The sequence below is a fragment of the Bacillus thuringiensis genome (assembly GCF_001182785.1).
GTDB classification, from domain to species: domain Bacteria; phylum Bacillota; class Bacilli; order Bacillales; family Bacillaceae_G; genus Bacillus_A; species Bacillus_A thuringiensis_S.
Window position 1 is genome coordinate 4,431,280 of record NZ_CP012099.1, and the last position, 115,343, is coordinate 4,546,622.

Below are 115,343 nucleotides of genomic sequence, written 5' to 3' on the forward strand. Positions count from 1 at the left end.
ACAAAGAGAAATTATAGAAAAACAAGAAGCAAAGCTCCACGTCCTTCTCGAAGATCAAGAAAAATTGAACACTGAAAATAAACGGCTCTTAACCATTCAAGAAATTAAAATAAAACTTATCAATCGAGAAAAATACGATTTAGACAATCTTACACTCGAAAATATGACTACATCTATCCATAATGACCTCCAGCATCTTTTAACGAAAAACATTCAAAGTATCGCAAAAAATAAAGACCTACTCAAAAAGGTAATCGAAAACAAAACGTACAAACATTACGATCGACTATACCGTTTTAAAGTCGATACAATATCTTTTGATACAGTGCTTGAAATTAGCATTACTATAGAGAAAGAAAAATAAAGAAGGAGGGCTTTAGCGCCGCTCCTTCTTTTCGTTCTAACATATAATCTCTTATTTACAAATCTCACGTAAATCAGCAAAAAGACGATCCGCTTCTTCCCAAGAAGATGCCTTGGCACCAGAAGCCATCGGATGTCCTCCGCCGTTATATTGCATTGCCAATTTGTTTATAACTGGTCCTTTTGAACGAAGACGAACACGAATTACGTCGTCTTCCTCTAAAAATAGAACCCACGCCTTTAATCCGTCAATATTGCCAAGCGCTCCAACAACACCAGATGCTTCAGAAGGAAGTACATCAAATTCTTCTAATACTTCTTTCGTTAATTTAATGTAAGCTGCTCCTTCTTCTACCATCGTAAAGTTCTGTAAAATATAACCGTTTAAACGAGCAATTTTTTCTTTTGTCTTATACATTTCATTGTATAAATCTGTGAATTTCACATCCATGTCAACAAGCTCACTTACGTAACGAAGTGTTTTTGCTGTCGTATTTGGGAATAAGAAACGACCTGTATCTCCAACAATTCCCGCTAAAATAAGGCGAGCTGCTTCTTTTGTTATTTTTAATCCTTTATCTTTTCCATACGTGTAAAACTCGTAAATCATTTCACTTGTAGAACTCGCTGTCGTATCTACCCATGTAATATCTCCATATGGATCTTCATTTGGATGATGATCAATTTTAATTAACATCTTCCCTTTTGTATAGCGTTGATCGTCAACACGTTCTTGATTCGCAGTATCACAAACAATAACAAGCGCATTTTCGTATACACTATCTTCAATATCATCCATTACTCGTAAGTATGCTAGTGACGGTTCATTGTACCCAACCGTATAAATATTTTTCTCTGGAAACGATTCTTGTAGAATTGTACCAAGACCACCCTGTGAACCTAATGCATCTGGATCCGGACGCACGTGGCGATGAATAATAATTGTATCAAACTCTTTAATTGCTCCTAAAATTTGCTCATGCATATGTATAATCTCCTTTTTAATCAACTTCTTCACTTTATCCTCCATTATAACGGAAAGTATTTCATACATGCGAACAATTGCTTTATAATAAAAGTTAGAAAGTTTAGATATTTCTTTTTTCTTTTCTATTATTTTTCACAAAGCGATGGGAGTGTTCATTATGCCAGTATTAGTCTTCTGTATTATCGTCTCATTTATGTTGTACCTCTTTTACAAAACAAAATACTTTCGTACAAACCGCCCAATGGAAAAAGGTTGGCTCTCAGGAAAATCCGCAATGGCACTCGGTTCATTCGTTTTATTTTTCGGGGTAAACCAATTCTTTTTAGAACTTTCAACCGCCCGTATTATTGTTGGTGTTTTATTCGTTCTATTTGGTAGTGCAAGTGTATTTAATGGATTTCGCCAATACAAACACTTCTTACCATTAGCAGTTAAAGAAGCCGAAGTCTATGAAGCAACATAAAAAAAGCATCAATATTGTGATGCTTTTTTACGTCCCTTAACTTTCAAAATCATATATGCAACAAACGCAGATGGTATATTAAATGGGTTACCTTGTACGTGAAAATGTAATTGTTCTTCTCCAAAAGACATTTTTTCATATAGCTCTCGCTGAGATAATCCTGTCTTTTCCTTTTTTTCACGTAAACCTTGTAAATATAAATATTGGATCGGTATCATTACAAGGAAGTAAAATAGTGCGATACTACCAAAAAAGAGTACTGTTGATGACATAATGTATACCACCTTCCAAAAATCCATTTTCTTACAATATAATCATAACACAATATACAACAAAATTGAATTACTATTCTGTCTTTTGTCACATTACTTTCCCACTAGCTTTTCCACTCCATCTAAAATCATGCCTTTCAAATTTAAAACAACAAAAAAGATGGAACAAATCAAAACGATTTGTTCCATCTTTTTATTTATCGATTAACTGCACCATAAGTAATGCTTTTCCAACGACATTACCATCATGATGCACCTCTACATCGACCTTACCAAATTTACGTCCAATTTCTAATACTTTCGGATGAACGGATACAACATTATCAATTTGAACTGGTTTTACGAAATAAATCGTTAAGTTTTCAACAATTAAATCGCTTTTCTTTTGCGCACGAATGACGCGATTTGTCGCTTCTGTCACAATTGTTGCAAATACACCGTACGATAACGTTCCGATTGAGTTCGTCATTTGCGGCGTCACTGAAAATTGATATAGATGCTCATTTTTCGCTTCTTTTGGCGTCATAAATTGATTCGTTACAATATCATCAATTGTTTCTCCAACTTGTGGCTGACGTTGAATCATTTGCAGTGCCTGAAGTACATCTTGACGGCTAATAATACCTTGCAGTTTATTTCCTTCCTCAACGACAGGAAGTAATTCAATTCCTTCCCACACCATCATACGTGCCGCAGCTGCGACAGACATTTTACCATTCACTGTAATTGGGTGTTTTGTCATTACTTTATCAATTGGTGTTTCTTTCGCTACACCGATCATGTCTTTTGAAGTTACGATTCCTAGCACTTTTTTATTTTCATCGACAATTGGATATCTTCCGTGCATTGTCTCTTCATTATATGCATGCCATTGCTGTACTGTATCATGCGGCTTTAAATATAACGTTTCTTCAATTGGTGTTAAAATATCCTCAACAAGTACAATTTCTTTCTTAATCAGTTGATCATAAATTGCACGGTTAATTAACGTTGCGACCGTAAATGTATCGTAGCTACTTGAAATAATCGGCAGCTTTAATTCATCTGCTAATTTCTTCACATGATCTTCCGTATCAAATCCGCCCGTAATTAATACAGCGGCTCCAGTTTCTAGCGCCAATTGATGTGCATTCGTACGGTTACCAATAATGAGTAAATTCCCAGCTTCTGTATAGCGCATCATCGCTTCTAATTTCATAGCTCCGATTACGAATTTATTTAATGTTTTATGTAGTCCTTCTCTGCCCCCAAGTACTTGACCGTCAACAATGTTAACGACTTCTGCATATGTCAGTTTTTCGATATTCTCTTTCTTCTTTTGTTCAATTCGAATTGTTCCGACACGTTCAATTGTACTAACATATCCTTTATTTTCTGCATCTTTAATTGCACGGTAAGCTGTCCCTTCACTTACACTCAAATCTTTCGCAATTTGTCTTACAGAAATTTTATGGCCTACTGGCAGGCTATTAATATGTTCTAAAATTTGGTTATGCTTGGTAGCCAAATGGTTTCACCATACTTTCTTTTCCCTAAATTCTTCATGTGTTGTACTTTCAGTATACTATATTTTCAAAACTGTTACACTCTCTCTTTGCATACCTGTACTATTTTTTTTATAACAAAATGACTCTTACATTCCACCAGTCATTCTATGACAACAATGTAATGCTTTTGTCATCTCATTCGATAGTTCGCCCACTTGATTCCCTATACAATGAAGACAAGAAATAAAACAAAGGAGCGAACACATGATGAAAAAACTTTTAGAGGTTGTAGGTGCTGTATTTTTAGCTTTCGTAGATGGGAAAAAAGTTGCAATGGAATTGAATGAAACACCTGAACAACCACGTACCAAAAGAAAAGAATCACCAAAACAAATACAAGCATTAAAAGCTGTCCTACACACGTAAAAAACCCTTCACTTTTCTTTTCAAATGAAGGGTTTCTTTTCTATAGTGTAATACTTTCTCCAGCTTCTAATACTTTCCCTGTACAATTTTGTAGCTTTTCTACAAATTGATATGGATCTTGTTCAATAACTGGGAACGTATTGTAATGCATCGGTACAACAGTTTTCGCATTAATCCATTTTGCTGCTAATACAGCATCTTCTGGTCCCATTGTGAAATTATCACCAATTGGTAAAAATGCTAGATCAACTTTATTCAATTCCCCAATTAACTTCATATCAGAGAATAGCGCAGTATCTCCTGCATGGTACACTGTTTTCTCTTCTGCTGTAAATAAAATACCTGCTGGCATACCTGTATATGTAATCGTCTTATTTGCTTCATCAATATAACTAGAGCCGTGGAATGCTTGTGTAAACTTCACTTTTCCGAAGTCAAATTCATGTGAACCACCAATATGCATCGGATGTGTATTTACACCTTGCCAACTTAAAAATGTTGCTAGTTCAAATGGCGCTACAACAACTGCATTATTTTTCTTCGCAAGTTCTACTGTATCTCCAACATGATCACCGTGTCCATGCGATAAAAGGATTGCATCCACTTTTACATCTTCAGCTTTTAAATCTGTTTTCGGATTACCTGTTAAAAACGGGTCAATTAAAATAACTTTTCCATTCGCCTCAATTTTCACAACTGAATGTCCATGATAAGATACTTTCATTATTACATTCCTCCCCTATTCACATTCTCACTTTTTATTCTACATGATTTTTCAATTCCCTGTCTTTTCTAACATCTATTTACTTGTCATAACGCTTTCTTCCGAGTTAAAGTTATATTTGTAATTAAATATCTCGGGGGTGCCAATCGATGAATGCTAGATTAGAAAATTTAATGCAATGGCTAAAAGAAAAAAACGTAGAAGCTGCGTTCTTAACTTCTACACCGAACGTCTTCTACATGACGAACTTCCACTGTGAACCGCATGAAAGATTACTTGGTATGTTTGTATTCCAAGAAAAAGAACCTATTTTAATTTGTCCTAAAATGGAAGAAGGTCAAGCACGTAACGCTGGCTGGGCACATGAAATTATCGGATTTACTGATACTGACAGACCATGGGATATGATTGCAAAAGCAATTAAAGACCGCGGCATCAATGCAAATGCAGTTGCAATTGAAAAAGAACATTTAAACGTAGAGCGCTACGAAGAATTAACGAAATTATTCCCAAATGCAGCTTTCAAATCAGCTGAGGAGAAAGTTCGCGAACTTCGTTTAATTAAAGATGAAAAAGAACTTTCTATTTTACGCGAAGCAGCTAAAATGGCGGACTACGCTGTTGAAGTTGGTGTAAATGCAATTAAAGAAAACCGCAGCGAGCTAGAAGTATTAGCAATTATTGAACACGAATTAAAAACAAAAGGCATACATAAAATGTCATTTGATACGATGGTATTAGCGGGTGCAAACTCTGCTCTTCCACACGGTATTCCTGGCGCAAACAAAATGAAGCGCGGTGATTTCGTACTATTTGATTTAGGTGTAATCATTGAAGGTTATTGCTCTGATATTACACGTACAGTAGCATTCGGTGAGATTTCTGAAGAGCAAACTCGCATTTACAACACTGTACTTGCTGGACAACTACAAGCAGTTGAAGCATGTAAACCAGGTGTTACACTTGGCGCAATCGACAACGCTGCTCGTTCTGTTATCGCAGATGCAGGTTACGGAGACTTCTTCCCGCACCGACTTGGTCATGGACTTGGAATTAGCGTACACGAATATCCAGATGTAAAAGCTGGTAACGAGTCTCCATTAAAAGAAGGTATGGTCTTCACAATCGAACCTGGTATTTACGTACCAAACGTAGGTGGCGTTCGTATTGAAGATGATATTTACATCACAAAAGACGGATCAGAAATTTTAACGAAATTCCCGAAAGAATTACAATTTGTGAAATAATAAAGTGAAACTTTAATCAGTGGGGATTTTGTTCATCCCCCACTGATTATCAGCCCTCACCAATCGGACTTTAACGGGCAGTAAGACCCCCACCTAACTTCTTTGCTTCCGCTGAATTTTGAGGTGGGGGTCTTACTGCCCGTTAAAGCGGGATAAAAAGGCAGCGTGAATGCTGCCTTTTTTTATTTCTCTACTATTTCAAATTTCTCTACAATCATTCTTGCTGGATAACTTTCAAGTATTTGAGAAAACCATACTTTTATTTTATCCCCTGTTTTTAACTGTTTACATGCGCCTTTGTCCTTAAAGCTCAAGACTATATGTGATGGATGCTCTTTATTCATTTGTTGTTCTATATAATTTTGTAACTCTACTTTTGTTTCAAACGTTTTATCATCGGCAAAAAACACCGTGTCATTTCTTAATATGATATACCCTTCTTTAGGGACTTCTTTTACCGTTACTTGCTCTACTTGTTTTGTAGTACACGCTGATAATATGACTAGAAATACACTTAAAAACATAACAATTTTCATATGCCTATTCATTTTTAACTCCTTACTCTAGGCTATTTCAAATTTAGCACCATCTTCTCCTCATACTTATCATCCCATTTAATTACAACTTCTATCGATTCATCTTTAGATAGAGGTGCACAACTTACACAAGAAGATTTCATTTCAACCCTTGCTCCTTTATGAACTTCTGACGTTTGTGTCATTGTACTAAAGGCTCCATTAATAGCAATCTCTAAGTTTTTAAATTCTGTATTCCCATCTCCGCCCTTGTACTGAAACGTAAACATTCCATCTTCACTGTCATCCTTAATATGCCCTTTATATTGTCCAGTCCAACTTTTGCTCTCGCTAGAAAAATTAACATACGAAATGGAACAGCTTCCTAAAAAGAAAATACTAATGAAAAAGAATAATGCTCTCTTCATAATGCCCCCTCCATTCAAATGCACTTATTTATTGTCTATTTCTTCCTCTTATTACATTATAAAAATACAGAATTTTCTAAAATAGGAGGTTTATATGTTACAACAACAGTTAGAAAAAATTCGTAATAATAATTACATCATAGATAACACACTTCATATTGATTCTTTAAGTTCCAGTATGCTTGAACATATCGGTGTTACTGATAGCTATTTAAGGGACAAACTCATCTACTCTACTTTTTATCATCTCATCAAAAATCGCTACCTTTCACACACACAATTACAGAAACTATTATTAGAAAGCATCGGTGAAAAATATTTATTGTATAAAATTCATTCAGATGATGAAGATGCTGTATTTACTCGCGCATTTACGACCTTATTAATTGCGCTCATTATAGATGCAGATACAACTCATAATTTCTTATCACAGAATGATATTTTAACTGTAAAAGATCAATTAATTCTATATATGAACAACGAACATGATTTCCGCGGATATGTTCCAGACCACGGCTGGGCACATAGTATCGCTCATGCTTCCGATACATTTAAGGCGCTTGTTCATAATCCTAAACTAGAAACTTTACATTACGAAGAGATATTAAAAACTTTGTTAAACAAAGTTTTTGTCCATTCTATTTACTATAAATATGAAGAAGACGAGCGTCTCGTTTATCCGATTGTCGCAATGCTGCAAAATGGCCTGAAAGAAGAAATACTCATATTAGCCCTTCGTGACTTAGTAGCTCAATTACCGGTCCAAAAACAAGCACTACCTATTGAATCGTACGAGTTTCTATATGGAAATACAAAATCTTTCTTACGTAGCTTATTTTTCAGACTACGCACACTTTCTATATGTGAAGAAACCGAATTCGAAATTGAAAAATTGCTACAAGAGCTTCCAAAATATTATTAAAAAAGAAGGTCACTCAAAAAGTGCCTTCTTCTATTTCACTAATATTTAATTGAAATTTCACGATCCAAACTGAGAAAAGGTGGACAAGAAGCGCAAACGCCATACATGCTCCACTTAAAAAAGTTAGTATAGGATGCGAATACACGTGCCCCAACCCATAGGATATCGCCACGAAAAACATTGTTATGTAAATATAAATTGCTCCATGTATTTGCCTCATATAAACCTCCTTTTCCCATATTATAACATAATTTTTCTGATTATTCACATTAATTACTTGTAATCAATATTTCTCAACTGTTACACCTCTTACAGCAGCCTTAATATACGGTGACCCTTGTAAACTTTGTAAATCCTCTGTTTTCCCTGTTACGACTACACCGTATATTGGTAAATCTTTTGGTTTTGTGTTTTTTATTTCTTTATCCCGCATTAACGGGCAGTAAGACCTCACATCAAAATTCAGCGGAAGCAAGAAGTTAGATGGGGGATGAACCCCACACTGATTAAAGTTTCACTTTATAGTTTATCCTAAAATATTCTCAGTATCCCTCTTTATTTTCACTTAAAGACATCCAAATGCAGCTTTTATAAATTGTTTCATAATAAAAAGCACATCCATTTTGATGCGCTTCTCTGAAATACTATTCTATTATTTCATCGCTTCCTTCACAACATCTTGAATCATAACAACTTCTGTTTTCATATCAATAGACGGTGCTTCTTCATCGATACATTCATACCAAAATGCTAAGTGCTTTTTATCAATTTCATGATGCGAATTTTCGACAAAAATACCACCTTCTCCTTGCACAGAATACCAATATAAGTACTCTTCTCCATCTCTTATTTCCCGGAAAATTGTCTCAACGTACATCTTTTCGTCGTTTAATGTCAAAAGCACTTCTTTCAAATTGTCATTAAGAAGCTGCATCCATTCATCTACTCGATGACTCTTACCAGGCTTAACTTTAAATCTTGTTAATTCTACATTCATTTTTATTCCCCCATTTTCTTACGTACAAATAAACTATATTCTATTGGATGATAAAAACTTAATTTACTAGCTAATTTTCGCGAAGGAATATTGTCTACATAACAATCCCAGCTCGGTATAATGTCATTTTGCATGCAATGTTCAATGAACCTTGTTGCAACAGCTTGAGCTAATCCTTTCCCTTGATGCGCTTCATGTGTTGCAATATCTATTTCAGCAAAACCATTCCCGCTAAATATTGAGACGCATTCAGCTACAATTATCCCATCTTGTTCTATACAAAATCCAAAACCACTGTTCAAAAACGTTTCTTTTGATCCCCAATACTCTTTGTAGTACTCCTCTTTAAATTCACTGCTGCGCTCTATATCTCTTCTATCAATACGCTTCACTTCATATGTATTTTTGTTAAAATCTCGTTGGCTCTCTTCAAAGGTTACGCTTTGAAATTTCATTCGCGGGATGTTCCGAAGTACATTACTAAAACGCTCTTCTATCATCATTTCCCACTCTTCACTCGAAGTGAACAGTGTAAATCTCTTCTCTGTTTTTTCAATAGCCGTTTTTAAATATGAAAATAACTCTTCGTTATAATTTTGATCATCCGTATCACCAAATAAATAATAGATACCATTAGCTGTAATAATTAATCCTGCTGTTAATTGCCCGTTTATAAAAACCTCGCCATCTATCATTTGATCACATACCGCATAAGCAAACGTCGTCGTTCTTGTATTACCTTCTAAAACCGGAAGAACTTTTCTATAATCGGCTACAGATAATTTTTTCATAATTGCTCCACTTTAATCGTATCAGCCTCTATATGTTCAAAACAAAGATTTACCGTTCTCTTTAATGCTCTCGTTCTATGAATCGTACATGCTGGAATTAAAATAGAATCATTTGGCTTTAAAACCGCTGTTTCTCCATCTTCAAAATCAATAAGTAATTCTCCCTCTAGCACAATAAATAATTCATCCGAATTAGAATGATAGTGCCAATCATATTCACCAGTAAATACAGCGATTCGTAAACAATGACTGTTTATATTTGAAACGACGAAGTTTTTATGTTGATCTTGAATGTCTTTTGTTAATTCTATTAAGTTCACAGTTTCCATATTTCGTCCCATCCTTTCATTAGTCGTTCTTCTGAAAAATTAACTTAATCTCCACCACCTCCGCAATCTCCTCCACCATCACTTGAGCTACTACAATCACTGCTACTGTAGTCACCGAATCCACTTGATGAGCTTGAAGCGTATGAAGATTTTTTGCTTCTTTTTCTATCTTTTTTACTTTCATGACTAGGCCATACTTTATTAAATAATATAAAGAATAAGACTAATTCTATTGCGAAAAGGATATAGCCTAAAATATTCTCAATAATATTCGGGGTTATATCAAAACTGTAAAACACCCCACCTGAATAAAGACACAAAATGATATACAGAGCCATACAAATATATCGAAATGTTTTTTCTATCATAAGGACTACTTTATTTGAAATAGGTACGTTCTGTTCCTGTTTTTTCTTTATATATCTTTGTCTCTTTGCCTGCTTTTTCTTCCTCTTTTTACTCCCCATCCAATCCCCTCTTTTTATTATATAATTCTAAATTATCGCAATAAAAATCGATTTACACCAATAAAGTGAAACTTTGATCAGTGGGGGGGTTATTCATCCCCCCACTGATTATTAGTTGAACCAATCGGGCTTTTACGGGCAGTTGATCCCCCACCTAACTTCTTTGCTTCCGCTGAATTTTTGGGTGGGGGTCTTACTGCCCGTTAATGCGGGATAAATAACAATTATTCACATGTTATTTCCCCATATAAAAAAGACCCTCCTTATGAAAAGGAAGGTCTCAAATGTATTTCTATTATGATAAAGCAGGAGCTTTTTCAAGTAGCTCTTTCGCATCAGCGTATTGTAAGCCGTGAGCTTCTGCAACTGCTTCGAATGTTACATAACCATCTAATGTGTTAATACCTTTTAGTAATGCAGTGTTGCCTAAACAAGCATCTTTATAGCCTTTGTTAGCAATTTGCACTGCATATGGTACTGTTACGTTAGTTAATGCAAGAGTTGATGTACGTGGAACCGCACCTGGCATATTAGCAACTGCATAATGAACAACGCCATGTTTTTCGTAAGTTGGGTTGTCGTGAGTTGTAATACGGTCAGTTGTTTCGAAAATACCACCTTGGTCAATCGCGATATCTACAACGACAGAACCTGGTTCCATTGATTGAATCATTTCTTCTGTTACAAGTTTTGGCGCTTTTGCACCTGGAATTAATACTGCTCCAATAACAAGGTCAGATTCTTTAACAGCTTCTGCAATGTTGTATGGATTAGACATTAATGTTTTTACTTGGTTACCGAAAATATCATCTAATTGACGAAGACGTTCTGCACTTAAGTCGATGATTGTTACATCTGCACCTAAACCTACTGCAATCTTAGCTGCATTTGTACCAGCTTGACCACCGCCGATGATTGTTACTTTGCCGCGTTTTACCCCTGGAACGCCTGCAAGTAAAATACCTTTACCGCCTTTGTTTTTCTCAAGGAATTGTGCACCGATTTGTGCAGACATACGACCAGCTACTTCACTCATAGGTGCAAGTAATGGTAAAGAACGATTGTCTAATTGTACTGTTTCGTATGCGATTGATGCAACTTTGTTATCGATTAATGCTTTCGTTAATTCTGGCTCTGGAGCTAAGTGTAAGTATGTGAATAAAATTAAACCTTCACGGAAATAGCCGTATTCACTTGCTACTGGCTCTTTTACCTTCATAACCATATCTTGATTCCATGCTTCTTCAGCAGTTTCTACAAGTTTCGCACCAGCTTGTACGTATTCTTCATCCGTAAAGCCAGATCCTAAACCTGCTCCTTTTTGAACAAAAACTTCATGACCATTTTGTACTAAATGTACTGCTCCCGCTGGCGTCATTGCCACACGGTTTTCATTGTTTTTAATTTCTGTTGGAATACCGATACGCATGATTAGTTCCCCCTTGAGTTATGAAATGACCCCTGAATCATTTTTTAAAGCGCTTTCTACGCTTTTATATTTTAACATAATATCTCAATATTTGACAAAAAAATAATACAAGTTTTCCGATAGATTTAATTTTATATTAAAGGACAGTATTATCCGCACCTATCAGCACAATGGATAAACTGTCCAATTATTCGAAACTTCATCATATTTTATTCTATCGATGTCTATGAATAACATCCACTGCACCAGTCACTTCGATAATTGTACCGGTAATCATATCGGAATCGTCCTCACATAAAAACGAAATGGTTCTTGCAATATCTTCACCTGTTCCAGATCTACCAATCGGTGTGTTATGCTCTTTTAGCTGACGTGCTTCTTGAATAGTTGCCTCTTTCATATCGCCAATAATATCACCAGGACATACCATGTTCGCAGTAATACCATACTCCGCTTCTTCATAAGCAACTGTTTTCGTTAATGAAACAAGTCCTACTTTCGCTGCCGCAAAAGCTGAGCGATAAATCCATCCCGGTGCACTATCCGCCCCTTGAAATCCGTAATTAATAATACGGCCAAAGTTCTGTTTTCTCATGACCGGAACGACAAGTTTTAATAAATGAAATACCGCTGTTAAATTTCCCTGAATCATTTCATTCCATTCATCTTCTTCATAATCAACTAACTTTTTTCGTTCAAATACATATGGACCAGCATTATTAATTAAGAAATCAATTTTGCCAAAACGGCTTATCGCTTCTTCTACTATTTTATGTAAATCTTCCTTTTTCGTGACATCCGCTTGCACGAATTGTAGACGCTCTTCCATATTTTTATATGTTTCTTTCAACTTTTCCATAGCCGTGATATCGCTATGATACGTTACTGTTACTGAATATCCTTTAGCCAATAACTTTTCTGTTACTTGCTTTCCTAAACCTTTCGTACCGGCTGTAATGAGCGCGTGTCTCACAAAACTGCCTCCTTTTAAATTGCTATACTTCATATGTAACAAGTTCTCGCTCCAATTACAACTAAAATGAATTGAAACAGAGTTTTCAAAATTCTGTAACGTTTCTGGCAAGCACGTTACCAAAATTTGTTTTATAATTAAGTTGTAAACAGTTATAAAACAGATTGGGAGGAATTGACTATGAATAATACATATACAAATATTTTAATCGCGGTGGATGGTTCTAAAGAAGCAGAAAAAGCCTTTAAAAAAGCAATTCAAGTCGCAAAGCGCAACAATGCAACATTAACAATCGCTCATATCGTTGATGTAAAAGCGTACTCAGCAGTAGAGGCTTATAGCCGTGCAATTGCTGAACGTGCAAATCTATTTGCAGAAGACTTATTAGAAGACTACAAAAAAACTGCGCTTGAAGCTGGTCTTGAAAAAATTGAAACTGTATTAGAATTTGGTAATCCTAAATCTAAAATTTCAAAAGAAATCGCTCCAAACCATAAAGTAGATTTAATTATGTGTGGTGCGACTGGTTTAAATGCGGTTGAACGCTTCCTAATCGGTAGCGTCTCTGAACATATTATTCGCTATGCGAAATGCGATGTCCTTGTTGTTCGTGGTGATGAGGAGCAAGGTGATCTTTAATTTATAGATAAAACACCAAGTCCACATAGGCTTGGTGTTTTTCATTTTATCAACTTCACTATAAACACAAGACATGCTACGACAACAACGGTAATTGCCAATACATAAGGCGGCAGAAACTTCAAAGACCATAATGCCATCATGATTGTCGCAACTGTTAAATACGTTTGCTTTGCATCTTCTGTCATTTTTTTACGAAGTAAGAAGACGTACAAATAGCCAATTGGCGGCGTAATGAAGCAAAGAACATATATGATTTTTGATTTTAAATACCATTTTTGTTCTCCAAGTTTCTTTATATCCCCTTCTATTCTCTTATGCTCTTGTTCTCTCGCTTCTTCTAAAAGTGGATTTTCCTCTTCTCCTCGCTTTTCTTTCATATAAGGAAGAAAGTGCATAAAAAAATAGTATGCGAATACGAACGCGCCAAATCCAATATTTAATCTTTCTAATGGAATATGCTCACTAAAAAAAGCAGCAGTAAGCACTAAAGACAAACAGTACGTCATCATCCAAAATGAACGTTTTCTCTTTTTCCGTTCCATTTCTTTTTTACCTTGTATATCTTTTCTTTTCGAAAGCCATATAGAAATAAAGCAATCTACTACAAATAGAATAAAGATAAATATCCCAACGTCTACTGTTTCTACATCCTTAAATGAAAAGACATTCGGGAATGCAGCGTGTAATACGATTAGCGTGTACAAAATTACCCCTATAAAATAAAGTGAAACTTTAATCAGTGGGGTTTTGTTCCTCCCCCACTGATTATTAGTTGAACCAATCGGGCTTTTACGGGCAGTTGATCCCCACCTAACTTCTTTCCTTTCGCTGAATTTTGAGGTCGGGGTCTTACTGCCCGTTAATGCGGGATAAATACGTCTCATTTTTCATCCCTTTCTTATTTCCTAACATTACGTTAACATACATTTTTTAGAAATAGACGGACAAAATATATATGTGTAAAAAAGGAGGATGCTATATGGATGATTCTGAACGCATTATTTTAGACGTGAACGGAAAAGAAATTGAAATGCTAGATACAATCCGCACTCATTTTAAAGAGAAACATGGCGTTGAACTAAGTAATGGTGCATTGCTTCGTGATTTGATGGATATTGAGTATATTCGAATTACAGAAGATCGACATAAGTATGATTAAAAGAAAAACGACTGCAGGCGAATGCCATCAGTCGTTTTCTTTCTTCATTTAAGCTCTTGATGTTTCCCGCCCATACCACCAGGCTCATTGCTATCTTGGTGTACAGTTAGTTTATTTGTTTTCGTATCTTTTAAAACTCTATATGTATATGATTCATTTGGTTCATCTTTAAACTGTACATTCATACCATATGAATCCATTTTGCTATAAAAGGCCGGTTTTATATATAAAATATCACTTTCTTTATATCCTTTATCTTGCAAATGCCACATCGTTGCGATAATCGCTTCCTCTCGCTTTTCTTTTTCACCAACATACATATATTTGTCCAAAAGAAACACTTTAGCATTTGCAATTAAGCTAATTAACAGTACAATGATAAACACTATTTTTTTCATAGACTTCCCCTAAATTGTTATTTTTTACTACATTGTAACTTAAATGCTAGTAAAAAATAAAGTACGCCAGACTTTACTAGACTGGCGTACTTCCCAACTCAATTCTTAATAACTTCTTTCGTTAACCCCTTCGCCTTCTCCAAAGCGTTTTTGATTTGTTCAAATCCTGTCCCACCAGCACTATTACGACGCTTTACAGCCGCATATGGTGAAAGAACTTCATACAAATCTTCTTCAAATAAAGAGCTCATTTCTTGATATGTTTCAAGCGGGACATCTAATAAATAAATTCCTTTTTGTGTGCAATGTAGCACTAACTTCCCAACAATTTCATGAGCTTGACGGAATGGTAGTCCTTTGTTTGCTAAGTAGTCGGCAATTTCTGTTGCGTTGGAGAAATCTTGCGTCACAGCTTGCCCCATTTTTTCTTTGTTTACAGTCATCGTTTCAAGCATGCCCGCCATAATATGAAGGCATCCTTCTACTGTTTTCACTGTATCAAACATTCCTTCTTTATCTTCTTGTAAGTCTTTATTGTAAGCGAGTGGTAATCCTTTCATTACTGTAAGTAAACTGAATAAATTACCGTATACTCTGCCAGTTTTCCCACGGATTAGTTCCGCCATATCCGGATTTTTCTTTTGCGGCATAATGCTGCTTCCTGTCGCGTATTGATCGCTCATTTCAATAAATTGAAACTCTTGGCTACTCCATAAAATAAGTTCTTCACAAAAACGTGATAAGTGCATCATAAGCATAGATGAATTACTTAAAAACTCTAGTATGAAATCACGATCACTTACTGCATCTAAACTATTTTCATAAATTCCATTAAATCCAAGAAGTTCCGCACTATATTCTCGGTCGATCGGGAATGTCGTCCCAGCTAGCGCTCCTGCTCCTAATGGGGAGATATTAATACGCTTTAATGAATCTTCATAACGATTCACATCACGCTCTAACATCCAAAAGTAAGCAAGAATATGATGAGCAAATGAAATCGGCTGAGCACGTTGCAAATGCGTATAGCCAGGCATAATGGTTTCAATATTATTTTCTGCTTGATGAACAAGAACAGTTTGCAATTGTTTTGTAGCTTTTATAATATGTTCTACCTTTTCTTTTAAATACAAATGCATATCTGTCGCCACTTGATCGTTACGACTTCGGCCTGTATGAAGTTTCCCTCCTACTTCACCGATTTTTTCAATTAACATCTTTTCAATATTTAAATGAATATCTTCAGCTTCAACCGAAAAATGCAATTTATTTTGTTTCGCTTCTTCTAATAAATATTGAAGACCTATCTTTATTTTCTCCGCCTCTTCTTTCGTAACGATGCCTTGCTTTGCTAGCATCGTTACGTGTGCAATACTCCCGTTTATATCTTGATTTACTAATTGTTGATCGAAGGAGATGGATGCTCCGAACTCTTCAACCCATGCTTCCGCTTCTTCTGTAAAACGTCCGCCCCAAAGTTTGCTCACGCTTCCACCTTCTTTTGATTCACTTGGCTGTATACTTTCGTCGGTAAACCGAATAATGAAATGAATCCAACTGCTGCATCATGATTAAATTCATCTTGAGCAGTATATGTTGCTAATTTTTCATCGTATAAAGAGTATTCAGATTTACGTCCTTCTACAATCGCATGACCTTTAAATAATTTTACACGCACTGTACCTGTTACATTCTTTTGTGTTTCTTGTAAAAATGCATGAAGCGCTTGTTTTAAAGGTGAGAACCATAAACCGTTATAAATAAGTTCTGTTATTTTCTGTTCAATCACTGGTTTAAAATGCGCTACTTCTTTTACGTGTGTTAAATCTTCCAACTCTTTATGCGCAGTGATTAACGTCATTGCTGCTGGACATTCGTATACTTCACGAGATTTAATACCGACAAGACGATTTTCTACGTGATCAATACGTCCAACGCCGTGTTTTCCAGCAAGCGCATTTAACGTTTTAATTAATTCTGAAAGTGAATATGCAGTGCCATTTAAAGTCGTCGGTACGCCTGCTTCAAATCCGATTTCTACAAACTCTGGTTTATTCGGTGTATCTTCTAACGCTAATGTCATCTCATATGCATCTTCTGGTGGCGCTGCCCATGGATCTTCTAAAATTCCACATTCGTTGCTGCGTCCCCATAAGTTTTGATCAATTGAAAATGGGCTATCTAAATGAATCGGAATCGGCACATCATTTTCTTTTGCATATGCAATTTCTTCTTCACGTGACCACTTCCATTCGCGTACAGGCGCAATCACTTCTAAGTAAGGATTTAATGCTTGAATAGAAACTTCAAAACGAACTTGATCATTTCCCTTTCCTGTACATCCGTGTGCAACTGCAGTTGCGCCTTCTTGTTCTGCGATTTCTACTAATTTCTTCGCAATAAGCGGACGAGATAATGCAGAGACAAGAGGGTATTTCCCTTCGTATAATGTGTGTGCTTGCATCGCCATCAATGCATATTCATTCGCGAATTCTTCTTGAACATCAATCATATATGATTTAATTGCACCTACTGAAAGTGCCTTTTCTTTCACAAACCCTAAGTCTTTTCCTTCCCCTAAATCTAAACAAAGTGCGATAATATCATAATTCTTCTCTTGTAACCATTTAATTGCAACGGAAGTATCAAGACCTCCGGAATATGCTAATACAACTTTTTTCTTCTCCATTTTGCATCCCCCTAAAGAATAAATATTCATTTTCTTTTATAATAATTCACACTTTACCACCTTTCACAAAATGTATCAAGAGTCATTTTCAAATTTTTTCAAACAATTTCGTCGAACTTCTTTCTGTTTTTCTGTACAATATAAGCAGGACAACGGGGGTGAACTTATGGAAAATTATTTCTTATACGATGAACATCTAGGAATTGAAATTCCGCATTTACAAGAAGACTGGGAAGAAATCCCCGAAAAAATGCAACATGCTATTTTACTAAAATGGGAACAAGTTCGCGGGAAAATTCCTGATCGTATAAAAGAACTTGAGCACTATATTAATACAAAACAACATTATTTAAATAATGAAGAAGACTTCGAAGTTTCTTGTAAACTAAATTCAGAAATTGCCGATCTTGCTTCTATCATTAATGACCTTTGGCTTTGGTATCGACTCACTCAAAATGTATCTGAGGGGAAAGCACACCAATGAAAAAAGCATGCCCCTCAATTACTTTGGGTCATGCTTTTTTGTCGTAACAAGATTTACAATATATCTCTTGTGCTGTTTTCGCCAAACATACATCAAATGGACCAACTAATATACTTCTTTCTTTCGGCAACTTTACAAAAGCAACAAGCTCTTCTTCATATTGAATTTTTTTCTGACATGAAATGCATATTAATTCTTTTCTTTTGAACATGTCTTTTAGCATCTCTTCACTCTCCCCTTCATCTATCTATATTAATATACTCTCATAATAGTTAAGGATTGTAAAAAAATGACACATTCCGAATCGAATGCTTCATATACTATGTACAAAAGGAGGTCTCAAACCTATGCGCGCTTTCGTTATTATCGCTTTAACTTTTTTAAGTGTGATTAGTTGGGATGCGTTTTTTAAAGATAAAAATGATGAAAAGAATACAACTGAATAAAACCCTTTTTTCTTACTTATTGGACAAACCTTTACAAACTGTCCAATCCTCCAAAATAACTTAGGCTTTTCTACAAAAATATTTAAACATAACATTTTTTGTAGATTCCCTCCGTTTATTGTCGGTTTCCATCCGCATACATTTTTTAAAAGTATGATATAATAGTATAAATCTTGAAGGAAGGGATTTTGATATCATGATCGCTCGAAGGAGCATGTGGCATCGTATTGACGAATCATACACGTAGCGTATTTTTCAGCTCAGATACTTTAGTCTAGCGAAAAAAATACGAGAGTGGGGAAATTATGATTGCCCGAAGGATAATTTGGCAAAAAAAAGACTCTTCTTACACATAGCGTTTTGTTTAGGACTTAATTGTTACTAACTAAACAAAACAAAGAAGAGCAGGATTGCTAAATGACGAATCCTACTCCACGTTTTGTTTAGTCGTTTTAAGACTTAAACTAAAACGAAGGTAGGGAGAATTGATGGACGAGAGGATTATTCGTTATTTCTTCAGCGACATATAGCGTAGTTAGTTTTTTCGTAAACTAACTGAAAGCTACATGTGAGCTCGTAGTTAGTTTACAACACAAAAAGGACTACTAACTACGGAAAGAAGGAATAACGATGAGGAACATCCAAAGTCGGCAAATTATTAAAGAAATTTTTATGGTTTTAATCGGTTCATTTATTTTAGCAGCAGCGCTATATCATATTCACTTTCAAAACCACTTAACAGAAGGTGGATTTGTCGGAATTGCACTATTCATTCAAAACTTTTATGATATTTCACCATCTATTTCAACTGTAATCATGGATATCCCAATTATTTTACTGTGTGCTTCATTTTTAGGTAAAAAAATGGTTGGCTATTCATTCTTAGGTTCAATTTCATTCGGAGTATTTTATTCCTTTATGGAAAATTATTCTCCATTTACGGTAGATTTATCAAATAACTTATTTATAGCTGCAGTAGTTGGCGGTGCGTTAGCTGGTATTGGACTCGGTTTTATATTGCGATTTGGCGGTGCAACCGGTGGAGACGATATTTTAACAATTGTATTAAGTAAACGAACTCGTTTTACAATTGGGCAAATTTTCTTCGTCTTTGACGCGATTGTTCTTGCGCTTTCATTATATTATTTAAATTGGACTGAAATTGCTTTTACTATTCTTTCGATTGCCGTACAGGCCAAAACATTGGATTTAATTTATTATCCAAAAACAGAAAAAACAGCAGAAAAGCAGCCAGTATCTGTTCCAATGTCCAAAAAACATGCAACAAATTAAAAAAGCGAAAGGCTTCGGCCTCTCGCTTTTTTTACGCTCTTTTTTCTTTCTCGACTATATGGCGCACTTGATAAAATCTATTTGCAAATTCAGTAACATTTCTTGTTAAACGATAATTCACTGTAGATCCAATTGCCATTCCAATTACCGGAATACCTTGGAATAATTTACGACGAAGAGCATAAATCGAAAATGTCTTCAAAATTTGTTTTAACACAACTTCAGTAGAAGCTGTTTGTAACACTGCTTCGTCTCCTTCATAAAAGAACGAATCTTCTTGTTCCAGCTCTTGCAATAAATTGTACCATGCGTATTGCTGAAGTCTTCCTGGTAGTAATGACGCGTGAAACACCTTTAACGCAAGCATCATTTCATATGGCTTGTTCACATCATGCCCAAATGATGTTGCAATAAGTTGGACCGCCTTCACATTTAACGCGATCATAACCGGAAAATCCGCCGTTAATAATAATAAACCTCCAGCACCTGTCGCCCCGCCTTGCACAAATGAATATAGACGATGACGTGCTGTTTGCTGCTCTGCTATGTATGTTAACTGATCAATAGACAATGCTTTCAAATCTTCAAGCTGTTCAATCGATTCATCAAATAATCTCGATGTTCCTAAAATCCGATTACGTGCATCTAACTGTGCTTGTGAACTTTGAATAAATGCATGCAAATGAAAGAGCCATCCATCTGCTTTCGTGAAGAATTCTTTTCGCTTTTTCTCAGGTAATTTCGCAACTGTAGTATGTAACCATTTATCAAACACTTTTTGAAAATCGGTCGCTTCTTGCTCAACTAATTGCGCTTCCCATTCTTTTATATTGTCTAAAATGGCTTGTTCTCGCTTCGATCGCATCGTAACAACCACCTCGTTCGATTTTTTTCTATTGTAACATATTTCTGCTTATTCTTTACAAATATGCTTGTATATCTCTTTTCACATAACCTTTATGAGTGACATAAAATAATGGCAAAAAGGATGAGATGCTTCACATGAATCTATCCAATCTAAAACAAAATTATAACGCAGTATTCAGCTTAGGACAAAACTGTTGGCCTGCTTGGGCATTATATCAATTAGAATTATCACCATTTTTTGGCGTTATTGATTTTATGCTAAGTCCTTCATTAACGAAAGTAAATTTATTATTACAAAATCGATTTGACCGTTTTTTAAATTTCGAAAATCTATCCTTCATCTCATTTTGGGATGATGATGCCAAATTAAGATTAAGGGACAACCTTTATGAAATTGACTCCTGTCATGACTTTAAAACAGATGTAAACACACCAACTTCTTGGCCTTCTTATACAGAAATTAAGTTAAACTATGAACATCGAATTAATCGTTTTCTAACTACAATTGAAACGGCAGAATCCATATTGTTTATTCGAACTGGAGGAACATATGAAGAAGCATGTTCCCTAGAACAAATTTTATCTCAAATCGTTACACATACATTCTCTGTCCTATTACTAATTCCTGCCGATATACCAACTATCACCCAAGAAGATTGGGGATTACAACATACTTGCGTTATGAAATGTCCTATTATGGATGTATACCAATACAATGAAGCATTTTGGAAAGAGTTATTTGATGGAATTACAGTTAGACCGCACACTTAAATACACGATACTTTTATCACACCATACATTATAATCGTCCTTATACGAAACAAATAAGGAGTGATTCTATATGTATCCACGTGCAAAGGCTTTCGGTCTTGCTGTACATCAGGATCGCCTTCTCGTACAAGAATATCATACAGAAGGCGAAACATATTATCGTCCTCTTGGCGGTTCCATTGAACTTGGTGAAAAATCAGCACATACTGTTATTCTGGAGTTTAAAGAAGAGCTTCATACGGAGATAGAAATCATCAATTATTTAGGTTGTTTAGAAAATGTCTTTCATCTAGATGGGGGCATTGGTCATGAAATCATTCAACTATATTCTTTGCGTTTATTGGACACATCACTATATGAAATGAAAATATTAAATATACAAGATGAGCAAACAGTAGCGTATGCGAAATGGATTCCTATTACGGCATTCATTCAGAAAGAAAAAATACTATATCCAGATGGAGTTTTAAAATACATCCAAAAGAAAAAAGACGAAATCCTGTAGGATCTCGTCTTTCTTTTCATATATTAACCAATATCTCCAAGACGTAATACGTCACGAGCAATCATAACTTCTTCGTCAGTTGGAATTACGATAATTTTTACTGGAGAGTGTGGGAAGCTGATGAATGCTTCTTCACCGAATACGTTATTACGTTTTACATCGAAGTATACGCCCATGTACTCAAGGCCTTCTAATACACGCTCACGAATAATCGCACTGTTCTCACCTACACCAGCTGTAAAGATGATTGCGTCTACACCCTTCATACGAGCTGTGTAAGAACCGATGTATTTGTGGATACGGCTTACGAATACATCAAGTGCTACTTTCGCACGGTGGTCGCCTTCTTCTTCTTTCGCAATGATGTCACGTAGGTCACTAGAGTAACCAGTAAGACCTAACATACCACTCTTCTTGTTTAATACGTTAACTACTTCTTCTACTGTTTGGCCTGTTTTTTCCATGATGTATGGAATTAACGCAGGGTCAAGGTTACCAGAACGTGTACCCATTGTTACACCAGCAAGTGGAGTGAAGCCCATAGAAGTATCGATAGATTTACCGCCTTCTACTGCTGCGATACTTGCACCGTTACCTAAGTGACAAGAAAGTAAGCTTAAGCTTTCAATTGGACGACCTAATAATTCAGCCGCACGTTCAGTTACATATTTATGAGAAGTTCCGTGGAAACCGTATTTACGGATGCCGAATTTTTCATAGTACTCATATGGTAAGCTGTATAGGAATGCAGATTCCGGCATTGTTTGGTGGAATGCTGTATCGAATACTGCTACTGCTGGTACGTTTGGTAATACTTCTTTGAATGCTTTAATACCAACAACGTTTGCTGGGTTATGAAGTGGTGCTAAATCGCTTAATTCTTCGATATCAGCTAATACTTCATCAGTAATTAAAACAGAGTCAGCAAATTTTTCGCCGCCGTGAACAACACGGTGACCGATACCGCCAATCTCATCTAGAGATTTAACGATTCCGTTTTCAGTTAATTTTTTAAGAAGCATATTAACTGCTACTGCGTGATCTGGAATGTTTGTAATTTCTTTTTGTTTTTCGCCATCTACAGTAATAGTGAAGATACTATCTTCTAAACCGATACGTTCTACTAAACCTTTTGTTAATACTGTTTCACTTGGCATTTCAAATAATTGGAATTTTAAGGAAGAGCTTCCTGCGTTAATCGCGATGATTTTTGACATCTAGTCTTTCGCCCCTTTTTCTCTTGGTAGTTGTGTGGATGTTTCCACAAACCGCTCGATTTTATCTAATCAAATTTACTAAATATGAAAACGTTTCATCATTAGCAAATTTTATACTCACGATTTTAATTTAAACATCGTCCGACATATATTTCAAGTGAAAAAATTGTAACACCAAGAAAAAATATATATTACAGATTTCAAAAAAATTCAGTTAAATCTAGTATATATTTAAAAATATGACATATTATATAAAACTGTACTACATAAATCACTAACTCTGTTACATATACCCAGCTTTATTTATGTGTTGCAAACCAAGTATTTAATTGATCCATAATATTCTCCATCGCCTTCATGTTAGAGAATTTAGGCAACTCCACTAATAACGCCTGTTTTGGCATTGTTACATTAGAGCCTTTCTTTTGGAGAACAAATATACTTTTTGCATTTTTCTCGTTTTTAAACATGGAAACAGGAAGCTGTAATAACCCTTGAATAAAGCATGTTTCTTTAATAAATGCATGTAATTTTGGTGCCTGGTCACTTTCAAAAATAAAGTTTGGTACTAAGAAGAATAAGTACCCGCCCTCTTTCGTATGTTTCACACTTTGTTCAATAAATAAGTGATGGGCATACGACATTCCTTCATCTGCTTTTAATTTATATTCACTTGCACCGATTTCGTTTGGATAGTAACCAATCGGTAAGTCTGAAACGACTGCATCAACTGGATCGATATAAAGTGGTGCTAGTCCATCTTGATGGAAGAATTCGATTGCATGCTTTTGTAAATTTGCATTTACTAAAGCAAGTTTAATTAGCACTTCATCCACTTCTACACCAAATCCACTCATTGTTAGTCCTTCTTTGGCGCTATTAAACACTGTAGTCATTAAATTTCCTGTTCCAATTGCAGGATCTAAAACTGTAATTTCGTTTTGACCTTGCATAAATTTATGGAATAAGTAACTCATGAACATCCCAACTGCATCAGGCGTCATTTCATGATTGGCTTGTACGCCTTCTTTCATTCCTTTTAAGATGGCTAACTGAAATGCTTTACGAATTTCTTCACCTTTATATGTTTCTTCATTAAACCTACTATATTCACGATTCAGCCTTTCAATTGCTGATTCGGATAATTCCTCTTGTAAAATCGCTCCCTCAAACAAGTTATCACCTGTTTCTACAAGCGCCTCTAAATATGTCACATCTAATTCTTTACGTAAAACTACCGCAGAAGAATCAAAAATAGAAAATAATGTTTCCACTGTCTGACTCACGTACATTCCTCCTTCTCTCTTTTACACATAACTTATATCATACCACAAAGTGATTTTTTCCAAAAAGAAAAAGCGACCTCCTGTAAAGAGCTCCCTCTCAAGTTATATATGATATAACGTTTTTTCTCATATATCGGCACCGTTACGCAGCGATATATGAGAAAAAACGACCTCTTTATAAGAGGTCATTTCCTTCACATTACTTTGCAGATTTAGCTGCTTCTAATGCTGCTTCATAGTTTGGATGGCTTGTACCTTCGCCTACGTATTCTACGTAAACTACTTTGTCATTACTATCTACTACGAATACTGCACGAGCAAGTAAACGAAGTTCTTTCATTACTAAGCCGTAAGCTTCACCGAATGAAAGGTCACGGTGGTCAGAAAGTGTTACAACATTTTCTAAACCGTTTGCTGCACACCAGCGTTTTTGAGCGAATGGTAAATCAGCGCTAATTGTTAATACTTTCGCGTTTTCAATACCTGCTGCATCTTGGTTAAAACGACGTGTTTGTGCATCACACACACCTGTGTCGATTGAAGGTACAACACTAATTAATTTTACTTCGCCTTTGTATGTTTCTAAACTTACTGGAGATAAGTCGTTTGCTAATACTTGGAAGTTTGGCGCTTGATCGCCAACTTTAACTTCTGTTCCAACTAAAGTCATTGGATTACCTTTAAAAGTTACGTTTGCCACTTGAAAATCCTCCCTTATTTAAACAAAATATGTACAATGTAAATGATAGTTTGTCCCTATCGATAATGCAAATAAAATCGCTTTATTTACAAAAAAATAAAAGAAGCTAACCTATTGATTAGCTTCTTTATTCGTTAAATTTGAAATTCAGGATCATCTTCTTTTCGTTTATCCATCATTTCTTTCACTTTATCAACAGCTTGTGGCGCTAATTCAATTATTTTATCGATGACATGCGTTTGCTTATCTAAGTGCAATACTTTCACACCATCTCCATTTATAACAAGAAAGGCAACAGGATTAATAGAAACTCCTCCTCCACTTCCTCCGCCAAATGGATGACGGCCTGAATGTTCTACTCTACCAAATTCACTTCCACCAGCAGCAAATCCGAAACTTACTTTCGAAACTGTAAGAATTACACTTCCATCTGCCGCTTTAATTGGGTCACCCACAATTGTATTTACATCAGTCATTTGTTTTAAATGCTGCATTGCGGTTGTCATTAAACCTTGAATTGGATGGTCCATTCTATATCCCCCCTATGCTTGAACAGAGTTTTTTTCCATGCCAGATCTTTGCTGCCTCATAAATATGAGTAATTTCACCGCTGTTTTTACAGTACGGAATATACGAAAAGATGCTGTTAACTCACATCTCGATGCAAATCCCTTCCCTTGAAAAACAGGTGTAATTTCAAATTCTGGTACGTCAACAATATGCATATATTGTCCGACAACTCCAGCAGCCATTCCTTTTGTCCCCCATGCATATCCAGTGACAATTCCAGTACTAGCTGCGTCGCCTGCTCCAATTTGTGTATGCCATCTCCAACCATTGATTTTCACTCGTTTGAGAAAATCTTTAACGATAGTATGAACGTCTTGAAGCTTTTTTATCAGTTCACCTATGCTGTCAAGTTGCGCCATAATTTTATTATCTAGTCCGCCGTCCTTTTCAGCTTTTTCGATTTTTTGTCCTGTCTTTTTCTGCTGTTTTTCAATTCTTTCCAACACGTCAAATGTATATCGAATCATCCATATTTTCACTTGAAATAAACATTGCTTTTCCATTTCTGAATATAAAAATGTCACCTTAAGCGATATTTTCGACAATAGTATAAGCAAAATAAAAAGGAGAAGAATTATTATTCCAATTACGAGCCACTTCATACGTATCATCCTTTCACTCCGTACCCATTATCGACAAGTTTATTCATCATTAAACAGAGTTCCATAAGATTGAATATAAAAATTTTTCTAAAAATAAAAAGGTATTTTGACAATTTGTATCGAAATATATTATTTGAACATATCATCAGGGAACGGACTCTAATGATATGTAGCACGAAAAACAGAAAATTTAACTGCAGTGGAGGGATACATAATGGCAGATCGTCGCAATTTATTTTTCTTTTATGGTGATGACAAAGCAACGCTCGTTGAAAAAATGAAACCAATCTATCGTATTTTAGAAGAGAATGGATTTACCATATTAGATCATCCAAAAAATGCAAACGCTATCGTCAGTGTTGGAGATGATGCAACCTTCTTACAAGCCGTTCGTAAAACTGGTTTTAGGGAAGATTGCTTATACGCAGGGATTTCTACGAAAGATGAAACTTCGTTCTACTGCGATTTCCACATTGATCACGTTGATACAGCCCTTCAAGAAATTACAAAAAATGAAATTGAAGTGCGAAAATATCCAACAATTCAGGTAGATGTAGATCATGGTACATCTTTCTATTGTTTAAATGAGTTCTCATTACGTTCTAGCATTATTAAAACATTCGTTGTAGATGTTCACGTTGATGATTTATACTTCGAAACATTTAGAGGGGACGGTTTAGTTGTTTCTACCCCAACAGGAAGTACAGCTTACAATAAATCATTGCATGGTGCAGTTGTTGACCCACTTATTCCATGTTTCCAAGTAAGCGAACTAGCATCTTTAAACAACAACACTTATCGTACGCTCGGTTCACCGTTCATTTTAAATCATAAGCGTACATTAACTTTAAAACTAAGACCAGACGGTAACGATTATCCTGTTATCGGCATGGATAACGAAGCGCTTAGCATTAAACAAGTTGAAAAAGCTGTTGTACGCTTAAGCGATAAACAAATTAAAACAGTTAAATTAAAAAACAATTCTTTCTGGGAAAAAGTACAGAGAACGTTTTTATAGGATTAAAATAACCGCAGAATTATGGGATCCCATAATTCTGCGGTTATTTATTTCTCTAACTATTAGTTGCTATTTTTGTCAGTAAGTCGATATATTTCAATAATTGCTCATATATTTTCACATACCTTTTCTATAGACAACTTGGCCATCTATTACGGTCATTTCTGCTTGTACTTCTTTTATTTCTTCTGCCTCAATTTCAAAAATATTGCGGTCTAATATTGTAAAGTCTGCTTCATATCCTTTTGTAATTTGTCCTCGCTTCGCTTCTTTTCCGATTGCATAGGCACTTCCTGTTGTAAATAGAGAAACAGCCTCATATACCGTTAATCTTTCCTCAGGCATATAGCATACACCGTCAATAAAACTTCTACGTGTAACAGCGCTATATATGCCTAAAAATGGATTTACTTGTTCAATAGGAGCATCTGAGCCACCATTACAATGTAGTCCTGCTTCCAGCAATGTCTTCCAAGCATACGCATAACGAAGACGGTGTTCTCCCAGTTTTTCAATGACTGACGGAAAATCTGATGAAAGAAAGACTGGCTGTATATCAATAATGGCTTGCAAGTTTTTCATTCTTTCAATCAACTCTTCACGAGCAAGCTGACAATGAATAATGCGGTCACGTAACCCTTCTGCTGGTGGATATAATTCGAGTGCATCAATGACATATTCAAGCGATAAGTCACCGATAGTATGAATCGCAACTGGCATATGTAAGTCTCGTGCTTTCTTCACTAATTCTGCAAGTTCTTCACGTGAGAAAATTGCAATCCCATTCGTTTCCTTTGCATCTTCATACGGTTCACTTAATAATGCTGTTCTTCCGCCAAAAGAGCCGTCAGAAAAGATTTTCATTGCCCCAAATTCAATATAATGTTCATTTTCATATTCTTTTCGTTCATGTGCTACTTCATGATGAACGAGCAAATGGGCTTTAAATGGCATTTCTTTTATAACGTGAGAAAACGCATTATGCGTTTTTCTAAAACCACCATAGTAATTTAAATCTTCCGTATGTCCGCCAATGAGGCCGTATTGCCAACAATCTTTAATCGCTGTTTGCAAAGCTCTTTGTAAATACGCTTCATCAATTTCAGGCTGAACATGTTTAATTAATTCTTGTCCTTGTTCATATAAAAGTCCTGTTAACTTATTTGATGAATCCCTGCCGATTTTCCCGCCTTTTGGATTTTGCATCGCTTCTGTTATGTTCGCTTCTTGCAGTATGTATGAATTCACCCATGTAACGTGACGACAAACTCGCTTTAATAAAATGGGATGTTCCTTCGAAATTTCATCTAAATCACGCGCATGAACATTTTTCGTATCTGTAAAGTTATTTTCATTCCATCCTTCTCCAATAATCCAAGATCCCTTTGGAGCTTCTTCCACTCGCTTCTGGACAAGAGTAAGCACTTCTTTGTAAGATGTACAATTTGATAAATCTAGACGGAGTAACCTCTCTCCATGACCAATAAGATGCATATGACTATCAACGAGACCTGGGATCATTGTTTTGCCTTCTAAATCATACAATTTCCCCACCGAATATTGGGCTTCTAGCTCTTCTTTACTCCCAATATCAACGATTATGCCGTTTTCAACGTAAATCGCATCCGCTGTTTCAGTTTCTTCCTTCATCGTGTAAATAGTGCCGCCGTACCAAATTTCTCCCATATATTTCATCTCCTCTACTTTATTGTATAGAAAAAAGCACCATTTCAAAACATGGTGCTTTTCCAAAAATTACTTTTGTTCAGTAGTAGACGTTGTAACTTGCCATTCAATATTAAATTTATCTTTTACTTGTCCGTATGCTGGGCTCCAGAATGTTTCTTGAAGTGGCATGATAACCTCTCCACCTTCTTGTAACTTATCGAATACTTCTTTTGCTTTTTCTGCATTACTAATTTGAATTGCGATTGTTACTTGAGATCCGATTGCATGCCCTTGACCTGGGAATGTATCAGAAATCATAAGATCCGTATTACCAACTTTTAAAGTAGCGTGTAAAACGCGCTCTTTCGCTTCAGCTGGAATCGGGTATTCTGGATTTTCAGGCATGTCACCAAAAGTTTGCATGACTTCTACTTTTGCATCTAAAGCCTCTTTATAAAACTGTACAGCTTCTTGCCCACTACCATCTAAAACTAAGTACGGATTAATACCTAAAATCATACGGACACCTCTTTTTTAAGTTTATAAAATCGAACTTGTGTTCGTTTTTATATTATCATTGTTTTGCATTTCATTCAACTATTTACTTCACTGTTTTCAAAATTATTTTGACGGAATCTCCATCTCTTGTTTTCTAAGTTCAATACGGCGAATTTTTCCAGAAATCGTTTTTGGTAGTTCATCTACAAATTCAATTTTGCGAGGGTATTTATATGGTGCAGTGAGTTCTTTGACGTGTTGTTGGAGTGTTGGAATTAAAGTTTCTTCGTTCTTTTCTATATTCTCTCTTAATACGATAAATGCCTTCACGACACTTCCGCGAATTTCATCAGGACTTGCGACAACCGCACATTCTCTTACATAAGGATGTTTTACAAGCGCATCCTCTACTTCAAACGGCCCGATTGTATAACCAGAGCTAATAATGATATCATCACCACGTCCTTCAAACCAAAAGTAGCCGTCTTCATCTTTCTTCGCTTTATCACCTGTAATATAATAGTCACCGCGGAATTGCATCGCTGTACGCTCATCGTCTTTATAATATTGTTTAAAGAGGGCCGGCGTTTCAATGTGAACTGCAATATCACCAACTTCGCCTACTTTAACTGGAATACCTTCCTCATTTACGATATCGACATGGTTACCTGGCGTTGGTTTCCCCATTGATCCTGGTCTAATATCCATCCCTTTCATTACACCAACAAGTAGTGTATTTTCCGTTTGCCCATAGCCGTCTCTTACTGTAATATCAAAGTGCTTTTGGAATGTTCCAATGACTTCTCTATTTAACGGCTCACCTGCGGATACAGCGCTATGTAACGCCTCTAAATTGTACTCGCTTAAATCTTCTACCTTTGCCATTAATCTATACTCAGTCGGTGTACAACAAAGCACATTCACCTTATTATCGTCTAATAAATTTAAATACGTTTTCGGTTCAAACTTACCGTTGTATACAAATCCTGTTGCCCCTGAACCGAGAGTTGCTAAAAACGGGCTCCAAATCCACTTTTGCCACCCTGGGCTAGCCGTTGCCCATACAACATCATTCTCTTCAATTCCGAGCCAATTTGGGGCGCTTGTACGTAAATGAGCGTATGCCCACGCGTGCGTATGAACGACACCTTTCGGGTTTCCTGTCGTCCCTGACGTGTAAGATAAAAAGACCATATCTTCTTTATCTGTTTTCGCCATTTCTAACATGTCACTTTCTGTTTCTAATGCTGTCTTTAAATTGATCCATCCGTCTACTGACTGCTCGCTCAGGACGAATTTTTGAAGAGATTCCATTGCTTCTATATCATCAAACTGTCCAATGTACGGCTCATAGCTTACTATCGCTTTTACTTCGCCATGTCCAATTCGATATTCGATATCTTTTTTACGCAACATTTCCGAACTTGGAATTACGACAAATCCCGCTTTAATCGCAGCGATATACGTCATGTACGCTTCAATTAAGCGCGGCATCATAATAAGGAGCTTGTCCCCTTTTTGTAAGCCACTTTTTATAAAAGCGTTTCCAATTTTATTTGCACCTTGCATTAATTCAAAATATGTAACTTCTCGTCTATTCCCTTTATCATCTTGCCAAATTAAAGCAAGCTTCTCTTTATCGTCTGTATATTTCTCTATTTCTGAAACTAAATTATAAGATGGTGGTGCCAACAATTCCTCTCTCTTCATAAACATCCTCCTTTTTCTTTATGCCTCCCTTATATAATAAAGAATTTTCAGTAATTTTTGAACCCTCTTCTTTTGACAATTTTTTTATGCTTTTGTCGAAATGAATTTATACTAATATGAACAACAAAAAGAAAGAGCGGGAAAACCCGCTCTTTCTAAGCCATCGTATATGGGATTATTTTTGGAAACCGCCTAATTGTTGCTCAGCTAGTGAAACTAGACGTTTTGTAATTTCGCCACCAACAGAACCGTTAGCGCGAGATGTTGCATCAGCTCCAAGTTGAACACCAAACTCTTGAGCGATTTCGTACTTCATTTGATCTAATGCTGCTTGAGCACCAGACACTGCTAATTTATTTGTGCTTGCCATGTTGTATCACCTCCTTGTGAGTATAGAGTGTGATAAACAACATGACTTCATACATGTTTTAGATATGGTAATTTATGGTTTTAGAAAAGTTCTTCGAATTTTTCTTCTTCCGCCACTACTTCAACCGTTTGTAATACCATTGTTTCTTTGTTCGCTACAGCTTCTTCAATTAATGGTGTGAAATCGTATTTCGCTTCAAATCGATTTGCTTTTTCACGCTTCGGTTTCGTCGCTGGACTAGCTGGTGTGAATACTGTACAGCAATCTTCGTATGGACGAATTGAAATATCATACGTGCCGATTTCTTCAGCAATTTTAATAATTTCTAATTTATCCATCGTAATAAGCGGACGAATAACTGGGTAGTTTGTTACTTCGTTAATCGTATGCATGCTATCTAATGTTTGGCTTGCTACTTGTCCAAGACTTTCACCAGTTGTGATTGCAAGTGCGTTACGCTCCTCAGCAATCTGCTCTGTAATACGCATCATCATACGGCGCATAACCGTCATTGAATAGCTAGATGGGATTTCTTTATTAATCGTTTTTTGCACTTCTGTAAACGGAACAAGGTGAAGCGTTACACGTTTACAGTATTTCGTTAACTCTTGTGCTAAATCGATTACTTTTTGTTTTGCACGCTCACTTGTGAAAGGTGGGCTATGGAAGTGAACTGCTTCCACAGATACGCCGCGTTTCATCGTTAAGTACGCTGCTACTGGGCTATCAATACCACCAGAAAGAAGTACCATTACTTTTCCGCCAACGCCAACTGGTAAACCGCCAGCTCCCATATGCTCACCACACATAATATAGCTGTAACCACTGCGAATTTCTACACGTACATTCACATCTGGATTATGGACGTCTACTGTGATATCCTCTGTATTTTCTAAAATATGCCCACCAATTTCTGGAAGCAACTCCATCGTCTTCATTGGGAAGCGCTTATCAGAACGGTGCACTGTAATTTTAAATGTTTTCACATCATCTTTTACTTGTAAGAAAGCTGCTAATGCACCTTTTTTAATATCTTCTAATTCTGATGGTACTTTCATCGCTAAGTTAAACTTATGAATACCAAATACGTCTTTCAATCTTTCAGAGATTGCTTCATGATCTTCACCATTTAACTGGATGTACATACGGTCATGCGTTGCATCAATTTTAATATTTGGAAACTTTTTCAGTTTGAACTTCACGTTATCTTTTAATGTGCTTACAAATTTAGAACGGTTTTTACCTTTTGTCGTCATTTCTCCGTAACGCACTAAAATATATTCATATGTCATCATATTTCTTTACCTCATCACTTCATATAATTTTGGCATCGTCTCTTTTACAATACCTTCAAATTGTTTTACTTCTTCCATCGTGTTGTCTGGTGCCAAACTAATACGAATAGCGCTTGCAGCTGCTGCATGCGGCACTCCCATTGACACTAACACTCTGCTCACTTCATTTGCTTTTGAAGAACAGGCAGACTTCGTCGATACATATACACCGTGCTCTTCTAAAGCATGAACGACTACTTCTGGTTTTAAACCAACAAATGATACATTTAAAATGTGCGGTGCTGCATATGCAAGCGATGTATTAATCGTCACATCTTCCATCTCTTTAAAGAAGCTGACAAGCTCTGCTTGTAAACTTTGCAAATGAGCTACCTTTTCTTTCACTTGTTCCATTGTCATGCGAAGTGCTTTCACCATCGCTACAATGCCAGGTAAATTCTCTGTACCAGAGCGATACTTAAGCTCTTGTTGACCACCTGATAAAATCGGATCTAATCTTACGCCATCACGTATATAAAGAAGACCCGTTCCTTTTACACTGTGGAATTTATGTCCAGATATTGAGCAAAGATCAATATGAGAAGCATATAAATCAAGCGGTACTTTTCCTATCCCTTGTACATGATCTACATGGAATCTTATTTTCGGATGATTCGATAATAACGTTCCAATTTCAGCAACGGGCTGAATTGCTCCAGTTTCGTTGTTCACATGAATAATTGATACAAGAATCGTATCTTCACGAAGTGCTCGTTTTACATCCTCTACCGATACAACACCATGCTCGTTAACCGGTAAATATGTTACATCAAATCCGAGTTCTTCTAATTGCTTATATGCCTCAAACACAGACGCGTGTTCAATATTTGTTGTAATGATATGTTTGCCGCGCGAACGATTCCTCATTGCTATCCCTTTAATCGCAAGGTTGTTCCCTTCCGTTCCACCTGATGTGAAAATAATTTCAGAAGGTTTAACGTGAAGAAGCTGCGCTGCAATCGTTCTTGATTGTGTTAATAGACGCTCTGCCTCTCCTCCAAGCGAATGAATAGAAGAAGGATTACCAAAATATTTCCCAGCAACCGTCACGTACGATTGAAGAGCTTCTGGATATGGCTTCGTCGTCGCACTATTATCAAAATAGATCATCGTTCTTCCCCTTTCAGCGCTATCACATCATATAATCATATCATAAATACGTGTCATTACGCTAAGACTACGCAAAGGTTCCGTTTTATCCCGATTAGTGAAGAATAATAATTAGTGAGATCCCCCCCACTGATTACAGTTTCACTTTACCCCGCATTAACGGGCAGTAAGACTCTCACCTCAAAGTTCAACTAGAGCAAAGAAGTTAGGTGGGAGATCAACTGCCCGTAAATGCCCGATTGGTTCAACTAGTAATCAGTAGGGATGAATCCCCCCACTGATTACAGTTTCACTTTATTTTGAAACGAATAACCTTACTGTATTCCGCTATTCATTATAGCAACATCGCCTGCAAAATTACACAAAAAAACAAACCCTTTTATGAAAGGGTTTGTTCATTGTCTACATATTCAGCTATTTTTTGAACAACACCAGGTTCAAGTTGCTCTAGTACAGAAGCGGCTTGTTCTAAAGCTGCATCGTATTGATATTCACGGAATAATTTCTCCGCATAATTTAAGCTTTCTGCAAGGCTTTCATCATGACTGCGGTAACGGTTACCGTATTGAATTAATTTTTCAACTAAATACGCTTGTCCAATTAACTCTTCTGTCATTTCAGCTACACCGTTCACAGTTGTGTATGCTTCTTCTAAACTGCTATTTACAGCGTTCATATTTAACGGCTTCACTTCTAATTGTTCATATACAGCTTGCATTGCCATTTGCCCTCTTTTTAAATCTTCCATAATACTCTCTGGAAGACCTGGCAAATTCGACTTTTGCATAAAGCGTTTCGTTTCGAAAATAGTATTTCGCATTTCTTGTAACTTCTCACGCGCTTCAAATTCTTCTTTACGCATCGTTTGCAGCATTTCTTTATATTCTGCATGAAGTACTTTTAACGTTTCACATTGCTCATAAACCTCTTCTAGTTCCTCACGAATAATAGAGAAGGCAATATCTTGTTCAGCAACGCGTAATTGTAGCATTTCAAAACGTTTCGTTAAAATGTGCATTTGCTTTTCAATTACTTTTTGAGATTCAATATCCTTATCTTGCAATTGATAGCTTTGTTTCACAAGTTGTGTTTCTGTTTTCGTTTCAATCGTTTCGATACGTATTTCTTCTAAGTCTTCATAAACAGAAAGTGTTTTTTGCTCCACATAATGTCTCGCATGTACCTCTTGCTCAAGTTGATCATAGAAACCATCTAAACGAGTTTTTAAGTCTTCCACTTTTTCAGCCGCTTCTGTTATATGAAGCTCCTGTATATCCATTAAACATGTGTTTAGTTGTGTCGTCATATCGCGAACTTCTTTAGGGATTTCCAAATACTCTAATACATAACCTTGTCTTACCATATCATTATGTCCGTGTAATAAATCTTCCAGTTGAACTGGTAGCGTCGCTTGACACTCTACTAATAAATCTGGAATTTGGTGAATAATGATTTCTAAACTTGCTAAACCTTCTTCTAAACTAATAACAATTTCTCTCGCTTTTAAGTAGTCACCATTATCTGTTGCTTCTTCAAAGCTTTTAAATTTATTAGATTCAGCATCTAGCATCTCTTCGATTTTCTGCTCTGCTGCTCCATACATATGTCTATGAGCAAGAACACTCTTTTTCATACTACGATATGTATCACGTAACCCTTCAATTTCCGAGCTATTTTTCTCATGGCTTTCTAACAATTGCTGTAATTCATTTAAAACACCTGTAATACGATTATCAGCGTCATCTAAACCACTTATGGATTCGTTCATCGCATGCTTTGCTTTTCGGAAGGAGAATTGCGAGGCGAATTTTCGCGCTTGCGCTAAATCTTTGTCAGCTTTCGGAAGGGTTGTTGATACAATTTCATCCCATTCTTCACGCCATTTACCAAACAGTTCTTCTGTTTGACCCGTCATGTTTAAATCTTTTACCCGTTTTAGTTCATCTGCCACAGGTTTATCTTTTATCTCTTGTTTCCACTGCTCTAGTGCTTCAATATCTTTATATGAACGATTTCTTATCACAAGCTCTATCATGAGCAGCACTAGAATAGAGCTTACTACAATGATAACGATCGTCAGGATAGAATCCATGCAAAAAAGCCTCCTAGTTATATCTCTTTTTTTGTCCGTTCCGTTTATGAAATGGAAGGCATTATGTATAAAAAGGGAATTCCCCTATATTTAACAACTAACAATGTACTAATCATACCATGTAATGGCTTGTTTTTGACCTAGTTTTTTTTAAAATTTCATGTTTCTTTCAATGAGATTGTAATCTTTCTCAATATTCCGCCTACCTCACTACCTATCCTCAAATGATTGTAATAACAAACAATCTTTCGTATGAGATACGAAATAAATTTTCCGCATGAGTGGTGGTTCAACAGAAATTACATATACATTCCCCTGCCTTACAGACTGCTCTACTGCCCTTTCTGGAAGTAACGTGATACCAAGGCCAGCTTTTACCATTGTAAGCATCGGTTCTGCGTAAGATGTTTCCACAGCTATAGTTGGTTTTACACCTATCTCATGAAACATGTTCATAATCATTTTCCTTACATCGCATATTTCTGGATATACAATTAATTTTTCATTTTGCAGCTCTTCTATTTGAATGACTTTCTTCTCTTTATACGGATGATTATTTGAAACGACACAAACAATTTTCTCTTGTTGCACTTCTTTTATATACGTAGCACCTTCTACTACTGAATCGATGAACATCGCTTCAATCTCCCGCGCTTTAAATAAATCTCTTAATACTTCCGTATGTCCGATTTGCCACTCTACTTCGAACTCATCACCTAACACATCTTTACATTCTAATATGTAATGCTCCGCTAAACTCGGTAGTATACCAATTGAAAACTTTCGGTTCTCTTGATACCCCCTCATTTCTGTTTTTGCTTCATTTATTTGTTCCAAAATCGGTACCATTCTTTTTATAAATAACTCTCCTGCCTCCGTTAACTCCACTCCTTGCGCAGAACGCTTAAGTAAAGTAACCTCTAAATCCGCTTCTAACTTTTGAATTTGTTTACTAAGCGCTGGTTGAGATATATGTAAAATCTTACTTGCCTTTGATAAACTTCGCGTATGCTTCACTTCGATAAACGATCGTACTGCCTCCAAATCCATCGTACACACCTCTAACAAAAAGTTATAACCGTTATAAGAAATCGATATTTCCTCCTATAAACAATTACTCTTTATACTTATTTCATCAACTTACTATAACGAAATGTAAAGGGGAAAGATACTCTTGAACAAAAAACAAATGCTAATCGGATCCTTTCTATGCTTACTCGCCGTCACTGCCTGGGGATTTATGTTTCCTGTAATGGCAAATGCCCTGCAATTTATCGATCCGTTCTTCTTCACAACGATTCGCTATGGATCAGCAGCTATTATTTTTCTTATTTTGCTATTAATTACTGAAGGGAAGACTTCACTCCGCTTAGAAAAAAGAACACTTTCTCTGTTCTTTTACGGGACAGTCGGTTTCGCAGGATATGGTTTTCTCGTTTTCTACGGACAACAGCTTGCTGGACCTTCCGGAGCAATTCATGCAGCTATGATTCAGTCCCTTATGCCTCTAATCGCCTTATCACTGCAATGGATAACGAAAAATCGTCGCCCTCAAAACTACACATTTCTTTGTATGTTCGTTGCATTACTCGGTGTTATGCTTGTCATTTCAAAAGGAAATATTCACTTATTATTTGGAGCTGCAAGTCACTTATCGACAAATATATTAATGCTATGCGGTGTTACTTGCTGGGTCATTTATACAAACGGGGGTGCTCGTTTTCAATCTTGGTCACCACTTCGATATACGACATTAACTTGTTTATTTGGCTCCATTTCACTCATCGTTATTGTTACTTTCTTAACGTACACAAATATAGTTACTATGCCGTCACTGCGTACAGTTGTTAGCGTTCGTTTTGAGCTCCTTTATATGTCGATTATCGCAGGAGTTATCGCTGTATTTTGCTGGAATATGGGAAATCGCTATATTTCATCTATTAACGGCATATTATTTATGAATTTAGTCCCTATCCTTGCACTGATTGGTTCTATCTTTCGAGGTTATACAGTCGATAAAATCGAAATTGCTGGAGCTGCATTAACAATTATCGCGCTATTATGTAACAATTTATGGCAAAGAAAAGTAAACATAAAAATCCCCACCTCAGTTCGTTAGGTGGGGATTCTTCACATATGAACAGCTCTTGGCCATTCATGGTACATATTTGCTTTACATAATGCTTGTTCCATCCATTGCTCAATCTCTTTCGTGTATATTTCTATGAAAAATGTCTCAGACGGGAAAGAATGCAGTACTTCTGATATATATTGTGGATATAAAAACGGCATATTTATCATGCCTTTTAATTGCGTCATAAACATTGTAAATGATACTTTCTGAAATTCTTGTTTCATTTGTCCTTGTCTAATAACTTGCTCTATATAATATCTTTCTTTAGAAAAATAAACGGTCATCACTTCACGAATTAATGTCGTATCAAGCGAAAGCTCTCGGTAGAAGAAACGTGTTAGTTCTCTATTTTCAAATTGATATCGTAACATCCCACGCACCATTTGCACCATCACATCTTTAGCCGACAAATACTCTCTCTGTTCAAACGAAATTTCAATCACATGAATATACCCTTCTAAAAAATCGGTAATAAGCTGTTCTAATAAACCTTGCTTCCCAGCAAAATAATATGAAATATTCGCTACATTCACATCCGCTCGCTTTGCAATGTCTCGCACCGACGTTCCATCATAACCTTTCGTATTAAACAACGATATTGCCGCATCAATTACTTTTTGTTTCGTCTGCTTCATGCGCTCACTTCCTCTCAATGAACAGCTATAGTTTAAATTTCTTGACTTTTAAGACAAATTCCTTTAATTTTCTATCGACAAAGTCATGTGAAATACATCGTATTTTGCTAATATTTTACACATCTCGATAAAAAAGGAGCTGTTTCCATGTTTACTAAAGAAAGTTATGCAGGATCTCGCGTGCAGCAATATGAGACAGTAATTAAACAACTGGATGCGTTATTAACTGGCGAATCAAACGTAGTCGCAAACTTATCAAATGCATCCGCATTATTAAACCAATTTTTAGATCGCGTTAATTGGGTTGGCTTTTACGTAACAGAAGGAAATCAGCTTGTCCTTGGACCGTTCCAAGGAATGCCTGCTTGCGTACGCATTCCATTTGGACGAGGCGTTTGCGGCGTAGCAGCTGAAACGAAAACAACGCAGCTTGTAGCGGACGTTCACCAATTCCCAGGTCACATCGCTTGCGATAGTGCTTCTAATTCAGAAATCGTTGTACCGATTGTGAAAGAAGGAGCTGTCATTGGTGTACTTGACATTGATAGTCCTGAAAAGAATCGTTTTGATGAAGTAGATCAGCGCTATTTAGAAAAGTTTGTGGAAACACTCCTAAAACATATGTAAAAAGAAAAGAGTGAGTTATCGATTTAGTACGTCCTGTACAAAACCGATAGCTCACTCTTTTTTTATTGATTAACAGTAGATATTTTCTTTAATGCCTGCTCTAAATCAGAAACGATATCCTCCCACGATTCTAAACCAACTGATAAGCGTATTAAATTATCGAAAATGCCCATTTCTTTTCTTAGTTCAGCCGGAATCGCAGCGTGCGTCATCGTTGCTGGATGCTGAATTAACGTTTCTGTATCTCCTAAACTCACCGCAATTGTAATAAAGTGCAGATCATTAATAAATGCTTGCGTCTCTTCTTTTCCACCTTTTACTGAAAAAGAAATAACGCCGCCCCCGCGTTTCATTTGACGAGATGCTAACTCCCCTTCTGGATACCAAACACCTTCTACCGCATCATGTTTTCTTAAGAACGATACAATTTTTTCTGCATTATCACAATGACGATCCATTCTTACCGCTAACGTCTTTAATCCGCGTAATAATAACCACGCATCAAACGGCGCCATAATGCCGCCGATATCTTTTCGCATCGGGCGAATTTTTTCAGCTAACGCTTTCGTTTTACAAATCGTTACACCCGCCACAACGTCGCCATGACCACCAATATATTTTGTCGCACTATGCACAACAGCGTCACAGCCAAGCTCAAGCGGTCTTTGTAAATAAGGTGAACAAAACGTATTATCAACAATGACAAGTAAACCATTTTGCTTCGCAACCTGAATAACTTGTTTTAAATCGATTAATTTCATTGTTGGATTAATCGGTGTTTCAACGAAAATAAGCTTTGTATTTGGACGAATTTTATTTTCAATATCAACCTCTGTCTCCATCTCACAAAACGAATGCGTAATCATAAATTTTTCTTCTAACACTTCTAAAAAACCGTACGTACACCCATATAATCCATTTGAACAAATAATATGATCTCCAGCCTTTAAAAAACCGATTAAAGTTGCTGAAATAGCTGCCATACCAGATCCGAAGGCAAGTGCTTCTTCTCCTCCTTCTAACACCGCCATACGTTCTTCAAATAATTTCACAGTCGGATTTCCAAGCCTTGAGTAAATATAAGATGGATCCAATCCTGCAAAACTCGCCTCTCCTTGCTGCGCAGTCTCAAATGTAAACGTAGAGGTTTGAAATAAAGGTGGTGTTAAACTTCCTTTATGTTCCTCAGGTGTATAACCGTGATGAATTAACGCTGTCTCCATATGCTTCTTTTTCATAAAAACATCCCCTTTATGTTTTTATTACCGCATATTCACCAGTAAAAAACTGATGAACGTTTTTACTACATTTTATGTAAGCGTTTTATTTGTGTTTCTATCTCTTCTTTTATATTGTTTTAAATTCCTTCTTATATTAATTTCCAAAATTTATATGCATAAAACAAAAACGTACTCACTTGACGAAACTCTGGGTAAAAGATATAATAGCGTTTGTGTAAAATAAAAAGGCAGCCTTGTAATGTGAGTTTATCGTTTGTATTTTGTTCCTCTACGGAGGTGTATCTCGTAACTCCCTGCTGCTGGAGCGAAGGTACATGAAAACAAAATGCCCGTAAATATCGATTACGTCTGTTTTTATTTTACGTAAATAAAAACATTTTTAAAGGAGGAGTCAACTATGGCTCGTTATACAGGTCCAGCTTGGAAACTGTCTCGTCGTCTTGGAATCTCTCTAAGCGGCACAGGAAAAGAATTAGAAAAACGCCCTTACGCACCAGGTCCTCACGGTCCTAACCAACGTAAGAAACTTTCAGAATACGGTTTACAATTACAAGAGAAACAAAAACTTCGTCACATGTACGGCATGACTGAGCGTCAATTCCGTCGCACATTTGACCAAGCAGGTAAAATGCCTGGTAAGCACGGCGAAAACTTCATGATCCTTCTTGAAGCTCGTCTTGACAACTTAGTTTACCGTATGGGCTTAGCTCGCACTCGTCGTGCAGCTCGCCAATTAGTAAACCACGGTCACATCATGGTTGATGGCGCTCGCGTAGATATCCCATCTTACCGTGTAAAACCTAACCAAACTATCAGCGTTCGCGAAAAATCTAACAGCCTTGTTGTTGTTAAAGAAGCGATCGAAGTTAACAACTTCGTACCAGAATACTTAACTTTCGATGCTGACAAATTAGAAGCTACTTACACTCGCCACGCTGAGCGTGCTGAGTTACCAGCTGAAATCAACGAAGCATTAATCGTAGAGTTCTACTCTCGTTAATGACAAAAAGCCAATCCTGTGGATTGGCTTTTTTCAATTCCCCATTATTTTTTATATCCTACATAACATAAAAATCCCAATACCCTATACTCCCATCTAAAACAAAAAGAATAACCTCCCTGTTTCCATAAAGAACTCTGTTATATTATGAATTTTCACGGAATAACAATAATATTAAAGATTTTTAAACTTTATAACGAGGAGACATTGATATGGAATTCAGAAATGACATAAACAAAATAGCTAACCAAATTTTAGAACGAACAGAGTACATAACTAATGAAGAAATGACCAAGCAATCATTAATTATTCCTTTTCTTCAAAAACTAGGTTATGACGTTTTTAATCCTTTAGAAGTTAGACCTGAGTATGTTGCAGACTTCGGAACTAAGAAGGGAGAAAAAGTCGATTATGCGGTTTTTAAAAATGGAGTTCCAATTATTTTAATCGAGGCAAAATCTGTAACAGAAAATCTCCTTAAACACGATGCGCAACTATCTAGATATTTCAATGCCTTACCTGATATCAAAGTAGGGGTACTAACTAATGGTGTAGAATACAAGTTTTATACTGATTTAACAAATGACAATGTGATGGATGAAAAACCTTTCTTCACATTCAGTATGGATAATTTAACGAATTTAGATATTGAAACGATTGAAACTTTTACAAAAGAAAATTTTGAAGCTGAAGAAATCGTAAAATATGCTGAAGAGCTTATTTATATGACCAATTTAAACTCTACAATTAAAGAACTATTTAAAAATCCTTCAGATGACTTCCTTCGTTTTCTAATTAGAGACTTTAGCTCAACTAGAATTACAAATAACGTTTTAGAGCGATTCCGACCAATCGTTAAAAAAGCAATTAATCGAACACTATTAGAAATAATCAGTGATGGTTTAACACCAAAAGAAACAAAAACATCGGAGAAAATAGAAACAAGCCTAGTTGCAGCTGCTTCTACCGAAATAATTGAAGACATTAATAAAGACGACAAAGCAGATAGAGTTTTCACTACAGAAAATGAACTAACCGCATTTAACATTGTTAAAGAGATTTTAACTGAGAATCAAAGAGATATCAGTAACCTCAAATATAAAGATACTATTAGTTATTTTTGTATCATGAATCGTGTAATTACAAAATGGTTTATACGTCTCTTCCTTGATGGCGATGCAAAATCCTTAGTTGTAAGACTCGATTTAGAAGCTACTAAACAGCTATGCCCTAATTTTGTGGTTGAACAAGCCCCAAAATCACAGGGAGTGAGTAGAATTTTTATTGATAACGTTAATGACTTAAAAGATCTGGAAGCACTTATTACTTCGTGCTATGATCAAATTTTAGCTAATGTTTAAAAGAGAAAAATGTACGCTCTTTTTCCAACAACCTGACAAAAAGCCAATCCAATGGATTGGCTTTTGAAGTTTATATATAAAATAAAGTTATTTATTTTCCTCTTTTTGAACATATACATAAGCATCTTTCTGCTCTTTATGTATATCAACCTTCGAATTCTCTGCAAGTTGACCCGCATTTAGCAAAGAAAAAATAATCAACGCTTCTAGTGACATTTCGTTTTACCACTCCTTTCTAATTGTTATACGTTTATCATACCGCTTACATGTGATTTCCGTATGAACTCGAAAAGGAGATTAAAACAAAAAAGCTTTGAGGAAATTCCTCAAAGCTTTTTATTTATTAGTAACGAATTAAGAAATATTTCTTCTTACCGCGGCGAATGATTGTGAATTTACCTTCGATGCGGTCGTTTTCTGTTACAACGTAGTCTAATGCTTGTGTACGCTCACCGTTTACGTAGATTGCGCCGTTCGTTACATCTTCACGTGCTTGACGTTTTGATGGAGAGATTTTGCTTTCTACAAGTAAGTCGATTAATACTGTATCTTCTGCAGTACGTTCTACAGATGGTACGTCTTTGAATCCTTGTTCGATTTCGCTTGCAGTTAGTTCTGCTACAGAACCGCTAAATAATGCAGCTGAAATTTTAATCGCTTGCTCTAATGCTTCTTCGCCGTGAACAAGTTTTGTCATTTCAGAACCTAATGCTTTTTGTGCTGCACGTTTTTCTGGTGCTTCAGCTACTTGCTTTTCAAGCTCAAGAATTTCTTCATGAGATAAGAATGTGAAGTATTTTAAGTATTTAACAACGTCGCGGTCATCTGTGTTAATCCAGAATTGGTAGAACTCGTAAGGAGTTGTTTTCTCTGGGTCTAACCAAATTGCGCCGCCTTCTGTTTTACCAAACTTCGTACCGTCAGATTTCGTAACTAGTGGAATTGTTAAACCGAATGCTTTCGCATCTTCTTCTGATTTACGGATTAATTCCAGACCAGCTGTAATGTTACCCCATTGGTCACTACCACCGATTTGCAAGCGGCAATTATGGTTTTGGTATAAGTTTAAGAAGTCGTATGATTGTAAAATCATGTAACTAAACTCAGTGAATGAAATACCAGTATCTAAACGAGATGCTACTGTATCTTTTGCTAACATATAGTTTAAACCGAAGTTTTTACCGATATCACGTAAGAATGAAATAACATCTAAGTTACCAAGCCAATCATAGTTATTAGCCATCGTTGCTGGGTTGTCCACGTTTTCGAACTCTAAGAAGTTTGAAAGTTGGTTTTTAATGCTTTCTGTGTAGTAAGCAACTGTATCTTTCGTGTTTAATGTACGCTCTGCTTTTTTACCACTTGGGTCACCGATCATACCAGTACCACCGCCAACAAGTGCGATTGGTTGGTGACCAGCTAATTGGAAACGACGTAACATTAATACTGGTAACATATGACCGATGTGTAAGCTATCCGCTGTCGGGTCGAAACCACAGTATAATTTAACGCTTTCTTTTTCTAATAATTGCTCAAGGCCCTCAGCATCTGTTTGCTGATTAATTAGACCGCGAAATTCAAGATCTTGTAAAATACCCATATCCTACATACTCTCCTTTAAGTTCATTACTGGCGTGAAGGTTGAAAACATAAAAAAATCGCCCCTTCAAATAAGGGACGATTTTGATTATCGCGTTACCACCCTAGTTGCAGGCAAAAAAGCCTACCACCTTATTTACATAACGGCTTAGCACCGTCTTTTCCCTTTTGAATACAATTCAATCGAAAAAAGATGCTCTAGGGGCGTAATTCGCGATCATCTATGTGCTGATTTGCACCGGCCATCAGCTCTCTAAAACAGGGAAATGATCACTACTTCTCCCTTTCCACGCTCAATTATTCATATACTTTTCTTTATACCATCATTTATATAGGCGTGTCAAATAAGGGCCGGATTTCTCTTCTTTCCAATCCTTTACAACGCCATAAAGAGTATCGTAATAAGAGAAAGAATTGGAACCCCAACTAATAACGACACATGAAATACAACCGATAAATCATTGCCAATCGTCGCCTCCACAGGATCTTTCGCCGGGGAACCAAGAAATCCGATTAATCGATCGAAGCGACTTACCGTTTTTGGAAAGTCTGGTATTTCTACATGATCACTATCTAAATGTTGCTGTAACTTATATTCACTCTTAAAGGGATTTTCGCTCAATTTCGTCCACCTCCAGCAATTGTTTCAATTTCTTTATTCCGTTATGAAGTCTCGACTTCACTGTTCCAATCGGAATGTTTAATATCTCTGCAATTTCTTTTTGCTGCATATCATGATAATAAGAAAGGATTAGGACCGCTCTTTGCTCTTCTGGAACTTTCAAAATTGCTTCTCTTACTGTGAGCCGATCTTCGTGAGAAAATTCTTTTTCCGGAATCGGCACTAAAAATGGCAAAAGCGTACGCCACTTTTTTCTCCTATTTAATTTATTAATCATAAGGCGATAACCAATTTGAAATAAATACGTTTTTATTTTGCCCTTTTCAGGTTCATACATATGTTTCTTACGCTCTAGCGTCAAAAACGTATCTTGCACGAGGTCGATACTCAATTGTTCATCTCGGTTAAATCGATATAAAAATGTGTATAGCGCTGGTTTGATTAAAATATATAGTCTTTCTCCCGCTTGTTTATCTCCACTTTGATACGCAAGCATGAGCTCCTCCTCAATCCCAATCTGCGCCATGATTTTTGATCTCCTTTATTCCTTTTAACGTTAATGAAATACGGGAAATTAAATAGCAACTAGCAACAATAATCCATACTTGCGATTGATTCGTAAAAAATTGAACATACGGGTTTTGAATTGTCTGTCCGGTTGAAACTAAAATATTTAATACTTGCACACATATACATGCATACACTGCCAGACAAGCTGAAATCGTATCAAATACATTCCAGCGAAAGTACACTTTTGTTTTTGTAAAATCAATTTTATATCCTTTTTTCCGTACTATATGTTTTCTATCAAACGGAATAATGATTGAAAACATAACAATCATCATAACGCCAGCTGTAATCATTGAAACTTTAAATCCGATTGGCATCGGTAATAGCAAACCACAAGAAAATACGACTATAATTCCAAGTAAAGCAAAAGCAAGAAGTAATTTATTAGACATAAAAAAGCCTCCCTTATCTATTGTTTCATAAATGTATACAGACGAGGAAGGCACTTCGTTCAAATATTATTTTAGTTTTTTAATAATCTTTGCAGGATTTCCGCCAACTACTACATTATTAGGCACATCTTTCGTTACAACGGTGCCAGATGCGATAACCGCATTGTCTCCAATTGTGACACCTGGATTAATAATCGCTCTCCCGCCAATCCATACGTTATCGCCAATTGTGACTGGTTTTCCGTATTCTGATCCGCTTATGCGCTCTACTGGATCAAGCGGGTGTGTTGCTGTATAAATGTGAACACCTGGAGCTAACATACAATTCACTCCGATTGTCACCGGGCATACGTCTAAAATGGTACAGTCAAAGTTCGCGTAAAAATTTTCGCCAACGTGAATGTTATAACCGTAATCACATCTAAAAGAAGATTCAAGATGAATGTTATCTCCAGTCGTTCCAAATAATTCTTTTACGATTTCGCTACGCTCTTTTAATTGCTCTTCTGGCGTATCATTTAATTTTCTCGTTAATATACGTGCTTGCTCTCTTTCTTGTACTAAAACTGGATCAGCCGGTATGTACATTTCTCCTAGTATCATCTTTTCTTTTTCTGTTTTCATCATACTACCCCCATTAACTTATATATATAAGTTAATGATAACATAAAAAAGGCCTGAACATTTTTCGTTCAGACCTTCCTCTCTTAATCTTCCATCGTTGATAAGTCACCTGTTGGTAAATTCAGCTCCCACGCTTTTAATACGCGGCGCATAATTTTACCACTTCTCGTTTTCGGTAATTTATCTCTAAATTCAATTTGTCGTGGCGCTGCATGAGCTGCTAGGCCTTTCTTTACAAATTGACGAATTTCTTCTTTTAATTCATCAGATGGTTCGTATCCTGCTCGAAGTGCGATAAATGCTTTAATAATTTCGCCACGCACTGGATCAGGAATACCAATTACACCTGCTTCTGCAACAGCAGCATGCTCGATTAATTTACTTTCTACTTCAAACGGACCAACGCGCTCACCTGACGTCATAATTACATCGTCAATACGTCCTTGGAACCAGAAGTATCCATCTTCATCCATATAGGCAGAGTCACCTGATACGTACCAATCTCCCGGCATGAAATAAGATTCATACTTTTGCTGGTTATTCCAGATTGCACGCATCATAGATGGCCAACCTTTCGCAATTGCTAAGTTACCCATTGTGTATGGAGGAACTTCATTTCCTTCATTATCAACAATCGCTGCTTTTACACCTGGAATTGGTTTACCCATTGAACCTGGACGGATTTCCATACAAGGGTAGTTACAAATAACTTGTCCACCTGTTTCTGTCATCCACCACGTATCATGAATACGAAGTCCAAATGCATTCATACCCCAGCGAATTACTTCTGGATTTAACGGCTCACCAACGCTTAATACGTGACGAACTTGTGATAAGTCATATTTTTTAATTGCGTCTTGTCCAGCTCCCATTAACATACGGAACGCTGTCGGTGCACTATACCAAACTGTTACACCGTAATCTTGCAGTGCTTCATACCAAGCTTCCGGACTAAATCGCCCACCTAAAATAACATTTGACGCTCCAACTAACCACGGTGCGAAAATACCATAAGCTGTTCCAGTTACCCAGCCCGGGTCAGCAGTACACCAATATACATCGTCTTCTTTTAAATCTAATACCCATTTCGCCGTTTGATAGTGCTGAACCATTGCGTTTTGCGCATGAAGCACACCTTTTGGCTTACCAGTAGAACCAGACGTATAGTGAAGAATTAAACCATCTTCACGGCCTAACCATTCAATATGTAATTCTTTTGAAGCTTGTTCAAATAAAGGATTGAACGCTACCGTTTTACCGCCTTCTTCTACATTATCCCCAACAAGGAAAACTGTTTTTAAAGCAGGTAAATCATTTAATGGTACACGCTCTAATAACTCAGGCGTTGTAATTAACACCTTCGCTTCACTATCTTCTAAACGATCGCGAACCGCACCTTCCATAAATGCTTCAAATAACGGTCCAACAATTGCTCCTAATTTCACTGCACCTAAAAGTGCGAAATATAATTCTGGAGAACGTGGCATAAAAATAAAAACGCGATCGCCTTTTTCTACATCGCCATAATTTTTCAGGACATTTCCTGCTTTATTAGAAAAATCCTTCATTTCCTTAAATGTATATTTCTCTTTTCGCGATCCATCTTGATAATAAAGAGCTACTTTATTCTTTCGATCGGATTTCGCATGCTTATCAATTGCCTCATACGCCATATTTACTCGGCCTGTTTCATTCCAAGTAAAGTTTTTATTAACCTCTTCCCAGTTAAAATTCGCGTATGCCTCATCATAATTCGGCAAATTATTTTCTCCTTTAATGACAGGAAGCGTTTCTACTTTCATACTTTACATCCCCCTCCTATGTATTCTATTATCTATTATAATGATATTATTTAAAATTTTCAGTATATTTGTTGATTTTTAGACAAATTTTTAATGACAAAATTCGATTCACATCGCATATATTATAAAGTACGATATTAATAGATTCACAAACCCTCAAGGTGGTGAGCAATACATTGATTCATAAAAAAATATACAATGCTAGAAACTTAAAAACAGCGAAAGGCACTTTAATTATTGAAGGTCCTGTCTCTACACATAATCTTGAAATGTATGAATTCCATCCAGACTTAATTGCGTTTCGTCCTGCCGAGCAACAATATAAAGCAATTGTCGAAATTTCTAAATTACCAGAAGCTCGTCTCATTATTGCTAGACATGACCAAACAATTGTTGGATATGTTACATACTTGTATCCTGATCCACTTGAACGATGGTCAGAAGGAAAAATGGAAAACTTAATTGAGCTTGGGGCAATTGAAGTAGTCCCAGCCTTCCGCGGGAGTTCTGTCGGAAAGAACTTACTAGAGGTTTCTATGATGGACGATTATATGGAAGATTACATTATATTGACGACTGAATATTATTGGCACTGGGATTTGAAACAAACAGGATTGAATGTGTGGGAATACCGAAAAGTAATGGAAAAGATGATGAATGCCGGCGGGTTACAATGGATGGCTACAGACGATCCTGAAATTTGTTCACATCCCGCCAACTGTTTAATGGTCCGCATCGGTAAACGCGTTGATACGGATTCTATTCAAGCTTTTGATCGTCTACGTTTTCACAATCGTTTTATGTATTAATAAAGGGGGCAACTGGAATGATTGTAGAAGAAATTATGAATCAAAATGTAGTTACACTACATCCAAACGATACAATCGAAACAGCAATCCGAACGATTCGCACGAAAGGCATTCGGCACATTCCAATTGTCGATCAAAATAATCACGTCGTAGGCATTATTTCTGATCGGGATGTAAGAGATGCAAGTCCGTCTATTCTAGATGAACAAGTTTCACTCGATATGCTACAGCAACCGCTTGAACTTATTATGAAACATCCTGTTATGACTTGCCATCCTCTCGATTTCGTTGAGGAAATTGCTACTTTATTTTTTGAAAATAAAATTGGCTGTCTTCCTGTTACAAAGGCTGGAAAGTTAGTTGGAATCATTTCTGAATCTACAGTACTGCACACGTTAGTGAAATTAACAGGGGCACATCAACCAAGTTCACAAATTGAAATTCAAGTAAAAAACGAACCTGGTATTCTTGGAAAAGTCGTTGCTATTTTTAGTGACTTACAAATAAATATCGTGAGCGTTCTCGTCTACCCAGCAAAAGATGAGAATGATAAAGTACTCGTTTTCCGCATTCAAACGATGAATCCTCTAAAAGTGATTGATGCACTTGAAGCAGAAGGCTACCGCGTATTATGGCCGAACATCATGGGGATGCAATCATGAGTAGCGCGTTTATTTATTCGGATGACTTTCGGGGCTATTCATTTAGCCCTGATCATCCTTTTAACCAACTGCGCATCACACTTACGTATGATTTATTACAAAAGGGCGGTTTCATCTCTCCTTCCCAAATCATCTCACCACGGATGGCTACAGATGAAGAAATTGCCTACGTTCATACAGAGGAGTACATAAATGCGGTAAAACGTGCTGGAGAAGGAAAGTTAGAAAAATCAATTGCGATGACATATGGACTTGGAACAGAAGATACACCGATGTTCCCAAATATGCACGAAGCAAGCGCATTGCTCGTTGGTGGTACATTAACAGCTGTCGATGCTGTTCTTTCCGGAAAAGTAAAACACGCGCTTAACTTAGGAGGCGGCTTACATCATGGCTTCCGTGGTAAAGCATCTGGCTTTTGTATTTATAACGACAGTTCTATCGCAATGAAATATATTCAAAAGAAATACGGTTTACGCGTCTTATATATTGATACAGACGCTCATCACGGTGATGGTGTTCAGTGGTCTTTTTACGACGATCCTAACGTATGCACTATTTCATTACATGAAACTGGGCGTTATTTATTCCCTGGAACTGGCGCTGTAAATGAACGCGGACAAGGCAATGGCTATAGTTATTCTTTCAACGTTCCACTCGATGCTTTTACAGAAGATGAATCGTTCTTAGAGTCATATCGAACTGTTGTAAAAGAAGTTGCAGCATACTTTAAACCGGATATTATTTTAACGCAAAATGGTGCTGACGCACATTACTACGACCCACTTACACACCTTTGTGCGACCATGAATATTTACCGCGAAATACCGAAGCTCGCTCGTGAAATTGCTAATGAATATTGCGACGGTCGCTGGATCGCTGTCGGCGGTGGCGGCTATGACCATTGGCGTGTCGTACCAAGAGCTTGGGCGCTCATTTGGCTCGAAATGAACAACATCCAAAACATCTCAGGTTATCTCCCTCCAGAATGGATTGAAGCTTGGAAAGGACAAGCAGAAACAGAACTTCCCCTCACATGGGAAGATCCAGACAACATGTATAAACCTATCCCCCGTAAACCAGAAATTGAAGAAAAAAATGCATTAACTGTAGCGAAATCCCTTGAAATTATTCGGAATAATATGACAAAATCTTTGTACTAAACGAAAAGGAGGCTCGTTTTTGAATAGCCTCCTTTTATTTGTTGTCGGTTTCTGTCGGTAAGTCGATATATTCTAATAATCGCTGATATATTTTCATTTCATAACAGCCTGGCCCAACTTTTATGAGAAAAGGTAGTGATATTATGTGGAAACGACAAATGATCCACACGAAACGTGGTACATTTGAACTCTTTACAAAAGGAGATGGCGAATCGCTTTGTATTACACATCACTATTCACAATTTAATGAAACTGGTGATTACTTTGCAGATGTTTTTACTGCTACGCATCGTGTATTTCTCATTAATTTACGAGATACTGGTCGCTCTGTAACCGCCCAGTCAGAAAACGAATTAAGCATGATTGAAACAATCCACGACTTAGAAGCAATACGAGAAGCATTACAACTTCCAACATGGCATTTCGCTGGTCATTCAACAGGTGGTATGCTTGGACTTTTATATGCGATTACATATCCAAATCCCTTACAATCATTAGTCGTAGCAGGAGCTGCAGCAAGTAACTATACCGAAACACCATTTTGCATTTATCATCCCGAACATTCACAATTTCATTATATGCAAGAGCTCATCGAAAACTTAAAAAGCCTTCACCTTACAAGTGAAGAACGGAAAGAACTATCTACTAAGAGAACAAAATTATCATTGTATAAACCAGAAAACTACAACTCTTATTTTTTTAAATCAATTGTAAAAACAATGTCCGCTAGCCGGATGAACGCTTTCGCCAATGAATATCCTTCATTTGATTTAAGAGAGTATTTACCTTCCATCCAAACAAAGACACTTATTATATGCGGAAGATATGATGTACAGTGCCCAATTCAGTATTCTATCGAGATGCATGATGGGATACGTAATTCTATCTTCATTCCATTTGAAAACAGCAACCATTATCCTTTTTTAGAAGAGGCTGCTCAGTTTACTTCTACTACTCAAACATTTTATAAATCATTGCAACAAGGAACTCTAAAATAGTATGTTAAGGTCGCAAGCTAATTTTCCAACAAAAAGCTCACAGCCTCTATAAGACTATGAGCTTTTTCAAAAGAAATATTTCACACTAGTAACAACCAAAAAAAGAACAGAAAAAATCACTAAACCTAAATCAATAAATACTGACTTTTTATCTCCTTCTTTTAAACTTATCATAAAACTAGAAATTATTTTAATTGCAAAAAAGACCATCATAAATAACCAGCCGAAATGATCATTCGTAGAATCTTCATCATAAAACATTTGTATTGCACCAATAATTAATAAGATAAGTACGATATTAGTTACAATCTTTAAAACCTTGTTTGATTTATTATCTTTTAATGTATCCCCCAAAATGTAGCACGCCCTCTCACACTCTCCTATGTTTTATCTCTCTTTATATTTTAACATAAATTACCTATTATCCCCTTTTGATCACATACAAAAAAACCTACCAATAACTCGGCAGGTTTCCTACACATTAAAACGATAACCAGCTCCCCACACTGTTTCAATATATTGCGGGTGGGCAGGGTCTCTTTCAATTTTTTCACGTAGCTTTCTAATGTGGACGACAACAGTGGCTAAATCACCAGCGGAATCTAATCCCCAAATGCGTTCAAATAACTGTTCTTTATTTAATACTTGGTTTGGATGTGTGACAAAGAATGTTAATAAATCAAATTCCTTCGTTGTAAATGCCACTTCTTCATTGTTTATAAAAACTTTCCTCGCTCGTTGATCGATAGAAATTCCGTGAATATATAACGTATCACGTTGCTTACTTACATTTCCTGATAATCTTTCATAACGAGCAATATGCGCTTTTACTCTTGCGACTAATTCGCTTGGGCTAAACGGTTTCGTTATATAATCATCCGCTCCTAATCCGAGTCCGCGAATTTTATCTATATCTTCTTTTTTTGCTGAAACAAGTAAAATCGGAATATCTTTTACAGCACGTATTTGTTTACAAATTTCGAATCCGTTCATTTTCGGGAGCATAATATCTAAAATAATTAAATCATAGTCTTCTTGCAGGGCTATTTGTAAACCTGTTTCTCCTGAATGCTCTACATCAACTTGGAAATCATTAATTTCTAAATAATCTCGCTGTAATTCTGCAATACTTACTTCATCTTCTATTAGTAAAATTCTTTTCAATTTACTCACCACATTCCTCTACTTTTTCCAATGAGAAGAAAATGCTTGTGCCTTTACCAAGCTCGCTTTCCGCCCAAATTTCCCCGCCATGTTCTTCAACAATTTGCTTCGCTATTGCTAAACCAAGTCCACTTCCACCTGTGCTAGAATTCCGCGATTGTTCTGCACGATAAAAACGTTCAAAGATATACGGTAGCGTATTAGATTCTATACCTGATCCATTGTCCATCACTTTCACAATAACTTTATTGTTATCACTCGATACTGTTACAGTAATTTTCTTCTCTTCTTTATCCATGTACTTCACACTATTATGAATTAAATTTGATATAACTCTATTTATCTTTTCGCAATCGGCCGTTACATATAATGGCGATGAATGTAATTGTAAGTTAACTTCTATACCTTCTTCACTTAAATCCATCTGCATCTCTTCTATTAATTCTTGCATAAACGTATTTAATTTAACTGTCTCAAATTGGAATGGAACTCGATTCAAATCGAGCTTCGAAAACAAAAAGAGCTCATCAATGAGTGTGTCCATATGTTTTGCCTTCGTATGAATTGTCGTTAAATACTTATCCATTTTTTCTGGCGTATTTGCTACCCCGTCCTTTATTCCCTCTACATATCCGATAATAGATGTAATCGGTGTTTTTAAATCATGCGATATGTTTGAAATAAGTTCTTTTCGATTTTCTTCATACTGCGTTTGTACTTCAATCGATTCTTTTAACTTCTTCCTCATTTCCTCAAACCCTTGATTTAATTGACCTATTTCATCGTGCGATGTAACTGGCATTTGAAAATCTAAATTTCCTTCTTTAATTTTCTCTGTTGCGCCTTTCAATACAAAAATTGGTTTTATTATACTTCTTGAAACGAGATAACTTAATAACCCAATGAGTAAAATGGCTAGTAGTAAAAGCGATACGAATAAGATTGGAAATAATTTTTGTGTAAGATCTACAAATGAACTTTGCTTTTTTAGTACAAATATACTCCCTTCTTCTTTCTCTGGAAAATAAAAATCAAATTTTACATATCGATAAAATGTATCGCCTAGTTCCGTTGTACCACGACTATTAATATTTGCCGCTTCAAATTTCGGAAGGGCTTCTGTTAAAGTCGAACTTTCAAAACCCTTTGTAGCATAAGAAATGTTTTCTCCCTTTCTTACAATTATTTTCACGCCTTCTTTTTCAATCGATGAAACGAACGATTCATCTAATAATTGAGATTGATGTTGCTTTGCCGCTAATTTTAATTCAAGATAGGCATTCTCTTCTTCTGGTGTAAGCGGCTTTTGAATGTAAGAACTTTTATAGAAATTTTTCACTGCTTCCAAGTCACCTGTTATCGAAAAAACAATTAAAAATCCCGCGACTAATATGAGCGTAATAGAAACGAGAATTACAGCAATATAAGAAAATAAAAACCTTGTTTTAATAGACATCATTTACATCCTCACTTTACCCATCCTTCATATTCATAAGCATAAAAATATATGTTCAAATACTCAAGCGATTTTATAGTAATTTTAGCGTCAGTTTATAAAAATTTAATGTTCCTATTTTACAGTTGAAATTAGGAGGTTGAAATTCCATGTTCAAAAAAACATTCAGTATGATATGTTGCGTAATTTTTTTACAAGGATGCTCGCAAGAACAAGAAGTAAAAAAGGAGATGACAAACATGGAGACTGCACTACTAGCAGCTACTGAAAAAAATGAAACGAATACTGTTATATCTTTACTAAAACAAGGTGCAAATATAAATGCGACGGATAATCAAGGACGCACTCCGCTTATGATTGCAACATACAAAAATAATGTAAAAACCGCAAAAGCGCTTATCGAAGCTGGTGCTGACGTAAACATCCAAGATGACATGAAAAACAATCCCTTTCTATACGCCGGTGCGGAAGGTTACTTAGACATTTTAAAGCTAACAATTGATGCTGGTGCAGATCCTACGATTACAAATCGTTACGGTGGAACAGCTCTTATCCCAGCCTCAGAACATGGCTATATTGACGTTATAAAAGAACTCCTCGCTCGAACAAATATTGATGTAAATCATGTAAATAACCTCGGATGGACAGCTTTAATGGAAGCCATCGTACTAAGTAACGGAAACGAAACACAGCAACAAGTCATTCGCCTTCTTATTGAGCACGGTGCAGATGTAAATATTCCAGACAATGATGGTGTTACCCCGTTAGAGCATGCTCGCGCTCATCACTTTGAAGAGATAGAGAAGATTTTGTTAGAAGGACGTAAGTAAAAAGTTATTTTTTGCCTTCCTCCCCCACCCTATGCTACATTTAAGCCGTTACATTACTATTAATAGGGTGGGAATAAAAATGAACAAACCTAAAATTGGGATGATTGGACTTGGAAGTATTGCGCAAAAGGCCTATCTTCCAACACTTACAAAAGAAACAGATTGGAATTTTGTAGGGGCGTTTACACCTAACGCGGAGAAAAGAAAACAAGTTTGCCAGCAATACCGGATTCAAGACTTTCATTCTATTGAAATGTTAGCTTCAGAATGCGATGCAATCTTCGTTCATAGTTCAACTGCATCGCATTATGAAATCGTTTCTGAACTTCTGAAAAAAGGAATCGACGTTTATGTTGATAAACCGCTAGCAGCTACAGTGGAACAAGCTGAGCAACTAGTTGAGTTGAGCGAGAAGTATAACCGAAAATTAATGGTCGGATTTAATCGCAGATTCGTTCCTATGTATGTCGCTGCCAAAGAACAGGCTAATGATATTTCATGGATTCGAATTGAAAAGCATCGTACAAATAAAGTCGGGCCATATACGTACGACTTCACTATGTTAGATGATTATTTACACATTGTAGATACTGCTCGCTGGTTAGCTAATGATGACCTTAACGCCGTCCACAATATGATGCAAATCAATGAAAAAAATGAACTTCTTTACGGACATCATACATATACAACTCCAAGTGGACTGTTACTTTCTACTGCAATGCATCGCCATGCCGGTACAAATTTAGAACAAATTGAACTTGTAACGCCAGGGAAAATCATTCGCGTAAAAAATATGAATACATTTGAAATTGAACAGGAAAACTCAGTTTCACAAAGTGGTTCTCCATCATGGGATACAACGTTAAAACAACGTGGTTTTGAAGATGCTGTTCATCATTTTATTGAGTGTGTACACGGAGATACAAAGCCTGTTGTAGATGGATTAGAAGGATTAAAAACGCAGCAAATGCTACAATCTTTACTAGATGATGTAAACAAAAATTAAAACGGATACATTTTTCAGAATTTACTTTCATTCCCATTTCCTCTTTATTTCTCTCGTAAATTTCTATAGAATATGTTGATAGGAATTATAAATTTCATAATGAATCGTGGAAAGGATGGGATTAACACATGTGGAACGAGTTTAAAAAGTTTGCTTTCAAAGGGAATGTCGTTGATTTAGCTGTCGGGGTTGTAATCGGTGCTGCATTCGGTAAAATCGTTAGTTCTTTAGTAAAAGACATTATTACACCATTACTTGGTATGGTATTAGGTGGCGTTAACTTTACAGACTTACACTTTGGATATGGTAAATCAGCTGTTATGTATGGTAACTTCATCCAAACAATTTTTGATTTCTTGATTATCGCAGCTTCTATCTTTATGTTTATTAAAGTTTTCAACAAACTAACATCTAAAAAAGAAGACGAAAAAGAGGAAGAAATTCCAGAACCAACAAAAGAAGAAGTTCTTCTTGGCGAAATTCGCGACTTATTAAAGCAACAAAATTCTTCTAAAGATAGAGCATAATTGAACGGATAAAAAGGCATGTCCCAAGGGACATGCCTTTTCTATATGTTATAACGTTTCCGAATTCATATGAATAAATAAAATAATACCAGCAACCATAAGTACCATAATGCTACCTGCAAATAGTGTAATACCAATAAACATTAAACTTGTGCTCATATCTACTGATACACTTTCAATAAAAATAGAAATTACATACGTGATAAGGGCAATTCCTGCAAGAATACTTCCTGGAACAAACCGCTTTAAGCCATTTTGTTTTAACGTCATATATGCAAAAATAGCAGTCATACAAAGCGTAATTATCCAAAGAACGATCATCTCTTCTCCCCCCTCACAAGCCTTTTCTTCTATTATACATGACATTGCCCTATAATAGTTAAATTTGCACTTATGTGACATATAACAAGGAATCATACAATCTATAGAGAAATCTTCCAAATAAGCGATATACTAGGGAGGATTTCAATTGGAAGATAATATTGTAGGATACTTTAAACAAGTAGAGCGATATGATTATATTACAATTGACTTAGACAAAAAGTTTTTTTACATGGAAGTTGTACAAATAGAAACAAATTTAACTTTGCTAAAAGTATCACTTAACTTAGACAAAGATGAAACTATTATTACTGGCAATGTGAAACAATATGATCCTTCTAGGTTAGAACAATTAATACAAAGCTTTAAACGCACTGCCCAAACATGCCTTGAACATAATTTACGAAGTCCTGAAGAACTTTTTGCATTTTGGAAAGGAAATTGACCACTAGGAAAATATGGATATTTTTCATATAAATTGATATAATTACCATATACAAATATTCTTTGTAAGGGAGTGTTCATAATGATTTGGATTTCACTAATCGTATTAGCTTATTTCATCATTCTCGTCCCAATACAGTACAACTACATTAAAATGCTCAAAGAAAAACAGAAAAAAATGAGTGTCTCACAAAACGAACTATATGACAACATGTCTTATGAAGAATCCCAAGTACATTACCATTATCAAAGTAACGTATTTACAATACCTGCTTCGCTTGTCGCAAGTATGATTTATAAAGTGAAACATGCAGCATAATATGTACGCTGTAAAATTATTGTTTGAGTCTGTTCATTCTGGTCAACCTGATCCTACGAAAATTGATGAGCATTATGAAGAGAATCACGATACACTTTTTGAAGAAAGTATTATTCTTGTTAAAGCAAACAGTTTAGAAGAAGCTCATGAACTAAGTGAAAAGATAGCTATACAATCGGAGCACACATACGATAATATGTATGATGAGCAAATCACATGGACGTTCCGAAAAGTGTTACATGTGTTTGAATTAGACGATACGCCATTTGAAACTGGAAAAGAATTGTACGCAAGATTTTTACACGTTAAGAAAAATGAAACTGTAGATACAGTAATTGAAAAATATTATCCTGAATATGAATAAAAGCTCACAGCAATCGCTGTGAGCTTTTTTATACTTACTTCGTTGAATCTCTAAATTGGATACGGTGAGGTAAGATAACAGTGTGATCTTCCACTTTTTCTTTGTTCATATACTTTGTTAATAGACGCATTGCTACTGCACCGATATCATACATCGGTTGTACAACTGTTGAAAGTTGCGGACGAACCATTAATGCAAGGCGTGTATTATCGAAACCAAGTACTTCTACATCAGTTGGTACGTTTAATCCAGCGTCTTGTGCTGCATGGATTACACCTAGTGCCATTTCATCAGAAGATACGAAGATTGCTGTTGGCTTTTCATCATTGCTCCAAAGCTTTTCGAATGCTTCGATACCTGAGTCATATGTGTAATCTCCATCGATTACAAGATTTTCATCATATGAAATACCTTCTTCTTCTAAAGCTTTTTTATAACCTTGTAACTTCTTCGCGCTTCCCGCTTTATCAATGAATGGACCAGAGACGAAACCGATACGCTTATGTCCTTGCTCAATAAAGTGCTTCATTGCATCGTAAGCTGCTTGTGTATAATCAATATTTACTGATGGCGTTTCATTTTGCTCATCGAATGACGCTGCTAATACAATTGGTACTGGAGATTTTTTAAATTCTTCAATGTGAATGTCTGTAATATCTTCACCCATGAAAACAATTCCGTCCACTTGTTTTCCAAGCATCGTATTTAATAAATGGAACTCTTTCTCTTTGTTTTGGTCAGAGTTACTTAAAATGATGTTATATTTGTACATTGTTGCGATATCTTCAATTCCACGTGCAAGTTCTGCATAAAACGTATTTGAGATATCAGGAATAATAACACCTACTGTAGTTGTCTTCTTACTTGCTAGTCCACGTGCTACCGCATTTGGGCGGTATCCTAAACGATCAATTGCTTCTAATACTTTCTTTCTTGTTGTAGGCTTTACATTTGGGTTACCGTTCACAACGCGTGATACGGTAGCCATTGAAACGTTCGCTTCGCGCGCTACATCATAGATTGTTACGTTCATCTCATCGCACACTCCTTCTATTTTTGTTATCTATTTTTATGTATCGGTTACTTGAATGAAAAAAAGACATCAACTCTATTTGCAGATGCCACCAATCGTCCCGAGTTCTTCCTTTTACTAATGATACGATAAAAACGCAGGCTCATACAATATTTTCCCGCAAAAGTTTCGAAAAAATTCGCTTCTTTTCTCGTATTTTCGTATTTTTTATGAAAAAAGAGCATTTTTTGTAAAAAAATAGATGTTTCCTAAGTAGAAATCTTATTTTAAGCAGTACGATAGTAAATGAAATTTATATCGGCGATTTTTCGAATATATGAACCGTAACTCGAAATATATCAGCGATTTTCCAAATATATCGACCACAACTCTAATTATATCAGCGATTTTTTAAATATATCAACTTACCAACAAAAACCGACAATGACAGTCTCTATACAATAAGAGAAAGCTGTTCCAAAATGCCTTTTTGGAACAGCTCATTAAAAGTTTTTATAATTTGCTTCCAAATAATTTTAATTCATTCATAAAATCATTGAACTGCGGAATATTCATTTGCTGCGCCGGATCTGATAAAGCTACAGCGGGATTGGGATGTACTTCAGCCATAATTGCGTCTGCACCAATTGCCATCGCTGCTTTTGCAGTTGATAAGAGAAGGTCACGTCGCCCTGTAGAATGCGTTACATCGACAACAACAGGTAAATGTGTTTCTTTCTTTAAAATCGGTACAGCGGAAATATCAAGCGTCTTACGCGTCACTCTTTCATACGTGCGAATACCTCGTTCACATAAAATAATGTTCCCATTTCCCTTTGCCATAATATATTCTGCCGCATTAATGAATTCTTCAATCGTTGCTGATAGACCACGTTTTAATAATACTGGTTTATTTACAGCACCGGCTGCCCTTAGCAAATCAAAGTTTTGCATATTGCGAGCGCCAATTTGAATAACATCAACGTAATCTAATGACATCTCAATATCATTTGGATTTAAAATTTCACTAATAACAGCCAAATCATATTCATCTGCTACTTGGCGTAAAATTTGTAATCCTGCTAATCCAAGACCTTGAAAATCATACGGTGAAGTATGTGGCTTGAATGCACCACCACGCATTAATTTCAACAATCGTATCTTCTATTTTTTTCTTACAAGACACAAGTAGTGCTTTACGATGATCTTCTTGTAACTCTAAACCAGCTTGAAAAATTTGTTTGAAAATATGTTGTAAAGTCGAAGTTTCAAATGGACCATTATTATTCTCTACAATTAAATCCAGCATATTTCTTTCACGTACAGGATCAAAACGTTTCACACCTTATACTTCTTTTAAAGTACCAACTTCTTGTACGAGACGACCTCTTTCGTTTAGTAACTCTAATATTTGTAAATTAAGTTGATCAATTTCAGAACGTAAACGACCTAGTTGTTGTGATGTCATAAGAAAGCCACCTCTTTCAAATTCCTATATATTACTTTTTTAAGATAACTTATCATAGCTGATACATATACGATTGTCACACGATATACAGCAATGAATTACCATCAAAAAACGTTGTATATTTTCATTTAAAATAAAAAAAAAGACAGTTTACATACTGTCTTTTTTACAAGAAGGAAACAAACGGTTTATCACTGTTTTTCTCTTTTATAATAACGGCCTCAATTTTACTCTCGGACTTAATCTGTAATTGTACTTTCGCATCTTTAGGCAATTTGTCCAACATACCTTGAGCAGCCAATTGGGTAAGAGCCATTAATTCTGTTTTACCGTTATATTTAATAACAATATTCATATTTAATGTATCCATTTGATCTTTCTTATAAGAAACTTTTGCGTTGACTGGAATAAAATCTCCAGTAGAAAAACCTTTTATTTCCTTAGCAAAGTTAGTTATTTTTGTATTATCTTCTCCATGTGCTTGTGTAAATTCATCAGAAGGATATGAATACGACTTTTCATCAATTGTACTCCAATTTCCAAGGTTCGTATCATTCTTTTGAACAGTAGCACTAGCGATATACGTACCATTTTTTAAAGAACTAGTACTTTCTTGCTTAAAGATAGCAAACGTAATTGGAGATTTGTTATATTTATCATTTTTGTTAATAGCTTCAATAAGTTGTTTAGCAACTTCAGATCCTTTAGACATAGCTTCTTCATTAGATACACTTGAAGACATAGCTAGGCCAATCATAACACCAGATAAACTTAATTCATTTGAATTCTGTTTTCCGAAATAGTCTTGTTCTATAATATTCGTCAAAACTGGCGCTTCTACTTTCGCAACTAGTTCATCAATTAGTTTCTCTGGAATATACTGATTTAATTGCAGTACGTGACTCTCTGTATCAAATTGCTGCGTTGCAATATTTATTAAACCATTTTCATACTCTGCTAAATCTAATTTAGAATTTGTTTTTATATTAGCTGTATTTATAACCTTTTGTTCTTTTAAAGGAATAACAGTTCTATAATAATCTTTAGAAACAGCAGTTCTCGGAATCATACTTTTTTCTTTTGTATCTTTTTGTATAACTTCATCCTTCTTACTAATCGTATTACTATTGTTACTACAAGCTCCCAGTAATAAACTTACGACTGCGAAGGATAATGCCATTTTCTTCATTACTTAAAACCTACTTTCAACAATCTAGTTATTTAGTTTGAACTATTAATAGTGTACCACTAAATATATTTCAACAAAAACAAAAAAAAGAAGCAAGCACCTTTAGCTTGCTTCTTTTTACTTTATATTCTCTTCTAAAGCATCTTTTTTAATATTCCAATGAGACGTATTCCATACTACCATCCCATCTTTTATGTATAGCACTTGCGGTGATTCATGTCTAATACTGTATTGTTCTGCAACACGATTTGACACATCTCTCGCATCTTGTACGTATAAGTAATACGCTGGCACTTCTCTTTCTTCACTGCAATACGCTTGAAATTCTGTGTATGCACCGTGACTAATCGGGCATGTCGTACTATGTTTAAAAAGAACATACGGCTCATTCTTTTCTACTAAGACTTCAAGCTCTTCAATTGTTTCAAGCTTTGTCATATTCATCACGATTCACCTCTCATACGAAATCTAGAGCGCTTCTCTTTCTTTTCAGCGTTTTTCTCAATTCTTTCTAATTTACGCTCTTCTTTTTCAACCTTCTTCTCTTGTCTCGACGCACGGTAATGATTGTATACTTCAATCGCCGCACTGCTCCACTGTACAACTTGCGCTACTTTATCAGCGTTATTTTCAATTTCGTCCGTTACAGAGTCTGATACATTACGAAGCTTCGTATTTAAGGATTGGATTGTCGTTCCAATCCCATCTACACCCGCTACCACTTTATTTAATGACTGTGACTTCTGTTGAATATCATCAGCTAACGCATTCGTTTTATGTAATAATTGCTCTGTCTCTACGCTAATTCCTTGCATTTGTTTTTCTAAACCTTCTAACGTGCTTGCAACGTTTTCTAACGTCTTCTGAACCGATAACAACGTTCTGCATACATACACTACTAATACTGCGAAAGCAACCGCGATAATAGCCGCACTTACATATAAAAGAACTTGCATTTCATCACTTCCTTTATCTTTTTCATACTTTCCCCTATTATACAATCATTTTCCGTTTCATTCTAATCCCTATCTCATCATTAGAATTTTCATACTTATTCGTTAACTGTAACATAAATCATTCAACAAATTCCACTAAGTAGGTTACAATAGGAGAGGATACATAATTAGTAGGGAGGCTTTACATATGAAAGATCCACGTATTGAAAAGTTAGCATACAATTTAATTAACTACTCTATCCGCTTACAAAAAGGTGAAAAAGTATTAATTGAAAACTTTGGCTTACAAAAAGAACTTGTAACTGCACTTGTAAAAGAAGCATATGCAGCTGGTGGTTTCCCATTCGTCTCTTTAAAAGATCATCAAGTAGATCGCTCTTTATTAATGGGTGCTACTGAAGAACATTTCGAACAAATCGCTGCGTATGAAGCAAGCGTAATGAAAGACATGGACGCTTATATCGGTCTTCGCTCTGGCGATAATATTAATGAACAAGCTGACGTTCCAAGTGAGCGTATGAAAGTTCATGGCCAAACAGTTGGTAAAAAAGTTCATAGAGACATTCGCGTTCCAAAAACACGCTGGGTTGTTCTTCGCTACCCAAATGCTTCTATGGCACAGCTTGCTAAAATGAGTACAGAAGCTTTCGAAGACTTCTACTTTGAAGTATGTAACTTAGACTACGGTAAAATGGATAAGGCGATGGATAGCCTTGTTACATTAATGAATAAAACAGATAAAGTTCGTTTAACTGGCCCTGGAACTGACTTAACATTCTCTATTAAAGACATTCCAGCAATTAAATGCTCAGGTCATTTAAACATTCCAGATGGTGAAGTATACTCTGCACCAGTTCGTGACTCTGTTAACGGTACAGTTTCTTACAACACACCATCTCCTTACAACGGTTATACATTTGAAAATGTACAACTTAAGTTCGAGAACGGTCAAATCGTTGAAGCAACTGCAAACGATTCAGAACGCATTAACAAAATCTTCGATACAGACGAAGGCGCACGCTACGTTGGTGAGTTCGCAATCGGCGTAAACCCATACATCTTACATCCAATGGGAGATATCCTATTCGATGAAAAAATCGATGGCAGCTTCCACTTCACTCCTGGACAAGCTTACGACGATGCATGGAATGGTAACAACTCGAACATTCATTGGGACTTAGTATGCATCCAACGCCCTGAATACGGCGGCGGTGAAATTTACTTCGACGACGTACTAATCCGTAAAGACGGACGCTTCGTTGTACCCGAATTAGAAGCTTTAAACCCAGAGAACTTAAAATAATAAAAAACGCTCGGAATTATATCCGAGCGTTTTTTATTATCCTCACTCTATGTCGAGCTACTTTTCTTACTTTTTGTTTGCTGAAAATGAAAATAATATAAAAGCGCCACTGCGATAGTACCTATTAATATCGGTTCATATAAGGGCAGATCCCATTTCATATATACTCTAGTGCAAATAGCAAACACAAGCAAAATTTCCAAACAAAACAAAGGTTTTACATATTTCATTTCTTACCTACCATTTCTATTTTCACATATGGATTTTCTTTCTCGATAAGCGCCAAAAATTCATTCATATTTTGCGGCATCGCAATTATATGTACTTTATATGCATTCGTCGTAATTTCAAGCGATTTCCCAACTTGACGAATTATTCTTATCTCTTTCAATACAATATCGTCATTTAAAACACCGTACTTTAATACGCCATTTTCTACTTTATGTTTTTTAATAAATACTTCCCAAACAAGTGGTACATTTACAATGAAGCATAAACCCATCCCAATCAACGCCGATATCCAATGCGCTTTATTAGTGAAAAGCATGACAATTGGATATATACACATAAAAGCTAACGTAAGACAAACAAAAATGACTACTGACTTACTTCTTTGAATTGGAAAGTTCATACCTACACCCCCTAATCCAAATTATACCACTATTTCCATTTTAGTTCATAGAAAAAGGCCATTTCTAAATGACCTTTTACACAATGTACCTATAAAATTTCTTATCTACCTGTAACACTGGAAAATTTTTCGGCAACTGATCTATACTCACACTTTGAAAACCATTCTTTTCATAAAAACGATGTGCCGCTAAAAATTTTACTGTTGTTCCTAAGTAAATATCTTTCAATTTTTTATCCTCAGCCCATGAAATTGCTGTTTGAAGCAACATATGTGACGCGCCCCATTCTTTTCCGCGAAACTCTTTCTTCACGAACATTTTTCTTAGCGCTACTTGAAGATTCTCAATATCTAATAAAGCTACTGTTCCAACTACTTTCCCATCATAAATTGCTACCCAAAAGTTTCCGTGATCCTTTTGATAGAATGTTTCTATTTCAAGTAAATCAGGTTGCTCTTCTTTCGTAATGGGAACATTATACTCTTTTTGCTGAATATGAACGATAAGATCTACTACTTCCTCTTGAAACGTACTTTCATACGGAACAATACGAATTTTCTCGTTCATCGAATTTCTTTCCACTCTGAAGCTAATAAACTATATACAGCGATATCATGGAAATGATCATATAACCATTCTTCATCTCGTAAAATACCATCTAACTTAAATCCTAAACGTTCTGGAATTGCGCGGCTTTTCGCATTTCCAACACCGCAACGAATTTCAATTTTATTCAGCTTTAAATTTTCAAATGCATAGTGAAGTACAGCCTTTACGCTACGCGTCATAATACCTTTCCCGCCAGCATCTTCTGCAAGATAATACCCAAGACTCGTCGCTTTCTTCCCCCAGCTCACTGGATGAATGCCTACCATCCCAACGAGCTTTCCTTTGTAACGTATACCACTTTCAAAACCGTCTCCCTCTGCAAACTTTTTTAACCACATCGGAAAAATCTCATCATAAGCATCAGCAGATTTTGTCCCATCTACCCAAGGGAGCCATTTTCGTAAATGATTACGGTTTTGATCTAATAATTGATATAATTCCTCTTTATGATGTTTTTCTAGTAATTGTAGTTCGATTTCGTCATCTACTCGGAGTGTGAACATGCTTTTTAGTCCCCTTTTTAGTTTTCTTATTATTCTAACATTTATGGATAAAAAATGTTAAATGTTCACACTTTCTTTTGATTTTCTTTGTATAAAACCAGAAGAATACAATACTCCCGTAACAACTAATATCATTCCTACAGATTGTGCAGGTGTTATATTGACTCCTTCAATAAAAGAAATAAGCATTGTAACAACAGGCACTAGATTAAAAAATAAAGATGTCCTCGCTGCCCCAATTTGAGCAATTCCATTATTCCACCATAAGTAGCCAAGCACACTCATTCCAATTGCCATAAAGAGAATCGCGCACCATGCCAACAAAGGAATTTCTAAAACTGGTACTATACTTTTTTGTGTAGAAGATATGATAATAAAGGCAAGTGTACCAATAGTCATCGTATATGTCGTCGTTTGCATTGGATTACCAGTTTTAATAAACCTTCTGCCTAGCACGCCGTATAACGCCCAGCAGATATTCCCTAATAAAATATAAAAATCCCCTTTTGAAAATGATAAATGTTGTAGTATTGTAAACGAACCCTGTGTAAGTACAAAAACAACGCCAATTAGTGCAAGTAACATTCCAATTGCTTGGCGCTTCACTATTTTCTCTCGTAAAATGACACTTGCTAACAGCGTCGTAACGAGAGGATTTGTCGCCATAATAAGCGCACCATTAATAGCTTCTGTATATTTCATTCCTGAAAAGAAAAAGAAGTTAAAGCCGAATACACCAACAATACCTAGTAAAAGGTAATAGAGCCTATTCTGCATCCATACTTCCAAATCAAAATCTTTTCGTATTTTTAACAAACATAACATCACAAATGCAGCAATCCCAAAACGCCATGCTGCTATATGAATTGCTTCGAAATACTGCACCGCATATTTCGAAGCATTAAATGTCCCACCAGTAAATATCGCAAAACCTAATAACTGCGCATATACTTTATTTTTCATTGCCGGCCTCCAAGTCTTTTTCTTCTAGAAAACCGTAATAAATTTCTAACTTCTCCTCCGTTAGCTGAACAACTTTTTGCAATTGTTCCTGCTGTTCTTTTAATCGCTCCAAGTGAGTTGTTAAAATGGAAATTCTCTTTTTTACTTTCGCTGGTACTTCCTCTTTCTTCTGCCTAATTTCCTCTATAATGCACCCATCACTTGCAAACTCAGCCATCTCTTCTAATGACATCCCAGTTTGTTTTAATGAATATAAAAATTTTAATAGACGTACATCGCCTTCTGTATATTGACGAATACCGCTATTTCGCGTTGGTGGTGGTAATAAACCTAATTTCTCATAGTAGCGCAAAGTGTGAATGCCCATCCCGGTTAACTCTGCTACTTCGCCGATTTTATACATGTTCTCTCCCCCTTGTTTTTACATTTTCATCTTACAACCTAGAGTTAGCTCTAGGTCAATACATAAATAAAGTGAAACTTTAATCAGTGGGGGTCTTACTGCCCGTTAATGCGGGATAAAAGTTGAACATAACAAAAAAAGACGCACAGCCAAGCTATGCGTCTTTTCTATTATTTCTCTGCAACTTGAACTTCTTTTACGTAAGCTGCTTCGAATTTTTGGATGTCGCCTGCGCCCATGAAAATTAGAACGCCGTTTTTATGTTTCTTTAATACATCCGTTGTTGTATCTGTAATTAGTTCTGCACCGTCAATACGCTTTTGCAGATCTTCAATTGTTAATTCACCTTTGTTTTCGCGTGCTGATCCGAAAATATCACATAAGTATACTTGGTCAGCTTTGCTTAAGCTTTCAGCGAACTCATCTAAGAACTTTTCTGTACGTGAGAATGTGTGCGGCTGGAATACAGCGACAACTTCACGCTCTGGATGCTTTTGACGAGCTGCTTCAATCGTTGCATTAATTTCTGTCGGATGGTGTGCGTAGTCATCGATAATAACTTGCTCTCCCATTGGCTTTTCATTAAAGCGACGTTTTACGCCTTCAAAAGTTGTTAGCTGATGCTTAACTGCTTCTACATCAACGTTTTCATAATGACAAAGCGCGATTACTGCTAACGCATTTAATACGCTGTGATTGCCGTATCCTGTAATTTTGAACGTGTCATAGTACGTATTACGAACGAATACATCGAATATCGTGCCATCTGTTCTCTTTTGGATATTACGTGCTTGGAAATCATTATCTTCTCCAAATCCATAGAAAATAACAGGTACTTTCGCTTGAATTTTTTGAAGTTCTTCATCATCTCCACATGCAATAATGCCTTTTTTCACTTGCAATGCCATCTCTTGGAATGCATTGAATACATCATTGATGTCTGTAAAATAATCTGGATGATCAAAATCAATATTCGTCATAATTGCATAGTCTGGATTGTAAGACAAGAAATGACGACGATACTCACAAGCTTCAAATACAAAATACTTACTATTTTCTACCCCATGCCCTGTTCCATCTCCAATAAGGTAAGATGTCGGATGTGCGCCTTGCATTACATGGGCTAACAAACCTGTTGTTGATGTTTTTCCATGTGCACCAGTTACAGCAACACTTGTGTATTGGCTCATCAGGTCACCTAAGAAGTGATGGTAGCGATGTACTGGGATGTTTAATTCTTTTGCTGCTACGATTTCTTCATGCGTATCAGGAAATGCATTTCCTGCAATAATCACTTGTCCTTCTTCTACATTATTCTTATCAAAAGGAAGGATCGAGATACTACGCTTTTCCAACGCTGTTTGTGTAAAGAAACGCTTTTCATAATCAGACCCTTGAACAGTATGCTTCATATCATGAAGAATTTGCGCTAATGAACTCATTCCTGTTCCTTTAATTCCTACAAAATGGTAAACTGTCATCTTAAAGAACCTCCAACATTTCGAACTAATACAACGGCCTATCTATAAGACAGTATATGAATCTTTTCTTATTTTGGTAATCATCATACATTTTTGATGTAGTGAAGTTATTCTTTCCCTTCACTTATCAGGATAAACTCGTACGTACTTCTTTATATGTCCATAACAAGTCCATTATAGCAAAAAAGAAGCCGCTATACTATGATAACAGAAAAACTGATAGGGTCAATCACCTATCAGTTTTTCTCTCTTTTACATATCTTCTCTTTTTTCTAATTGAACACGCTCTAAACGTGGGTTTGGACGATATTTACGACCAGCTTTTGCTTCTGGTTTCCCATTTAACTCTACATTATCACCAGTAAAGCCAATATTCATTTTTAACAAGCTACTTCCTACCCCGTATATGTCAACAGGTACCTTTTGAGCTTCAAATTCACGAATACGCTTTTCATCAAATCCACCAGTTACAACGATGTCTACATGCTGGAATCCTTCTTCATCAAGCGCCTTGCGAAGTGCAAATACAAGCGATGGGTTTACACCACGTGGATCAAATGTTCCAAGTACTTCTGGGTGGCGAATAAAGTATTGATCAATCATTGTGCGAGACGTATCTACACGCACACCTTTTAATGTTGATCCAAATTCACGCGCTACACGAAGTGCATCTGTAATAACATCATTATTGTAATCAATGAGTACAACTAATTCATCTTCTGGGAATTTCTTATGATATGCTTTTGCCGCTTCTACAACATCACCATTAAACATTTGAATTAATGCGTGAGGCATTGTTCCCATACCACTTCTGCCCCACCATTCATTCATCGCATGCGTCGCTTGTGCGCTCATACCTCCGATGTATGCTGCATAACCATCACCAGCTTGTTGTGTATAATGATCGTCACGATCTCCCATGAAAATAACTGGTTTTTCTTTATCTACACTACGTGCAGCTTGGACAACATTATATACGTTTGTTGCAACCGATGTACGACGAGCTAAAATCCCATCAATTACACCTTCTAAAAATCCGAAATTCTCATAAGGACCATGAATTGTTAACACTGTTTCAAATGGACTAATTTTATCGCCATCTTTTAAAGAGTGAATCTCAAGTTCCTCAGGATTTTTAGCGAATGTTTGCAGCAATGCAATCACTTCATCTGTTCCGCAAAGGACTGCATTTTCTTTTTGGAAAAATTGCATCGTTACAACACTTTTCGGGCGAAATTCTTCAATAATTTCTCTAGTTTTTAAAAAGTAAACGGCGGAGAACCAACCTTCCCCAACGCGTTCGTCAAATTTAAATGTTTTATTTGTTAGTCGATTTATTTCACCTTTTAATTTTAATTCAATTTCTTTCATGTCGCTTTACTCCCTACTTTACTATCCAACATTTTCTATTAGTATACAGCAAAACCGTGGACTATACATTCGTTTCCTGCATAGCAGCAAATTCATCCTCAGAAATAAGGACATCTCTCGGCTTAGTTCCTCTCGCTTCAGAAATAATCCCTTGCGATTCCATCTCTTCAATGAGACGTGCTGCGCGATTATAACCAATACGGAATTTTCGCTGTACAGAAGATGTGGACGCTCCCCCTTGTTCTACAACAAATTGACATGCATCAAAGAACAGCTCATCTTCCGACTCAGCCTGTTCTGTTTTCGCTAATAAATCCTCTTGCTTAAATAAGTAATTCGGCTTCATTTGCTTTCTCACATGATCAACTGTTTTTTCAATCTCATCATCCGATACATATACACCTTGTACACGAACTGGCTTAGATGTGCCGTTCCCTAAAAATAACATATCACCACGGCCAAGTAATTTTTCCGCGCCCCCAATATCGATAATCGTACGTGAATCAACTTGAGATGATACAGTAAACGCAATACGCGTTGGAATATTTGATTTAATTAAACCTGTAATAACATCTACAGATGGACGCTGCGTCGCAACTAATAAATGAATGCCACAAGCACGTGCTTTTTGCGCAATACGACAAATCGCTTCCTCAACATCACCCGGTGCTACCATCATTAAATCGGCTAACTCATCAATAACGATAACGATATAAGGTAATGTCTCACCTGGAATATCTCGCTCGCTTACAATTGTATTATAGCGAGTTAAATCACGAGCACCAGCATGAGCAAACAATTCATAACGACGCTCCATTTCATCAACTGCCCACTTTAACGCAGCTGTCGCTGCTTTTACATCCGTAATAACAGGTGCTACAAGATGCGGAACAGAATTGTATGGCGCAAGCTCAACCATCTTCGGATCAATTAACATTAACTTTACTTCATGTGGTTTCGCTTTATATAAAATACTCGTTAAAATCGCGTTAATACACACACTTTTACCTGAACCCGTTGCACCCGCAATAAGTCCGTGCGGCATTTTCCGAATATCCGTTACAATTGGATCACCTGAAATATCAAGTCCAAGCGCAACAGTAAGTGGCGATTCACTCTTTGTGAATACAGGACTTCTTAAAATCTCACGAAGAAATACCGGCTTACTTTCTTTATTTGGAACTTCAATTCCAATCGCACTCTTTCCTGGAATCGGCGCTTCAATACGAATATCTTTCGCAGCTAAACTTAACTTAATATCATCACTTAAATTTGTAATTTTATTTACTTTCACGCCTGGGTCTGGTTGTACTTCAAAACGAGTTACTGCTGGCCCTTGCGATACATTAATAACATGTGCTCCAACATGAAAATTATTAAACGTTGTATCTAATAATTCTTTTTGCTCATCTAACCACTCTGTATTATCTAGTGTTGATTGCTGTGGAATTGACAACAACGCTAATGGCGGAACAGTATATGTCGGTGGTGTGTGCAATACATTTCGCATATCGTTCTCTCTTTGATTGACAACATATGCTTTCTCTTTTGGTTCTGTACTTGAAATTGGCTTTTGTACTTGCTCTACCACTACTTGCTGCATTGGTTGCTCTTCCACTTGTGGTTCTACTACCACTTGCTGCATTGGTTGCTCTTCCACTTGTGATTCTACTACCACCTGTTGCATTGGTTGCTCTTCCACTTGTGATTCTACTACCACTTGCTGCATTGGTTGCTCTTCCACTTGTGATTCTACTACCACTTGCTGCATTGGTTGTTCTTTCACTTGTGGTTCTACTACCACTTGCTGCATTGGTTGCTCTTCCACTTGTGGTTCTACTACCACTTGCTGCATTGGTTGCTCTTCCACTTGTGATTCTACTACCACCTGTTGCATTGGTTGCTCTTCCACTTGTGATTCTACTACCTCTTGTTGCATTGGTTGTTTTTTCACTTGTGGTTCTGCTACCTCTTGTTGCACTGGCTTATTCTCTACTCGTACATTAACAGAAGGCGGCATTGCATTTGCTCTAGCTGCATGTCTTTCCATTAATCGTGTTCTATCTTGTTTCAGCATAACAACATTAAATGGTACATGACGCTTTTTCTCACGTTTTGGTTCTTCTTTTTGTACAACTGGTTGTTCTTCTACGACCGGTGCTTCTTCTACAACTGATTGTTCTTCTGCGACTGGTGCTTCTTCTACAACTCGTTTATTTTCTTCTGTTTCTGCAATTAAAACATTCGCAAAGCTTTGAACATCGTTCTTTGTCTGTTCATCAGCCTCAGCTACATGTATGAATTCACTGTTTTGTTCAATTACTTCATCTTCTTGCTGAATTTCCTCAAGTGCTACAAATGTCTCTACTACAGGCGCTTTTGTTTCTGCGATCACTTCTACTTCTTCTAGCTCTTCTGTTTCCGCAATTACTTCTACTTCTTCTGACTCTTCCGCTTCTGCAATTACTTCCACTTCTTCTAGCTCTTCTGCTTCTGCAATCACTTCCACTTCTTCTGTTTCCGCAATCACTTCCACTTCTTCTAGCTCTTCTGTTTCTGTAATTACTTCTACTTCTTCTGACTCTTCCGCTTCTGCAATTACTTCCACTTCTTCTGTTTCTGCAATTACTTCTACTTCTTCTAGCTCTTCTGCTTCTGCAATCACTTCTACTTCTTCTGACTCTTCCGTTTCTGCAATTACTTCCACTTCTTCTGTTTCTTCTGTTTCTGCGATTACTTCCACTTCTTCTGTTTCTTCTGTTTCTGCAATTACTTCTACTTCTTCTAGCTCTTCTGCTTCTGCAATCACTTCTACTTCTTCTGACTCTTCCGTTTCTGCAATTACTTCTACTTCTTCTAGCTCTTCTGTTTCTGTAATTACTTCCACTTCTTCTAGTTCTTCTGGTATTTCCACAATGATTGTTTCTTCAAGTTTTTCTTCTGCTTTGACAATCACTGATTCTTGTGAAGTTTGCTTTTCTACTTCAATAGTAGGTTGTTCTATTTCTGTATTACGTTTAATTTCTTCTGATAATATTGTATCCTCGTGCTCTACTTTAGAAGCTACTACTTCTTCTTGTAGATTGTTTTCGTTTAACACCACTACATCTTTTTCTAGCTTAGCACTTTCCATCTGCTCAGCTACTGTTTTATGAAGTAATTCATCCGCTGAAACTTCCTGCGGTGTACTCATTTCTTGAATCACTTCTTTTTCTTCTACTAAAGGCTCTTGGCGTTCAATTTCATAACCGTTTTTCTCTAGCCATTGATCAACAACTGATTTTTCTTTCTTTTTATCTTGTTGACCAACTGATTCATGACTAGGCGAAGAAGACGTTGCTTGCCCTTCTGAGAAATCCGATAATGTATATCCTTTTTTCTCTAACCATGCATCAACAACTGCTTTGCCCTCTACAGATATTTCAAGATCTTCTCTTTCCTTTACTTCCTCCTGCTTTTCTTCCTTTTTCTCTACAGAAGGACGATTATATCCGTAAATTGGCGAAATCATTTCTGTTGGACGAAATGGTCTACGGTTACTTTCTTGCACTGGTGCAGATGCCTTTTTAATGACAGACTCTCGCTCCGGTTCATATTGCACTTCCGGTTCTTCATATGTAGAAACTACCTTCTCCACATACGGTCGTCTGCTTCTTTCCACTTTTATTCCTCTTTGAATAGGCTGATCTTCATACGTTACAGCTTGAACAGGTTGTTCTTCAAAATGCCCTGCTTCTATAACATCCTCTTCATCAAACCCATTATCCGGTACTAATGGAAAACGGCATTTACCTGCATTCCTACTTGCCATTTGTGCTTCTCTTGCTTCAGTGTAGTGGTTTACACGCGGAATTTTCGGCTGACTTTCCATTTGCTTTGGTACTTCTTTATTCATCGCTGTTTGTTCTTCCTCTTTGTTAAACAGCTTTTTCATCCAATCTAACATGCTTACCACTCTTTCTACTAAATAGTAACATCCTTTATTGTATCAGCATTCGGCAAAAAGTGCAGGTAAAATTAAGCATGTCATATTTATCCACAATATTCTAATTTACGAGTGTTTTCATATGGAAAAACGCAGCCTTTCATGTAAGACTGCGCTTAAGCTTTACTCCTCCGATATTCATCAACACTATCCGTTACACTTTGCAATAAAGAATTTACATACTGCGGGTCAGATAATTTTTTATCCTCTTCATGGTTTGACATAAACCCAAGTTCTAATAGTACACCAGGAACTTTTGCCCAATTAAATCCAGAAAGATCATCCCTGAATTTAATTCCATTCACTTTCACTTGCTGATTCTCTCTCATTTTATTTACAATCGTTTGAGAGATTTGAAGACTTTCCGCATAAATCTCTTTCGTGTACGGACTTCCTTCTGCCGGCGTTAATACAGCAAATCCACTTTGATTCGGATTTTCAGAACCATCTGCATGAAGACGTAAAAATAAATTTGCCTTATGATTATTTGCGAATGTCGCTCGTTCTTTATTACTTATATCAACGTCTTGTGACGTTCTCGTCATTAATACTTGTATTCCCTTTGCTTCTAACTTTTCTTTTAATACGAAAGCCATTTCTAATACAAGTACAGCCTCTCTTTTTTTCGTCACAACACCAGTTGTACCATCTGTCACTTTATATTTTTTCGTTGTTGCCCCTGGTCCAATCGGCTCTAAATTTAAATTCGCTTTTTGTTGATGCCCTGGATCAATAACGACGAGAAACTTTCCTTGTTTTTCATTACTCTCTACTTTTTGTTCATTATTTTGCACTGGTTGCTCAGTTGGCTGCACCGGCATAGTTTCTTCTTCTTTCTTTTCCTCGGCTGATACTTCCTCTTGCCTATGTTCTACTTGTTCATTCGTTTGAATTGCTTGCGATTCTTCTTTCTTTTCTTCTTGTTGCTTTTCTATCGGTGCGTCTTCTTTGTTAGCTTTTCTTTTCTCTTGTATAGAAGATGTAGTTTCTTTTTTCGGCTGCTCTTGTGAACAACCAGCCATATATATTCCAATGAATGCAATCATGCCCATTATTTTTATATACTTCATACTTCTCTCCTATCACTTTGCACCAGATTCAAAGTTTTTCTTATAATTGCCCTATAATCTCATCCATATTTCCAATATAAACTGGCTGCCATGTTTCTGTACCACGTTCTGCAGTATAAACTGGATAAGCGTCATCATCTATATTTACGAAAATCGGATCGCCCATATCCGTTTCATATCCAATTGCAATCCATCCTTCTTGCCACTTTCCGTTTTCTTCACTTATTAATGACTTTTTATGTTTATCATATCGGTAACCGATTTGTCCTTTTTCTAATTCACTTTCACTAAACACATATATTTCATAAGTACCTAGCTCAACATCTTGCTGTTTTGAAATTTCAATTCGTTTTAGAAGTTCTGCGATTTTTGGTTGTTGTTTCATACGTCTATCCCCTTCTATTTTTCTAAATTTTAACTAGTTTGTTTATAAAATACAATATAGATTTTAAGAAAAAAGGTGACATCCTTATCATATTAACGATTTTTTGAGTATATCTATCACAACTCTCAATATATCAACGATTCAACACGAAATTTCGACTTACCAACAAAAATGACAAAAAAAGAGGCTGTCCAAAAGGACAACCTCTCTTTTCTTATATCAATTAAAATTTAAACTCTTGTCCAACTTCAAAGCTATCTTCTAATACAAGAATACCTTTTTCTTGTGGAGCGTCTGGAAGCTCTAATTCACGTGCAGAGCAGATCATTCCAGAAGAAGGAACACCGCGAAGCTCAGCTGGCTTGATTAACATACCGCTTGGCATTACAGCACCGATTTTTGCAACGACAACTTTTTGTCCTGCATCAACGTTTGGTGCGCCACATACGATTTGTAATGTTTCTGTACCGATTTCTACTTTACAGATGTTTAACTTATCAGCATTTGGATGCTTTTCTTTTTCAGCTACATAACCTACAACAAATTTCGGAGAAAGATCTGCTTCTACTGTTTCTTCAAAGCCGTTCTTCGCTAAAATTTCGTTGATTTTCTCAACAAGCTCTTTCGTTAATGTAAGGTTACCTGTTTCCGTTACTTCTAAATAAGAAGATGCATTAAAGATGTTGAATCCTCCCGTTACGTTGCTTTCACGATCATAAACGCGAGCAACATCTCCTTTGCGATCAAAAGTACGGTTCTCTAAAGTAATATCTTGTAAGGCAACAATTAAAGTGTCACCAATTCCTTCAAGGTTGTAAAAAACGTTCACTTCGTTCATCCTTTCTCTTTTCCATCTGTCTTCTTCCGATTTTTCGCTAAAATAAAGATTGGTTCAAATTCTCCTTCTTCATATACGAATGAAAGTGATGTAATCGGAACATGCCCTTCGGCAAAAAATTTCATTGTCATTTGTGCAATAATATCATAACCGATTTCGTTAACGATATCAGCAATAATTAATACATCTTGGTGAGGAACAGCAACAACCATGTCACCAGAAATCTTTTCACGCATCGATTGTAGTAACGATTCGTTTAAAATACGCGTCGCATCATACCCATCGTTTGTGTTTAAAAAGTAGAATGTATTACCTGCTACTGTATCCTGCTTAAATTCATAACCTAATGAGCGAGCATTGAATAATGCCATTTCACGTACTTGTTGTTCTGTAAGCTCTAACTTTTGTAATAAACGCTCATCAATTAGTCGATACGTTTTATTAGAATCTAACGCGTAGTAAATACGTGTTTCCGCCGTATGATCCGTCATAATAAACGGATTTCCTTCTTCTGCTTGTTTCGGGAAAGAAGTAGAGCGAATAACAGGTAAAATTTTCGCTCCGCTATTTTCTTCTTTATGCATCGCAATTAGCGCTTCTTGTACGTAATAAGCAACCTCTTCAATTGCCTTTTCTTTGTTCACTTCCCATTTCGCCACAACTCCTGGAAGCGATACGTTAATACCTTTTTTCGAGTCTTTCTGTTCTATACGTAGAACTTCTTTCTCGCTATCATACTGAAAGTCCCATTCTGAGCGAGATAATTTCTTCATTAACTCGTCTTTCATCTTTTTACTTGTCATCTTCATCTCTTTTTCCTCCCTTCCAAAAAAATAACCTCCCCCGCGAAGGTAGAGGTTGTTTTACAATTCAATTGGCAAATTGCCTTATTTTAAACCTTCAATGAACTCTTCGATTTGTTCTTGTGTTTTACGATCTTTGTTTACATAGCGACCAGTTTCTTCACCCTTATTGTACGCTACAAAGCTCGGAATGCCAAATACGTCTAATTTTACACATAGATCAATAAACTCATCACGATCTACATAGTAAAATGAGAAATCACTATATTTCTCTTCTACTTCTGGCATAAATGGGTCTACAAAACGGCAGTCTGGGCACCATTCTGCTGAGAACATAAAGACTACATTCTCTTCATTTTTTAATTGTTGGAATTGCTCCATGCTTTCTAATGACTTCATCTATATTTCCTCCTCTAACGAGTGCATGTTTTCATGTTATAATCTTTCTTTTATACTACCATACATCGCGCATGGTGCAAGGTTTATGCTTGCTTTTTGTCATACTTATATTGCCCAACAAGTAACTTAACAACGTGTACAAATAATTCCGTGCGGTCGACATAATCATCTGTAAAAATACCGATCGCACCTTCGTGACTACGAATGTCTTTTCTATGTACAAACTCTTCCATCACTTCACTTAACTCCTTGCCATCTTCAAGAGGTGCTAAAAAATCGTCTGGTAACGTAATACGCGCCCCTCCAGCCACGAATACTTTCCCATCACTTGTTGCTAGTGCGCCCCAGTTACACATAAATAAACCGTGCTCTGTTTTCATCACACCGCCCTCTAGTCCAATACCGATTGGAGCTTCTCCTTCCTCTAGCGCTCGTTTCGCTCTATTAATCGCTCCTTGCATCGTCTCTTCATCTGAAAACGGCTGATTTGCTACCCCTGAAGGAACAGAAAGAGATGTAATTTCAGCATCTTTCCAAACCTTCTCCACAGCCCCAACCTTCGTCTTATTCTTCGATCCTACTACTACTTTCATTTCGTTCACCTCTATAAAAATTCATCATTTTACCTTAATCAATTTACTCTTTATACATGGAAGCATCGCAACCACACAACGCCGGGGCATCTCTCCCACCTAAAAAAAGAAAGGCTCTTCAGCCCTTCTTTTCTACGCGTTATTCTTAATTGTCTCTAACGTCGTTTTATCTGTTGTTCTTACAAGCTTCGTAATTAATTCTTTCGCCGCTGCATAATCATCAACATGTAAAATTGAAGCATGTGTATGAATGTAGCGTGCACAAACACCAATTACTGCTGATGGGATACCAGAGTTACTTGTATGTACACGGCCCGCATCTGTACCACCTTGTGAAATAAAGTATTGGTACGGAATGTTGTTTGTTTCTGCTGTATCTAAAATGAATTCGCGCATTCCTCTATGTGTTACCATCGTGCGATCGTAAATACGAAGAAGAGCACCTTTTCCTAATTGACCGAACTGCGTTTTGTCACCAGATGCATCGTTTGCTGGACTTGCATCAAGCGCATAGAAAATGTCTGGTTGAATCATATTTGCAGCTGTTTGCGCTCCGCGAAGACCTACTTCTTCTTGTACAGTAGCACCAGAATATAATGTATTTGGTAATGTTTCATCTTTTAATTCTTTTAACAATTCGATTGCAAGACCACATCCGTAACGGTTGTCCCAAGCTTTCGCCATAATTTTCTTCTCATTTGCCATCGGTGTGAATGGGCAAATCGGCACGATTTGTTGTCCTGGTTTTACACCAATTTCAATCGCATCTTCATAACTATCTGCACCTATATCAATTAACATATTTTTTATATCCATCGGTTTTGCACGTTGCGCGTCACTTAATAAATGAGGAGGAATAGAACCAACAACCCCAATAACAGGACCATTCTTCGTCATAACTTGTACACGCTGCGCTAATAAAACTTGGCTCCACCAGCCGCCTAACGTTTGAAAACGAAGCATTCCGTTTTTCGTAATTTGCGTAACCATGAAACCTACTTCATCCATATGACCTGCTACAAGAACACGCGGGCCAGTTTCGTCCCCTTTTTTCAGACCAAATACGCTACCTAAACCGTCTTGTATAATTTCATCCGCATATTTGCTTAATTCTTGTTTCATAAAACGGCGTACATCATGTTCAAAACCTGATGCACCTTGTAATTCTGTTAACGTACGAAATAATTGCAATGTCTCTTTATTCACGAAGTCCCCTTCTTTCAAACCTTAGTAGAATACCTCTTTTATTGTAACGAAATTTTCGAAATGTTTCTAGTTTCTTCTTTTTTAGCTGTATTTGCTTTATAATTATTATTGGTACACTATTTTTATTTTATAGAATTGAGGTGAATATATGAGCTGGAAAGGTTTAGTAGCAGGTCTTGGCGTTGGGTTCGCAGCTGGTTATCTCGTTGCAAACAAAGTACAAGAACAATCCCATATTTCTTCAGAAAAAGCATTGAAAATGGTGAAACAAGCATTAAGTCATAAAGGTGAAATTACTGGCTCTTGGGTACATATGGTTCCAGAGACATTTGAAAAATATGATGTCGCATATGAAGTTTATCGCGGCGGTCTTACAACAATGTTAGATGATATACAAGAACGATTTGAATTTTTAGTTGATGCTAAAACAGGTACTGTTTTAGAGGTTATAGCAGCATAAAACGGAGGGTTCCCATTAGGTGAACCTCTTATTTTTTTGAAATTGCGAGTATTGATTAAAATTATATCAGCGATTTTTTAAATATATCGACTTACCGACAAAACCCCACAATAAAAAAGAAGCTGCTCCAATAAATATGATGGAACAACTTCCTATTTTTATGCTTCTATACTCGTTTTCCGTTCTATTTTTTCTACGATATGCCCTTCCTCATTCCACTTCACAGCACGATAATATGCATCATGATAAAACGTAAACCACGCCTCTTTGTCAGCACCATACTTCATCCATTTTTGTTTATTTTCAATCGAGGTCATCGGATAATCATCGTATGCCATTACCCATAATACATTTTGATGCGCGTGCGTCGGCAAGAGATCCGCTAAATGTAGCATCGTTTCCCCTTGACTCTCCAAAGCGATAACTGCATGTCCATCACTATGACCACCCGTATGCGCCATCTTGATTTCATCTGTAATTTCTATTTCTTGCTGGAACGTAACAACTTGATCTACAATTGGCTCCCAATTTTCCTTCCAATATGTATTACGTGATCTAATGTTTGGATTCCTCATTTCATTCCATTCTGTTTCACTTACGTAAACTTTCGCATTTGGAAATGCCGGCACAAGGTGATCATCTTCCCATTTTGTTAGACCAGATGCATGATCAAAATGAAGATGTGTCATTAAAACATATTGAATATCTTCAGGCTTTAATCCCTGTTTTTCTAACGATTCATAAACCGATGATTCTTCTGTTACACCTTGATTTCGTTTCATCTTCTCATCCAACTTACCGTTTCCTATTCCTGAATCAATGAGCATATTTCCATCTTTCGTTTGTAAAAGTAACGGATCTGTTCGTAAGTAAATATGATTTGTGTCATTATGTTTATATTTACGTGACCAAAGTACTTTCGGCACAACACCAAACATTGCCCCTCCATCTAAATGTGTATTTCCGCCTTTTAACCACGTTACTTTTATATCTCCAATTTGTAACTGTTCCATTACACATCCCCCTTTCAATTAATCTTAACATAAAATTCTGATTATTTTAGATGTAAAAAAACCTATGCATTACTGCATAGGCTCTGTACGATATTTTGCTTCAACTCGGTAAATACGATGACCTTTACTAGAGAATTTCTCTTCGTATTCAGTCATGATGTTACCTTCAAAGTCGCTGTTATGAAGATCTAAGCTTAAGTACGTTAGTAACATACCATACTCAGCCATACTCATAAGAGAATATTCAAATAAACCTTGATTATCTGTTTTGAAATGAATTTCTCCGCCTTCTACTAACACTTCTTCATAATTGCGTAAAAACGTTTTATACGTTAAACGACGCTTCGTATGACGCTTCTTTGGCCATGGATCTGAGAAGTTTAAATAAACGCGATCAATCTCACCTTTTGCAAAGAAAACTGTTAAATCTTCAGCATCTTTATTAATTAACTTTAAGTTCGGCACTTCTTCTTCAATTAATTTATCAAGTGCATCTACAACAACACTTGTGAATTTTTCAATTCCGATATAATTAATATGTGGATTCGCTTTTGCCATATCATACATAAAGCGGCCACGACCTGTACCTACTTCAATATGAATTGGTTGTTCATTTCCAAATACTTCTTTCCAGTTACCAGCGCGCTCCTCTGGGTTTCCGATTACGATATGTGAATACTCGTTAATTCGATCCATTGCATATGGTTTATGTCTTAAACGCATAGATGTCTCCCTCTCTTTACAAAACTATTTTAAAGGAATAATTCCTTCTTTCTTTTTTTAATCAATCTACCAAACAAAAAACCAAGTACGTACGAGCACTCGGTCCGTTTCTTTCAAGTATAAGATGTACCATTTTGATAAAAACTACATACAGCATTAAACATTCCATGACGAAACAGCTTTTTCTCTTACATTTGAAGAGAAAAACAATCGAAAGGATGATCCGTTCATGCCAATTAATCAACAACATCAATTAGAAGTGCTGAAAGATATTTTAGTCAACCACCAAAGTGATTGCTGCGGGACAGTTTCAGAATGCGAGCAATTAGAGCGCCTCATTCAATCGTTACTCGCAAACGATAATATAAGTAGTGACGCTAAAACAATGCTAAACGATGTATATTCTTATAGTCAATCGGGTAAATCTTCCTCTAATTTGGACAACCATATTTCCAATAATCAAGAACAACTTACTCAGTGGATTGCTGGAATGGACAATTTTTCTTAAGTATTATTCTGAAGCAAGTAGTTGCTGTAAATATTGATGCCAATATTCAGCTTCTGCTTGCTGTTTTTTTGTTGTATGCCATTGAATAGACAAAATCGTTTGTGCTATCACATACCATCTCATGCGCCTAAGCAGCGATTCATCCATTTCAATATCATAAAAACCGAGCCACTCACTCCACTCCTGGCGCGGAATGTACCAATATAATAACATACCAAGGTCTAGAGCTGGGTCAGCAATTACAGCTCCATCCCAATCAATTAAAAACAACTCATCTTCATCCGACAATATCCAGTTGTTATGGTTTACATCACAATGGCATACAACGAATTCATTGTATTCAATAGCTTTTAATGAATCCATTAAATATTGAAGGCCTTGCTGAATTGTTTCATCATCCCTTATATCTCCTCTTAAAACGAGTTGCAGTTGTTGTAATAACTCTTGTGCGTGAAGCGGCTGCTTCCCAAGTCTTTGAATCATCTGTACAAGCGCTTTAGAGGAGTGAATTTTCTTCAAAAGTTTCGCAACACGTTCTAGTTTCATATCCTCTGGCTCTAACTTCTGTCCCGGAAGCCATTTTTGAGCAGAAATTACATCACCGTTCGTTACCCTTCTTGTCCAAAGTAATTTTGGAACAATTCCTTCTGCTGACAATACCGCTAAAAAGGGCGATGTATTCCGCTTTAAAAATAACTTCTGTTGTCCGTTTTGCGCAATATATGCATCGCCCGTTACTCCACCAGCCGGTACAAGACTCCACTCTTTTCCTAATAATTGTTCCAACCATTCCATATTCATTACCCGTTAACAAATCCTTATCTTTTATAGTTATGAAAAGAAAAACCGCAACATTTCTACACATGTTGTGGATTCATATATTTTACTGTAAATGAAAAGAAAAATTAGCCTCAGCCAAAAATTCTCTATTTTATTTTACAAAACCTGTCATAGAATGACAACTTATCAAAATCGTCACCTTTGTCAATTCTACATTTATTACATTCTCATCGTCAAGTAGCGATTTGTCACATTATCGTCAATATATACGTGCTAATTGGAGCGAGCCTAAGTTCCTTTCCTCTAAATGAAGAAATTGGCTCTATTTTCGCTTGCTTTTCGTCTACTATCACATGCCACATTTCTTCTTTCGGAAGTTGCACAGTTTTAGCTTCTAAACCACTATTAAATAAAACGACAATCTCTTTCCACGGCCCAAACGATTCTGCATGCTCTAGGTGATATGCAAGTACTTCTGTAGATGTTTGTAAAAAAGTCATATGTTTTTTTATAAGGTCTGCGTTTTGTAATCGGAATGCCCCATGCTCTTTACGAATCGCAATTAAACCTTTTATATAGTTAACGGTCTCTATTTCTTTCTCTTTTTGATCCCAATCTAATTGATTGATCTCATCACTTGCATTATAGCTATTTTCATTTCCTTTCTTCGTACGATAAAACTCTTGTCCTGCATGTAAGAAAGGAATACCTTGTGAAAGAATAACCATTGCGCTCGCTAGCAGGTGACGTTTTTTCAAAATCGCTTCTGATTCTTCATTACTGCGCACTAGTTTATCCCACATCGTCATATTATCATGACATTCTACATAGTTAATACTTTGCGCCGGCTCTAGAAACAGCCCTGTTTCTTTCATACTTAAAAGGCTTCCTGCTGCAATATACTGCAAATGATTACAGTCTACATGCCCACCAAATGCAAAACCACGCTTATTTATATGAAATGTACTCCCTTTTATCCCATCACGAAATTGATCATTAAACTGCGCGATATGTGGCATTTTCTTCGCATTATTTAACGTTGCTTTTTCCTCAAGAGGAAGCGGTGTTTGTAAATCCCATCCTTCTCCTAATAACAAAGCATCTCGTTTTATGTTTCGCACTTCTTTTTCTATCATATTCATTGTATCAACATCTAAAATTCCCATTAAGTCGAATCGGAATCCATCGACATTGTATTCAGTAAGCCAATATAAAATAGACTCTACAATGAATTTCCTCATCATTTTCCGTTCAGACGCTATATCATTTCCGACTCCCGTCCCATTAGAGGGCATACCATCTTCACCATGACGAAAATAATAGCCTGGAACAAGCTTTTCAAATGATGATAGCTCTCTTTCATAAACATGATTATATACAACATCTATAATCACCCTAATGCCATGCTCATGAAATGTCTCGATCAACTGTTTACACTCTACTATCCTGTTATACGGGTCAGAGGGATTTGTAGCATAAAATCCTGTTGGTGCATTGTAATATAATGGATTATATCCCCAATTATAGGCGGACGAAGGATTCGCCTCATCTACACCACCGAAACAATATAAAGGTAATAGTTCAACATGTGTAACACCTAAATCTTTTATATGAGACAACCCTGTTAACGTCCCGTTCCGTCCTGTTGTTCCCTCTTCCATCAATCCTTTATATGTTCCCTTTTGACTCACTCCACTATTTTGATGTATAGTCGCATCACGAATATGCAGTTCATACAATATGGCATCTGTCATTGATTGTAACGGTGGTAATCCCTCTCGTCTTGTTACATTCGTTTTTTCTAAATCGATAACAACACCGTGTTTTCCGTTTACCGTCACCGACTTTGCATAAGGATCCACAGCTTCGTTCCATATTAAATTAATACAAACGAGAAATGTATAGCGTGCTCCGTCTAAATCACCTTGTAATGTTTGAATCCAAACTCCGTTTTCTCCCCTGTACATTTCATGATCGGTATATTCTTTATCGCTCTTATAAATTCTTACTTTCGCAAGCCTTGCAGTTGGGGCCCATACTTTAAATGTCGTTTCTTCTTTTTGATACACAGCACCTAAATCTGTACCTTCGTAATAATACTTTTCATCGAAAATTGTTGTTCGAATAACAGCACCTATTTGTAAATCCGTTTCTTCATTCCGTTCATCTCGTACTGTATAATACTTCCCCACATCTAGCGGCTCTTCTATAAAGCACTCATACTTCGTTGCATCTGGAAGCGCAATCGTATGAGCAATCGGTAAATCTTTCACATTACTTCCTTCTTGCAAACGAAATGTCCGACTTGTTCCATACGCATGTGGGAGCAAAATTGTAATTTTATTCATTTCATCTAAATAGGCATCAAATGGACGTTTTACTTTCAACATAAAAAAATCACCATCATTCTCAAAGTTAAAATAAAGTGAAACTTTAATGAGCGAGATAAAATGAGCTGCAAATGATAAGGCTTTTCTTATCAACAAGACTCTATACAGTAACTCCATTCTTCTCTATAGTATATTCACCTGCATAAAAAACGTTTTCACCATTCTATTTTTGTAATTTTATTTCAGCAATCGATTTATACTTCGGGGTTTCTTTCACGTGGGATTCGTATAAAGTAATTGTATCTGCTTGAAATGATATTTCAGGCACTTCTTTTATACTTTCTAAATGAAACTTTTCTTCTCCTATCCATTTACGGGCAACAGTAATATGCGGATGATACGGGCGTGTTTCTAGAGAAAATCCATTTTCTTCACAAATGACATGTACTTGCTTTTGCAACTGAAACAAATCGTGATTCTCACTTACCTTCGCCCAAAAAATACGGGGCTGATTTTCCCTACCAAACGTTGAAAAACCTTGTAACGTGAACGATAGTTCTTTTGTTTTTGTAAGTGTTTGTAATCCATTCTTTATCCCTTTTAACTGTTCTTCTGTCGCACCTCCTAAAAAGGAAAGGGTAATATGATAATCTTCCTTATGTACCCACGAACGAAATGGTAATTCCTCATTCGTATCCTCTTTATAGTTAGACAGCACTTCTTTTATATGATTTGGTAACGTAATTGCGACAAAATAATGCCTATCCATGTACACCGTCTCCTTCTTTCTATTGTTGCTTTTCTTTCTTATCTCATTCAATTAAAAAGAAGCCGCCCTCTAAAGTAGAGAGCGGTCATTATTCATATATCAGCGATTAAAGTTTCACTTTACTTCGCCAATTCATGAATTGCTTGCGCGTAAATTGCTGTTGCTTTTAATAAGTCTTCAATTTCAATGTACTCATCTTTTTGATGCGCAAGTTCTTCTTTTCCAGGGAATAGCGGTCCAAATGCCACACCAGCTTTTAATGAGCGAGCATAAGTCCCTCCGCCGATTGCTAACAATTCAGCTTTTTCACCTGTTTGTTCTTCATACACACGTTGCAACGTACGGATTAACTCGTGATCTTTATCAACGTGATGCGGACGAGAGTTAGAATAGTCTGCTACTGCAAATCCATACGTACCTACATATTCTTTTAACTTTGCAATCATTTCTTCAAAGTTAGTCGTAACTGGGTAACGTACGTTTAATCCTAAATTACCACCATTCTCTTTCGTATAAGAAAGGCGACCAACATTCACTGTTAATGGACCGCTAATTTCATCTTTATAAGCAATAGTAGCTTTTTCACCAAAAATATCACCAGTAAATGTTTCTGTTGCAAATGTCGCAAATGCAGTTGCTTTTCCATCAAGTGAAACTGTAGTTAAGAAGTTTGCTAATAATAAACCTGCATTTTCTCCTTTTTCAGGAGTAGATCCGTGCGCTGAAATTCCTTCTATTTGCAACGTCACTGTATTGCCTTCTATAGTCGATTTCCCTATTTTTTTAGCAGTTTGTAAATACTCTTCATATGCTACTGTAAGTGCATTTACATCTTCTCCTGTAATAACCGCTTCTGCAAAATCAGGAACCATATTTAAACGGCGCCCTGAATCAAATGAAACAAGTTCATATGTACCTTTTTTCTCTTCACTACCATTTTGCACAACTTGTATATCAGAAATTCCTTTTTCTGCATTAATAATTGGAAAGTCTGCATCTGGTGCAAAACCGATTGTTGGCATTTCTTCGTTTTTAAAGTAGTGATCTACACATTTCCAATTGCTTTCCTCATCTGTTCCTATAATCATACGAACACGTTTTGAAAGAGGTAAGCCTAATTCTTTCACAATTTTCATCGCATAATATGCTGCCATCGTTGGGCCTTTATCGTCAATTGCACCACGTGCAAAAATCTTTCCGTCGCGAATATCCGCACTATACGCAGGAGTCGTCCAGCCATCTCCTTCTGGTACAACATCAACGTGACAAAGAATACCTACTAACTCTTCTCCTTGTCCCATTTCAAGATGACCTGCATATCCTTCTAAATTTTTAGAAGCAAAACCTTCAGCTTCTCCTTTATGTAACATGAAAGATAGCGCTTTTTCTACACCTTCACCGAATGGTGCGCCTTCTTTCGCCGATTCTTCTTCCCATACACTTTTAATTTGTAAAAATTGTTGTGTATCACGAATTAAATCATCTTTTCGTTTTGCAACTTCTTCAGTCCAATTAATCGCTGACATCACGCATCCATCCTTCACTATATTATCTCTTTCATCATAGCAAACCGAAATCCCTTATGCCATACACGAAAACTAAATACCGAACAATTGTAATATTTCAGACATTTCTTATTAGTTTTTCTTTTATTTTTTCAAAAAAATTTGCAGGAATTTGGCGTTTTACGTAGAATTTTATGTGTTAGTTGACTGACCATATATACAATGTCAACTACCAATATTTTTCTATATAAATATTTGTTAAACTTTTGTAAAATTTAAGTAGATTAAAGCATGAATTTTATCATGTAGAGTACAATGGTAGTAACGACCTTCTTTCCTGAATGGGGTCAAAAAAACTAGTAGAGGAGTGGTTTTCTCTTGAAACCTACAACTACTCGTATGCTAACACGCATTAAATCAATTTATATGTACATCAATGAAAACGGAACGGTAACGACGAAAGACCTTGTAGATGAGTTCGGGATCACACCGCGAACGATACAACGTGATCTAAATGTGTTGCAGTTTAATGAACTCGTGTATAGCCCTTGCCGCGGTAAGTGGACAACAACAGGAAAGAAAGTGAGAATGACCTCATAACGAAAAATAATTGTATGTAAATAAATACATACCCCTTTCTAACTATTAGAAAGGGGTTTTTTCTGCACCTATAAAGGTACTACTTTTCAGTATCTACTTGATATGTTCTTAACATTTCTACTTCTTCATCTGTTAGCTCTCGGTATTGTCCAAGTTCTAGTTCTTCATCTAATACTAACGGACCCATCTCTGTTCTTTTTAGGTAGACTACTTTTTTCCCTACTGCTTCAAACATACGCTTCACTTGATGGAATTTCCCTTCCGTAATCACAAGCTCAATTTCAGAAATATCATCGCTTTTCAATATTGTAAGCGCACCTGGCTTTGTTTCATAGCCATCGTCTAAAATAACACCTTTAGCAAACTCTTTTACATCCTCTTCTGTTACTACTCCTGCAACGTGTGCATAGTATTTTTTCGGCACATGCTTTTTCGGAGATAATAATTGATGTGATAACTTCCCATCATTTGTTATCAATAAGAAACCTTCCGTATCGATATCAAGTCGTCCAACTGGGAACGGATCAAAGATTGCATCTTCTAATTCTAATAAATCTATTACTGTTTCATGATTATCATCTTCCGTCGCTGAAATAACACCTTGTGGTTTATGCATCATTAAGTAAACAAACTCTTTGTATTCCACAACTTCACCGTGAATCATAACTTCTTGCTCTTCTACATTTACATGAACTTTCGCATCTTTTACTGGCGTTCCATCAATTTTCACAACGCCATCTTTCAATAATTTCTTTACTTCTTTTCTACTTCCATATCCCATATTCGCTAATAATTTATCTAATCTCACGTTTTTCACCTTCTTTATTTATCATAGAAAAGGGGACGTAATTACGCCCCTCTTGATTTCAACTTTATTTTAAATCTACTACCAAGTTTACGTTGAATTTTATCTAATGCTTCTCCGCCAAATACTCTTTCAAGTACTCCTGTGCGAATTGCTAACAATCCGTAAACAAGACCGCCAATACCTGCACAAATCGCAACTGTTATAAGAGCACCAATACGGCCATCAGGCGAAATCATGAAGGATAGAAGCCATTGTGATAGTTTTACAGCAACGACCATTATAAGTGTCAGTACTGCAATTTGGAATGTTCTTTTATATACAACACCGAATGAATAGTGTGCATATTTTTTAATTTGTCGATTTGTATACCAAACAGAAGCTAAGAAACCAACTGCGGTCGCTAGAATTGCTCCTACTGTACCGAAATAACGAATAAAGATTACGTTACATACAAATTTCAAAATAACACCCATAACAAGCGCGACAATCGCATGCTTTTGCTGATTAATCCCTTGAAGAATTGCCGCTGTTACCGTAAATAAAGCAAATAACAATGCAACTGGTGCATACCACATTAATACTTGTCCACCTAATGGATCTGAGTCATAGAAAGCAGTGTAAATTGGATATGCAAGTGTTGAAATACCGATAACTGCTGGCAATGTTAAAAACATATTTGCCTGGAATGTTTGTGTAATTTGTAATTTCAAATAGCGGTATTGTTTTTCAGTAAATGATTTTGTAATTGCTGGTACAAGCGTTAAACTAAACGCTGTTGCAAGTGATACAGGAATCATAATTAACTTATGCGTCCACATTGTGAAAATACCAAGCGCTCGCTCTGCGATATCGCCTTGACCAATCGCCTGCATAATTGAGTTAAATGTCAATGTATCAATTTGTTGATATAAAGGAATTGTTAACCCAATTACAACGTAAGGAATCGCATATGCGAATAACTCTTTAAACAATTGAACAGTACTTACTGTTGATTCTGGTACAGTTTGTTCAATTAAATATTGATCCAAATATTTTTTACGTTTTAACCAGTACCAAATTAACACACCGAGTGCTCCAACCGCTGAAACGAACGCAGCAAATGTCGCTACTCCAACTGCTGTTGCAACTGTACCACCAAGTACTTTAATAACGATAAAACTACCAGCTAATAAAAAGATGATACGAATAATTTGTTCAATAATTTGTGAAACGGTAGTTGGTCCCATAGACTGGTGACCTTGGAAATAACCACGAATTAAACTCGCTGCTGGTACAACAATAAGTGCGAAACTTACAAGACGAATGATCGTCGTAACTTCTCCTACATTATTGTGTATACTTTGTTTACCAAGCATCGCTTCTGCAAACAATGGCGCCGTCATGTACAGCACTAGGAACGAAAGAACTCCTGTTACTATCATCATAACCATTCCCGAGCGGAACATTCTCCGGCTCGTTTTATAATCGCCAAGCGCATTATATTTGGAAACAAATTTCGAAACAGCAAGCGGCACACCTGCCGTTGCGATACTTAAAAAGATCGTATATGGAATGTATCCATATGTATAGAGCGTTCCGCCTTCTGTGCCTACTAATGCATGAAACGGAAAGACGTAAATCATGCCTAAGAACTTTACTAAAAATGTCCCTAGCGTAACAATAAGCGTTCCGCGCAGAAATTTCGAATCGGACATACAAAAATCCTCCTACATCTACATAAAGTGAAACTATAATTAGTTGGAGACTTCTCTCCTACTCCTTATTAGTTGAACCATTCGAGCATTTACAGGCTAACAGACTCCCTATTTACTTCTCCTAAATCTTGAGGTTTTAGTCTTATCGCCTACAAATAGCAGGATAGTGCTGAACTCTAACTTTTGTATTGTACCACAATTCTCTCATTAAGCAGTACTTCACTCTATTTTTCTTTTAAGGGAAAACATGCTATTCTTTTAGGCAGGAAATGTAGAAAATGAGGTCGATATATTATGCATTATGATGTTATTGTCATCGGCGGCGGTCCTTCTGGGCTAATGGCTGCAATTGGTGCTGCAGAAGAAGGCGCAAATGTCTTGCTTCTTGATAAAGGAAATAAACTTGGGCGTAAACTTGCGATTTCTGGTGGCGGGCGCTGTAACGTAACGAACCGTCTACCACTTGATGAAATTGTTAAACATATACCAGGAAACGGTCGCTTCTTATACAGCGCTTTTTCTATTTTTAATAATGAAGATATTATTACATTCTTCGAAAATCTTGGTGTTAAATTGAAAGAAGAAGACCACGGTCGCATGTTCCCTGTGTCAAACAAAGCGCAATCTGTTGTAGACTCACTTTTAACACGATTAAAAGACTTAGGTGTAAAAATCCGTACAAATACGCCTGTTGAAACGATTGAATATGAAAATGGTCAAACGAAAGCAGTTGTACTGCAAACAGGCGAAGTGTTAGAAACGAATCACGTCGTTATCGCTGTTGGCGGAAAATCAGTTCCTCAAACTGGTTCCACTGGAGACGGATACGCTTGGGCTGAAAAAGCAGGTCATACAATTACAGAATTATTCCCAACAGAAGTACCTATTCTTTCAAACGAGCCGTTTATACGTGATCGCTCATTACAAGGTCTTGCTTTACGTGATATAAACTTAAGCGTATTAAACCCGAAAGGAAAAGCTATCATTTCTCACAAAATGGACATGCTCTTCACTCATTTTGGCCTATCTGGTCCTGCTGCTCTTCGCTGTAGTCAATTCGTCGTGAAAGCATTGAAAAAGTTTAAAACGAATACAATACAAATGAGTATTGATGCATTGCCAGAGGAAAATAGTGAGCAACTATTTCAGCGCATGCTGAAACAAATGAAAGAAGATCCGAAAAAAGGAATTAAAAACGTTTTAAAAGGTTATGTCCCTGAACGTTACTTCCTATTCTTACTAGAAAAAAATGAAATTGACGGTAGTGAACAAGCTGGACAAGTTTCTCACGAAAAGATTCGCGCACTTGTGAAAGACTTTAAAGAGTTTACTGTGAATGTAAATGGTACGCAGTCAATTGAAAAAGCATTCGTTACTGGCGGAGGTGTATCCGTGAAAGAAATTAACCCGAAAGAAATGTCTTCTAAATTTACGAACGGCTTATATTTCTGCGGAGAAGTTCTTGATATTCACGGTTATACTGGTGGCTATAATATTACATCAGCCCTTGTTACTGGTAGAATTGCCGGAACGACAGCTGGAGAAAACGCGAAAATGCAATATTAAAAAAAGAAACAGGGATTCCTGTTTCTTTTTTAATATTGCCATGAAATCATTATCGGCGATTCCACAGATATATCAGCGATTCTGTAATTATATCGGCGATTTCTCAAATATATCGACTTACCGACAAGAAGCGACAAACATCTGCTCCATGTAACTTTCCATTGCTTTTTTGTTGCTTTATATACCTTAGTACCTTTATATTTTATATTGTTGAATATTTAAAAAGGGTAAGGGGAAAACAAATGAGAAAAAAAGTCATGATGTCTTTAATGTTAATGACGTTTCTTTCTGCGGTAGAAGGAACGATTGTTAGTACAGCAATCCCTCGTATAACGAGTGATTTGTCAGGCGTCGAACTTGTTAGTTGGGTATATGCAATTTATATGCTTGCAACAGCTGTTTCGACTCCAATATACGGAAAGCTCGCTGATTTATTTGGTCGTAAAAAAGTTTTACTTATCGGAGCTACAATCTTTTTAGTCGGTTCTGCACTTTGCGGAGTCGTTACATCGATGGAACAATTAATTTTCTTCCGCGCGCTTCAAGGTATCGGTGCTGGTGCTGTTATGCCAATCACAATGACGATTATTGGAGACTTATATAGCGAAGCGAAAGACCGCGCGAAAGCACAAGGTTGGATGAGTGCTGTTTGGGGTGTATCCGGTGTTATCGGACCGTTAGTAGGTGGATTTTTAGTTGATTCTCTTTCTTGGCGTTATATTTTCTTCTTAAACGTCCCATTCGGAATTATCGCTTGCTTAATGATTGTAATTTACTACAAAGAATCTATTAAACCTGCTAAACATCATATCGATTATCTTGGTGCAACAGTTTTTTCATTAAGTACAATCGCTCTACTATATGCATTATTAACAGGTAGCAGTAAGCAAAACTGGGGAGACATGACAATTATCGGCCTATTAATCTTTGCCGCTATTTCATTCATTATTTTCTTGTTCATCGAGAAAAAATCTCCGGAACCATTAATTCCGCTAGCACTTTTCTCTAACCGTACATTATCTACGATAAATATATTAACTCTTATTGCTGGCGCAATGATTATTAGTATTACAATGTACCTTCCAATTTGGAGTCAAGGTGTATTAGGGAAAAATGCGACAGAAGCTGGACTTATTTTAATGCCAATTCCTGTTATGTGGACATTTGGCGCTATTTTCTCTGGTAACTTAGTAGGCAAATTAAAAACAAAACAAATCATTTTACTTGGAGCTAGCATTTTATCAGTCGCTACGTTCTTATTATTTACACTATCAACCAATTCACCATCGTTCCTTATTTATGTAGCAGTCGGATTATTCGGCTTAGGAATGGGGCTTGTGACACCGATTTACATGGTAACAATTCAAGCAGCCGTACCAGCTCATACACGCGGAACAGCTGTTGGTTTAAATACATTTATTAATACATTTAGTCAAACGTTAGGTGCTGCAATATTCGGTACAATCTTCAATACGATGATTCACGCACGTGGTATTAAAAATCTTGATCTTGTATCTGGTGGACATGGTGGTACTACAGCAAACGTAGTAAGCGAATCACAATCCGCATTAGCATCAAGTGTACACGTCATTTATATGAGCACTTTCGTATTAGCAGTATGTACATTAATTATCGCTTGGCTTTTATTAAAGCCAGCTACACAAACAAGCGAGCAATAATAAAGAGGATGACCATTTTGGTCATCCTTTTTTATTCATCATTCTCCACAATATGTTTCAGCATGGATAATTTATTATCCCAAAAACGTTCATAATACGAGAGCCACTGTTGTAATTCTTCTAACGGTTCTGGATGCAAACGATATATCTTCTCTCTTCCGCTTTTTCTTCCACTTACTAAATTCGCTTCCGAAAGAATATGAAGGTGCTTTACAACCGCAGTACGACTCATCGGGAAATGATCCGTTATTTTGGAAATCGGTAACTCTTTGTCACTTAATAACCGTATTACTTCTCGGCGGGTTGGATCAGCAATTGCTTGAAATACATCATATTTCGCTGCTGACGAGGACACTTAGCCTTCGACAACCTTTTTCAGTTTTTCATTTACAATCGCTACCCAACCACCGCTCATTCTATCGCGAATAATAGAGCTCTTCGCATTCGCTTTCGGAAGAATTTCATCAGGATGTTTCCAGCCGCCGTGAATTAACGTAAATTCTGTTTTGTTATCTCCTAAGTCTTTCAAATTAAATGAAACAACCCAGCCATCTGTATCCCATGAGAAAGATAAATGGTTTGGCTCATCAATTTCTAACACTTTACATGGTGATGGCCCAAATGGCGATTGCACATGAAATTCATGCCCTACCTCTAATACAAAATCATTTGGCATAAACCATGACGCAATCCCTTCTGCAGTTGATACTACACTCCATACCTTTTGAATAGACGCGTTAAAAACGATTGTTTGTTTAATATCATTTAATGTATTTTGTTGTTCCATGTTCATTCTCCTTTACTCGGCGTTATAACATAACACCTTTTGGTTACACTTCGATAATATAACACCTTTTAGTTTCATGTCAACGCTAATTCTTTTACTGTTGAGAAATTCTCAACATTTTTTCAACAGGACAAACACCCTCTTAGCATTTCCTCATAATATACTCACAAAGGCAATACAAAATAAAAACTTCTCTCAACATGAAACTCCATCATTCATATTGAAAGAAACGCCTTACTTATATCATGCGTACTTCGTCTCTCCTCCTTCCCTCAGGGACAATACGCGAGATATGACAAATCAGAAGGAATATGCCCACCATTTGAGTAGGTAGTTATTTCTCTTCTCCTCAACATTTCCTTAGGAGCGAAATGACTACCGACTCACTTTTTTCAAACAAAATAAAAAGGGGTTGAACGCTATGTTCTATTGCATTAACTGCTCTGATATTCATCATGAAAAACATCCAAATGATAAAGTATTCAAAAACGGTTTTTATATTGATCCATTTTTAGGTGATCGTTATCACCTTGGTATGTGTAAAGATGCCCAAAACCATGAAACAGGGGAGCCTCTTTTAACGACAAAGAAATTAGGCGCCCCCCAATCTATTATGAATGTATTACCGACACATGTTGTCCCAACATAAAGCATAAAAAAGAGCTGGCTCACCCAGCTCTTTTTTATGCTTTATAAACGATCATTGCTGAAAAACAATAAATTTGGTTTTCATCGTCGTTAATGGAAACACCAACTTGATACTTAATATCTACAAAGTTGCTATCATCAATCTTTTTCAAAAAAACATTTACAGCGTCTTCTAAGTCTTTTTCGTGACTTTCATCAAATACTTTCACACGAATCATGTTAACACCGTCCTAGATCGCAGCCCTCCGCCGCTTGATTATTGCCACGGTGCGTATCTATGATGCGATAAAACTTTCCATTCTCATATATATATCCGTCTTCTAACACATATTCTTTATCTTCAGTATAGACATAAAACTTACCTATCATAAATTTACTCGTATATAATTCCAAATAATTTGGTCTAAATTTAGCTACAACTTTATTTGTAATATCAATTTTTATTGTGCGCCCCACCTTCTCTCCCTCCTTTGCAAAGAACGGATTTAGGTATATTGTATTAGCGCTTTTACATTTTATGCTTAAAAATAAGTGGATATGCCTTCTTTCTTCACCTGTACTATTTTTCTAAAAAAATCACTATAAATAAGGCCCCCAAAAAAACATAAAAAAAGCACTTTATCTTATTGACTCGAATATAAATATTATGTTATTATATAAAATTTGACATTTTTACATACGTATGCTATCATTAAAAGTGGTTACCACATATGGAGGTGGATGATTTGTTTCAAATTGGTGATAAAATCGTTTATCCAATGCACGGTGCAGGAATCATTGAAGCAATTGAAGAGAAAGAAATATTAGGTACTTCACGTCAATATTGTGTGATACGCATCATTAGTAAAGATATGCAAGTAATGCTTCCGATGGATCAATTAAAAAAATCGGGTATTCGTTATATCGTTGATCGAGGTACGTTAGATGATATACTTCTTGAATTTCAAAACGGGGAGTCAGACCCATCACTCTCATGGAAACAAAGATATACAATGAATATGGAAAAAATGAAAAATGGCAATTTACAAGATAGCGCAGAAGTTGTTCGGGATTTACTTCGCCGCAATAAAGAGAGAGCATTAAATGCGAGCGAAAAACAAATGCTAGATAATGCACGAAAAATGATGATCAGCGAAGTCGCGCTCGTACAAAATGTTACTGAACATCAAGCAACAGAATTTCTTCAAGATACAATTAATCATTAAATTTAAAATAGCTGAACGCTATTTTTTTTGTAAAAAAAGGACAAAGAGATAAACTCTTTGTCCTTTTCATATTACCCACGCCCAGCTTGAAACGATGGGTATAAAGTCATTCCACCATCTGCAAATAACGTAATTCCAGTTACGTAACTCGCCTCTGATGAAGCAAGCCAAGTTGCTACTGCTGCAATTTCTTCAGGTTTTCCAATATAGCCCATCGGTATCATACTTTCTACGTCAGCCCGCTGCTTTGGATCAGCAAACTTTTCTGCATTGATCGGCGTATTAATTGCACCTGGTCCTATATTATTTACTCGAATACCTTTTGGCGCATATTCTAGCGCTAACGTTTCTGTCATCAGTTTAATGCCACCCTTACTCGCTGCATAGTGCACAAATAGCGGCCACGGAATTTTCTCATGAACACTAGACATATTAATGACAGACCCTTTAATGTCATGTTCTACAAAATATTTAATCGCTTCTCTACTACCTAAGAAAGCACCTGTTAAATTTGTATTGATTACTTTATTCCAATCTTCAAGTGGCATTTCATGCGATGGTACTGCATTTTCTATCCCTGCATTATTAATCATAATGTCAAGCGTACCAAATTCTTTCACAGCAGATTGAATGAGATTCACAACATCTGATTCGACGGTTACATCACCTTTTACAGCAATCGCTTCTCCGCCTACCTTTTTAATTTCTTCTAACACATCATTTGCTTCTGATTCTCGTGAGCGATAATTAATAACCACTTTCGCTTTTTCCTTAGCAAACCTTACTCCCATCGCCCTACCAAGACCAGTTGCTGATCCTGTAATAACGACCACTTTTCCTTCTAAATCACTATACATTTCAATACCTCCTTTAACTTTTTGCTATGCCTAACATAATTCCGGCTGCAATAATAAAAACGATACCGACAACGATACCCGTTAATTGGCGTTTCGTTTTCTTTTCACCTAATATAAGGATCCCACCAAGCGTGGAAATAATAATCCCCATTTGCGATAGCGAGAAACTTGTTGCGACTCCGACACGCGGTTGTGAAATGAATAAAAACATATTTCCAGCTGCCCATATTAATCCCGGAATAATATTTCGTATCGCATATTTATTAAATGGATGATGCTTAAACGTAAGTAAAATCCCCCCTAATACCATACCAACTGCTTGTGGTAATAAAGCCGACCAACCATCTACGTTAAATAACCTAATCACTACTACGTAAACTAAATAACCGACTGTTGAAATTAATAAAATTATGATACCTCTTTTAAAATTTGCTGCTTGCTCTGCATTTTTTTCTTCTTCACTTTGAAGTGATGTTAAAATAACACCGACAATAATACAAACGAGCGCTAAAATCCCAAGGACGACAGATATTGTCGTGGACCATTCATGAAATACGATAACGCCAAATAAAGTCGTCGCAACTAATTGAAGTCCTGTTGAAATTGGCATCGTCCTCGAAACGCCCATTAAATCAATACTTTTCAATTGATTCGCCTGACCAAGCGCCCAAAATAAACCGGACACAACTCCAACTCCAATCACGGTAGGTGTTAATACTGGCTTCATAAAAATATAAACAACAATTGAGAAAATAAGTGCTCCAAACGTTGTTCCGAGCGTTTGACTATACGGTCCCCCGCCCAGTTTTACGTTAAATAGCACAATACTCCCCCAAAATATAGCTGGTAAAATTGCTAAAAATATATCCATTGCCCATTACCTTTCTCTGTAAAATGTCATAAATTGAAACTTTAATCATCCCGTAAATAGCGGAATAAGTTGCCGCTCTCAATCATTAGAATGAGCTTTCATTTTTTCTTTTTTGCGAGCACAAATCTTTTCTACAACATCATTAGAAACATTTTTTTCTCGCTCCACATTTTTTACCTTTATATGATCTAAATAATCCTCCAAAGTAAGTGTAACTTTGTCATTTGGCGGATTATGCGCCCCTTGAAATGTAAGAAATTGTAGAGTCACTTCAAATCTAGGAACAAATTCATCTGTCCTGCCAAGACGCTTTATATTTATAACTGAATCACATTCATATTGATCTTTTGTCACTTGTCTAATAACCGAATAGTACCTATTCAATAACGCACTCTCTAAAAGCTGTTCCCTTGATTCTTTCGCGAAAGAATTGCTTGGAGAAGAGAAAAAGGCCGCACATAGCATTGTGATAACTACACATATTTTTTTCATAGTTCCCTCCTTGTTCTATAGATTAGTGTTCTCAAAACTGCCATAAAAAAACGACTTTCCCTATGTAGGAAAGTCGTTTTAATGAATCCAATATTAACCACCGCTCACTGGTGGTATAAGTGCAACCACATCACCATCTTGGACCCTGTCATCTTCATTTGCGTATTCTTCATTAATCGCAACCATAATTGGCTCTGAAACTGGTACATTATATTCTTTCGCAACAACATCTTTTAACTCTGCAACCGTAATATTTTCTTTCTCTATTTGTAATTCACTTGTCCCTGCTTCTTCTTGCAGGTGCGCAAATAACAATACTCGAATCATACTTATAGCTCCTTCCCAGGCTCTCCCGCCGGATATGGTGTTTTTTCTAATTGATCACCAATCCATGAGTCACCATCTTCCCAAAACTCCTTTTTCCAAATCGGAACAATTTGTTTTATGCGTTCCATAATATATTCGTTCGCTTCATAAGCCGCTTTACGGTGTGGTGTTGAAACAGCAACAACAACCGCTATATCAGAAATTTGCAACGTACCGATGCGATGTGTAATCGCAACATATGTCCCCGGCCATTTCTCTTTCACTTCCAGGCCAATTTTCTCTAGCATCTTTTCTGCCATCGTCTTATAAGCAACATACTCTAAGTATAATGTACGACGCCCTTTCGTAAACTCTCTAACCGTTCCAATAAATGTTGTAACAGCACCGCATTCACGTCGAATCACTTTCTTCGTTACCTCTTCAATCGAGATTTCTGTAGCAATTACTTCATAATATGTATTTGTCATTTCGCTCTCCTAACCGTTTGTAAAAACCAGTCTATGTACAACTCTTCTTCTGTTATATGAAATACTTTATATTCTTCTCGTATATTTGCCGGGGCATCATACCACGTAATAACCGCTACTATATTTTCTACTTTATGTAAAAGCTCAACGTCTTCCGCAGAACGAAGTAACACTACTTTCGAGTAGTTCTCTTTTTTATAGCCCTCTATTAAAATTGTATCCACTTCAAAAAACTCATATAAGCGAATAATTTCTTGCAAGGACCATTTCTTTCTTAGTGAAGAAAGTGAAAGCAATCCAGCACCTTCTACACTACTTACGACAGCACCAGCTTTACGGTGTCTTTCGCTATCTTTTTGCGCTACTTCTGGAAAACCTCCGTGCCCGTGATGTTTAATTGTAGCAACTTTCATTTCACTTTCAGCTAACACATGCACAATTTTCTCTACAAGTGTCGTTTTTCCGCTATTTTGATATCCTACTATTTGTAAGATTGAAGGGGCTTTGCCCATGGCCAATCACATCCCTCAGAGTGCTCTAACAATAATACGGATACTTTCATTCCGGTCTCAAATCCTCTCGTTCCTCCAGGTAACACGATAAAAGCATTCGCATCTGCAAGTGAAGATACCGCACTCGATTTGTCTAAACCAACCGGCATCGCTTGTAACGCCCCGTCCACAATCGTTACGTTCGCTCTTACGAAACGAGTAAATGGATTTGGCTTTGGAAAATCTTTTTGTAAAATAGCATCCGCTCTATATACGTGAGGTTCCTTCGCATACAAATACGTTTTTATAATTGGTTGCACAAATAATTCAAAACCTACATAACAAGCAGACGGATTTCCTGATAAACCGAAAAGTAACTTCCCATCAACTTCAGCTACTGTCGTTACACTTCCCGGTCTCATCGCTATTTTATTAAAGAGTACATTCGCCTGTAACCTTTCATAAATAGCTGGTAAGTAGTCATAATCTCCTACCGATACACCACCTGTTGTAATTAAAATGTCCACCTCATCCATCGCTAATTGAATAGCTGTAAAACATGCATCTAGCTCATCGGCGAGTTGACCATAATAACGAACTTTCCCGCCAGCTTTCATAATTTGAGCTGCGATCATATACGAGTTACTATTTCTAATTTTCCCCGGCTGTAACGGCTCATGCACTTCTAATAATTCACTTCCCGTCGTTACAATACCGACAACAGGCTGTTTTACAACTTTCACAGTGCTATATCCAAACGTTGCTAGTAAGGCCGCAACACCTGGATTAATTGCAACACCTTTCTTAACAAGAACTTGATTTTGTTTTATGTCTTCTCCTTTAAACGACACATTGTCACCGTTATTAAAAGGGCGTTTTAACTTCATATATGTTTTCCCGTTCTTCTCAAACCCTTCTGTCAGCTCGAGCATTACGACTGCATTACATTCTTCTGGAATAGCTGCTCCTGTCATAATGCGAATCGCTTCAAAAGCTCCTACTTCTTCTAAAAAAACAGAACCCGCCCCGATTTCTCCTATTACTTCAAATTCAATTGGATTCTCTTGGGTTGCTTCTTTCGTATCTTCTGCTCGAATGGCGAAACCATCGTAAGGGGAACGATCAAAATGAGGAACGTCATGATCTGAGACAACATCTTCCCCGAGAATTCTCCCGTAACTTTCCGTAATAGAAATTTCTTCTACTTCACCATGCTTCGCATATTTCATTACCCGTTCTACTGCCTCAGCAACTTGAATTGGAATTCGTTTTTCTACCATCGTTTCTCACCTCATATTTGCAATTTTTTTTATCTCGATTAAACTTTATGTATTCAATAGAAATTACTTCAAGGAGGAATTCCATGTCTTCATTTACACATTTTAATGACCAAGGACGCGCAAAAATGGTTGATATAAGCGACAAAAAAGCAACCGTTCGAACAGCAATTGCGTGCTCTAGCATTGTCGTTACGAAAGAAATTTACGATAAAATCTCTCACAATGAAATTGGGAAAGGTGACGTATTAGCAGTTGCGCAAATCGCAGGCATTATGGCTGCGAAACGTACTTCTGATATTATCCCAATGTGCCATCCTTTATTATTAAAAGGTGTTGACGTTTCTTTCGATTGGAAACAATCAGAAGAACAATATCGTTTACTCATTGAAGTAAAAGTTAAAACAGAAGGTAGCACCGGTGTTGAAATGGAAGCTTTAACAGCTGCTTCCGCTACCGCTCTTACTGTGTATGATATGTGTAAAGCTGTCGATAAAGGTATGATTATCGGCGAAACGTACTTACTTGAAAAAACAGGTGGAAAAAGTGGAGATTATACGAGAAATTCATAATCCTCTCTCCGTTGAACCTAAAGGAAATCCTTTAGGTTCAACCTATATATCTTGCATATAAACTTTTCGCTACATTCATATCATTCGTCCCATGAATAAACGCCCTGCCATCTGTAAATAAAACAAAACGATATTCTTCTACCGGAAATGATAATAAATAAGGTGTCGCCTTTATCTCTACGCTTCTTTGTAAGCGCTTTTTAATTTCTTCTAAATTAAAGTTCTTACGCACACCCGGGCGAATTTGCACTGTATTTCGACCACATAACACTTCTGTTTTTGTTTGTGCTTCAAATGTTAAACTCGGATATGTACGTAACCTTCCGCAAGATAAACAAGTATCTTTTTTCTGTCTATTCACTTTAAATGCCATCTGTTGATTATTCCAAAGATCAAACGATAACATCGTTTCACGAAGCGCCCCAAAGTCTTCTACTAATATTTTCAACGCTTCCGTAATTTGATGCGCAACTACTAATTGTACAGCCGGTTGTATAATACCAGCTGTGTCACATGTTGCTCCGCTCGCTGGATGCTCCATTAGACAGCGAAAACACGGTGTTTTCCCTGGTAAAATTGTATACGTTACTCCGTAACTCCCGACGCAACCACCATATATCCACGGAATATTATACTTTTGTGAAATATCATTAATGAGAAGACGCGTTTCAAAATTATCTGTCGCATCTAATATTAAATCTACATCACGCACTAACTCTTCCATTTCTTGCACCGTTACATCCGTCACAACCGGATTTATTTCCACCTCAGAATTAATCGCTTGTAAATGTTCTGCAGCCGCTATCGCCTTCGGTTTATACTGCTTTGCATCTTCTTCCGTATATAGTTGTTGTCTTTGTAAATTACTCCATTCTACATAATCACGATCAGCAATCGTTACTTTTCCAACCCCTGCTCTAACAATCGCTTCTGCATTTGCCGCACCGAGAGCACCAGCACCAATAATAAGCACATGCTTCTCTCTTATTTTTCTCTGTCCTTCTTCTCCAACACCAGAAAATAATATTTGTCTTGAATATCGCTCCTGCATGCGATAGCCCCCTTTCTTATCCTCCTATATAAGACATTTCGATTTTCGGACGATTTTTTGCACTTTCTTCTGTCCGTTCATCCGAATACCTATCTTTTCTATTCATCCATACATCTTGTATAACACTTAATAACTCCTCATCCGAAAGATTTCCTCTAAGAAGTTCTCTTACATTCAAACCCTCTGTCGCAAATAAGCACGTATAAAACTTTCCATCTGCCGAAATTCTCGCCCTCGTACAAGAGGCACAAAATGACTCAGAAACAGATGTAATAAAACCAACTTCAACATTTGTTCCAACATACCGATATCGCTTCGCAACTTCACCAAAGTAATGGGCTTCAGCTGGCTCAAGCGGATACACCTTATGAATCATCTCAATCAATTCTCGTTTTGTAACCACTTGATCAAAATTCCACCCATTTGTACTACCAACATCCATAAACTCAATAAACCTAAGCGTGATCCCTTGCTCTTTAAAATACGCAGCCATCGGAAGTACTTGATGATCATTCATCCCTTTTTTCACAACCATATTTACCTTTACTTCCAGCCCCGCCTCTTTAGCTGCTATAATTCCCTTAATCACCGGTTTCGTATTAATATTTCGACCATTAATATTCTTAAATATGTCGTCATCTATCGCATCTAAACTAACATTCACTCTATGTAATCCAGCTTCTTTTAATGCCTTCGCTTGTTTCGTTAAATGGATAGCATTTGTCGTTAACCCTATATCTATTAGCCCATCAATTTTCACAAGACGTGCAATAAGTTTTGCTAAATCTTTACGAAGTAGTGGCTCACCGCCAGTAATTCTAATTTTTCGTACACCGATGTTAACAAATAATTTTGCCAAACGCTCAATTTCATCAAAAGTTAGTAAAAACTCATCTTTCAAAAAAGCATAATCTGGCCCAAATATTTCCGCTGGCATACAATATGTACATCTAAAATTGCAACGATCAATGACAGATATACGTAAATCTTGAAGTGGGCGTCCAAAAAAATCTTTAACCATCTCCCGCATCGCCACCCTCCCTTTCTGCCAAATTTCTTTCTTTTCATTCTATTATAATATATTTTCGAACTGCGATGTTTTTGCTCAAGTGAATAAAGTGAAACTTTAAATAATTAGAGGGTATCCACTCCCCCCCTGGTTAACGAAGTTTACTTCCAGATACAAGGATAAAAAAACCTTGAAACATAAAGGTTTCAAGGTTTTCTGCTTATTAACTTAATCTAATAATAGTTAGAGTAGCCCCTGGCGTTGTCGTCGATAATGTAGCTATTGCAACTAATCCAAATAACTGCAAGCTAACAGTGGCTCCAGCAGGCAAGTTAGCAATTATTGGTGCACTAAATGAACCAGTAGCCACCGTCGGGGCGTTTATCGTTCCCGCAAGCGGACTACCATTTACAGTTATACGCGAACTTACAAGTAATCCTGCCGTTAAATTAATTGTATAAGCTATATAATAGTTTCCTGCATTCGCAACTGTAAATACAGTATTTCCACCACTAACGGTTATTCCTGGGCCAATATTTTGATTGTTTGGTAATGGTACGTTCGTACCACCTAATAAAACGGAAATAGCGGTTCCTGATGTATTATTCGCAAATGCATACGTTGCAGTTGTACTAACTCCAGTCGCCCCAGTCGCTCCGGTTGAGCCAGTTGGACCTTGGATTCCTTGAGGACCTGTATCTCCAGTTGGACCTTGGGAACCAGTTGCTCCTGTAGCCCCCGTTGGACCTTGGATTCCTTGCGGGCCTTGAATTCCTTGTGGGCCTGTCGCTCCGGTTGCTCCTGTAGCTCCCGTTGGGCCTTGAATTCCTTGCGGGCCTTGAACTCCTTGTGGGCCTTGAATTCCTTGTGGACCTTGAATTCCTTGTGGACCTGTCGCACCGGTCGCTCCTGTAGCTCCCGTTGGACCTTGAATTCCTTGCGGGCCTTGAATTCCTTGTGGGCCTTGTGGGCCGGTCGGACCTATGTCACCTTGCGGACCTTGGATTCCCTGCGGGCCTTGTGCTCCGGTTGCCCCCGTCGCTCCTTGGATTCCTTGAGGACCTTGTGGACCTTGAATTCCTTGTGGGCCGGTTGGACCTATGTCGCCTTGTGGGCCTTGAATTCCTTGGGGACCTTGTGCTCCGGTTGCCCCCGTTACTCCTTGGATTCCTTGCGGACCTTGAATACCCTGTGGACCGGTTGGACCTATCTCTCCTTGAACACCTTGGATTCCTTGCGGCCCCTGTAAACCCGTCACTCCGGTTGCTCCCGTTGCCCCTGTCGCTCCTGTCACTCCAGTTGAGCCTGTCGCCCCGGTATCTCCTGTTACTCCTGTCGCACCTGTTGCTCCTGTCGGGCCAGGTGGTCCACCTGATGGACCTGTCACTCCCGCCGGACCTGATGGCCCCGTTGGGCCGGTCGGTCCTGCAGGCCCTCCTGACGGGCCAGTCACCCCTGTTGGACCGGTTACTCCTGTTGGACCGGTAGTTCCTTCTCCCGTCGCTCCGGTTGCTCCCGTTTCTCCTGTTGCTCCCGTTGGACCTTGCACTCCTTGAATTCCTTGTGGGCCTTGCACTCCTTGTGCACCTGTTGCTCCTTGAATCCCTTGAATTCCTTGCACTCCTTGTGCGCCCATCGGACCTGTTGGACCAATCGCCCCTTGTATACCTTGCACTCCTTGGGGCCCCTCTGGACCTGTTGCTCCTATTTCCCCTTGTATACCTTGAATTCCAGTTGCTCCTTGTGCTCCAGTTGCTCCCGTTATCCCTTGCACACCTTGTATTCCCTGTATTCCTTGTGGACCTTGTGGGCCTGTTGCTCCTACCGGTCCTTGAATGCCTTGTATCCCCTGAGGGCCCTCTGGACCCGTTGCTCCAACTGGCCCTTGAACACCTTGTATTCCTTGCGGGCCCTGAAGTCCCTCTGGGCCTTCTGGACCGGTTGGACCTATCTCTCCTTGTATCCCTTGGATTCCAGTTGGACCTTGTGGCCCAGTCGGACCTATGTCACCTTGCGGACCTTGGACTCCCTGTGGGCCTTGTGCTCCTGTTCCCCCTGTCGCTCCTTGGATTCCTTGAGAACCTTGTGGGCCTTGAATTCCTTGTGGACCGGTTGGACCTATGTCGCCTTGTGGGCCTTGAATCCCTTGCGGACCTTGATCTCCAGTGGCCCCCGTTACTCCTTGAATTCCTTGGGGACCTTGAACACCTTGTGGCCCCGTTGGACCTATCTCTCCTTGCACACCTTGGATTCCTTGCGGACCTTGTAAACCTGTCACTCCGGTTGCTCCCGTTTCTCCTGTCGCTCCTGTCACTCCAGTTGAGCCTGTCGCCCCAGTATCCCCTGTTACTCCTGTCGAACCAGTTGCTCCTGTTGGGCCAGGTGGTCCACCCGATGGACCAGTTACTCCCGTCGGACCTGATGGCCCCGTTGGGCCGGATGGTCCTGCTGGTCCTCCAGAAGGTCCTGTTACCCCTGTTGCTCCCGTTATTCCAGTTGGGCCTGTAGTTCCTTCCCCTGTCGCCCCTGTTGCTCCCGTATCTCCTGTGGCCCCCGTCGGACCTTGTATTCCTTGAATTCCTTGAGCACCTTGCACTCCCTGTGCACCTGTTGGGCCTTGAATACCTTGTATTCCTTGCACTCCTTGTGCGCCCATTGGACCTGTTGGACCAATCGCCCCTTGAGCACCTTGCACTCCTTGGGGACCCTCTGGACCCGTTGCTCCTATTTCCCCTTGTATACCTTGAATTCCAGTTGCTCCTTGTACTCCTGTTGCTCCCGTTATCCCTTGCGCACCTTGAATTCCCTGAATTCCTTGGGGACCTTGTGAGCCTGTTGCTCCTACCGGTCCTTGAATGCCTTGTATCCCCTGTGGTCCCTCTGGACCCGTTGCTCCAGCTGGCCCTGGTACTCCTTGTATTCCTTGCGGGCCCTGAAGTCCCTCTGGGCCTTCTGGACCTGTTGGTCCTATATCACCCATTGGACCTTGTATCCCTTGAACTCCTTGTGGTCCTGTTGCTCCTGATGGCCCTGGTACTCCTTGTATTCCTTGTGGACCTTGATCTCCTGTTGCTCCTGTGGCCCCTTGAGGACCTATAGCCCCCTGTATACCTTGTGGACCTTGATCTCCTGTTGCTCCCGTTATCCCTTGAATACCCTGAACCCCTTGGATTCCTTGTTCACCAGTTACTCCGGTCGGACCAGGAATACCCTGAATACCCTGCGGACCTTCTGGACCTGTTGGGCCAATTGGCCCTTGGATACCTTGAATTCCTTGTAGCCCCTGCGCACCTGTTTCTCCTGTACTTCCTGTCGGACCTGTTAGCCCCTGACCTGTTGCTCCAGTATTTCCAGTTGCTCCTGTTGCTCCAGTCGCACCTGTACTTCCACTCGGTCCGCCACCCGGTCCTGTCGCACCAGTTGGCCCCGTTGGACCAGGAGGTCCTCCAGATGGTCCAGTTATCCCTGTTGGGCCTGTTATTCCCGTCGGACCTGTTAGCCCCTGACCCGTTACTCCGGTTGCACCTGTATTTCCACTCGGTCCTTGTGTTCCTTGTATCCCTTGTGCTCCTTGTATTCCTTGTGGACCAGTTGCACCCGGTAACCCTTGGACGCCTTGAATTCCTTGAGGTCCCTCAGGTCCTGTCGCTCCAATTGGCCCCTGTAATCCCTGTATCCCTTGTATACCTTGTTCCCCAGTCGCTCCCGTTGGACCAATCGGACCTTGGAACCCTTGCACACCTTGAGGTCCTGTCGCTCCAGTTTCTCCTTGTGGTCCTCTCAATCCTTGTGCTCCCTGCTGTCCTTCTGGTCCAGTTGCACCTATTGCCCCAACTGGTCCTTGTATCCCTTGCACACCTTGAGGTCCTGTTGGGCCCATCTCCCCCATCGGACCTTGGAACCCTCTCGGTCCTTGAGGACCAGTTGGGCCCGGTGGACCGGTTGGACCAGTAATCCCTATACCTGTAAATCCAGTTGGAACAGGAGGGAAAGTAGGCCCAATAAGTTCGGGTGGAATTCTAAAATTAGAGCTTAACGAATTTTGCTTCCCATTATTATCACGATTCTTCACACTTTCACCACCTACAAACCGTCTTTTTCATAATAAATAAACCTCTTCTTAATCTATTTACAAAAATAATTTCCAAGACTATTTTTATTTTAAATAATAAAAACTCCCTTAATTCCTTAAGGGAGTCCAGCAACTGAATCCATATTATCTGTATTAGGCACCGCCTGCATAGTACTCGACACATTTGCACCTTGCCCAGTATTTGTTCCTGTTACAGTACCAGCAGGAGTACCTCTCGTATATGTTGTTGTGACAGAATCTCCTGGTTGTAAACAAAGCTTTGTCTCCGTCCCTATTACTGTAACAACATCAATCCAAGTGCATCCCATCGAACCACTATATGATTTCGAAGCAGTAAATGAAGTATCACTCAAATTATCACCGGTAAATATATTTCCAGTATTATTAACAATAACAAATTCTTTTATATGCGCAGGCATAATTACACTCTACCTTTCCTTTATGAACCTAACGTACGTGTACTTGTTGCCAAAGGCGGAAGAAATACCGATGTTCTAATCACCGCTTCTGGCTGCCTTTTTCCATTTAAAAAAATAGCCGCACTCGACCCTCCAGCACCTGCATATACTTTTGCCACAGCTAAAGGCGAGATATCATAACAGTCACCGACATTAACAGCGCCTGTATTATTAATAATTTTCACTTTACGCAAATTAATTCCCATTTCCCCCTCCTCCTTTTTTATACTGTATGCAAAAGAAAAAAACTTGAAACAGACTCGTTTCAAGTTTTTAACTATTAACTATTTCGTTTCACCTTCATATTGAAGCATACCACCAACCATGTTCACTGTTTTAAACCCTTGCTCATTTAAATAATGACATACATTTTCACTGCGCATTCCCGAACGACAAATAAAGATATATTCATTCTCTTTATTAAAGAAATCTACTTTATGTGGGATATCGCCCATTTTAATATGTACAGCTTCTGGAATCTTTCCTGCCGCTACTTCTTCATCTTCTCTTACGTCTACTAGAAATAACGTTTCTCCATTTTCTAAACGCTCTTGTACCTCTTCTGTAGTAATTGTATTAACTTCTGTCATATGTAGTTCCTCCTTATATACAATAAAACCTTTAGTTTCTTTTTCACAAACATTCTCTACCAATTTTAGCACGCAAAAGAAAGAACGCAAAGAATCGAAAAACTATTTCTCAATTTTCTCTAAAAATTTATTCTTTACAAACATAACTAGCACATTGTATCCTCAATATACTTGTTTTATGAAAGGAGTCGATTAAAATGACGCTTTTTCTTTTCATTATGGGCATTGTGTTCTTACTCGCTGCAATTATTGCTCTTAGTATGAAAAATAATAGAAAAATAAACTCCCCACAAGAAATGTCATTCTTATTTCTATTGCTTAGCATAGCGTTTTTCGGTATAGCAATCGCTACATATATTTTCCGTCTACAAATCATGTAAAAAAAGGTGCCTACTACAAACATTGCACCTTTTCCCCATCATTCGTCTTCTACACAAAACTAGATACTTTCCGATTTAAAAATTCATAAACTTTCTTTTCAAATAAATGAATATCAAATGCTCCCGCCATATGCCCATTTATACTTTCTATCTCATACACTTCCGCATACTTCCCTTGTTTTTGCAAAATATCTACCATTTTATAATTATAACGAGACGGCTGAAGCAAATCTTGTTTACATGGAATCATAAGTACATTCGCTTCTATGTTAGAAAGAGATTCTTCTAGTGAAGAAAACCCATGTGCAATATCATGCAATAAAACTGCCTTCGCAGTATACATCCATGAATTTGCATCTACTAACTCTATACTTCTATATGTCGCTGTATTTATCTCTTTTTCAAATGATGTTAATGTAGAAAACTTTTCATAAGGTTCTATCTCGATACTATTACGAGGAAATGCCATTTCATAAAAATGCTCATCAAACGCATTCATAAACATCATTCTATTTGCTAAATGAAGCCCCTTTATCGGCTGCTCTTCTCCGTATTTTCCATCTTTCCAACTTGAATCCAGTTGAATTGCCTCAATCGCATTTTGTGCTACGTTTACTGACGTAATAATTGGATTTTGTGGGTTCGTAATAACGCCAATCATCCGCTCTACCATATGTGGATAGTGAACCGCCCATTGTTGTGCAATCATTCCCCCCGCCGATGGTCCGATTACAGCGTGTAACCTTGAAATTCCCATACCTTTTATTAACTCATATTGCATACGAGCTACATCAAGAAATGTAAAAACCGGAAAATCCATAGCATATTCTTCTCCAGTTTCTGGGTTAATTGATTTCGGTCCTGTTGTAATCACATATGGATTCCTCACCTGCACATTACAAAGATTATCCGTACATATAACAAAATACTTATTTGTATCAATTGCTTTTCCAGGTCCGATGAGCCCATCCCACCAACCAGACTCCTCATCATGTACTGTATATTTTCCTGCCGCATGACTTGTTGCACTAAAATAATGACAAACCAAAATCACATTTGACCTTTCTCTATTTAACATACCATATGTCTCGTATCCCATTTGAACAGGAATTTCTCTGCCATTTTCAAACGCAAACTCTTTTAAAATAAATTTCTCTTTTTTTACAATTTGCACAGACTCTCCCTCTCCCCGTTATAGTATGAACTGCTTACTAAAGACTTTTTTCTGTGCAAACTAATCTCCTTCTTCTTTTCACAAATAAATGAATAATATACAAAATTAGCCACAAAATAGCACTATATTACAAGATTAAAGAGGGCATACACATGATTTGGAATTGGTTACGTAAGAAAAAAAAATCAAATACACCAGAAGCAAACAAAACAGATAAATGGGAGCAGCATTCTAACAATCAAGAGGGTGATAACGAAGAACAGACTAGAAGTATGAAACATAATAAGGGTAAAAATAACGAGCAAAAAGATTCCTCTCAGGATAAGCAACAAAGTGCTAAACAAGAGGATTCCTCTCAGGATAAGCAACAAAGCGCTAAACAAGAGGATTCTTCTCAGAATAAGCAACAAAGCGCTAAACAAGAGGATTCTTCTCAAGATAAGCAACAAAACGCTAAACAAGATGATTCTTCTCAGGATAAGCAACAAAGCTCTAAACAAGGTGATTCTTCTCAAGATAAACAACAAAAGGCTAAGCACGATGAACCCTCTCAAAGTAAGCAACAAAGCTCTGGAGGTAATAGTATTTATGACTTTACAAAACCAGAAAAAGACCGTATTCATTCTCTACAAGATTTAATAGAGAAACTTAAAAAGTCTAGTGATTTTATTAATTACCATACATCTGACGATGAAACGATGCCTTATTGGATTTCTTACTATCGCCCTTCACTTGATGGAGAGAAATTACAGAAATATTTAATGCCTACTCTTTTAGAGAAACCTTGTGCTTCTCTAGAACAACTAAAAGAACATATTCCGATGAGCGGCATTACAATTACGAACGACTTACAAAAAATTGAGGATATGGTTTTAAAGGGGCATGCGATCATTCAATTAAATCAGCAAGATCAAAAATGTATGCTTGCAAACATTGCAATTGATAATTATCGTGCGCCAACCCCTCCTTTAAACGAATCAACTGTTATTGGTCCGCAAGAAGGTTTCGTAGAGGATATTGATACAAACATTAATTTAGTTCGAAAACGTCTTCCTGTTTTAGATTTACAAACAAAAGAAATGATTATCGGCGAGTTTTCCAAAACAAAAGTTGTCATGATGTATTTAGACAACCTAGCTGAAAAAGATAATGTAGATTTTCTCGAGGAATCATTACGCGCTCTTGAATATGATCAAATTAATGATAGTGCTTATATACAAGAATTGATGGGTGAAAAATCAATTTTCCCTCTCTATATCAATACAGAACGTACTGATAGAGTTACAAAAGCACTAATTGATGGAAAAATCGCTATTTTTGTTGATGGTTCTCCAAGTGTTTTACTAACACCTGTATCCTATTTCGATTTTTTCATTTCACCAGAAGACTATAACGTCTCTTGGCTATACGCTACATTTTCAAGAATTTTGCGCCTTATCGCCGTTCTATTTTCAATTTGCGCTACACCGTTATACGTTGCAGTTTTAAATTATCATTATGAACTTATTCCAAGTGATTTACTTGAAACTTTGATTTTATCAAGGGCACAAGTACCATTCCCACCTTTAATTGAAGCACTCTTTTTAGAACTCGCAATTGATTTATTAAGAGAAGCTGGTGCAAGGTTACCGATGAAAGTTGGGCAAACACTCGGTATTGTAGGCGGTATCGTAATCGGGCAAGCATCTGTACAAGCTGGGTTAACGAGTAATATTTTATTAATTATCGTTGCACTATCAGCACTCGCTTCCTTTATTACACCTATTTATAAAATGGGTAATGCTGTTCGACTACTACGCTTCCCGTTTCTCATATTTGCAGAAATAGGTGGACTTTTCGGTATTTCTCTTGGATTTATCTTTTTATTTACTCATCTATTTAGACTTACTTCCTTACGTAAGCCGTACGCTTTGTTTTATCCGACAAGGCAACAATCAGTTAAAGATTCTTGGATCCGTTTTCCATTAACGATGATTGATACAAGAGATGTGCAAGCAAGACCACAACATGTAAAAAAGGCTGCGAAAGGAATTTCAACAAAACATAGATCGGACTTTGATGATTAAGAAATGAGGTGCATTCGATGAGTAAGGTTCAAGAAAAATATCAAATATCTCCTGTCTTTGTTTTCTTCTTAATTCACGGTGCACAGTTTGGCGCTGGCGTTCTCGGATTCGCTCGAATTATTGCAAAAGCTGCTGGATACGATGGATGGATAGGAGTTATTATCACAGGAATTGGTATCCATATTCTTATATGGATGATGTATTTTTTATTAAGGGAAACAAACGGGAATTTAATTGACTTACATCGGCAAACATTTGGAAAGTGGCTAGGGAATGGCTTTAATATCATCTTTGCAGCTTATTTTTTAATCGTCAGTATTTCTGTCATTCGAACATACGTTGAAATTATTCAAGTATGGATGTTCCCTACCGCTTCCACCTTTATGTTAACACTCTTTTTATGCTTAGTTAGTTATTACATTATTTCTTCTGGATTTCGTGTCATTACTGGCATTTGCGTCATCTCTGTTGGTGGTACACTAGGATATTTACTTCTTAGCTTATTCGTTTTGAAATACTCACATTGGGATAATTTACTTCCTATATTCACACATTCTTTTTCAGATATTTTAAAAGCCGCCAATCTGTCAATCTACAGTATGACCGGCTTTGAGATTTACCTCATGGTTTATCCATTTGTGAAAAAACCTGCGCAATCTCATAAATACGCTCAATACGGGGCATTATTTTCAAATCTTCTATATTTATTTAGTACCCTTTTAGCCTTTGCGTTTTTTAGTGAGAAACAATTGTTAAAAACGATATGGTCACAACTTTCTATGACCCAAGTCATTCAATTACCATTTATAGAAAGGCTAGAATATATTGCAATTTCAGGCTATGCACTTGTTATTATTACAAGTTTCATCCTCCCCTTATGGGCGGCAACGAGAGCAACTCACGAAATATTTCGTGTAAAACAAAGAGGTATTTTAATCGCTTTTATCCTTATCACTCTCATTGTTTCACAACTTTTAACAAACAGACATGATATTAATAACTTTATTAGTAATGCATCAAAAGTTAGTTTTTGGCTCATTTATGTATACATCCCAATCCTATTTATTATTGTGTGGGTGAAAAGAAAATGGAAAAAATCAAAAGTAAATTAATACTTATTTCTTGTATAGCACTCTTTAGTTTAACTGGATGTTTACAAAAAAATATTATCGATGATGTACAGCTTATTCAAGGAACCGTTTTTGATGTAGCAAAAGATAATAAAGTAAAAGTGACATTCGTTTGTCCCATTCAGAAAAAAGGAAATAAAGTTCAAGTTTTTGAAGGCAGCGCAAATGCAGTAAAACAAGTAAAAGCAGACACATCTTTAGAGTCTTCTCAACCATTTGCTAGCGGACAAATGCGTGTCGCTCTATATACGATAAGACTTGCCAAAACAGGAATGTCTACTTCATTCGATACATTACTTCGAGATGTGAATATAGGGAACGCTTTATATGTTGGTTTATTAGAGGGGAATGGTACTGAACTTTTAAAAGGGAAATATACGACTTCATACAACGTTGCAATTTATATAAAAAAGTTGTTAGAACATAATATGGAGACTGGTCCTTTACCAACGGATAATCTACATGTAGGAGCATTCCGTTATTATCAAGAAGGGCAAGACTACTATATTCCAATTCTAAAGAAACATGGTGATAAAATAAAAATTAACGGAATTGGTCTTTTTAAAAAGGATAAGTATATCGGTAAAATCGCGGAAAAAGATATGTTCATATTTAAAGGACTATTAGAGAAACATAAATTAGATTCGCACGAATTTAAAACAGATTCTGCGTACGTAATGATTAATAATATTCGTTCTGTTCCAACTTACGATATAAAAATTAAAAACGGGAAGCCTTCCTTTTTCATTCACGTTCATCTTGATGCACGTATTCAAGAACTATCGAAACAAATTAACTTAGAAAATAACAAGAACACAAAAAAGATTGAAAAAAATGTCCAAAAACAATTGGATGTACAAGCTACCAAGTTAAT

At 37.0% G+C, this 115,343-nt stretch carries 130 protein-coding genes, 2 pseudogenes and 1 other annotated feature (2 of these 133 only partly in view); of the genes and pseudogenes, 39 read left to right on the plus strand and 93 right to left on the minus strand.

Features of this window, described 5'->3' with window-relative positions; genetic code table 11:
* On the plus strand, positions 1–364 hold the 3' portion of the coding sequence (ytrI, locus tag AC241_RS22815; RefSeq protein WP_001265736.1) for a sporulation membrane protein YtrI. It extends 140 nt beyond the left edge of the window; 364 of the gene's 504 nt are visible here — the last part of the coding sequence; the start codon falls outside the window, past its left edge; the stop codon is at positions 362–364.
* 51 nt (positions 365–415) lie between these two features.
* Here ytrI and AC241_RS22820 read toward each other — a convergent pair whose 3' ends face one another.
* Positions 416–1,348, minus strand: a complete 933-nt coding sequence (locus AC241_RS22820) for a DHH family phosphoesterase (RefSeq protein WP_029443397.1) — start codon at positions 1,346–1,348, stop codon at positions 416–418.
* A gap of 160 nt (positions 1,349–1,508) precedes the next feature.
* Between AC241_RS22820 and AC241_RS22825 the strand changes: the two genes are divergently transcribed.
* The gene (locus AC241_RS22825) at positions 1,509–1,814 is read left to right on the plus strand and encodes a YtpI family protein (RefSeq protein WP_016080095.1); all 306 of its coding nucleotides are present in this window, start codon (positions 1,509–1,511) and stop codon (positions 1,812–1,814) included.
* A gap of 8 nt (positions 1,815–1,822) precedes the next feature.
* Here AC241_RS22825 and AC241_RS22830 read toward each other — a convergent pair whose 3' ends face one another.
* Both AC241_RS22830 and AC241_RS22835 read right to left on the minus strand, forming a co-directional pair.
* A complete protein-coding gene (locus tag AC241_RS22830) occupies positions 1,823–2,086 on the minus strand; it encodes a DUF3949 domain-containing protein (protein ID WP_016080094.1) in 264 nt (87 codons plus the stop codon).
* Between the two features lie 193 nt (positions 2,087–2,279).
* Positions 2,280–3,593, minus strand: coding sequence for a CBS domain-containing protein (locus AC241_RS22835; RefSeq protein WP_016080093.1), 1,314 nt, complete (start codon positions 3,591–3,593; stop codon positions 2,280–2,282).
* A 244-nt stretch (positions 3,594–3,837) separates the two neighbouring features.
* On the opposite strand from AC241_RS22835, the gene AC241_RS34885 reads away from it, so the two are divergent.
* Positions 3,838–3,999, plus strand: coding sequence for a hypothetical protein (locus AC241_RS34885; protein WP_000976304.1), 162 nt, complete (start codon positions 3,838–3,840; stop codon positions 3,997–3,999).
* A 40-nt stretch (positions 4,000–4,039) separates the two neighbouring features.
* On the opposite strand, the gene AC241_RS22845 is transcribed toward AC241_RS34885, so the two are convergent.
* Positions 4,040–4,723 carry a metal-dependent hydrolase gene (locus tag AC241_RS22845; protein ID WP_000868922.1) on the minus strand — a complete coding sequence of 228 codons (684 nt, stop codon included), beginning with the start codon at positions 4,721–4,723 and terminating at the stop codon, positions 4,040–4,042.
* A 149-nt stretch (positions 4,724–4,872) separates the two neighbouring features.
* On the opposite strand from AC241_RS22845, the gene pepQ reads away from it, so the two are divergent.
* Positions 4,873–5,970, plus strand: coding sequence for a Xaa-Pro dipeptidase (gene pepQ / locus AC241_RS22850; RefSeq protein WP_000994037.1), 1,098 nt, complete (start codon positions 4,873–4,875; stop codon positions 5,968–5,970).
* Positions 5,971–6,152: 182 nt separating this feature from the next.
* Here the strand turns inward: pepQ and AC241_RS22855 are convergent, their stop codons facing one another.
* Positions 6,153–6,518, minus strand: a complete 366-nt coding sequence (locus AC241_RS22855; RefSeq protein WP_016080091.1) for a DUF3221 domain-containing protein — start codon at positions 6,516–6,518, stop codon at positions 6,153–6,155.
* A 20-nt stretch (positions 6,519–6,538) separates the two neighbouring features.
* Positions 6,539–6,913 carry a hypothetical protein gene (locus AC241_RS22860; RefSeq protein WP_050844576.1) on the minus strand — a complete coding sequence of 125 codons (375 nt, stop codon included), beginning with the start codon at positions 6,911–6,913 and terminating at the stop codon, positions 6,539–6,541.
* Between the two features lie 94 nt (positions 6,914–7,007).
* Between AC241_RS22860 and AC241_RS22865 the strand changes: the two genes are divergently transcribed.
* Positions 7,008–7,835, plus strand: coding sequence for a DUF2785 domain-containing protein (locus AC241_RS22865; RefSeq protein WP_050844577.1), 828 nt, complete (start codon positions 7,008–7,010; stop codon positions 7,833–7,835).
* Positions 7,836–7,848: 13 nt separating this feature from the next.
* Here AC241_RS22865 and AC241_RS22870 read toward each other — a convergent pair whose 3' ends face one another.
* The 8 genes and pseudogenes from AC241_RS22870 to AC241_RS22900 form a co-directional block, all read right to left on the minus strand.
* Entirely contained in the window at positions 7,849–8,055 is a 207-nt protein-coding gene (locus AC241_RS22870; RefSeq protein ID WP_001248905.1) for a hypothetical protein, read from the minus strand.
* Positions 8,056–8,118: 63 nt separating this feature from the next.
* Positions 8,119–8,259, minus strand: a pseudogene (locus tag AC241_RS34375) (anti sigma factor C-terminal domain-containing protein); the annotation flags it as partial.
* Between the two features lie 228 nt (positions 8,260–8,487).
* On the minus strand, positions 8,488–8,832 hold the full coding sequence (locus tag AC241_RS22875) for a DUF6176 family protein (RefSeq protein ID WP_001100204.1): 345 nt from the start codon (positions 8,830–8,832) through the stop codon (positions 8,488–8,490).
* A 2-nt stretch (positions 8,833–8,834) separates the two neighbouring features.
* Positions 8,835–9,623 (minus strand): GNAT family N-acetyltransferase, encoded by a 789-nt coding sequence (locus AC241_RS22880; RefSeq protein ID WP_050844578.1) that lies wholly within the window; start codon positions 9,621–9,623, stop codon positions 8,835–8,837.
* A complete protein-coding gene (locus tag AC241_RS22885) occupies positions 9,620–9,952 on the minus strand; it encodes a cupin domain-containing protein (protein WP_000450933.1) in 333 nt (110 codons plus the stop codon). The genes AC241_RS22880 and AC241_RS22885 overlap by 4 nt, the downstream gene beginning before the upstream one ends.
* Before the next feature lie 44 nt (positions 9,953–9,996).
* Entirely contained in the window at positions 9,997–10,419 is a 423-nt protein-coding gene (locus AC241_RS22890) for a hypothetical protein (protein ID WP_029443403.1), read from the minus strand.
* Between the two features lie 295 nt (positions 10,420–10,714).
* The gene (gene ald / locus AC241_RS22895; RefSeq protein WP_001219402.1) at positions 10,715–11,848 is read right to left on the minus strand and encodes an alanine dehydrogenase; all 1,134 of its coding nucleotides are present in this window, start codon (positions 11,846–11,848) and stop codon (positions 10,715–10,717) included.
* A 214-nt stretch (positions 11,849–12,062) separates the two neighbouring features.
* On the minus strand, positions 12,063–12,854 hold the full coding sequence (locus tag AC241_RS22900) for an SDR family oxidoreductase (protein ID WP_042969124.1): 792 nt from the start codon (positions 12,852–12,854) through the stop codon (positions 12,063–12,065).
* Between the two features lie 147 nt (positions 12,855–13,001).
* On the opposite strand from AC241_RS22900, the gene AC241_RS22905 reads away from it, so the two are divergent.
* Positions 13,002–13,460, plus strand: a complete 459-nt coding sequence (locus AC241_RS22905) for a universal stress protein (RefSeq protein ID WP_001066672.1) — start codon at positions 13,002–13,004, stop codon at positions 13,458–13,460.
* A gap of 41 nt (positions 13,461–13,501) precedes the next feature.
* On the opposite strand, the gene AC241_RS22910 is transcribed toward AC241_RS22905, so the two are convergent.
* Complete coding sequence (locus AC241_RS22910; protein WP_043935424.1) at positions 13,502–14,200, minus strand: hypothetical protein; 699 nt, start codon at positions 14,198–14,200, stop codon at positions 13,502–13,504.
* Between the two features lie 242 nt (positions 14,201–14,442).
* Between AC241_RS22910 and AC241_RS22915 the strand changes: the two genes are divergently transcribed.
* Positions 14,443–14,622 carry a hypothetical protein gene (locus tag AC241_RS22915; RefSeq protein ID WP_000342760.1) on the plus strand — a complete coding sequence of 60 codons (180 nt, stop codon included), beginning with the start codon at positions 14,443–14,445 and terminating at the stop codon, positions 14,620–14,622.
* A gap of 44 nt (positions 14,623–14,666) precedes the next feature.
* Here AC241_RS22915 and AC241_RS22920 read toward each other — a convergent pair whose 3' ends face one another.
* The 3 genes from AC241_RS22920 to AC241_RS22930 all read right to left on the minus strand — a co-directional run bounded on the left by AC241_RS22920 (position 14,667) and on the right by AC241_RS22930 (position 17,709).
* Positions 14,667–15,020 carry a DUF3139 domain-containing protein gene (locus tag AC241_RS22920; protein WP_016080084.1) on the minus strand — a complete coding sequence of 118 codons (354 nt, stop codon included), beginning with the start codon at positions 15,018–15,020 and terminating at the stop codon, positions 14,667–14,669.
* A gap of 98 nt (positions 15,021–15,118) precedes the next feature.
* Complete coding sequence (gene argH, locus AC241_RS22925) at positions 15,119–16,507, minus strand: argininosuccinate lyase (RefSeq protein WP_050844579.1); 1,389 nt, start codon at positions 16,505–16,507, stop codon at positions 15,119–15,121.
* Positions 16,504–17,709, minus strand: coding sequence for an argininosuccinate synthase (locus AC241_RS22930; protein WP_016080082.1), 1,206 nt, complete (start codon positions 17,707–17,709; stop codon positions 16,504–16,506). Before AC241_RS22930 ends, argH begins: the two co-directional genes overlap by 4 nt.
* 166 nt (positions 17,710–17,875) lie before the next feature.
* On the opposite strand from AC241_RS22930, the gene AC241_RS22935 reads away from it, so the two are divergent.
* Positions 17,876–18,193: a hypothetical protein gene (locus tag AC241_RS22935; protein WP_048563687.1), complete on the plus strand. Its 318-nt coding sequence runs from the start codon at positions 17,876–17,878 to the stop codon at positions 18,191–18,193.
* Between the two features lie 28 nt (positions 18,194–18,221).
* On the opposite strand, the gene AC241_RS22940 is transcribed toward AC241_RS22935, so the two are convergent.
* Positions 18,222–18,416, minus strand: a complete 195-nt coding sequence (locus AC241_RS22940) for a hypothetical protein (RefSeq protein ID WP_000910273.1) — start codon at positions 18,414–18,416, stop codon at positions 18,222–18,224.
* A gap of 853 nt (positions 18,417–19,269) precedes the next feature.
* Here AC241_RS22940 and AC241_RS22945 point away from each other — a divergent pair.
* Positions 19,270–19,932 carry a YitT family protein gene (locus AC241_RS22945; RefSeq protein WP_029443407.1) on the plus strand — a complete coding sequence of 221 codons (663 nt, stop codon included), beginning with the start codon at positions 19,270–19,272 and terminating at the stop codon, positions 19,930–19,932.
* A 31-nt stretch (positions 19,933–19,963) separates the two neighbouring features.
* Here the strand turns inward: AC241_RS22945 and AC241_RS22950 are convergent, their stop codons facing one another.
* On the minus strand, positions 19,964–20,797 hold the full coding sequence (locus AC241_RS22950; protein ID WP_001256853.1) for an EcsC family protein: 834 nt from the start codon (positions 20,795–20,797) through the stop codon (positions 19,964–19,966).
* Between the two features lie 137 nt (positions 20,798–20,934).
* Here AC241_RS22950 and AC241_RS22955 point away from each other — a divergent pair, with 137 nt between their 5' ends.
* A complete protein-coding gene (locus AC241_RS22955) occupies positions 20,935–21,570 on the plus strand; it encodes a DUF1796 family putative cysteine peptidase (protein WP_029443408.1) in 636 nt (211 codons plus the stop codon).
* A gap of 70 nt (positions 21,571–21,640) precedes the next feature.
* Positions 21,641–22,075: an NUDIX hydrolase gene (locus AC241_RS22960; protein WP_029443409.1), complete on the plus strand. Its 435-nt coding sequence runs from the start codon at positions 21,641–21,643 to the stop codon at positions 22,073–22,075.
* 23 nt (positions 22,076–22,098) lie between these two features.
* Here the strand turns inward: AC241_RS22960 and ackA are convergent, their stop codons facing one another.
* From ackA to AC241_RS22985, 5 genes are all read right to left on the minus strand, one after another.
* The gene (gene ackA, locus AC241_RS22965) at positions 22,099–23,292 is read right to left on the minus strand and encodes an acetate kinase (RefSeq protein ID WP_016080076.1); all 1,194 of its coding nucleotides are present in this window, start codon (positions 23,290–23,292) and stop codon (positions 22,099–22,101) included.
* A 299-nt stretch (positions 23,293–23,591) separates the two neighbouring features.
* Entirely contained in the window at positions 23,592–24,578 is a 987-nt protein-coding gene (locus tag AC241_RS22970; protein WP_050844580.1) for a class I SAM-dependent methyltransferase, read from the minus strand.
* A gap of 199 nt (positions 24,579–24,777) precedes the next feature.
* The gene (tpx, locus tag AC241_RS22975) at positions 24,778–25,278 is read right to left on the minus strand and encodes a thiol peroxidase (protein ID WP_000024527.1); all 501 of its coding nucleotides are present in this window, start codon (positions 25,276–25,278) and stop codon (positions 24,778–24,780) included.
* Positions 25,279–25,412: 134 nt separating this feature from the next.
* Positions 25,413–25,808 carry a GerW family sporulation protein gene (gene ytfJ, locus AC241_RS22980; protein ID WP_000350007.1) on the minus strand — a complete coding sequence of 132 codons (396 nt, stop codon included), beginning with the start codon at positions 25,806–25,808 and terminating at the stop codon, positions 25,413–25,415.
* 12 nt (positions 25,809–25,820) lie between these two features.
* Complete coding sequence (locus tag AC241_RS22985) at positions 25,821–26,459, minus strand: DUF2953 domain-containing protein (protein ID WP_029443410.1); 639 nt, start codon at positions 26,457–26,459, stop codon at positions 25,821–25,823.
* Between the two features lie 205 nt (positions 26,460–26,664).
* On the opposite strand from AC241_RS22985, the gene AC241_RS22990 reads away from it, so the two are divergent.
* A complete protein-coding gene (locus AC241_RS22990; protein WP_029443411.1) occupies positions 26,665–27,468 on the plus strand; it encodes an NAD kinase in 804 nt (267 codons plus the stop codon).
* A 117-nt stretch (positions 27,469–27,585) separates the two neighbouring features.
* Here AC241_RS22990 and AC241_RS22995 read toward each other — a convergent pair whose 3' ends face one another.
* The 8 genes from AC241_RS22995 to AC241_RS23030 form a co-directional block, all read right to left on the minus strand.
* On the minus strand, positions 27,586–29,154 hold the full coding sequence (locus AC241_RS22995; protein ID WP_050844581.1) for an amidohydrolase: 1,569 nt from the start codon (positions 29,152–29,154) through the stop codon (positions 27,586–27,588).
* 69 nt (positions 29,155–29,223) lie between these two features.
* Positions 29,224–29,655, minus strand: coding sequence for a VOC family protein (locus AC241_RS23000; RefSeq protein ID WP_000600350.1), 432 nt, complete (start codon positions 29,653–29,655; stop codon positions 29,224–29,226).
* A gap of 102 nt (positions 29,656–29,757) precedes the next feature.
* Positions 29,758–31,344 (minus strand): acyl-CoA synthetase MbcS, encoded by a 1,587-nt coding sequence (mbcS, locus tag AC241_RS23005; protein ID WP_000817726.1) that lies wholly within the window; start codon positions 31,342–31,344, stop codon positions 29,758–29,760.
* 175 nt (positions 31,345–31,519) lie between these two features.
* Positions 31,520–31,714, minus strand: coding sequence for an alpha/beta-type small acid-soluble spore protein (locus tag AC241_RS23010; protein ID WP_000168890.1), 195 nt, complete (start codon positions 31,712–31,714; stop codon positions 31,520–31,522).
* An 80-nt stretch (positions 31,715–31,794) separates the two neighbouring features.
* Complete coding sequence (thiI, locus tag AC241_RS23015; protein ID WP_016080068.1) at positions 31,795–33,009, minus strand: tRNA uracil 4-sulfurtransferase ThiI; 1,215 nt, start codon at positions 33,007–33,009, stop codon at positions 31,795–31,797.
* Between the two features lie 6 nt (positions 33,010–33,015).
* Positions 33,016–34,158: a cysteine desulfurase family protein gene (locus AC241_RS23020; protein ID WP_000638976.1), complete on the minus strand. Its 1,143-nt coding sequence runs from the start codon at positions 34,156–34,158 to the stop codon at positions 33,016–33,018.
* 379 nt (positions 34,159–34,537) lie between these two features.
* Positions 34,538–36,250: a septation ring formation regulator EzrA gene (gene ezrA / locus AC241_RS23025; RefSeq protein ID WP_016080067.1), complete on the minus strand. Its 1,713-nt coding sequence runs from the start codon at positions 36,248–36,250 to the stop codon at positions 34,538–34,540.
* A gap of 210 nt (positions 36,251–36,460) precedes the next feature.
* Positions 36,461–37,300 carry a LysR family transcriptional regulator gene (locus AC241_RS23030; RefSeq protein WP_048563689.1) on the minus strand — a complete coding sequence of 280 codons (840 nt, stop codon included), beginning with the start codon at positions 37,298–37,300 and terminating at the stop codon, positions 36,461–36,463.
* 124 nt (positions 37,301–37,424) lie between these two features.
* On the opposite strand from AC241_RS23030, the gene AC241_RS23035 reads away from it, so the two are divergent.
* A complete protein-coding gene (locus tag AC241_RS23035) occupies positions 37,425–38,369 on the plus strand; it encodes a DMT family transporter (RefSeq protein WP_029443416.1) in 945 nt (314 codons plus the stop codon).
* An 11-nt stretch (positions 38,370–38,380) separates the two neighbouring features.
* Here the strand turns inward: AC241_RS23035 and refZ are convergent, their stop codons facing one another.
* Entirely contained in the window at positions 38,381–39,019 is a 639-nt protein-coding gene (gene refZ, locus AC241_RS23040) for a forespore capture DNA-binding protein RefZ (RefSeq protein WP_050844582.1), read from the minus strand.
* Positions 39,020–39,166: 147 nt separating this feature from the next.
* Here refZ and AC241_RS23045 point away from each other — a divergent pair, with 147 nt between their 5' ends.
* The gene (locus AC241_RS23045; protein WP_000494340.1) at positions 39,167–39,646 is read left to right on the plus strand and encodes a GAF domain-containing protein; all 480 of its coding nucleotides are present in this window, start codon (positions 39,167–39,169) and stop codon (positions 39,644–39,646) included.
* Between the two features lie 62 nt (positions 39,647–39,708).
* Here the strand turns inward: AC241_RS23045 and megL are convergent, their stop codons facing one another.
* A complete protein-coding gene (gene megL / locus AC241_RS23050) occupies positions 39,709–40,884 on the minus strand; it encodes a methionine gamma-lyase (protein ID WP_029443417.1) in 1,176 nt (391 codons plus the stop codon).
* A gap of 400 nt (positions 40,885–41,284) precedes the next feature.
* On the opposite strand from megL, the gene rpsD reads away from it, so the two are divergent.
* On the plus strand, positions 41,285–41,887 hold the full coding sequence (gene rpsD, locus AC241_RS23055; protein WP_000135320.1) for a 30S ribosomal protein S4: 603 nt from the start codon (positions 41,285–41,287) through the stop codon (positions 41,885–41,887).
* A 212-nt stretch (positions 41,888–42,099) separates the two neighbouring features.
* On the plus strand, positions 42,100–43,248 hold the full coding sequence (locus AC241_RS23060; RefSeq protein WP_050844583.1) for a type I restriction endonuclease: 1,149 nt from the start codon (positions 42,100–42,102) through the stop codon (positions 43,246–43,248).
* Positions 43,249–43,335: 87 nt separating this feature from the next.
* Here AC241_RS23060 and AC241_RS23065 read toward each other — a convergent pair whose 3' ends face one another.
* The 7 genes from AC241_RS23065 to acsA all read right to left on the minus strand — a co-directional run bounded on the left by AC241_RS23065 (position 43,336) and on the right by acsA (position 48,857).
* Positions 43,336–43,464: a hypothetical protein gene (locus tag AC241_RS23065; RefSeq protein WP_000050940.1), complete on the minus strand. Its 129-nt coding sequence runs from the start codon at positions 43,462–43,464 to the stop codon at positions 43,336–43,338.
* A gap of 127 nt (positions 43,465–43,591) precedes the next feature.
* Positions 43,592–44,848: a tyrosine--tRNA ligase gene (gene tyrS / locus AC241_RS23070; protein ID WP_000512075.1), complete on the minus strand. Its 1,257-nt coding sequence runs from the start codon at positions 44,846–44,848 to the stop codon at positions 43,592–43,594.
* Positions 44,849–44,918: 70 nt separating this feature from the next.
* Positions 44,919–45,146 (minus strand) — a binding site (T-box leader).
* A gap of 77 nt (positions 45,147–45,223) precedes the next feature.
* The gene (locus AC241_RS23075) at positions 45,224–45,469 is read right to left on the minus strand and encodes a hypothetical protein (RefSeq protein WP_029443419.1); all 246 of its coding nucleotides are present in this window, start codon (positions 45,467–45,469) and stop codon (positions 45,224–45,226) included.
* Positions 45,450–45,995, minus strand: a complete 546-nt coding sequence (locus AC241_RS23080) for an RNA polymerase sigma factor (protein WP_043935393.1) — start codon at positions 45,993–45,995, stop codon at positions 45,450–45,452. Before AC241_RS23080 ends, AC241_RS23075 begins: the two co-directional genes overlap by 20 nt.
* Complete coding sequence (locus AC241_RS23085; RefSeq protein ID WP_029443421.1) at positions 45,976–46,431, minus strand: hypothetical protein; 456 nt, start codon at positions 46,429–46,431, stop codon at positions 45,976–45,978. The genes AC241_RS23080 and AC241_RS23085 overlap by 20 nt, the downstream gene beginning before the upstream one ends.
* A gap of 66 nt (positions 46,432–46,497) precedes the next feature.
* On the minus strand, positions 46,498–47,058 hold the full coding sequence (locus AC241_RS23090) for a maltose acetyltransferase domain-containing protein (protein ID WP_050844584.1): 561 nt from the start codon (positions 47,056–47,058) through the stop codon (positions 46,498–46,500).
* An 80-nt stretch (positions 47,059–47,138) separates the two neighbouring features.
* A complete protein-coding gene (gene acsA, locus AC241_RS23095; protein WP_000862047.1) occupies positions 47,139–48,857 on the minus strand; it encodes an acetate--CoA ligase in 1,719 nt (572 codons plus the stop codon).
* A 176-nt stretch (positions 48,858–49,033) separates the two neighbouring features.
* Between acsA and acuA the strand changes: the two genes are divergently transcribed.
* From acuA to AC241_RS23115, 4 genes are all read left to right on the plus strand, one after another.
* Positions 49,034–49,666, plus strand: a complete 633-nt coding sequence (gene acuA, locus AC241_RS23100; RefSeq protein ID WP_000581388.1) for an acetoin utilization protein acetyltransferase AcuA — start codon at positions 49,034–49,036, stop codon at positions 49,664–49,666.
* Between the two features lie 17 nt (positions 49,667–49,683).
* On the plus strand, positions 49,684–50,328 hold the full coding sequence (locus tag AC241_RS23105) for an acetoin utilization AcuB family protein (protein WP_016080058.1): 645 nt from the start codon (positions 49,684–49,686) through the stop codon (positions 50,326–50,328).
* A complete protein-coding gene (gene acuC, locus AC241_RS23110) occupies positions 50,325–51,491 on the plus strand; it encodes an acetoin utilization protein AcuC (RefSeq protein ID WP_080990846.1) in 1,167 nt (388 codons plus the stop codon). Before AC241_RS23105 ends, acuC begins: the two co-directional genes overlap by 4 nt.
* A 122-nt stretch (positions 51,492–51,613) precedes the next feature.
* A complete protein-coding gene (locus AC241_RS23115) occupies positions 51,614–52,489 on the plus strand; it encodes an alpha/beta fold hydrolase (protein WP_141542549.1) in 876 nt (291 codons plus the stop codon).
* 66 nt (positions 52,490–52,555) lie between these two features.
* On the opposite strand, the gene AC241_RS23120 is transcribed toward AC241_RS23115, so the two are convergent.
* The 3 genes from AC241_RS23120 to AC241_RS23130 form a co-directional block, all read right to left on the minus strand.
* A complete protein-coding gene (locus AC241_RS23120; RefSeq protein ID WP_000502928.1) occupies positions 52,556–52,843 on the minus strand; it encodes a hypothetical protein in 288 nt (95 codons plus the stop codon).
* 120 nt (positions 52,844–52,963) lie between these two features.
* Positions 52,964–53,653, minus strand: coding sequence for a response regulator transcription factor (locus AC241_RS23125; RefSeq protein ID WP_003280338.1), 690 nt, complete (start codon positions 53,651–53,653; stop codon positions 52,964–52,966).
* Between the two features lies 1 nt (position 53,654).
* Positions 53,655–55,109: a sensor histidine kinase gene (locus AC241_RS23130; RefSeq protein WP_050844587.1), complete on the minus strand. Its 1,455-nt coding sequence runs from the start codon at positions 55,107–55,109 to the stop codon at positions 53,655–53,657.
* A 149-nt stretch (positions 55,110–55,258) separates the two neighbouring features.
* Here AC241_RS23130 and AC241_RS23135 point away from each other — a divergent pair, with 149 nt between their 5' ends.
* The 3 genes from AC241_RS23135 (at position 55,259) to mscL (ending at position 57,472) form a co-directional block, all read left to right on the plus strand.
* Positions 55,259–55,939 carry an ankyrin repeat domain-containing protein gene (locus AC241_RS23135; protein WP_050844588.1) on the plus strand — a complete coding sequence of 227 codons (681 nt, stop codon included), beginning with the start codon at positions 55,259–55,261 and terminating at the stop codon, positions 55,937–55,939.
* Positions 55,940–56,018: 79 nt separating this feature from the next.
* On the plus strand, positions 56,019–56,945 hold the full coding sequence (locus tag AC241_RS23140) for a Gfo/Idh/MocA family protein (RefSeq protein ID WP_029443427.1): 927 nt from the start codon (positions 56,019–56,021) through the stop codon (positions 56,943–56,945).
* Between the two features lie 128 nt (positions 56,946–57,073).
* Positions 57,074–57,472: a large conductance mechanosensitive channel protein MscL gene (gene mscL, locus AC241_RS23145; RefSeq protein ID WP_000267015.1), complete on the plus strand. Its 399-nt coding sequence runs from the start codon at positions 57,074–57,076 to the stop codon at positions 57,470–57,472.
* Between the two features lie 48 nt (positions 57,473–57,520).
* Here mscL and AC241_RS23150 read toward each other — a convergent pair whose 3' ends face one another.
* On the minus strand, positions 57,521–57,793 hold the full coding sequence (locus AC241_RS23150; protein WP_000636589.1) for a DUF3917 domain-containing protein: 273 nt from the start codon (positions 57,791–57,793) through the stop codon (positions 57,521–57,523).
* A 148-nt stretch (positions 57,794–57,941) separates the two neighbouring features.
* On the opposite strand from AC241_RS23150, the gene dhp61 reads away from it, so the two are divergent.
* The 3 genes from dhp61 (at position 57,942) to AC241_RS23165 (ending at position 58,920) form a co-directional block, all read left to right on the plus strand.
* Positions 57,942–58,238, plus strand: a complete 297-nt coding sequence (gene dhp61 / locus AC241_RS23155; protein ID WP_043935384.1) for a protein Dhp61 — start codon at positions 57,942–57,944, stop codon at positions 58,236–58,238.
* Between the two features lie 81 nt (positions 58,239–58,319).
* Positions 58,320–58,556 carry a DUF3949 domain-containing protein gene (locus AC241_RS23160; RefSeq protein WP_043935383.1) on the plus strand — a complete coding sequence of 79 codons (237 nt, stop codon included), beginning with the start codon at positions 58,320–58,322 and terminating at the stop codon, positions 58,554–58,556.
* Position 58,557: 1 nt separating this feature from the next.
* Positions 58,558–58,920, plus strand: a complete 363-nt coding sequence (locus AC241_RS23165) for a DUF4288 domain-containing protein (protein ID WP_043935423.1) — start codon at positions 58,558–58,560, stop codon at positions 58,918–58,920.
* Positions 58,921–58,954: 34 nt separating this feature from the next.
* Here AC241_RS23165 and ccpA read toward each other — a convergent pair whose 3' ends face one another.
* The 5 genes and pseudogenes from ccpA to AC241_RS23195 all read right to left on the minus strand — a co-directional run bounded on the left by ccpA (position 58,955) and on the right by AC241_RS23195 (position 63,545).
* Positions 58,955–59,953 (minus strand): catabolite control protein A, encoded by a 999-nt coding sequence (gene ccpA / locus AC241_RS23170; protein ID WP_001103303.1) that lies wholly within the window; start codon positions 59,951–59,953, stop codon positions 58,955–58,957.
* A gap of 492 nt (positions 59,954–60,445) precedes the next feature.
* A pseudogene (locus AC241_RS23180) lies at positions 60,446–61,400 on the minus strand (bifunctional 3-deoxy-7-phosphoheptulonate synthase/chorismate mutase).
* 166 nt (positions 61,401–61,566) lie between these two features.
* Complete coding sequence (locus AC241_RS23185; RefSeq protein ID WP_016080048.1) at positions 61,567–62,589, minus strand: CamS family sex pheromone protein; 1,023 nt, start codon at positions 62,587–62,589, stop codon at positions 61,567–61,569.
* A gap of 117 nt (positions 62,590–62,706) precedes the next feature.
* Entirely contained in the window at positions 62,707–63,033 is a 327-nt protein-coding gene (ytxJ, locus tag AC241_RS23190; protein ID WP_001057469.1) for a bacillithiol system redox-active protein YtxJ, read from the minus strand.
* Entirely contained in the window at positions 63,033–63,545 is a 513-nt protein-coding gene (locus AC241_RS23195; protein WP_001197721.1) for a DUF948 domain-containing protein, read from the minus strand. The genes ytxJ and AC241_RS23195 overlap by 1 nt, the downstream gene beginning before the upstream one ends.
* A gap of 187 nt (positions 63,546–63,732) precedes the next feature.
* Between AC241_RS23195 and AC241_RS23200 the strand changes: the two genes are divergently transcribed.
* Complete coding sequence (locus AC241_RS23200; protein WP_000654729.1) at positions 63,733–64,848, plus strand: aminopeptidase; 1,116 nt, start codon at positions 63,733–63,735, stop codon at positions 64,846–64,848.
* A gap of 47 nt (positions 64,849–64,895) precedes the next feature.
* Here the strand turns inward: AC241_RS23200 and AC241_RS35255 are convergent, their stop codons facing one another.
* The 16 genes from AC241_RS35255 to AC241_RS23280 all read right to left on the minus strand — a co-directional run bounded on the left by AC241_RS35255 (position 64,896) and on the right by AC241_RS23280 (position 80,089).
* On the minus strand, positions 64,896–65,078 hold the full coding sequence (locus AC241_RS35255; protein WP_050844589.1) for a hypothetical protein: 183 nt from the start codon (positions 65,076–65,078) through the stop codon (positions 64,896–64,898).
* Entirely contained in the window at positions 65,075–65,479 is a 405-nt protein-coding gene (locus AC241_RS23210) for a PH domain-containing protein (RefSeq protein WP_050844590.1), read from the minus strand. Before AC241_RS23210 ends, AC241_RS35255 begins: the two co-directional genes overlap by 4 nt.
* A gap of 76 nt (positions 65,480–65,555) precedes the next feature.
* Positions 65,556–66,047: a GNAT family N-acetyltransferase gene (locus AC241_RS23215; RefSeq protein WP_050844591.1), complete on the minus strand. Its 492-nt coding sequence runs from the start codon at positions 66,045–66,047 to the stop codon at positions 65,556–65,558.
* Complete coding sequence (locus AC241_RS23220; protein WP_000494681.1) at positions 66,044–66,592, minus strand: GNAT family N-acetyltransferase; 549 nt, start codon at positions 66,590–66,592, stop codon at positions 66,044–66,046. The genes AC241_RS23215 and AC241_RS23220 overlap by 4 nt, the downstream gene beginning before the upstream one ends.
* 57 nt (positions 66,593–66,649) lie before the next feature.
* Entirely contained in the window at positions 66,650–67,555 is a 906-nt protein-coding gene (locus tag AC241_RS23225) for a DMT family transporter (protein ID WP_029443432.1), read from the minus strand.
* Positions 67,545–67,958, minus strand: coding sequence for a MerR family transcriptional regulator (locus tag AC241_RS23230; protein WP_000276601.1), 414 nt, complete (start codon positions 67,956–67,958; stop codon positions 67,545–67,547). Before AC241_RS23230 ends, AC241_RS23225 begins: the two co-directional genes overlap by 11 nt.
* A gap of 170 nt (positions 67,959–68,128) precedes the next feature.
* Positions 68,129–69,439 carry a UDP-N-acetylmuramate--L-alanine ligase gene (gene murC, locus AC241_RS23235; RefSeq protein WP_029443433.1) on the minus strand — a complete coding sequence of 437 codons (1,311 nt, stop codon included), beginning with the start codon at positions 69,437–69,439 and terminating at the stop codon, positions 68,129–68,131.
* Between the two features lie 252 nt (positions 69,440–69,691).
* Complete coding sequence (locus tag AC241_RS23240) at positions 69,692–70,810, minus strand: nicotinate phosphoribosyltransferase (RefSeq protein ID WP_016080041.1); 1,119 nt, start codon at positions 70,808–70,810, stop codon at positions 69,692–69,694.
* 61 nt (positions 70,811–70,871) lie between these two features.
* Positions 70,872–74,756 carry a DNA translocase FtsK gene (locus tag AC241_RS23245; RefSeq protein ID WP_050844592.1) on the minus strand — a complete coding sequence of 1,295 codons (3,885 nt, stop codon included), beginning with the start codon at positions 74,754–74,756 and terminating at the stop codon, positions 70,872–70,874.
* Between the two features lie 155 nt (positions 74,757–74,911).
* Positions 74,912–75,865, minus strand: a complete 954-nt coding sequence (locus AC241_RS23250; RefSeq protein ID WP_050844593.1) for an N-acetylmuramoyl-L-alanine amidase — start codon at positions 75,863–75,865, stop codon at positions 74,912–74,914.
* Positions 75,866–75,905: 40 nt separating this feature from the next.
* Positions 75,906–76,250: a hypothetical protein gene (locus AC241_RS23255; RefSeq protein ID WP_050844594.1), complete on the minus strand. Its 345-nt coding sequence runs from the start codon at positions 76,248–76,250 to the stop codon at positions 75,906–75,908.
* Positions 76,251–76,473: 223 nt separating this feature from the next.
* Positions 76,474–77,088, minus strand: a complete 615-nt coding sequence (gene ytpR, locus AC241_RS23260; protein WP_001006777.1) for a YtpR family tRNA-binding protein — start codon at positions 77,086–77,088, stop codon at positions 76,474–76,476.
* Entirely contained in the window at positions 77,085–77,897 is an 813-nt protein-coding gene (locus AC241_RS23265) for a DUF1444 domain-containing protein (RefSeq protein WP_050844595.1), read from the minus strand. The genes ytpR and AC241_RS23265 overlap by 4 nt, the downstream gene beginning before the upstream one ends.
* Positions 77,898–77,975: 78 nt before the next feature.
* A complete protein-coding gene (locus tag AC241_RS23270) occupies positions 77,976–78,290 on the minus strand; it encodes a thioredoxin family protein (RefSeq protein WP_000838193.1) in 315 nt (104 codons plus the stop codon).
* Positions 78,291–78,373: 83 nt separating this feature from the next.
* Positions 78,374–78,883, minus strand: coding sequence for a DUF84 family protein (locus AC241_RS23275; protein ID WP_016080032.1), 510 nt, complete (start codon positions 78,881–78,883; stop codon positions 78,374–78,376).
* Between the two features lie 132 nt (positions 78,884–79,015).
* Positions 79,016–80,089 (minus strand): M42 family metallopeptidase, encoded by a 1,074-nt coding sequence (locus AC241_RS23280; RefSeq protein ID WP_050844875.1) that lies wholly within the window; start codon positions 80,087–80,089, stop codon positions 79,016–79,018.
* 148 nt (positions 80,090–80,237) lie between these two features.
* Here AC241_RS23280 and AC241_RS23285 point away from each other — a divergent pair, with 148 nt between their 5' ends.
* Positions 80,238–80,549 (plus strand): PepSY domain-containing protein, encoded by a 312-nt coding sequence (locus AC241_RS23285; RefSeq protein ID WP_000118541.1) that lies wholly within the window; start codon positions 80,238–80,240, stop codon positions 80,547–80,549.
* A gap of 158 nt (positions 80,550–80,707) precedes the next feature.
* Here AC241_RS23285 and AC241_RS23290 read toward each other — a convergent pair whose 3' ends face one another.
* Together AC241_RS23290 and trmB are read right to left on the minus strand one after the other, a co-directional pair.
* Positions 80,708–81,562, minus strand: coding sequence for a YtnP family quorum-quenching lactonase (locus tag AC241_RS23290; RefSeq protein WP_029443441.1), 855 nt, complete (start codon positions 81,560–81,562; stop codon positions 80,708–80,710).
* A gap of 69 nt (positions 81,563–81,631) precedes the next feature.
* Positions 81,632–82,285, minus strand: coding sequence for a tRNA (guanosine(46)-N7)-methyltransferase TrmB (gene trmB, locus AC241_RS23295; protein WP_001239383.1), 654 nt, complete (start codon positions 82,283–82,285; stop codon positions 81,632–81,634).
* A gap of 229 nt (positions 82,286–82,514) precedes the next feature.
* Here trmB and AC241_RS23300 point away from each other — a divergent pair, with 229 nt between their 5' ends.
* The gene (locus AC241_RS23300; RefSeq protein ID WP_001122235.1) at positions 82,515–82,793 is read left to right on the plus strand and encodes a YtzH-like family protein; all 279 of its coding nucleotides are present in this window, start codon (positions 82,515–82,517) and stop codon (positions 82,791–82,793) included.
* Positions 82,794–82,796: 3 nt separating this feature from the next.
* Here the strand turns inward: AC241_RS23300 and AC241_RS23305 are convergent, their stop codons facing one another.
* From AC241_RS23305 to pepV, 4 genes are all read right to left on the minus strand, one after another.
* A complete protein-coding gene (locus AC241_RS23305) occupies positions 82,797–83,594 on the minus strand; it encodes a phosphotransferase family protein (RefSeq protein WP_002094168.1) in 798 nt (265 codons plus the stop codon).
* A gap of 227 nt (positions 83,595–83,821) precedes the next feature.
* Positions 83,822–85,963 carry a type I pullulanase gene (gene pulA, locus AC241_RS23310; protein ID WP_050844596.1) on the minus strand — a complete coding sequence of 714 codons (2,142 nt, stop codon included), beginning with the start codon at positions 85,961–85,963 and terminating at the stop codon, positions 83,822–83,824.
* Positions 85,964–86,126: 163 nt separating this feature from the next.
* Entirely contained in the window at positions 86,127–86,672 is a 546-nt protein-coding gene (thpR, locus tag AC241_RS23320; RefSeq protein ID WP_050844597.1) for an RNA 2',3'-cyclic phosphodiesterase, read from the minus strand.
* Between the two features lie 119 nt (positions 86,673–86,791).
* Positions 86,792–88,198, minus strand: a complete 1,407-nt coding sequence (gene pepV / locus AC241_RS23325; RefSeq protein WP_001274237.1) for a dipeptidase PepV — start codon at positions 88,196–88,198, stop codon at positions 86,792–86,794.
* Positions 88,199–88,555: 357 nt separating this feature from the next.
* Here pepV and AC241_RS23330 point away from each other — a divergent pair, with 357 nt between their 5' ends.
* The gene (locus AC241_RS23330; protein WP_000805512.1) at positions 88,556–88,777 is read left to right on the plus strand and encodes a DeoR family transcriptional regulator; all 222 of its coding nucleotides are present in this window, start codon (positions 88,556–88,558) and stop codon (positions 88,775–88,777) included.
* 79 nt (positions 88,778–88,856) lie between these two features.
* Here AC241_RS23330 and AC241_RS23335 read toward each other — a convergent pair whose 3' ends face one another.
* Entirely contained in the window at positions 88,857–89,585 is a 729-nt protein-coding gene (locus AC241_RS23335) for a pseudouridine synthase (RefSeq protein WP_001234948.1), read from the minus strand.
* Between the two features lie 41 nt (positions 89,586–89,626).
* Complete coding sequence (locus AC241_RS23340) at positions 89,627–91,279, minus strand: putative polysaccharide biosynthesis protein (protein WP_016080027.1); 1,653 nt, start codon at positions 91,277–91,279, stop codon at positions 89,627–89,629.
* Between the two features lie 294 nt (positions 91,280–91,573).
* Between AC241_RS23340 and AC241_RS23345 the strand changes: the two genes are divergently transcribed.
* Positions 91,574–92,845 carry a BaiN/RdsA family NAD(P)/FAD-dependent oxidoreductase gene (locus AC241_RS23345; RefSeq protein ID WP_029443445.1) on the plus strand — a complete coding sequence of 424 codons (1,272 nt, stop codon included), beginning with the start codon at positions 91,574–91,576 and terminating at the stop codon, positions 92,843–92,845.
* Positions 92,846–93,087: 242 nt separating this feature from the next.
* Positions 93,088–94,524, plus strand: a complete 1,437-nt coding sequence (locus AC241_RS23350) for an MDR family MFS transporter (protein WP_029443446.1) — start codon at positions 93,088–93,090, stop codon at positions 94,522–94,524.
* Between the two features lie 31 nt (positions 94,525–94,555).
* On the opposite strand, the gene AC241_RS23355 is transcribed toward AC241_RS23350, so the two are convergent.
* Positions 94,556–94,879 (minus strand): ArsR/SmtB family transcription factor, encoded by a 324-nt coding sequence (locus AC241_RS23355; protein ID WP_016080024.1) that lies wholly within the window; start codon positions 94,877–94,879, stop codon positions 94,556–94,558.
* Positions 94,880–95,311, minus strand: coding sequence for an SRPBCC family protein (locus tag AC241_RS23360; protein WP_000437769.1), 432 nt, complete (start codon positions 95,309–95,311; stop codon positions 94,880–94,882). It abuts the gene before it with no gap.
* Positions 95,312–95,732: 421 nt separating this feature from the next.
* On the opposite strand from AC241_RS23360, the gene AC241_RS23365 reads away from it, so the two are divergent.
* Positions 95,733–95,960: a DUF3973 domain-containing protein gene (locus AC241_RS23365; RefSeq protein WP_016080023.1), complete on the plus strand. Its 228-nt coding sequence runs from the start codon at positions 95,733–95,735 to the stop codon at positions 95,958–95,960.
* A 34-nt stretch (positions 95,961–95,994) separates the two neighbouring features.
* Here AC241_RS23365 and AC241_RS23370 read toward each other — a convergent pair whose 3' ends face one another.
* Both AC241_RS23370 and AC241_RS23375 read right to left on the minus strand, forming a co-directional pair.
* The gene (locus tag AC241_RS23370) at positions 95,995–96,177 is read right to left on the minus strand and encodes a sporulation protein Cse60 (protein WP_000621751.1); all 183 of its coding nucleotides are present in this window, start codon (positions 96,175–96,177) and stop codon (positions 95,995–95,997) included.
* A 1-nt stretch (position 96,178) separates the two neighbouring features.
* On the minus strand, positions 96,179–96,415 hold the full coding sequence (locus tag AC241_RS23375) for a DUF2553 family protein (protein ID WP_000533803.1): 237 nt from the start codon (positions 96,413–96,415) through the stop codon (positions 96,179–96,181).
* Between the two features lie 254 nt (positions 96,416–96,669).
* Here AC241_RS23375 and AC241_RS23380 point away from each other — a divergent pair, with 254 nt between their 5' ends.
* A complete protein-coding gene (locus AC241_RS23380; protein WP_000451442.1) occupies positions 96,670–97,164 on the plus strand; it encodes a CarD family transcriptional regulator in 495 nt (164 codons plus the stop codon).
* Positions 97,165–97,235: 71 nt separating this feature from the next.
* Here the strand turns inward: AC241_RS23380 and AC241_RS23385 are convergent, their stop codons facing one another.
* The 7 genes from AC241_RS23385 to AC241_RS23415 all read right to left on the minus strand — a co-directional run bounded on the left by AC241_RS23385 (position 97,236) and on the right by AC241_RS23415 (position 101,949).
* Entirely contained in the window at positions 97,236–98,021 is a 786-nt protein-coding gene (locus tag AC241_RS23385) for a glucose 1-dehydrogenase (protein ID WP_029443447.1), read from the minus strand.
* Positions 98,022–98,034: 13 nt separating this feature from the next.
* Positions 98,035–98,892 carry a glucose uptake protein GlcU gene (gene glcU, locus AC241_RS23390; RefSeq protein ID WP_000350865.1) on the minus strand — a complete coding sequence of 286 codons (858 nt, stop codon included), beginning with the start codon at positions 98,890–98,892 and terminating at the stop codon, positions 98,035–98,037.
* A 78-nt stretch (positions 98,893–98,970) separates the two neighbouring features.
* Complete coding sequence (locus AC241_RS23395; RefSeq protein ID WP_016080019.1) at positions 98,971–99,384, minus strand: DUF3888 domain-containing protein; 414 nt, start codon at positions 99,382–99,384, stop codon at positions 98,971–98,973.
* A gap of 93 nt (positions 99,385–99,477) precedes the next feature.
* The gene (gene moaD, locus AC241_RS23400; RefSeq protein ID WP_000621772.1) at positions 99,478–99,711 is read right to left on the minus strand and encodes a molybdopterin converting factor subunit 1; all 234 of its coding nucleotides are present in this window, start codon (positions 99,709–99,711) and stop codon (positions 99,478–99,480) included.
* A 2-nt stretch (positions 99,712–99,713) separates the two neighbouring features.
* A complete protein-coding gene (gene moaE / locus AC241_RS23405; protein WP_016080018.1) occupies positions 99,714–100,178 on the minus strand; it encodes a molybdopterin synthase catalytic subunit MoaE in 465 nt (154 codons plus the stop codon).
* Positions 100,175–100,690, minus strand: a complete 516-nt coding sequence (mobB, locus tag AC241_RS23410; protein ID WP_050844598.1) for a molybdopterin-guanine dinucleotide biosynthesis protein B — start codon at positions 100,688–100,690, stop codon at positions 100,175–100,177. The genes moaE and mobB overlap by 4 nt, the downstream gene beginning before the upstream one ends.
* Positions 100,660–101,949 (minus strand): molybdopterin molybdotransferase MoeA, encoded by a 1,290-nt coding sequence (locus AC241_RS23415; RefSeq protein ID WP_029443449.1) that lies wholly within the window; start codon positions 101,947–101,949, stop codon positions 100,660–100,662. The genes mobB and AC241_RS23415 overlap by 31 nt, the downstream gene beginning before the upstream one ends.
* An 83-nt stretch (positions 101,950–102,032) precedes the next feature.
* Between AC241_RS23415 and moaC the strand changes: the two genes are divergently transcribed.
* Positions 102,033–102,518, plus strand: coding sequence for a cyclic pyranopterin monophosphate synthase MoaC (gene moaC / locus AC241_RS23420; protein WP_000094146.1), 486 nt, complete (start codon positions 102,033–102,035; stop codon positions 102,516–102,518).
* A gap of 37 nt (positions 102,519–102,555) precedes the next feature.
* Here moaC and AC241_RS23425 read toward each other — a convergent pair whose 3' ends face one another.
* The 6 genes from AC241_RS23425 to AC241_RS23450 form a co-directional block, all read right to left on the minus strand.
* Positions 102,556–103,569 carry a molybdopterin-synthase adenylyltransferase MoeB gene (locus tag AC241_RS23425; RefSeq protein ID WP_016080015.1) on the minus strand — a complete coding sequence of 338 codons (1,014 nt, stop codon included), beginning with the start codon at positions 103,567–103,569 and terminating at the stop codon, positions 102,556–102,558.
* A gap of 16 nt (positions 103,570–103,585) precedes the next feature.
* Positions 103,586–104,599 carry a GTP 3',8-cyclase MoaA gene (gene moaA / locus AC241_RS23430; protein ID WP_016080014.1) on the minus strand — a complete coding sequence of 338 codons (1,014 nt, stop codon included), beginning with the start codon at positions 104,597–104,599 and terminating at the stop codon, positions 103,586–103,588.
* Between the two features lie 202 nt (positions 104,600–104,801).
* A complete protein-coding gene (locus AC241_RS23435) occupies positions 104,802–108,650 on the minus strand; it encodes a BclA-related collagen-like exosporium protein (RefSeq protein WP_050844599.1) in 3,849 nt (1,282 codons plus the stop codon).
* A 116-nt stretch (positions 108,651–108,766) separates the two neighbouring features.
* Entirely contained in the window at positions 108,767–109,090 is a 324-nt protein-coding gene (locus AC241_RS23440; RefSeq protein ID WP_016080011.1) for a hypothetical protein, read from the minus strand.
* A gap of 20 nt (positions 109,091–109,110) precedes the next feature.
* The gene (locus AC241_RS23445) at positions 109,111–109,335 is read right to left on the minus strand and encodes a spore germination protein (protein ID WP_000512463.1); all 225 of its coding nucleotides are present in this window, start codon (positions 109,333–109,335) and stop codon (positions 109,111–109,113) included.
* Between the two features lie 78 nt (positions 109,336–109,413).
* Positions 109,414–109,719 (minus strand): rhodanese-like domain-containing protein, encoded by a 306-nt coding sequence (locus AC241_RS23450; protein WP_000141254.1) that lies wholly within the window; start codon positions 109,717–109,719, stop codon positions 109,414–109,416.
* A gap of 197 nt (positions 109,720–109,916) precedes the next feature.
* On the opposite strand from AC241_RS23450, the gene AC241_RS23455 reads away from it, so the two are divergent.
* On the plus strand, positions 109,917–110,099 hold the full coding sequence (locus AC241_RS23455) for a hypothetical protein (RefSeq protein WP_000171889.1): 183 nt from the start codon (positions 109,917–109,919) through the stop codon (positions 110,097–110,099).
* Positions 110,100–110,148: 49 nt separating this feature from the next.
* Here AC241_RS23455 and AC241_RS23460 read toward each other — a convergent pair whose 3' ends face one another.
* Positions 110,149–111,273: a homoserine O-acetyltransferase family protein gene (locus AC241_RS23460; RefSeq protein WP_029442853.1), complete on the minus strand. Its 1,125-nt coding sequence runs from the start codon at positions 111,271–111,273 to the stop codon at positions 110,149–110,151.
* A gap of 152 nt (positions 111,274–111,425) precedes the next feature.
* On the opposite strand from AC241_RS23460, the gene AC241_RS23465 reads away from it, so the two are divergent.
* The 3 genes in view from AC241_RS23465 to gerHC are tightly spaced (at most 17 nt apart) and all read left to right on the plus strand, a layout consistent with a single transcriptional unit that may run on beyond the window.
* Positions 111,426–113,339 (plus strand): spore germination protein, encoded by a 1,914-nt coding sequence (locus AC241_RS23465; RefSeq protein ID WP_080990848.1) that lies wholly within the window; start codon positions 111,426–111,428, stop codon positions 113,337–113,339.
* A 17-nt stretch (positions 113,340–113,356) separates the two neighbouring features.
* On the plus strand, positions 113,357–114,451 hold the full coding sequence (locus AC241_RS23470; protein WP_016080008.1) for a spore germination protein: 1,095 nt from the start codon (positions 113,357–113,359) through the stop codon (positions 114,449–114,451).
* Positions 114,427–115,343 carry the 5' portion of a spore germination protein GerHC gene (gerHC, locus tag AC241_RS23475; protein WP_016080007.1) on the plus strand. It continues 163 nt past the right edge of the window, so only the first 917 of its 1,080 coding nucleotides appear in the window; its start codon is at positions 114,427–114,429; its stop codon lies off the right edge, out of view. The genes AC241_RS23470 and gerHC overlap by 25 nt, the downstream gene beginning before the upstream one ends.

Bases quoted from the DNA above. Each gene is read 5' to 3' on its own strand.
- AC241_RS23285 (WP_000118541.1), top strand. From the start codon at position 80,238: ATGAGCTGGAAAGGTTTAGTAGCAGGTCTTGGCGTTGGGTTCGCAGCT.
- glcU (WP_000350865.1), bottom strand. From the start codon at position 98,892: ATGGATATATTTTTAGCAATTTTACCAGCTATATTTTGGGGGAGTATT.
- AC241_RS23230 (WP_000276601.1), bottom strand. From the start codon at position 67,958: ATGTATAAAATCGGCGAAGTAGCAGAGTTAACCGGGATGGGCATTCAC.
- refZ (WP_050844582.1), bottom strand. From the start codon at position 39,019: ATGAAGCAGACGAAACAAAAAGTAATTGATGCGGCAATATCGTTGTTT.
- AC241_RS23045 (WP_000494340.1), top strand. From the start codon at position 39,167: ATGTTTACTAAAGAAAGTTATGCAGGATCTCGCGTGCAGCAATATGAG.
- AC241_RS23345 (WP_029443445.1), top strand. From the start codon at position 91,574: ATGCATTATGATGTTATTGTCATCGGCGGCGGTCCTTCTGGGCTAATG.
- AC241_RS22880 (WP_050844578.1), bottom strand. From the start codon at position 9,623: ATGAAAAAATTATCTGTAGCCGATTATAGAAAAGTTCTTCCGGTTTTA.
- AC241_RS23105 (WP_016080058.1), top strand. From the start codon at position 49,684: ATGATTGTAGAAGAAATTATGAATCAAAATGTAGTTACACTACATCCA.
- AC241_RS23395 (WP_016080019.1), bottom strand. From the start codon at position 99,384: ATGAAAAAAATATGTGTAGTTATCACAATGCTATGTGCGGCCTTTTTC.
- AC241_RS23265 (WP_050844595.1), bottom strand. From the start codon at position 77,897: ATGAAGATGACAAGTAAAAAGATGAAAGACGAGTTAATGAAGAAATTA.
- AC241_RS23360 (WP_000437769.1), bottom strand. From the start codon at position 95,311: ATGGAACAACAAAATACATTAAATGATATTAAACAAACAATCGTTTTT.
- AC241_RS35255 (WP_050844589.1), bottom strand. From the start codon at position 65,078: ATGAAATATGTAAAACCTTTGTTTTGTTTGGAAATTTTGCTTGTGTTT.
- AC241_RS23450 (WP_000141254.1), bottom strand. From the start codon at position 109,719: ATGACAGAAGTTAATACAATTACTACAGAAGAGGTACAAGAGCGTTTA.
- AC241_RS22860 (WP_050844576.1), bottom strand. From the start codon at position 6,913: ATGAAGAGAGCATTATTCTTTTTCATTAGTATTTTCTTTTTAGGAAGC.
- AC241_RS22995 (WP_050844581.1), bottom strand. From the start codon at position 29,154: ATGGGAGAAATTTGGTACGGCGGCACTATTTACACGATGAAGGAAGAA.
- AC241_RS23185 (WP_016080048.1), bottom strand. From the start codon at position 62,589: ATGAAGAAAATGGCATTATCCTTCGCAGTCGTAAGTTTATTACTGGGA.
- pepV (WP_001274237.1), bottom strand. From the start codon at position 88,198: ATGTCAGCGATTAATTGGACTGAAGAAGTTGCAAAACGAAAAGATGAT.
- AC241_RS23300 (WP_001122235.1), top strand. From the start codon at position 82,515: ATGCCAATTAATCAACAACATCAATTAGAAGTGCTGAAAGATATTTTA.
- AC241_RS22855 (WP_016080091.1), bottom strand. From the start codon at position 6,518: ATGAATAGGCATATGAAAATTGTTATGTTTTTAAGTGTATTTCTAGTC.
- AC241_RS22890 (WP_029443403.1), bottom strand. From the start codon at position 10,419: ATGGGGAGTAAAAAGAGGAAGAAAAAGCAGGCAAAGAGACAAAGATAT.
- AC241_RS23340 (WP_016080027.1), bottom strand. From the start codon at position 91,279: ATGTCCGATTCGAAATTTCTGCGCGGAACGCTTATTGTTACGCTAGGG.
- AC241_RS23130 (WP_050844587.1), bottom strand. From the start codon at position 55,109: ATGTCTATTAAAACAAGGTTTTTATTTTCTTATATTGCTGTAATTCTC.
- megL (WP_029443417.1), bottom strand. From the start codon at position 40,884: ATGAAAAAGAAGCATATGGAGACAGCGTTAATTCATCACGGTTATACA.
- AC241_RS22945 (WP_029443407.1), top strand. From the start codon at position 19,270: ATGAGGAACATCCAAAGTCGGCAAATTATTAAAGAAATTTTTATGGTT.
- AC241_RS23415 (WP_029443449.1), bottom strand. From the start codon at position 101,949: ATGGTAGAAAAACGAATTCCAATTCAAGTTGCTGAGGCAGTAGAACGG.
- AC241_RS22915 (WP_000342760.1), top strand. From the start codon at position 14,443: ATGGATGATTCTGAACGCATTATTTTAGACGTGAACGGAAAAGAAATT.
- AC241_RS23160 (WP_043935383.1), top strand. From the start codon at position 58,320: ATGATTTGGATTTCACTAATCGTATTAGCTTATTTCATCATTCTCGTC.
- AC241_RS23365 (WP_016080023.1), top strand. From the start codon at position 95,733: ATGTTCTATTGCATTAACTGCTCTGATATTCATCATGAAAAACATCCA.
- ezrA (WP_016080067.1), bottom strand. From the start codon at position 36,250: ATGGATTCTATCCTGACGATCGTTATCATTGTAGTAAGCTCTATTCTA.
- AC241_RS23465 (WP_080990848.1), top strand. From the start codon at position 111,426: ATGATTTGGAATTGGTTACGTAAGAAAAAAAAATCAAATACACCAGAA.
- moaA (WP_016080014.1), bottom strand. From the start codon at position 104,599: ATGCGGGAGATGGTTAAAGATTTTTTTGGACGCCCACTTCAAGATTTA.
- AC241_RS22920 (WP_016080084.1), bottom strand. From the start codon at position 15,020: ATGAAAAAAATAGTGTTTATCATTGTACTGTTAATTAGCTTAATTGCA.
- acsA (WP_000862047.1), bottom strand. From the start codon at position 48,857: ATGAAAGTAGAAACGCTTCCTGTCATTAAAGGAGAAAATAATTTGCCG.
- murC (WP_029443433.1), bottom strand. From the start codon at position 69,439: ATGACAGTTTACCATTTTGTAGGAATTAAAGGAACAGGAATGAGTTCA.
- AC241_RS23250 (WP_050844593.1), bottom strand. From the start codon at position 75,865: ATGAAGTATATAAAAATAATGGGCATGATTGCATTCATTGGAATATAT.
- thpR (WP_050844597.1), bottom strand. From the start codon at position 86,672: ATGGATAGGCATTATTTTGTCGCAATTACGTTACCAAATCATATAAAA.
- AC241_RS23115 (WP_141542549.1), top strand. From the start codon at position 51,614: ATGAGAAAAGGTAGTGATATTATGTGGAAACGACAAATGATCCACACG.
- AC241_RS23470 (WP_016080008.1), top strand. From the start codon at position 113,357: ATGAGTAAGGTTCAAGAAAAATATCAAATATCTCCTGTCTTTGTTTTC.
- AC241_RS23370 (WP_000621751.1), bottom strand. From the start codon at position 96,177: ATGATTCGTGTGAAAGTATTTGATGAAAGTCACGAAAAAGACTTAGAA.
- AC241_RS23010 (WP_000168890.1), bottom strand. From the start codon at position 31,714: ATGGCAAGCACAAATAAATTAGCAGTGTCTGGTGCTCAAGCAGCATTA.
- AC241_RS23445 (WP_000512463.1), bottom strand. From the start codon at position 109,335: ATGGGAATTAATTTGCGTAAAGTGAAAATTATTAATAATACAGGCGCT.
- AC241_RS23065 (WP_000050940.1), bottom strand. From the start codon at position 43,464: ATGTCACTAGAAGCGTTGATTATTTTTTCTTTGCTAAATGCGGGTCAA.
- tyrS (WP_000512075.1), bottom strand. From the start codon at position 44,848: ATGGGTATTTTACAAGATCTTGAATTTCGCGGTCTAATTAATCAGCAA.
- AC241_RS22825 (WP_016080095.1), top strand. From the start codon at position 1,509: ATGCCAGTATTAGTCTTCTGTATTATCGTCTCATTTATGTTGTACCTC.
- AC241_RS23140 (WP_029443427.1), top strand. From the start codon at position 56,019: ATGAACAAACCTAAAATTGGGATGATTGGACTTGGAAGTATTGCGCAA.
- AC241_RS22820 (WP_029443397.1), bottom strand. From the start codon at position 1,348: ATGCATGAGCAAATTTTAGGAGCAATTAAAGAGTTTGATACAATTATT.
- AC241_RS22950 (WP_001256853.1), bottom strand. From the start codon at position 20,797: ATGCGATCGAAGCGAGAACAAGCCATTTTAGACAATATAAAAGAATGG.
- ald (WP_001219402.1), bottom strand. From the start codon at position 11,848: ATGCGTATCGGTATTCCAACAGAAATTAAAAACAATGAAAACCGTGTG.
- mobB (WP_050844598.1), bottom strand. From the start codon at position 100,690: ATGGGCAAAGCCCCTTCAATCTTACAAATAGTAGGATATCAAAATAGC.
- AC241_RS23030 (WP_048563689.1), bottom strand. From the start codon at position 37,300: ATGGATTTGGAGGCAGTACGATCGTTTATCGAAGTGAAGCATACGCGA.
- AC241_RS22845 (WP_000868922.1), bottom strand. From the start codon at position 4,723: ATGAAAGTATCTTATCATGGACATTCAGTTGTGAAAATTGAGGCGAAT.
- ackA (WP_016080076.1), bottom strand. From the start codon at position 23,292: ATGTCAAAAATCATCGCGATTAACGCAGGAAGCTCTTCCTTAAAATTC.
- AC241_RS22985 (WP_029443410.1), bottom strand. From the start codon at position 26,459: ATGATACGTATGAAGTGGCTCGTAATTGGAATAATAATTCTTCTCCTT.
- mbcS (WP_000817726.1), bottom strand. From the start codon at position 31,344: ATGAAGAGAGAGGAATTGTTGGCACCACCATCTTATAATTTAGTTTCA.
- thiI (WP_016080068.1), bottom strand. From the start codon at position 33,009: ATGATGACATATGAATATATTTTAGTGCGTTACGGAGAAATGACGACA.
- AC241_RS22870 (WP_001248905.1), bottom strand. From the start codon at position 8,055: ATGAGGCAAATACATGGAGCAATTTATATTTACATAACAATGTTTTTC.
- AC241_RS23060 (WP_050844583.1), top strand. From the start codon at position 42,100: ATGGAATTCAGAAATGACATAAACAAAATAGCTAACCAAATTTTAGAA.
- AC241_RS23080 (WP_043935393.1), bottom strand. From the start codon at position 45,995: ATGGCGCAGATTGGGATTGAGGAGGAGCTCATGCTTGCGTATCAAAGT.
- AC241_RS23270 (WP_000838193.1), bottom strand. From the start codon at position 78,290: ATGAAGTCATTAGAAAGCATGGAGCAATTCCAACAATTAAAAAATGAA.
- AC241_RS23195 (WP_001197721.1), bottom strand. From the start codon at position 63,545: ATGCAAGTTCTTTTATATGTAAGTGCGGCTATTATCGCGGTTGCTTTC.
- AC241_RS23255 (WP_050844594.1), bottom strand. From the start codon at position 76,250: ATGAAACAACAACCAAAAATCGCAGAACTTCTAAAACGAATTGAAATT.
- AC241_RS22885 (WP_000450933.1), bottom strand. From the start codon at position 9,952: ATGGAAACTGTGAACTTAATAGAATTAACAAAAGACATTCAAGATCAA.
- AC241_RS23135 (WP_050844588.1), top strand. From the start codon at position 55,259: ATGTTCAAAAAAACATTCAGTATGATATGTTGCGTAATTTTTTTACAA.
- ytfJ (WP_000350007.1), bottom strand. From the start codon at position 25,808: ATGGACCATCCAATTCAAGGTTTAATGACAACCGCAATGCAGCATTTA.
- AC241_RS23210 (WP_050844590.1), bottom strand. From the start codon at position 65,479: ATGAACTTTCCAATTCAAAGAAGTAAGTCAGTAGTCATTTTTGTTTGT.
- moaD (WP_000621772.1), bottom strand. From the start codon at position 99,711: ATGATTCGAGTATTGTTATTTGCGCACCTGCAAGAAGAAGCAGGGACA.
- ytpR (WP_001006777.1), bottom strand. From the start codon at position 77,088: ATGAACGAAGTGAACGTTTTTTACAACCTTGAAGGAATTGGTGACACT.
- AC241_RS23090 (WP_050844584.1), bottom strand. From the start codon at position 47,058: ATGATGAAAACAGAAAAAGAAAAGATGATACTAGGAGAAATGTACATA.
- AC241_RS22875 (WP_001100204.1), bottom strand. From the start codon at position 8,832: ATGAATGTAGAATTAACAAGATTTAAAGTTAAGCCTGGTAAGAGTCAT.
- moaC (WP_000094146.1), top strand. From the start codon at position 102,033: ATGTCTTCATTTACACATTTTAATGACCAAGGACGCGCAAAAATGGTT.
- ccpA (WP_001103303.1), bottom strand. From the start codon at position 59,953: ATGAACGTAACAATCTATGATGTAGCGCGCGAAGCGAACGTTTCAATG.
- mscL (WP_000267015.1), top strand. From the start codon at position 57,074: ATGTGGAACGAGTTTAAAAAGTTTGCTTTCAAAGGGAATGTCGTTGAT.
- AC241_RS23425 (WP_016080015.1), bottom strand. From the start codon at position 103,569: ATGCAGGAGCGATATTCAAGACAAATATTATTTTCTGGTGTTGGAGAA.
- AC241_RS23305 (WP_002094168.1), bottom strand. From the start codon at position 83,594: ATGAATATGGAATGGTTGGAACAATTATTAGGAAAAGAGTGGAGTCTT.
- AC241_RS22960 (WP_029443409.1), top strand. From the start codon at position 21,641: ATGTATCCACGTGCAAAGGCTTTCGGTCTTGCTGTACATCAGGATCGC.
- AC241_RS23020 (WP_000638976.1), bottom strand. From the start codon at position 34,158: ATGATCTATTTTGATAATAGTGCGACGACGAAGCCATATCCAGAAGCT.
- AC241_RS22905 (WP_001066672.1), top strand. From the start codon at position 13,002: ATGAATAATACATATACAAATATTTTAATCGCGGTGGATGGTTCTAAA.
- AC241_RS23200 (WP_000654729.1), top strand. From the start codon at position 63,733: ATGAAAGATCCACGTATTGAAAAGTTAGCATACAATTTAATTAACTAC.
- AC241_RS34885 (WP_000976304.1), top strand. From the start codon at position 3,838: ATGATGAAAAAACTTTTAGAGGTTGTAGGTGCTGTATTTTTAGCTTTC.
- AC241_RS23240 (WP_016080041.1), bottom strand. From the start codon at position 70,810: ATGAAAGAAATTGAATTAAAATTAAAAGGTGAAATAAATCGACTAACA.
- AC241_RS23290 (WP_029443441.1), bottom strand. From the start codon at position 81,562: ATGGAACAGTTACAAATTGGAGATATAAAAGTAACGTGGTTAAAAGGC.
- AC241_RS23000 (WP_000600350.1), bottom strand. From the start codon at position 29,655: ATGATTTTAGGTATTAATCCGTACTTAGTTTTAGATGGTAGTGGGCAA.
- AC241_RS23165 (WP_043935423.1), top strand. From the start codon at position 58,558: ATGTACGCTGTAAAATTATTGTTTGAGTCTGTTCATTCTGGTCAACCT.
- acuC (WP_080990846.1), top strand. From the start codon at position 50,325: ATGAGTAGCGCGTTTATTTATTCGGATGACTTTCGGGGCTATTCATTT.
- AC241_RS23220 (WP_000494681.1), bottom strand. From the start codon at position 66,592: ATGTTCACACTCCGAGTAGATGACGAAATCGAACTACAATTACTAGAA.
- AC241_RS23385 (WP_029443447.1), bottom strand. From the start codon at position 98,021: ATGTATAGTGATTTAGAAGGAAAAGTGGTCGTTATTACAGGATCAGCA.
- AC241_RS22940 (WP_000910273.1), bottom strand. From the start codon at position 18,416: ATGCTAAAAGACATGTTCAAAAGAAAAGAATTAATATGCATTTCATGT.
- AC241_RS22865 (WP_050844577.1), top strand. From the start codon at position 7,008: ATGTTACAACAACAGTTAGAAAAAATTCGTAATAATAATTACATCATA.
- moaE (WP_016080018.1), bottom strand. From the start codon at position 100,178: ATGACAAATACATATTATGAAGTAATTGCTACAGAAATCTCGATTGAA.
- AC241_RS22900 (WP_042969124.1), bottom strand. From the start codon at position 12,854: ATGAAGTATAGCAATTTAAAAGGAGGCAGTTTTGTGAGACACGCGCTC.
- AC241_RS22955 (WP_029443408.1), top strand. From the start codon at position 20,935: ATGAATCTATCCAATCTAAAACAAAATTATAACGCAGTATTCAGCTTA.
- AC241_RS23455 (WP_000171889.1), top strand. From the start codon at position 109,917: ATGACGCTTTTTCTTTTCATTATGGGCATTGTGTTCTTACTCGCTGCA.
- AC241_RS22990 (WP_029443411.1), top strand. From the start codon at position 26,665: ATGGCAGATCGTCGCAATTTATTTTTCTTTTATGGTGATGACAAAGCA.
- AC241_RS23350 (WP_029443446.1), top strand. From the start codon at position 93,088: ATGAGAAAAAAAGTCATGATGTCTTTAATGTTAATGACGTTTCTTTCT.
- pulA (WP_050844596.1), bottom strand. From the start codon at position 85,963: ATGTTGAAAGTAAAACGTCCATTTGATGCCTATTTAGATGAAATGAAT.
- AC241_RS23380 (WP_000451442.1), top strand. From the start codon at position 96,670: ATGGAGGTGGATGATTTGTTTCAAATTGGTGATAAAATCGTTTATCCA.
- AC241_RS23085 (WP_029443421.1), bottom strand. From the start codon at position 46,431: ATGTCTAATAAATTACTTCTTGCTTTTGCTTTACTTGGAATTATAGTC.
- trmB (WP_001239383.1), bottom strand. From the start codon at position 82,285: ATGCGTTTAAGACATAAACCATATGCAATGGATCGAATTAACGAGTAT.
- AC241_RS22935 (WP_048563687.1), top strand. From the start codon at position 17,876: ATGGAAAATTATTTCTTATACGATGAACATCTAGGAATTGAAATTCCG.
- AC241_RS23245 (WP_050844592.1), bottom strand. From the start codon at position 74,756: ATGTTAGATTGGATGAAAAAGCTGTTTAACAAAGAGGAAGAACAAACA.
- AC241_RS23150 (WP_000636589.1), bottom strand. From the start codon at position 57,793: ATGATCGTTCTTTGGATAATTACGCTTTGTATGACTGCTATTTTTGCA.
- AC241_RS23440 (WP_016080011.1), bottom strand. From the start codon at position 109,090: ATGCCTGCGCATATAAAAGAATTTGTTATTGTTAATAATACTGGAAAT.
- ytxJ (WP_001057469.1), bottom strand. From the start codon at position 63,033: ATGAATATGACAAAGCTTGAAACAATTGAAGAGCTTGAAGTCTTAGTA.
- rpsD (WP_000135320.1), top strand. From the start codon at position 41,285: ATGGCTCGTTATACAGGTCCAGCTTGGAAACTGTCTCGTCGTCTTGGA.
- AC241_RS22930 (WP_016080082.1), bottom strand. From the start codon at position 17,709: ATGGAGAAGAAAAAAGTTGTATTAGCATATTCCGGAGGTCTTGATACT.
- pepQ (WP_000994037.1), top strand. From the start codon at position 4,873: ATGAATGCTAGATTAGAAAATTTAATGCAATGGCTAAAAGAAAAAAAC.
- AC241_RS23225 (WP_029443432.1), bottom strand. From the start codon at position 67,555: ATGAAAAATAAAGTATATGCGCAGTTATTAGGTTTTGCGATATTTACT.
- AC241_RS22830 (WP_016080094.1), bottom strand. From the start codon at position 2,086: ATGTCATCAACAGTACTCTTTTTTGGTAGTATCGCACTATTTTACTTC.
- AC241_RS23215 (WP_050844591.1), bottom strand. From the start codon at position 66,047: ATGAACGAGAAAATTCGTATTGTTCCGTATGAAAGTACGTTTCAAGAG.
- AC241_RS23275 (WP_016080032.1), bottom strand. From the start codon at position 78,883: ATGAAAGTAGTAGTAGGATCGAAGAATAAGACGAAGGTTGGGGCTGTG.